Annotated in this window: 106 protein-coding genes, 1 tRNA gene, 1 pseudogene and 1 riboswitch (1 of these 109 only partly in view); of the genes and pseudogenes, 38 read left to right on the forward strand and 70 right to left on the reverse strand. The window is 71.7% G+C overall.

What is annotated here, in order from left to right; translation table 11 throughout:
• Positions 1–159: 159 nt before the first annotated feature.
• Together ABZ272_RS03170 and ABZ272_RS03175 are read right to left on the reverse strand one after the other, a co-directional pair.
• Entirely contained in the window at positions 160–882 is a 723-nt protein-coding gene (locus tag ABZ272_RS03170; protein ID WP_355048256.1) for a zf-HC2 domain-containing protein, read from the reverse strand.
• Positions 879–1,394 (reverse strand): sigma-70 family RNA polymerase sigma factor, encoded by a 516-nt coding sequence (locus ABZ272_RS03175; protein ID WP_355048766.1) that lies wholly within the window; start codon positions 1,392–1,394, stop codon positions 879–881. The genes ABZ272_RS03170 and ABZ272_RS03175 overlap by 4 nt, the downstream gene beginning before the upstream one ends.
• A gap of 215 nt (positions 1,395–1,609) precedes the next feature.
• Here ABZ272_RS03175 and ABZ272_RS03180 point away from each other — a divergent pair, with 215 nt between their 5' ends.
• Complete coding sequence (locus ABZ272_RS03180) at positions 1,610–3,736, forward strand: PhoX family phosphatase (RefSeq protein ID WP_355048257.1); 2,127 nt, start codon at positions 1,610–1,612, stop codon at positions 3,734–3,736.
• 82 nt (positions 3,737–3,818) lie between these two features.
• Here ABZ272_RS03180 and ABZ272_RS03185 read toward each other — a convergent pair whose 3' ends face one another.
• A complete protein-coding gene (locus tag ABZ272_RS03185; protein ID WP_355048258.1) occupies positions 3,819–4,601 on the reverse strand; it encodes an IclR family transcriptional regulator C-terminal domain-containing protein in 783 nt (260 codons plus the stop codon).
• A gap of 154 nt (positions 4,602–4,755) precedes the next feature.
• Between ABZ272_RS03185 and ABZ272_RS03190 the strand changes: the two genes are divergently transcribed.
• Positions 4,756–5,937, forward strand: coding sequence for an MFS transporter (locus ABZ272_RS03190; RefSeq protein WP_355048259.1), 1,182 nt, complete (start codon positions 4,756–4,758; stop codon positions 5,935–5,937).
• An 85-nt stretch (positions 5,938–6,022) separates the two neighbouring features.
• On the opposite strand, the gene ABZ272_RS03195 is transcribed toward ABZ272_RS03190, so the two are convergent.
• The 25 genes from ABZ272_RS03195 to paaA all read right to left on the reverse strand — a co-directional run bounded on the left by ABZ272_RS03195 (position 6,023) and on the right by paaA (position 32,972).
• The gene (locus ABZ272_RS03195) at positions 6,023–7,108 is read right to left on the reverse strand and encodes a polyprenyl synthetase family protein (protein WP_355048260.1); all 1,086 of its coding nucleotides are present in this window, start codon (positions 7,106–7,108) and stop codon (positions 6,023–6,025) included.
• A 90-nt stretch (positions 7,109–7,198) separates the two neighbouring features.
• The gene (nuoN, locus tag ABZ272_RS03200) at positions 7,199–8,752 is read right to left on the reverse strand and encodes an NADH-quinone oxidoreductase subunit NuoN (protein WP_355048261.1); all 1,554 of its coding nucleotides are present in this window, start codon (positions 8,750–8,752) and stop codon (positions 7,199–7,201) included.
• 112 nt (positions 8,753–8,864) lie between these two features.
• On the reverse strand, positions 8,865–10,400 hold the full coding sequence (locus ABZ272_RS03205) for an NADH-quinone oxidoreductase subunit M (RefSeq protein ID WP_355048262.1): 1,536 nt from the start codon (positions 10,398–10,400) through the stop codon (positions 8,865–8,867).
• 64 nt (positions 10,401–10,464) lie between these two features.
• The gene (gene nuoL, locus ABZ272_RS03210; protein ID WP_355048263.1) at positions 10,465–12,390 is read right to left on the reverse strand and encodes an NADH-quinone oxidoreductase subunit L; all 1,926 of its coding nucleotides are present in this window, start codon (positions 12,388–12,390) and stop codon (positions 10,465–10,467) included.
• Between the two features lie 12 nt (positions 12,391–12,402).
• Positions 12,403–12,702, reverse strand: a complete 300-nt coding sequence (gene nuoK, locus ABZ272_RS03215; RefSeq protein ID WP_355048264.1) for an NADH-quinone oxidoreductase subunit NuoK — start codon at positions 12,700–12,702, stop codon at positions 12,403–12,405.
• Positions 12,699–13,469 (reverse strand): NADH-quinone oxidoreductase subunit J, encoded by a 771-nt coding sequence (locus ABZ272_RS03220; protein WP_355048265.1) that lies wholly within the window; start codon positions 13,467–13,469, stop codon positions 12,699–12,701. The genes nuoK and ABZ272_RS03220 overlap by 4 nt, the downstream gene beginning before the upstream one ends.
• The gene (gene nuoI / locus ABZ272_RS03225; protein ID WP_355048266.1) at positions 13,466–14,107 is read right to left on the reverse strand and encodes an NADH-quinone oxidoreductase subunit NuoI; all 642 of its coding nucleotides are present in this window, start codon (positions 14,105–14,107) and stop codon (positions 13,466–13,468) included. The genes ABZ272_RS03220 and nuoI overlap by 4 nt, the downstream gene beginning before the upstream one ends.
• Before the next feature lies 1 nt (position 14,108).
• A complete protein-coding gene (nuoH, locus tag ABZ272_RS03230) occupies positions 14,109–15,461 on the reverse strand; it encodes an NADH-quinone oxidoreductase subunit NuoH (protein ID WP_355048267.1) in 1,353 nt (450 codons plus the stop codon).
• The gene (locus ABZ272_RS03235; RefSeq protein ID WP_355048268.1) at positions 15,458–17,950 is read right to left on the reverse strand and encodes an NADH-quinone oxidoreductase subunit G; all 2,493 of its coding nucleotides are present in this window, start codon (positions 17,948–17,950) and stop codon (positions 15,458–15,460) included. Before ABZ272_RS03235 ends, nuoH begins: the two co-directional genes overlap by 4 nt.
• Positions 17,950–19,266, reverse strand: a complete 1,317-nt coding sequence (gene nuoF / locus ABZ272_RS03240; RefSeq protein ID WP_355048269.1) for an NADH-quinone oxidoreductase subunit NuoF — start codon at positions 19,264–19,266, stop codon at positions 17,950–17,952. The genes ABZ272_RS03235 and nuoF overlap by 1 nt, the downstream gene beginning before the upstream one ends.
• Complete coding sequence (nuoE, locus tag ABZ272_RS03245) at positions 19,263–20,474, reverse strand: NADH-quinone oxidoreductase subunit NuoE (protein WP_355048270.1); 1,212 nt, start codon at positions 20,472–20,474, stop codon at positions 19,263–19,265. Before nuoE ends, nuoF begins: the two co-directional genes overlap by 4 nt.
• Positions 20,471–21,796, reverse strand: coding sequence for an NADH-quinone oxidoreductase subunit D (locus ABZ272_RS03250; protein WP_355048271.1), 1,326 nt, complete (start codon positions 21,794–21,796; stop codon positions 20,471–20,473). The genes nuoE and ABZ272_RS03250 overlap by 4 nt, the downstream gene beginning before the upstream one ends.
• The gene (locus ABZ272_RS03255; protein ID WP_355048272.1) at positions 21,793–22,530 is read right to left on the reverse strand and encodes an NADH-quinone oxidoreductase subunit C; all 738 of its coding nucleotides are present in this window, start codon (positions 22,528–22,530) and stop codon (positions 21,793–21,795) included. The genes ABZ272_RS03250 and ABZ272_RS03255 overlap by 4 nt, the downstream gene beginning before the upstream one ends.
• Positions 22,527–23,204, reverse strand: a complete 678-nt coding sequence (locus ABZ272_RS03260) for an NADH-quinone oxidoreductase subunit B (RefSeq protein ID WP_007454590.1) — start codon at positions 23,202–23,204, stop codon at positions 22,527–22,529. Before ABZ272_RS03260 ends, ABZ272_RS03255 begins: the two co-directional genes overlap by 4 nt.
• 14 nt (positions 23,205–23,218) lie before the next feature.
• The gene (locus tag ABZ272_RS03265) at positions 23,219–23,584 is read right to left on the reverse strand and encodes an NADH-quinone oxidoreductase subunit A (protein WP_007454588.1); all 366 of its coding nucleotides are present in this window, start codon (positions 23,582–23,584) and stop codon (positions 23,219–23,221) included.
• A 135-nt stretch (positions 23,585–23,719) separates the two neighbouring features.
• Entirely contained in the window at positions 23,720–24,997 is a 1,278-nt protein-coding gene (locus tag ABZ272_RS03270; protein ID WP_355048273.1) for a geranylgeranyl reductase family protein, read from the reverse strand.
• Between the two features lie 139 nt (positions 24,998–25,136).
• Positions 25,137–25,361 carry a hypothetical protein gene (locus ABZ272_RS03275; protein WP_355048274.1) on the reverse strand — a complete coding sequence of 75 codons (225 nt, stop codon included), beginning with the start codon at positions 25,359–25,361 and terminating at the stop codon, positions 25,137–25,139.
• 91 nt (positions 25,362–25,452) lie between these two features.
• The gene (locus ABZ272_RS03280) at positions 25,453–26,163 is read right to left on the reverse strand and encodes a demethylmenaquinone methyltransferase (protein ID WP_355048275.1); all 711 of its coding nucleotides are present in this window, start codon (positions 26,161–26,163) and stop codon (positions 25,453–25,455) included.
• Between the two features lie 126 nt (positions 26,164–26,289).
• Positions 26,290–27,552, reverse strand: coding sequence for an LPXTG cell wall anchor domain-containing protein (locus ABZ272_RS03285; RefSeq protein ID WP_355048276.1), 1,263 nt, complete (start codon positions 27,550–27,552; stop codon positions 26,290–26,292).
• 364 nt (positions 27,553–27,916) lie between these two features.
• Positions 27,917–29,107 carry a cyclic dehypoxanthinyl futalosine synthase gene (gene mqnC, locus ABZ272_RS03290; protein ID WP_355048277.1) on the reverse strand — a complete coding sequence of 397 codons (1,191 nt, stop codon included), beginning with the start codon at positions 29,105–29,107 and terminating at the stop codon, positions 27,917–27,919.
• A gap of 93 nt (positions 29,108–29,200) precedes the next feature.
• Positions 29,201–30,310 (reverse strand): 1,2-phenylacetyl-CoA epoxidase subunit PaaE, encoded by a 1,110-nt coding sequence (paaE, locus tag ABZ272_RS03295; RefSeq protein WP_355048278.1) that lies wholly within the window; start codon positions 30,308–30,310, stop codon positions 29,201–29,203.
• Positions 30,307–30,813, reverse strand: a complete 507-nt coding sequence (gene paaD, locus ABZ272_RS03300) for a 1,2-phenylacetyl-CoA epoxidase subunit PaaD (protein WP_355048279.1) — start codon at positions 30,811–30,813, stop codon at positions 30,307–30,309. Before paaD ends, paaE begins: the two co-directional genes overlap by 4 nt.
• Positions 30,810–31,535 (reverse strand): 1,2-phenylacetyl-CoA epoxidase subunit PaaC, encoded by a 726-nt coding sequence (paaC, locus tag ABZ272_RS03305; protein ID WP_355048280.1) that lies wholly within the window; start codon positions 31,533–31,535, stop codon positions 30,810–30,812. The genes paaD and paaC overlap by 4 nt, the downstream gene beginning before the upstream one ends.
• A 76-nt stretch (positions 31,536–31,611) precedes the next feature.
• Positions 31,612–31,899 (reverse strand): 1,2-phenylacetyl-CoA epoxidase subunit PaaB, encoded by a 288-nt coding sequence (gene paaB, locus ABZ272_RS03310; RefSeq protein ID WP_266248073.1) that lies wholly within the window; start codon positions 31,897–31,899, stop codon positions 31,612–31,614.
• A complete protein-coding gene (paaA, locus tag ABZ272_RS03315) occupies positions 31,896–32,972 on the reverse strand; it encodes a 1,2-phenylacetyl-CoA epoxidase subunit PaaA (RefSeq protein ID WP_355048281.1) in 1,077 nt (358 codons plus the stop codon). Before paaA ends, paaB begins: the two co-directional genes overlap by 4 nt.
• A gap of 371 nt (positions 32,973–33,343) precedes the next feature.
• Between paaA and ABZ272_RS03320 the strand changes: the two genes are divergently transcribed.
• Together ABZ272_RS03320 and ABZ272_RS03325 are read left to right on the forward strand one after the other, a co-directional pair.
• Positions 33,344–34,333, forward strand: a complete 990-nt coding sequence (locus ABZ272_RS03320; protein WP_355048282.1) for a hypothetical protein — start codon at positions 33,344–33,346, stop codon at positions 34,331–34,333.
• A complete protein-coding gene (locus ABZ272_RS03325; protein ID WP_355048283.1) occupies positions 34,333–35,295 on the forward strand; it encodes a hypothetical protein in 963 nt (320 codons plus the stop codon). The genes ABZ272_RS03320 and ABZ272_RS03325 overlap by 1 nt, the downstream gene beginning before the upstream one ends.
• 169 nt (positions 35,296–35,464) lie before the next feature.
• Here the strand turns inward: ABZ272_RS03325 and ABZ272_RS03330 are convergent, their stop codons facing one another.
• Entirely contained in the window at positions 35,465–36,316 is an 852-nt protein-coding gene (locus ABZ272_RS03330; protein ID WP_355048284.1) for a menaquinone biosynthesis protein, read from the reverse strand.
• Positions 36,317–36,703: 387 nt separating this feature from the next.
• On the opposite strand from ABZ272_RS03330, the gene ABZ272_RS03335 reads away from it, so the two are divergent.
• The 7 genes from ABZ272_RS03335 to ABZ272_RS03365 all read left to right on the forward strand — a co-directional run bounded on the left by ABZ272_RS03335 (position 36,704) and on the right by ABZ272_RS03365 (position 44,406).
• A complete protein-coding gene (locus ABZ272_RS03335) occupies positions 36,704–37,954 on the forward strand; it encodes a DUF222 domain-containing protein (RefSeq protein ID WP_355048285.1) in 1,251 nt (416 codons plus the stop codon).
• Between the two features lie 361 nt (positions 37,955–38,315).
• Positions 38,316–40,553, forward strand: coding sequence for an AAA family ATPase (locus tag ABZ272_RS03340; protein ID WP_355048286.1), 2,238 nt, complete (start codon positions 38,316–38,318; stop codon positions 40,551–40,553).
• Positions 40,554–40,888: 335 nt separating this feature from the next.
• Positions 40,889–41,530, forward strand: coding sequence for a transporter (locus ABZ272_RS03345; protein WP_355048287.1), 642 nt, complete (start codon positions 40,889–40,891; stop codon positions 41,528–41,530).
• Positions 41,527–41,853 carry a transcriptional regulator gene (locus ABZ272_RS03350; protein WP_355048288.1) on the forward strand — a complete coding sequence of 109 codons (327 nt, stop codon included), beginning with the start codon at positions 41,527–41,529 and terminating at the stop codon, positions 41,851–41,853. Before ABZ272_RS03345 ends, ABZ272_RS03350 begins: the two co-directional genes overlap by 4 nt.
• The gene (locus ABZ272_RS03355; RefSeq protein ID WP_355048289.1) at positions 41,850–42,797 is read left to right on the forward strand and encodes an ABC transporter ATP-binding protein; all 948 of its coding nucleotides are present in this window, start codon (positions 41,850–41,852) and stop codon (positions 42,795–42,797) included. The genes ABZ272_RS03350 and ABZ272_RS03355 overlap by 4 nt, the downstream gene beginning before the upstream one ends.
• 11 nt (positions 42,798–42,808) lie before the next feature.
• Positions 42,809–43,546 carry an ABC transporter permease gene (locus tag ABZ272_RS03360; protein ID WP_355048290.1) on the forward strand — a complete coding sequence of 246 codons (738 nt, stop codon included), beginning with the start codon at positions 42,809–42,811 and terminating at the stop codon, positions 43,544–43,546.
• A 95-nt stretch (positions 43,547–43,641) separates the two neighbouring features.
• Positions 43,642–44,406, forward strand: coding sequence for a VOC family protein (locus ABZ272_RS03365; protein WP_355048291.1), 765 nt, complete (start codon positions 43,642–43,644; stop codon positions 44,404–44,406).
• 130 nt (positions 44,407–44,536) lie between these two features.
• On the opposite strand, the pseudogene ABZ272_RS03370 reads toward ABZ272_RS03365, so the two are convergent.
• From ABZ272_RS03370 to ABZ272_RS03385, 4 genes and pseudogenes are all read right to left on the reverse strand, one after another.
• Positions 44,537–45,331: pseudogene (locus ABZ272_RS03370) on the reverse strand (ABC transporter ATP-binding protein); the annotation flags it as partial.
• On the reverse strand, positions 45,328–46,362 hold the full coding sequence (locus ABZ272_RS03375) for an iron ABC transporter permease (RefSeq protein ID WP_355048767.1): 1,035 nt from the start codon (positions 46,360–46,362) through the stop codon (positions 45,328–45,330). The gene ABZ272_RS03375 and the pseudogene ABZ272_RS03370, both read right to left, overlap by 4 nt.
• 154 nt (positions 46,363–46,516) lie before the next feature.
• A complete protein-coding gene (locus tag ABZ272_RS03380) occupies positions 46,517–47,446 on the reverse strand; it encodes an ABC transporter substrate-binding protein (RefSeq protein ID WP_355048292.1) in 930 nt (309 codons plus the stop codon).
• Between the two features lie 110 nt (positions 47,447–47,556).
• Positions 47,557–47,621, reverse strand: a riboswitch (cobalamin riboswitch).
• Positions 47,622–47,708: 87 nt separating this feature from the next.
• Positions 47,709–49,589: a M14 family zinc carboxypeptidase gene (locus ABZ272_RS03385; RefSeq protein ID WP_355048293.1), complete on the reverse strand. Its 1,881-nt coding sequence runs from the start codon at positions 49,587–49,589 to the stop codon at positions 47,709–47,711.
• Positions 49,590–49,801: 212 nt separating this feature from the next.
• Here ABZ272_RS03385 and ABZ272_RS03390 point away from each other — a divergent pair, with 212 nt between their 5' ends.
• The gene (locus tag ABZ272_RS03390; protein WP_355048294.1) at positions 49,802–51,139 is read left to right on the forward strand and encodes a C39 family peptidase; all 1,338 of its coding nucleotides are present in this window, start codon (positions 49,802–49,804) and stop codon (positions 51,137–51,139) included.
• 102 nt (positions 51,140–51,241) lie between these two features.
• On the opposite strand, the gene ABZ272_RS03395 is transcribed toward ABZ272_RS03390, so the two are convergent.
• The 4 genes from ABZ272_RS03395 to mqnE all read right to left on the reverse strand — a co-directional run bounded on the left by ABZ272_RS03395 (position 51,242) and on the right by mqnE (position 53,777).
• The gene (locus ABZ272_RS03395) at positions 51,242–51,715 is read right to left on the reverse strand and encodes a hypothetical protein (protein ID WP_355048295.1); all 474 of its coding nucleotides are present in this window, start codon (positions 51,713–51,715) and stop codon (positions 51,242–51,244) included.
• Positions 51,716–51,793: 78 nt separating this feature from the next.
• Entirely contained in the window at positions 51,794–52,108 is a 315-nt protein-coding gene (locus ABZ272_RS03400) for a DUF4229 domain-containing protein (RefSeq protein ID WP_355048296.1), read from the reverse strand.
• Positions 52,109–52,146: 38 nt separating this feature from the next.
• Entirely contained in the window at positions 52,147–52,584 is a 438-nt protein-coding gene (locus ABZ272_RS03405; protein WP_355048297.1) for a hypothetical protein, read from the reverse strand.
• Positions 52,585–52,607: 23 nt separating this feature from the next.
• Complete coding sequence (mqnE, locus tag ABZ272_RS03410; protein ID WP_355048298.1) at positions 52,608–53,777, reverse strand: aminofutalosine synthase MqnE; 1,170 nt, start codon at positions 53,775–53,777, stop codon at positions 52,608–52,610.
• Between the two features lie 237 nt (positions 53,778–54,014).
• On the opposite strand from mqnE, the gene ABZ272_RS03415 reads away from it, so the two are divergent.
• From ABZ272_RS03415 to ABZ272_RS03430, 4 genes are all read left to right on the forward strand, one after another.
• Positions 54,015–55,568 carry a C40 family peptidase gene (locus tag ABZ272_RS03415; RefSeq protein WP_355048299.1) on the forward strand — a complete coding sequence of 518 codons (1,554 nt, stop codon included), beginning with the start codon at positions 54,015–54,017 and terminating at the stop codon, positions 55,566–55,568.
• Between the two features lie 112 nt (positions 55,569–55,680).
• Positions 55,681–57,393: a hypothetical protein gene (locus ABZ272_RS03420; RefSeq protein WP_355048300.1), complete on the forward strand. Its 1,713-nt coding sequence runs from the start codon at positions 55,681–55,683 to the stop codon at positions 57,391–57,393.
• Between the two features lie 293 nt (positions 57,394–57,686).
• Positions 57,687–59,642: a DEAD/DEAH box helicase gene (locus ABZ272_RS03425; RefSeq protein WP_355048768.1), complete on the forward strand. Its 1,956-nt coding sequence runs from the start codon at positions 57,687–57,689 to the stop codon at positions 59,640–59,642.
• Positions 59,643–59,750: 108 nt separating this feature from the next.
• The gene (locus ABZ272_RS03430; RefSeq protein ID WP_355048769.1) at positions 59,751–60,371 is read left to right on the forward strand and encodes a putative glycolipid-binding domain-containing protein; all 621 of its coding nucleotides are present in this window, start codon (positions 59,751–59,753) and stop codon (positions 60,369–60,371) included.
• Positions 60,372–60,384: 13 nt separating this feature from the next.
• Here the strand turns inward: ABZ272_RS03430 and ABZ272_RS03435 are convergent, their stop codons facing one another.
• A complete protein-coding gene (locus tag ABZ272_RS03435; protein ID WP_355048301.1) occupies positions 60,385–61,476 on the reverse strand; it encodes a PLP-dependent cysteine synthase family protein in 1,092 nt (363 codons plus the stop codon).
• Between the two features lie 22 nt (positions 61,477–61,498).
• Positions 61,499–61,957, reverse strand: coding sequence for an Lrp/AsnC family transcriptional regulator (locus tag ABZ272_RS03440; RefSeq protein ID WP_355048302.1), 459 nt, complete (start codon positions 61,955–61,957; stop codon positions 61,499–61,501).
• A 269-nt stretch (positions 61,958–62,226) separates the two neighbouring features.
• On the opposite strand from ABZ272_RS03440, the gene ABZ272_RS03445 reads away from it, so the two are divergent.
• Positions 62,227–62,493 carry a BldC family transcriptional regulator gene (locus ABZ272_RS03445; RefSeq protein ID WP_007454516.1) on the forward strand — a complete coding sequence of 89 codons (267 nt, stop codon included), beginning with the start codon at positions 62,227–62,229 and terminating at the stop codon, positions 62,491–62,493.
• A 71-nt stretch (positions 62,494–62,564) separates the two neighbouring features.
• Here the strand turns inward: ABZ272_RS03445 and ABZ272_RS03450 are convergent, their stop codons facing one another.
• A complete protein-coding gene (locus tag ABZ272_RS03450) occupies positions 62,565–63,194 on the reverse strand; it encodes a UbiX family flavin prenyltransferase (RefSeq protein ID WP_355048303.1) in 630 nt (209 codons plus the stop codon).
• Between the two features lie 160 nt (positions 63,195–63,354).
• On the opposite strand from ABZ272_RS03450, the gene ABZ272_RS03455 reads away from it, so the two are divergent.
• Positions 63,355–64,323, forward strand: a complete 969-nt coding sequence (locus tag ABZ272_RS03455; RefSeq protein WP_355048304.1) for a terpene synthase — start codon at positions 63,355–63,357, stop codon at positions 64,321–64,323.
• Here the strand turns inward: ABZ272_RS03455 and mqnP are convergent.
• The gene (mqnP, locus tag ABZ272_RS03460) at positions 64,320–65,231 is read right to left on the reverse strand and encodes a menaquinone biosynthesis prenyltransferase MqnP (protein ID WP_355048305.1); all 912 of its coding nucleotides are present in this window, start codon (positions 65,229–65,231) and stop codon (positions 64,320–64,322) included. The genes ABZ272_RS03455 and mqnP overlap by 4 nt on opposite strands.
• Complete coding sequence (locus ABZ272_RS03465) at positions 65,231–66,688, reverse strand: menaquinone biosynthesis decarboxylase (protein ID WP_355048306.1); 1,458 nt, start codon at positions 66,686–66,688, stop codon at positions 65,231–65,233. The genes mqnP and ABZ272_RS03465 overlap by 1 nt, the downstream gene beginning before the upstream one ends.
• Before the next feature lie 337 nt (positions 66,689–67,025).
• Here ABZ272_RS03465 and ABZ272_RS03470 point away from each other — a divergent pair, with 337 nt between their 5' ends.
• On the forward strand, positions 67,026–67,841 hold the full coding sequence (locus tag ABZ272_RS03470) for an alpha/beta hydrolase (protein WP_355048307.1): 816 nt from the start codon (positions 67,026–67,028) through the stop codon (positions 67,839–67,841).
• Positions 67,842–67,906: 65 nt separating this feature from the next.
• On the opposite strand, the gene ABZ272_RS03475 is transcribed toward ABZ272_RS03470, so the two are convergent.
• The 3 genes from ABZ272_RS03475 to ABZ272_RS03485 form a co-directional block, all read right to left on the reverse strand.
• On the reverse strand, positions 67,907–68,095 hold the full coding sequence (locus tag ABZ272_RS03475; protein ID WP_355048308.1) for a DUF397 domain-containing protein: 189 nt from the start codon (positions 68,093–68,095) through the stop codon (positions 67,907–67,909).
• Entirely contained in the window at positions 68,086–68,865 is a 780-nt protein-coding gene (locus ABZ272_RS03480) for a helix-turn-helix transcriptional regulator (RefSeq protein ID WP_355048770.1), read from the reverse strand. The genes ABZ272_RS03475 and ABZ272_RS03480 overlap by 10 nt, the downstream gene beginning before the upstream one ends.
• Positions 68,866–69,005: 140 nt before the next feature.
• Complete coding sequence (locus ABZ272_RS03485) at positions 69,006–69,560, reverse strand: carboxymuconolactone decarboxylase family protein (RefSeq protein WP_355048309.1); 555 nt, start codon at positions 69,558–69,560, stop codon at positions 69,006–69,008.
• Between the two features lie 59 nt (positions 69,561–69,619).
• On the opposite strand from ABZ272_RS03485, the gene ABZ272_RS03490 reads away from it, so the two are divergent.
• Positions 69,620–70,096 carry a MarR family winged helix-turn-helix transcriptional regulator gene (locus tag ABZ272_RS03490; protein WP_355048310.1) on the forward strand — a complete coding sequence of 159 codons (477 nt, stop codon included), beginning with the start codon at positions 69,620–69,622 and terminating at the stop codon, positions 70,094–70,096.
• Positions 70,097–70,226: 130 nt separating this feature from the next.
• Entirely contained in the window at positions 70,227–71,591 is a 1,365-nt protein-coding gene (locus ABZ272_RS03495) for a hypothetical protein (RefSeq protein ID WP_355048311.1), read from the forward strand.
• A 69-nt stretch (positions 71,592–71,660) separates the two neighbouring features.
• On the opposite strand, the gene ccsB is transcribed toward ABZ272_RS03495, so the two are convergent.
• The 6 genes from ccsB to hemL are packed head-to-tail and all read right to left on the reverse strand — an operon-like array spanning position 71,661 to position 77,707.
• Positions 71,661–72,638, reverse strand: a complete 978-nt coding sequence (gene ccsB / locus ABZ272_RS03500; RefSeq protein WP_355048312.1) for a c-type cytochrome biogenesis protein CcsB — start codon at positions 72,636–72,638, stop codon at positions 71,661–71,663.
• Positions 72,638–74,293 carry a cytochrome c biogenesis protein ResB gene (locus ABZ272_RS03505; protein ID WP_355048313.1) on the reverse strand — a complete coding sequence of 552 codons (1,656 nt, stop codon included), beginning with the start codon at positions 74,291–74,293 and terminating at the stop codon, positions 72,638–72,640. The genes ccsB and ABZ272_RS03505 overlap by 1 nt, the downstream gene beginning before the upstream one ends.
• A complete protein-coding gene (locus ABZ272_RS03510) occupies positions 74,290–75,147 on the reverse strand; it encodes a cytochrome c biogenesis protein CcdA (protein WP_355048314.1) in 858 nt (285 codons plus the stop codon). The genes ABZ272_RS03505 and ABZ272_RS03510 overlap by 4 nt, the downstream gene beginning before the upstream one ends.
• A complete protein-coding gene (locus tag ABZ272_RS03515) occupies positions 75,147–75,716 on the reverse strand; it encodes a TlpA disulfide reductase family protein (RefSeq protein WP_355048315.1) in 570 nt (189 codons plus the stop codon). The genes ABZ272_RS03510 and ABZ272_RS03515 overlap by 1 nt, the downstream gene beginning before the upstream one ends.
• On the reverse strand, positions 75,716–76,363 hold the full coding sequence (locus ABZ272_RS03520) for a histidine phosphatase family protein (RefSeq protein ID WP_355048316.1): 648 nt from the start codon (positions 76,361–76,363) through the stop codon (positions 75,716–75,718). The genes ABZ272_RS03515 and ABZ272_RS03520 overlap by 1 nt, the downstream gene beginning before the upstream one ends.
• 6 nt (positions 76,364–76,369) lie before the next feature.
• Positions 76,370–77,707, reverse strand: a complete 1,338-nt coding sequence (gene hemL, locus ABZ272_RS03525; protein ID WP_355048317.1) for a glutamate-1-semialdehyde 2,1-aminomutase — start codon at positions 77,705–77,707, stop codon at positions 76,370–76,372.
• A 143-nt stretch (positions 77,708–77,850) separates the two neighbouring features.
• Between hemL and ABZ272_RS03530 the strand changes: the two genes are divergently transcribed.
• Complete coding sequence (locus ABZ272_RS03530; RefSeq protein WP_355048318.1) at positions 77,851–78,186, forward strand: STAS domain-containing protein; 336 nt, start codon at positions 77,851–77,853, stop codon at positions 78,184–78,186.
• 107 nt (positions 78,187–78,293) lie between these two features.
• Here ABZ272_RS03530 and ABZ272_RS03535 read toward each other — a convergent pair whose 3' ends face one another.
• The gene (locus ABZ272_RS03535) at positions 78,294–79,907 is read right to left on the reverse strand and encodes an ABC transporter permease (RefSeq protein ID WP_355048319.1); all 1,614 of its coding nucleotides are present in this window, start codon (positions 79,905–79,907) and stop codon (positions 78,294–78,296) included.
• On the reverse strand, positions 79,904–80,800 hold the full coding sequence (locus tag ABZ272_RS03540) for an ABC transporter ATP-binding protein (RefSeq protein ID WP_355048320.1): 897 nt from the start codon (positions 80,798–80,800) through the stop codon (positions 79,904–79,906). Before ABZ272_RS03540 ends, ABZ272_RS03535 begins: the two co-directional genes overlap by 4 nt.
• A gap of 90 nt (positions 80,801–80,890) precedes the next feature.
• On the opposite strand from ABZ272_RS03540, the gene ABZ272_RS03545 reads away from it, so the two are divergent.
• Positions 80,891–81,388 (forward strand): helix-turn-helix domain-containing protein, encoded by a 498-nt coding sequence (locus ABZ272_RS03545; protein ID WP_355048321.1) that lies wholly within the window; start codon positions 80,891–80,893, stop codon positions 81,386–81,388.
• Here the strand turns inward: ABZ272_RS03545 and ABZ272_RS03550 are convergent.
• Positions 81,380–81,934, reverse strand: coding sequence for a response regulator (locus tag ABZ272_RS03550; protein WP_355048322.1), 555 nt, complete (start codon positions 81,932–81,934; stop codon positions 81,380–81,382). The genes ABZ272_RS03545 and ABZ272_RS03550 overlap by 9 nt on opposite strands.
• Positions 81,931–86,298 carry a HAMP domain-containing protein gene (locus tag ABZ272_RS03555; protein WP_355048323.1) on the reverse strand — a complete coding sequence of 1,456 codons (4,368 nt, stop codon included), beginning with the start codon at positions 86,296–86,298 and terminating at the stop codon, positions 81,931–81,933. The genes ABZ272_RS03550 and ABZ272_RS03555 overlap by 4 nt, the downstream gene beginning before the upstream one ends.
• A gap of 251 nt (positions 86,299–86,549) precedes the next feature.
• Between ABZ272_RS03555 and ABZ272_RS03560 the strand changes: the two genes are divergently transcribed.
• Positions 86,550–88,619, forward strand: a complete 2,070-nt coding sequence (locus ABZ272_RS03560; protein ID WP_355048324.1) for a SpoIIE family protein phosphatase — start codon at positions 86,550–86,552, stop codon at positions 88,617–88,619.
• A gap of 65 nt (positions 88,620–88,684) precedes the next feature.
• Here ABZ272_RS03560 and ABZ272_RS03565 read toward each other — a convergent pair whose 3' ends face one another.
• On the reverse strand, positions 88,685–90,043 hold the full coding sequence (locus ABZ272_RS03565; RefSeq protein ID WP_355048325.1) for an FAD-binding oxidoreductase: 1,359 nt from the start codon (positions 90,041–90,043) through the stop codon (positions 88,685–88,687).
• A gap of 96 nt (positions 90,044–90,139) precedes the next feature.
• On the opposite strand from ABZ272_RS03565, the gene ABZ272_RS03570 reads away from it, so the two are divergent.
• On the forward strand, positions 90,140–92,236 hold the full coding sequence (locus ABZ272_RS03570) for a S9 family peptidase (RefSeq protein WP_355048326.1): 2,097 nt from the start codon (positions 90,140–90,142) through the stop codon (positions 92,234–92,236).
• A 54-nt stretch (positions 92,237–92,290) separates the two neighbouring features.
• On the opposite strand, the gene ABZ272_RS03575 is transcribed toward ABZ272_RS03570, so the two are convergent.
• The 9 genes from ABZ272_RS03575 to ABZ272_RS03615 form a co-directional block, all read right to left on the reverse strand.
• Positions 92,291–93,817 carry an ABC transporter permease gene (locus tag ABZ272_RS03575; protein ID WP_355048327.1) on the reverse strand — a complete coding sequence of 509 codons (1,527 nt, stop codon included), beginning with the start codon at positions 93,815–93,817 and terminating at the stop codon, positions 92,291–92,293.
• The gene (locus ABZ272_RS03580) at positions 93,814–94,515 is read right to left on the reverse strand and encodes an ABC transporter ATP-binding protein (RefSeq protein ID WP_355048328.1); all 702 of its coding nucleotides are present in this window, start codon (positions 94,513–94,515) and stop codon (positions 93,814–93,816) included. Before ABZ272_RS03580 ends, ABZ272_RS03575 begins: the two co-directional genes overlap by 4 nt.
• The gene (locus ABZ272_RS03585) at positions 94,512–95,048 is read right to left on the reverse strand and encodes a PadR family transcriptional regulator (RefSeq protein ID WP_355048329.1); all 537 of its coding nucleotides are present in this window, start codon (positions 95,046–95,048) and stop codon (positions 94,512–94,514) included. The genes ABZ272_RS03580 and ABZ272_RS03585 overlap by 4 nt, the downstream gene beginning before the upstream one ends.
• Before the next feature lie 177 nt (positions 95,049–95,225).
• Positions 95,226–96,764, reverse strand: a complete 1,539-nt coding sequence (locus ABZ272_RS03590) for a SpoIIE family protein phosphatase (protein WP_355048330.1) — start codon at positions 96,762–96,764, stop codon at positions 95,226–95,228.
• Between the two features lie 2 nt (positions 96,765–96,766).
• A complete protein-coding gene (locus ABZ272_RS03595; RefSeq protein ID WP_355048331.1) occupies positions 96,767–98,125 on the reverse strand; it encodes an ATP-binding protein in 1,359 nt (452 codons plus the stop codon).
• The gene (locus tag ABZ272_RS03600) at positions 98,122–99,129 is read right to left on the reverse strand and encodes a SpoIIE family protein phosphatase (protein WP_355048771.1); all 1,008 of its coding nucleotides are present in this window, start codon (positions 99,127–99,129) and stop codon (positions 98,122–98,124) included. Before ABZ272_RS03600 ends, ABZ272_RS03595 begins: the two co-directional genes overlap by 4 nt.
• On the reverse strand, positions 99,126–99,545 hold the full coding sequence (locus tag ABZ272_RS03605) for an anti-sigma regulatory factor (RefSeq protein WP_355048332.1): 420 nt from the start codon (positions 99,543–99,545) through the stop codon (positions 99,126–99,128). Before ABZ272_RS03605 ends, ABZ272_RS03600 begins: the two co-directional genes overlap by 4 nt.
• Positions 99,542–99,952 (reverse strand): STAS domain-containing protein, encoded by a 411-nt coding sequence (locus tag ABZ272_RS03610; RefSeq protein WP_355048333.1) that lies wholly within the window; start codon positions 99,950–99,952, stop codon positions 99,542–99,544. Before ABZ272_RS03610 ends, ABZ272_RS03605 begins: the two co-directional genes overlap by 4 nt.
• The gene (locus ABZ272_RS03615; RefSeq protein ID WP_355048334.1) at positions 99,952–100,812 is read right to left on the reverse strand and encodes an STAS domain-containing protein; all 861 of its coding nucleotides are present in this window, start codon (positions 100,810–100,812) and stop codon (positions 99,952–99,954) included. Before ABZ272_RS03615 ends, ABZ272_RS03610 begins: the two co-directional genes overlap by 1 nt.
• A 166-nt stretch (positions 100,813–100,978) precedes the next feature.
• On the opposite strand from ABZ272_RS03615, the gene ABZ272_RS03620 reads away from it, so the two are divergent.
• Complete coding sequence (locus ABZ272_RS03620; RefSeq protein ID WP_007454464.1) at positions 100,979–101,335, forward strand: STAS domain-containing protein; 357 nt, start codon at positions 100,979–100,981, stop codon at positions 101,333–101,335.
• A gap of 13 nt (positions 101,336–101,348) precedes the next feature.
• On the opposite strand, the gene ABZ272_RS03625 is transcribed toward ABZ272_RS03620, so the two are convergent.
• On the reverse strand, positions 101,349–102,494 hold the full coding sequence (locus ABZ272_RS03625) for an MFS transporter (RefSeq protein WP_355048772.1): 1,146 nt from the start codon (positions 102,492–102,494) through the stop codon (positions 101,349–101,351).
• Between the two features lie 179 nt (positions 102,495–102,673).
• Between ABZ272_RS03625 and ABZ272_RS03630 the strand changes: the two genes are divergently transcribed.
• The 4 genes from ABZ272_RS03630 (at position 102,674) to ABZ272_RS03645 (ending at position 104,640) form a co-directional block, all read left to right on the forward strand.
• Positions 102,674–103,369: an FCD domain-containing protein gene (locus ABZ272_RS03630; RefSeq protein ID WP_355048335.1), complete on the forward strand. Its 696-nt coding sequence runs from the start codon at positions 102,674–102,676 to the stop codon at positions 103,367–103,369.
• A 39-nt stretch (positions 103,370–103,408) separates the two neighbouring features.
• On the forward strand, positions 103,409–103,882 hold the full coding sequence (mscL, locus tag ABZ272_RS03635) for a large conductance mechanosensitive channel protein MscL (RefSeq protein WP_355048336.1): 474 nt from the start codon (positions 103,409–103,411) through the stop codon (positions 103,880–103,882).
• A gap of 81 nt (positions 103,883–103,963) precedes the next feature.
• Positions 103,964–104,215, forward strand: a complete 252-nt coding sequence (locus ABZ272_RS03640; RefSeq protein ID WP_355048337.1) for a hypothetical protein — start codon at positions 103,964–103,966, stop codon at positions 104,213–104,215.
• Positions 104,216–104,271: 56 nt separating this feature from the next.
• Positions 104,272–104,640, forward strand: coding sequence for a hypothetical protein (locus ABZ272_RS03645; RefSeq protein ID WP_355048338.1), 369 nt, complete (start codon positions 104,272–104,274; stop codon positions 104,638–104,640).
• An 84-nt stretch (positions 104,641–104,724) separates the two neighbouring features.
• On the opposite strand, the gene ABZ272_RS03650 is transcribed toward ABZ272_RS03645, so the two are convergent.
• Positions 104,725–105,957 (reverse strand): benzoate/H(+) symporter BenE family transporter, encoded by a 1,233-nt coding sequence (locus ABZ272_RS03650; protein WP_355048339.1) that lies wholly within the window; start codon positions 105,955–105,957, stop codon positions 104,725–104,727.
• Between the two features lie 57 nt (positions 105,958–106,014).
• Between ABZ272_RS03650 and ABZ272_RS03655 the strand changes: the two genes are divergently transcribed.
• Complete coding sequence (locus tag ABZ272_RS03655; RefSeq protein WP_355048340.1) at positions 106,015–106,575, forward strand: XRE family transcriptional regulator; 561 nt, start codon at positions 106,015–106,017, stop codon at positions 106,573–106,575.
• Between the two features lie 7 nt (positions 106,576–106,582).
• On the opposite strand, the gene ABZ272_RS03660 is transcribed toward ABZ272_RS03655, so the two are convergent.
• The gene (locus ABZ272_RS03660) at positions 106,583–107,197 is read right to left on the reverse strand and encodes a LuxR C-terminal-related transcriptional regulator (RefSeq protein WP_355048341.1); all 615 of its coding nucleotides are present in this window, start codon (positions 107,195–107,197) and stop codon (positions 106,583–106,585) included.
• Positions 107,113–107,604, reverse strand: a complete 492-nt coding sequence (locus ABZ272_RS03665) for an ATP-binding protein (RefSeq protein WP_355048342.1) — start codon at positions 107,602–107,604, stop codon at positions 107,113–107,115. Before ABZ272_RS03665 ends, ABZ272_RS03660 begins: the two co-directional genes overlap by 85 nt.
• A 62-nt stretch (positions 107,605–107,666) precedes the next feature.
• On the opposite strand from ABZ272_RS03665, the gene ABZ272_RS03670 reads away from it, so the two are divergent.
• From ABZ272_RS03670 to ABZ272_RS03685, 4 genes are all read left to right on the forward strand, one after another.
• A complete protein-coding gene (locus ABZ272_RS03670; protein WP_355048343.1) occupies positions 107,667–108,386 on the forward strand; it encodes a protein phosphatase 2C domain-containing protein in 720 nt (239 codons plus the stop codon).
• Positions 108,387–108,439: 53 nt separating this feature from the next.
• A complete protein-coding gene (locus tag ABZ272_RS03675) occupies positions 108,440–109,630 on the forward strand; it encodes a GNAT family N-acetyltransferase (protein ID WP_355048344.1) in 1,191 nt (396 codons plus the stop codon).
• 54 nt (positions 109,631–109,684) lie between these two features.
• The gene (locus tag ABZ272_RS03680) at positions 109,685–110,434 is read left to right on the forward strand and encodes a ZIP family zinc transporter (protein WP_355048345.1); all 750 of its coding nucleotides are present in this window, start codon (positions 109,685–109,687) and stop codon (positions 110,432–110,434) included.
• Positions 110,435–110,602: 168 nt separating this feature from the next.
• Positions 110,603–111,757, forward strand: a complete 1,155-nt coding sequence (locus ABZ272_RS03685; RefSeq protein ID WP_355048773.1) for a hypothetical protein — start codon at positions 110,603–110,605, stop codon at positions 111,755–111,757.
• Between the two features lie 77 nt (positions 111,758–111,834).
• Here ABZ272_RS03685 and ABZ272_RS03690 read toward each other — a convergent pair whose 3' ends face one another.
• On the reverse strand, positions 111,835–112,917 hold the full coding sequence (locus ABZ272_RS03690; protein ID WP_355048346.1) for an NAD-dependent epimerase/dehydratase family protein: 1,083 nt from the start codon (positions 112,915–112,917) through the stop codon (positions 111,835–111,837).
• Here ABZ272_RS03690 and ABZ272_RS03695 point away from each other — a divergent pair.
• From ABZ272_RS03695 to ABZ272_RS03705, 3 genes are all read left to right on the forward strand, one after another.
• The gene (locus tag ABZ272_RS03695) at positions 112,916–113,116 is read left to right on the forward strand and encodes a hypothetical protein (protein WP_355048347.1); all 201 of its coding nucleotides are present in this window, start codon (positions 112,916–112,918) and stop codon (positions 113,114–113,116) included. The two genes, ABZ272_RS03690 and ABZ272_RS03695, sit on opposite strands and share 2 nt — an antisense overlap.
• A gap of 22 nt (positions 113,117–113,138) precedes the next feature.
• Positions 113,139–113,210 (forward strand) — tRNA-Lys (locus tag ABZ272_RS03700).
• 94 nt (positions 113,211–113,304) lie between these two features.
• A protein-coding gene (locus tag ABZ272_RS03705; RefSeq protein WP_278136915.1) for a type II toxin-antitoxin system prevent-host-death family antitoxin crosses the window boundary here: on the forward strand, positions 113,305–113,319 show its beginning. Its footprint extends 261 nt past the window's final position; only the first 15 of its 276 coding nucleotides appear in the window; the start codon lies at positions 113,305–113,307; the stop codon falls past the right edge of the window.

The raw sequence follows: 113,319 nt of genomic DNA on the forward strand, positions 1-113,319 counted from the left end.
CAACCGCTGCCTCAAGCGCTACATCGCCCGACAGCTCTACCGCATCATCACCACCCACCACCGCACCGCCACTTGACAACCCCACTCACAGATCGGCGAGGCAAGGGCGAGGGCGGGCGGGGCGGGGCGGGGCGGGGCGGGCGGGGCGGGGCGAGCGGGTTACGGGACTGCGTAGGTGAGCAGGGGGGTGCCGTCGGCTCGCTGGAGTTCCACGCTGACCAGCTCCGCGTCGGTGAAGCGGGTCATGCCGGTGAACACCAGGTCGTCGCCGGGCGCGGCGAGCCAGGAGCCGATCTGTTCGCTCGCGCCGCTCGGGCCCTTCGCCACCAGCCGGAACGGATACGCCTTGCCGTAGCTCGTCCGCGCGTCGTACCCACAGTGCATGGTGATCTCGGTGCCCCACTTGCTGCCGGTCAGACCGATGTCGGCGTGCACCGGACCGGCGAGTGCCACCGGCCGCATGGCGACCATCGACACCTGCGGAGCGGGCCGGGAGGTGCCCTGCGCCCCCGGGTCCGGCGGCGGGGCGACCGGTCGGGGCAGCACGGCGGCCGTTCCCACGCCGACCACCAGGGCCAGCGCGGCGGCGGCCAGCGTCGTCAGGGCGTACCGGCGACGGGTCCTGGTCCGTTCGCGGCGCCGGCGCGCCCGGGCCTCCTCGAGCAGCGCGGGCGCCCGGGGCGCGGTCGGCGGTGGCAGGAACTGTTCCAGGCCCGCCGGGTCGAGGCGGCCGAGGAGTCCCGGTAGGACGGCGATCTCGGCGACGGCATCCCGGCACGAGGCACAGCCGGCAAGATGCCGCTCGTAGGCGGCCCGCTCGGCGGGGGCCAGGGCGCCCAGCACGTACGCGCCGTCGTCGTGCGCGAACTCGCACCGGGTCATCCCGTCACCCCCATCTCGGCCAGGACCAACCGTAGTGAGCGCAGCGCATAGTGGGTGCGTGACTTGACGGTGCCCGGCGGCACTCCCAGCCGCGACGCCGCCTCCGCCACCGACCGCCCCTGGTAGAAGCACTCCACCAAAACCTCACGGTGGGTCGGGCTGAGCCGGTTCAACGCCTCGGCGACGGTCCACGCCTCGACGGCGCGCTCGGCCTCGTCGACGACCTCCGGCGGCTCGGGAATCTCGTCGGTGAACACCTCGCCGACCCGCGTGGAGCGTCGACGCCAGGCGTCGATGGCCAGGTTGCGAGCGGTAGTGAACAGCCAGGCCCGCACGGAGCCGCGTCGTGGGTCGAGGGCCTCGGGATGCCGCCAGGCCCGCAGCAGCGTCTCCTGCACCAGGTCCTCGGCCCGCTGCCGGTCGCCGTTGACCAGCCGCAGGGCGTGTGCGTACAGCGCCTCCGCGTGCTCGTCGTGCAGCGCCCGCAGCAGTTGGGCGTCATGGTCGCTGATGGCGGTCTCCTCACTTCCGGCGCGGGTCCGGCGGTGCGTCCGCCCGGGAATACGTGTGGTGACGCCGAACGGTTCAGCCCGAGGTCAGACCACTGGCGGCCGGGCAGGTGTTCACGCCTGGTTCATATCGCGGCCGACGACCGCTCACCGCGTCCTCCTAGCGTCCGGCTGGTACGCCGCCTGTCGCGCCACCCACTCACCTGGAGGCCTCCCCCATGAGCGACCGTCCCCGGCTGCTCCCGCTGTTGACCGGCAAGCGCCACGGCACCCGTGACGCCATGACCTGCCTCTACCGCTGCGGCAACGCCTGTGACCACCCCGTACCGAACACGTCCGAGAACGCGTACTTCGGTGACGTGGTGGACGCGGAGGTCTCCCGGCGCGGCGTGGTCCGGGCCGGCGCGGTCGGCGCCCTGGTGCTCGGCTTCGGCGGCGCGGCGGTCGGCGCGCTGGCCGGCGCGGCCCCCGCCAGCGCGGCCCCCACCACCCCGGACGTGCCGGAGAACTTCGGCTTCGGCCGTCCCACCACGGGTGTCGGCAGCGGCGCGCTGACCTTCAAGCCCATTCCGCCGAACAAGCTGGACACCCTGGTGGTGCCGAACGGCTACGACCACGCCGTGGTGATCAAGTGGGGTGACCCGGTGCTGCCGGGCGCGCCGGCGTTCGACCTGCACCAGCAGAGCGCCGCCGCGCAGTCGAAGCAGTTCGGCTACAACAACGACTTCGTGGGTGTGCTGCCGCTGGACAAGCAGGGCCGGCGGGCGCTGCTCGTGGTCAACCACGAGTACACCAACGAGGACCTCATGTTCCCCGGGTTCCCCGGCCTGGACGGACTCTCCATGGAGCAGCTGCGCACCGCCATGGCCGCGCACGGCATGTCCGTGGTGGAGCTGGAGCGGGTCGGCGGCACCGGGCAGTGGAAGCCCGTGGGCAACGGCCGCCGGCCGTACAACCGGCGGGTGACCGCGCTGAGCACCAAGTTCGACCTGACCGGCCCGGCCGCCGGCTCGGCCTGGCTGAAGACCGCCGCCGACCCCAAGGGTCGTACGGTCGTCGGCACGCTGAACAACTGCTCCGGTGGCGTCACCCCGTGGGGGACCGTGCTCTCCGGCGAGGAGAACTTCAACCAGTACTTCGTGGGCGCGGACGCCGCGCCGGCCGAGCTGAAGCCGAAGCTCGACCGGTACGGCATCAGCACCGCCAGCCGCTACCCCAGCGGCAGCCGCAAGTGGGAACGCGCCGACGAGCGTTTCGACCTGGCCAAGCACCCCAACGAGGCGCACCGGTTCGGGTGGGTCGTCGAGATCGACCCGTTCGACCCGGAGAGCCGTCCGCGCAAGCACACCGCGATGGGCCGCTTCAAGCACGAGGGCGCGAACGTCATCGTCGCCAAGGACGGCCACGTGGTCGCGTACATGGGCGACGACGAGCGGTTCGACTACCTGTACAAGTTCGTCTCGGACAAGAAGTTCCTCAAGGGCAACTCCTGGGCCGCCCGCAAGCACAACCTGACCCTGCTGGAGTCCGGCACGCTGTACGTGGCGAAACTCGACCAGACCAGCGCCGCCGAGATCGACGGCTCCGGCACGCTCCCCTCCGACGGAGCGTTCAACGGTCGGGGGCGCTGGATCAAGCTGGTCAGCGGCAACAAGTCGTTCGTCGACGGGATGACCGCCGCCGACGTGCTCACCTTCACCCGGCTCGCCGGTGACAAGGTCGGCGCGACCAAGATGGACCGTCCCGAGGACGTCGAGCCGAGCCTGCTGACCGGCAAGGTGTACGTGGCGCTGACGAACAACACCGACCGCGGCAAGGCCGGCAAGGCGGCGGCGGACGAGGCCAACCCGCGCAACGCCAACAAGCACGGGCAGATCCTGGAGCTGGTCGAGGACCGCGACGACAACACGTCGGAGACGTTCGCCTGGTCGCTGCCGATCGTCTGCGGCGACCCGACCGACCCGTCGACCTTCTTCTCCGGGTACGACAAGACCCAGGTCTCGCCGATCTCCTGCCCGGACAACGTCGCCTTCGACGCCACCGGCAACCTGTGGATCTCCACCGACGGCAATGCGCTGGGCAGCAACGACGGCCTCTTCGCCACTGCCGTCGAGGGTCCGGAGAAGGGCCACCTCAAGCAGTTCCTGACCGTGCCGATCGGCGCGGAGACCTGCGGCCCGTTCATCACCGGCGACAACCGCTCGGTGTTCGTCGCCGTGCAGCACCCGGGCGAGATCACCGGCGCCTCGGTGGAGAACCCGGCCTCGAACTGGCCCGACGGCGACTACGCCAAGCCGGGCGTGGTGGTCACCTGGCGTCTCGACGGCGGCCCGGTGGGCAGCTGACGTTCCCCTGGCGGTTCGGCGCTGGACCGCCCCGAGAGGCCCTCTCCCAGCCCGGGAGAGGGCCTCTGGCGCATCGGGCGGGTCAGTGGTCGGCGGCGATGCCGTCGGCGACCGTACGGGCGACGGTGAGCAGCTTCGCGCGTACGACCCGGGCGGAGGTCATCATCTCGCTCGCGGGCAGGGCGCAGGCCAGCACGACCCGACGTTCCATGTCCTTGTCGGGTGCCACGAGCACCGCCGCGCACGCCACCCCCTGGCGGAACTGTCCCAACTCCAACTGCATCCCCCGGCGGTCACCGGCGGCCAGGTCGGCCTCGAACGTCTCGGTGGCGGTCAGCGTGGCGTTGGTGAAGGGACGCATGCCGTACTCGCGGAGATAGCGGAAGCGCTGCTCGGCGGTCAGGGTGGCGAGCAGGGACTTGCCGAGAGCGGTCGCGTGGGCCCCCTCGTCGAAGCCGGGAACGAGATCTTCCAGGTACGGCGAACGGTGCCCCTCGGCCACCGCCGTGATGGCGACCTGACCGCCCACGAACCGACCCAGGAAGTGGCTGTAACCGGTGTCGACTGCCGCGCGTCGCAATGTCTCGCCGACCACCGGCGGCCCACGGAACGCGGTCACCAACTCGCGGTAACGGTCGGCCACCTCGAGACCCACGATGTACGTGCCGTCCTCGCGACGGATCACGTAACCCTCGTACGCGAGGGTGCGGACGAGGTGGTAGGTGGTGGCCACGGTCAGCTCACACCGTCGGGCGATCTGCTTGACGGTCAGGCCCTTCGGGGCACGACCGACCGACTCGAGCACCCGCAGTGCTCGGGACACGCTGCGGATCAGGTCCGAAGGTTCTGCCAAGGGGTCGCGCACAACCACCTCCGCCGCCGGGGACTTACACCATATGAAAAACAGGCCGCGTGCGAAATGCCTGTTCGGGTCGAGGATGCCAGATCACCATCCACTCCTCGTACACCAGTGGTCACCAGGAGTTGCCTGAGCGCGACTCGCGTAGGTTTGCCGCACGATGACCGACACCGTCCTCACCCCCGCGCGCGTCCGCACCCGCCCCATCCGGGCCAGCGCCGGTGCCGTGGTCACCACCGTGGCCTGCGTACTGCCCGTCTTCCTGCTCGGCGGCCTCGCCGTCCAGATGGGTACGGATCTGGGCTTCTCCCCCGCCGGGCTGGGCCTGGCCGTCTCCGTCTACTTCGGCGTGAGCGCGCTGGCCTCGGTGCCCTCCGGACGCCTCGTCGAGCGGTACGGGCCGGCGCTGGTGGCCCGCTGCGGCATCGTGCTGGCCTCCGGGTCGATGCTGGCCGTGGCAGCGCTCGCCCGCTCGTACGAGATGCTGCTCGCCCTGCTGGCGCTCAGCGCCGCCGCGAACGCCCTCGGCCAGCTCGCCAGTAACGCGGCGCTCGCCGAGCACGTTCCGCCGAGGAGGCAGGGCCTGTCGTTCGGCGTCAAGCAGGCGGCGATCCCGGTCTCCACGCTGCTGGCCGGCGCGGCGGTGCCCACCATCGCGCTCACCGCCGGCTGGCGTTGGGCGTTCGTGGTGGCGGCAGTCGCGGCGCTGACCACACTGCCGGCCGTACCCCGGGAGGTGTCCGGTCGTGCGCGTCGGGCCGACGGGACGGGCGGAGGCCGGGCCACGACGGCCCTGGTGGTCGTCGGCGCGGCGGCGACGTTGGCGGCGGGCGCGGCCAACGCGCTCGGCACCTTCCTGGTCGACTCGGCCGCCGCCCGGGGCCTCTCGCCGGGTCTCGCTGGCCTCACCCTGACCCTGGGCAGCGCGGTCTGTGTCGTCGCCCGGGTGGGCGCCGGCGGACTGGCCGACCGGCGGGCCAACGGTCACGTCGCGCTCATCGCCGCGATGCTGGTGATCGGGGCGGTCGGGCTGGGCCTGCTCGCGGTGGCCGGCCCGGTGCCGCTGGTGGCGGGCGTGGTGCTCGGGTTCGGCCTGGGCTGGGCGTGGCCCGGCCTCATGAACTTCGCGGTGGTCCGGCTGCACCCGCAGGCTCCGGCCGCCGCCACCTCGATCACACAGACCGGGGTGTACGCGGGCGGCTGCCTCGGCCCACTGAGCCTCGGCCCACTCGCCGCCCACCTGGGCTACCCGACGATGTGGGCCACGGCCTCGGTGTCGATGCTGCTGGCCGCCGCCCTGATGCTGACCGGCAGCCGCCTCCTGAGAACCCCGCGCCCCTGAACCCGGCGATCATGAAGTTGTTGCCCGATCACCCGCGTGTCGGGGCAATAACTTCATGATCGACGAAGCTGGAGGGGTGTGTTCGTCAGCTTGTGCGGTCGGCGATGTAGTCGCAGAGCGACTCCAGGGCCTGGCGGGACGAGTTCGCGGGGAGCGGGGCCAGACAGGCGCGAGCATCCTCGGCGTAGCTGCGTACGGTCTCCCGGGCACGCTTGAGCGCCGGGCTCTCCCGCAGCAGCCCCAGCGCCTCGGCGTGCAGCGCGTCGTCGGTCAACGGACCGGTCGCCAGGATCTCCCGCAGCCGCACCGAGGAGGCGTCGGAGTCGTCGGCCGCACGGGCGTAGAGCACCGGGAGCGTCGGGACTCCCTCGCGCAGGTCCGTGCCGGGCGTCTTGCCCGACTGCACCGACTCGGACGCGATGTCGAGCAGGTCGTCGGAGAGCTGGAAGGCGACACCGATCGTCTCGCCGTACCCGGCGAGCGCCTCGACGTACTCCGCCGGAGCGCCACTGAACATGCCGCCGAAGCGGGCCGACGTGGCGATCAGGGAGCCGGTCTTCTCGGCGATCACGTTCAGGTAGTGCACGACCGGGTCGTCGCCGGCACGCGGCCCCACCGTCTCGGCGATCTGCCCGTGCACGAGCCGGGCGAAGGTGCGCGCCTGCAACCGGACGGCCTCCGGACCCAGGTCCGCCGCGATGTCCGCGGCGCGGGCGAAGAGGTAGTCGCCGACCAGGATGGCGAGCGAGTTCGTCCAACGCGAGTTGGCGCTCGGTGCGCCCCGCCGCACGTCCGCCTCGTCCATCACGTCGTCGTGGTAGAGGGTGGCCAGGTGCGTGAGCTCCATCACCACGGCCGCCGGGACCACCTGCGCGCCCGTGGGATCGCCGAACTGGGCGCCGAGCGCCACCAGCAGCGGCCGGAACCGCTTGCCCCCGGCGTCGAGAAGGTGCCGGGCCGCCTCGGAGACGAACGGGTCGGCGCTGGCCACACTGGCACTCAGCTCGACCTCGACCGCTTCCAGCAGACCCAGCACGGATGCCTCGACGCGGGGATCGGCGAGATGAAGGCCGAGCGCGCCGAACTGACTCATGCTCGCCCGACCCCGGCGACCGCCGGAACCGGTGGCACCTGAACGCTCGCCAGCCGGAATCACCACACCATCAACCATGCCACACCCGTTCTACCTGCTCCGGCTCGGGGATACGCACCGGGGGCCGGCACGCTGTCGCGCGCCGGCCCCCGGTGGTCGAGCCACGTCTCACCGCACGAATTCGGCGGCTCCGGTAGCCAGGTCGAGCAGCGGCGCCGGGGCGACACCCAGCGCCAGGGTGGCCAGCACGCCGATCATCAGGGCGGCGGAGGTGAGCCCGCCCGGCACGGTCACGGTCGGGGTGGACTCGCCCGGCTCGGACAGCCACATCATCACCACGACCCGCAGGTACGGGAACGCGAGCACCATGCTGGTCAGCACACCGGCGATCACCAGCCACGCCTGACCGCCCTCCAGGGCCGGCCCGAAGATAGCGAACTTGCTGGTGAATCCGCTGGTCAGCGGGATACCGGCGAAGGCCAGCAGGATGAACGTGAACAGCGCGGCGAAGAACGGCGAGCGCCGGCCCAACCCCGCCCACCGGGACAGGTGGGTGGCCTCGCCGTCCGCGTCCCGGACCAGGGTCACCACGGCGAACGCGGCGAGCACCGAGAAGCCGTACGCGACCAGGTAGAACATCGTGCCGGACAGCCCGTCCTTGCTCGGGGCCAGCACGCCGACCAGCAGGTAGCCGGCGTTCGCGATCGAGGAGTACGCGAGCAGCCGCTTGATGTCGGTCTGGGTGACCGCGAGCACCGCGCCGATCAGCATGGTCAGCACCGCCACCGCGCCGAGAACCGGGGTGAAGTCCCAACCCCCGCCCTCGAACGCGACGTGGAAGACGCGCAGCAGGGCGCCGAACGCGGCGACCTTGGTGCAGGCCGCCATGAAGCCGGTGACCGGGGTCGGCGCGCCCTGGTAGACGTCCGGGGTCCAGACGTGGAAGGGGGCCGCGGCGGCCTTGAAGAGCAGACCGATGGCGAGCAACGCCATGCCGGCGAAGAGCAGCACCGGGCTGGCCGGAGACTCACTCACCGCCGCGTTGACGGTCGCGAAGTCGACACCGGCGGAACGGCCCGGAACACCTGCGGTGAAGCCATAGATGAGGGCCACACCGAACAGGAAGAACGCCGAGGCGTACGCGCCGAGCAGGAAGTACTTCATCGCCGCTTCCTGGCTCAGCAGCCGCCGGCGGCGAGCCAGCGCGCAGAGCAGGTACAGCGGCAGGGAGAAGACTTCCAGCGCGATGAACATGGTCAGCAGGTCGTTCGCCGCCACGAAGATCAGCATGCCGCCGATGGCGAACGTGACGAGCGGGTACACCTCCGTGAGGCCGTTGCGGCCCTCAGCCTGCTTCCGGTCGTCGGCCGACTCGGCAGTCACGGCGGCCTGGGCGACGAACGCGCCGCCCCGCTCGACGGAGCGGTCGCCGATCAGGAGCAGCGCCATGGCCGCCAGCACCAGGATCGCGCCCTGGAGGAACAGCGTCGGTCCGTCCACCGCGATGGCCTGACCGGCCGTGATGAGCCGGTCGTCGGCGTTGAGGACCACCATGGTCAGCGCGGCGAGCACGGCCAGCAGTGCCAGCGTCAGCTGCACCAGGTGGCGCGAGCGCCGGGGCACGAAGGCCTCGACCAGCACGCCGAGCAACGCGGTGCCCAACATGATCAGGATCGGGGCGAGCGCCGCGTAGTCGAGCGACGGCAGTTTCAACTCGGTCACTGTGCCGACCTTTCGTTCGCGACTGCGGGGCTCCGCTCCGCTGCACTCCTCGCGCTCACCGATGCCGACCTTCCGTTCGCGACTGCGAGGCTCGCAAGCTCACTCCTCGCGCTCACCGGCCTGCCTCCTGGAGAGTGCCGCCCACCGACGGCGGGGGGTCGGTCCTGCCGATGTCGTCCATGGTCGCCTGGACGGCCGGGTTGATCACGTCGGTGACCGGCTTGGGGTAGAAGCCGAGCAGCACGATCAGCGCGATCAGCGGGGCGACCACGACCTTCTCCCGCAGGCTGAGGTCCCGGCGCATACCGTCGACCTCGGTCAGCGCCGGGTTGAGCGTGCCCTGCGTGGTGCGTTGCACCATCCACAGCACGTACGCCGCCGCCAGGATGATGCCGAGCGTGGCGATGACCGCCACCGGCTTGTTCACCGTGAACGTGCCGATCAGCACCAGGAACTCGGAGATGAACGGCGCCGTCCCCGGCAGGGCGAGCGAGGCCAGACCGGCGAAGAACAGCACACCGGCGAGCACCGGAACCAGCTTGCCGGCCCCACCGAAGTCACTGATCAACGCCGAGCCACGCCGGGCGACGAGCATGCCCACCACGAGGAAGAGCAGGCCGGTGGCCAGGCCGTGGTTGAGCATGTAGAGCACCGCGCCGGTGCCGGCCTGGGTGGTGAACGCGAAGATGCCCACCCCGATGAACCCGAAGTGCGCGATCGAGGTGTACGACACCAGCCGCTTGAGGTCGTTCTGACCGACCGCCAGCAGCGCCGCGTAGATGATGCCGATCACGCCCAACGCCAGCGCCCAGGGCGCGAACCACTTCGACGCCTCGGGGAACAGCGGCAGGCAGTAGCGCAGGATGCCGAACGTGCCGACCTTGTCCAGCACACCGACCAGCAACGCGGCGGCGCCCGCCGGGGCGGCGCCACCGGCGTCCGGCAGCCAGGTGTGGAACGGGAAGAACGGGGCCTTGATCGCGAACGCGAGGAAGAAGCCGAGGAACAGCCACCGCTCGGTGCCGGTGCTGATGTCGACCTGCGAGAGCGCCTGCCAGTCGAACGTCTTGCCACCGACCACCCACAGGCCGATCACCGCGGCCAGCATGAACAGGCCGCCGACCAGCGAGTAGAGGAAGAACTTCACCGCCGCGTACTGCCGCTGGTGGCCGCCGTAGCTGCCGATCAGGAAGTACATCGGCACGAGCATGACCTCGAAGAACACGTAGAACAGGAAGACGTCGGCGGCCGCGAAGACGCCGATCATCGTGCTCTCGAGGATCAGCAGCAGCGCGAAGTAGACCGGGATGGACCGCTTGGACGACTCGGCGTCGTGCCAGGACGCCAGGATCACCAACGGCACCAGCACCGCGATCAGCATCAGCATCACCAGCGCGATGCCGTCGGCGGCGAACGTGAAGCTGACACCCCAGTTCGGAATCCAGGTGTACGACTCCCGGAACTGGAACCGGTCACCGCCGGCGTTGAAGCTGACCCACATCACCACCGAGAGCACCAGTACCAGCAGCGACCAGGCGAACGCCACCTGCTTGGCCAGCTCGGGCCGGTGGCGCGGCAGGAAGGCCACCACCAGAGCGCCCACCAGTGGCGCCACGGTGAGCACCGAGAGGAACGGGAAGTTGGACATTATGCGGCCTTACCTCCGTGGTGGATGCGTGGTCCGCCGGCGGGGGCGGGCGCATTGAGGTCGATCACGCCAACCACCCCGCCTGCACCGCGAGGAACGCCGCCATCACCAGCAGCGCGCCGGCCAGGATCGAGGTGGCGTACGAGCGGACGAAGCCGGTCTGCATCCGCCGGAGTCGACCCGAACCGCCGCCGACGGCGGCGGCCAGCCCGTTGACGAGACCGTCGATGCCCCGGTTGTCGAGGAAGACCAGCGCCCGGGTGAGGAAGATGCCCGGCTTCTCGAAGACCGCCTCGTTGACGGCGTCGGTGTAGAGGTTGCGTCGGGCGGCGGTGACCAGGATCCCGGCCGGCTGCGGCGCGGTGGCCGTGCCGGCCCGGAACAGGAACCAGGCCAGGCCGGCGCCGAGCACGGTGACCAGCAGCGACAGCGTGGTGATCACGAGGTGCGAGAGGACCGGCTCGTGCTCCGCGTGCTCGCCGCCCAGACCGGCGGTGGACGTCAGCCAGTCCGGCACGGAGGTGGAGAGCAGGAAGCCGGCGCCGACCGAGCCGATCGCCAGCAGGATCAGCGGGACCGTCATCAGCTTCGGCGACTCGTGCGGGTGCTCGATGTCCTCGGTCCACCGCTTCGGGCCGTGGAAGGTGAGCACGAACAGCCGCGTCATGTAGAACGCGGTCAGGCCCGCACCGAGCAGCGCCGCACCGCCGTAGAGCCAGGCGGTCCAGTCCTCCCGCTCGAAGGCGGCCACGATGATCGGCTCCTTGGAGAAGAAGCCGGAGAACGGGAACATGCCGATGATGGCCAGCCAGCCCATCATGAACGTCAACCAGGTGACCTTCATGTACGACGACAGCCCACCGAAGCGGCGGATGTCCACCTGGTCCTTCATGCCGTGCATGACCGAGCCGGCGCCCAGGAACATGTTGGCCTTGAAGAAGCCGTGCGCCAGGAGGTGCACGATGGCCAGCGCGTACGCCCCACCGCCGAGGCCGACGCCGAGGAACATGTAGCCGATCTGGCTCACCGTCGACCAGGCGAGCACCCGCTTGATGTCGTCCTTGGCCGCGCCGATGATGCAGCCCATCAGCAGGGTGAGCGCGCCGACGCTGACCACCACGAGCTGGAGCGTCGAGTTCGCGGAGAAGATCGGGTTGGAGCGGGCGATCAGGTACACGCCGGCGGTGACCATGGTGGCGGCGTGGATGAGCGCCGACACCGGAGTGGGGCCCTCCATCGCGTCCGGCAGCCACGCCTGCAACGGGAACTGGCCGGACTTACCGGCCGCGCCGAGCAGCAGCAACAGGCCGAGGACCAGCACGGTGGTGCCGGTCAGCGAGCCGACGCCGTTGAAGACCTCGTCGTACTGGGTGGTGCCCAGGGTCGCGAACATGATGAAGATGCCGATGGCGAGGCCGGTGTCACCGACCCGGTTCATCAGGAACGCCTTCTTGCCGGCCGTGGCGGCGCTCGGCCGTCCGTACCAGAAGGAGATCAGCAGGTACGACGCCAGACCGACGCCCTCCCAGCCGAAGTAGAGCATCACGTAGTTGTTGCCGAGCACCAGCAGCAGCATGGCGGCGACGAACAGGTTGAAGTACGCGAAGAACCGGCGGCGACCCGCGTCGTGCGCCATGTACTCGACGGCGTACAGGTGGATCAGGAAGCCGACGCCGGTGATGAGGAGCACGAAGACGGCGGCCAGCGGGTCGAACAGCAGGCCGAAGTCGACCCGCAGGTCACCGACCGCGATGAAGTCCCACAGGCTCAGCTCGACCGACTTGTTCTCCAGGCCCCGCAGCTGGAAGAAGGACGCCAGCCCGAGCACGAACGCGGCGCCGATCGCCGCGACGCCCAACCAGTGCCCCCAGCGGTCGGCCCGCCGACCGAGCAGCAGCAGGATGGCCGCGCTGACCAGCGGGATCGCCACCAGCAGCCAGACGCCCCCGAGCAGCCCCGTGGCCTGGGCGTATTCCACAGTCTCTTCCACCGGTGGACCCCTTTAGTACTTCAGCAGGTTGGCGTCGTCGACGCTCGCCGAGCGTCGCGTCCGGAAGATGGCCATGATGATCGCGAGGCCGACCACGACCTCGGCGGCGGCCACCACCATCACGAAGAACGCCATGATCTGGCCGTTGAGGTCACCGTTGATCCGGCTGAAGGTGACCAGCGTCAGGTTGGCCGCGTTGAGCATCAGCTCGACACACATGAACAGCACGAGCGCGTTGCGCCGGACGAGCACCCCGGCGGCGCCGATGGTGAACAGCACCGCCGCCAGCACCAGGTAGTAATCAGGAGTCACCGGTCGGTCCCCTTCAGAGTGGTCTCCTGCGCGGTCAGCTCACGCACCGGCAGGATGTCCGGCGTGCTCCGCTCGGTGAGCCGGCCGTCCGGCAGTCGCGCCGGGGTGGCCACCGAGGAGGAGGTCGCGAAGACGCCGGGGCCCGGCTTAGGGCCCGGGTAGTTGCCCGGCGCGAAGCGGGCCCGCATGGTCGCCGGCTGGTCCATCTTGTCCTGCTTGCGCCGCTCGACGTGCGCGAGCACCATGGCGCCAACCGCCGCGGTGATCAGCAGCGCCGAGGTCAGCTCGAACGCGAAGACGTACTTCGTGAACAGCAGGCGGGCGATGCCCTGCACGTTCCCCTCCGCGTTGGCCTCGTCCAGGCCAACCGCCGTGGTCTTTTCCATCGCGTTGTAGAGCGCGGTGCCGACCAGACCGGCGAAGCCCAGCCCCAGCACGATCGCGGCGACCCGCTGACCGCGCAGGGTCTCGATCAGCGAGTCGGACGCGTCCCGACCGACGAGCATCAGCACGAACAGGAAGAGCATCATGATCGCGCCGGTGTAGACGATGATCTGCACCATGCCGATGAAGGGCCCGGCCTGGAGCACGTAGAACACGCCCAGGCAGAGCATGGTCAGCACCAGCCAGAGCGCCGAGTGCACCGCGTTGCGGGCCGCCACCATCCCGATCGCGCCGATCAGCGCGAGCGGCGCGAGGATCCAGAAGGTGACCTGCTCGCCGCCGGACACCCCGCCCGCCGCGGCGAGCACCGTAGACGTGGTCATGCGTTCTCTCCCTTGCCGACCGCCGCACGCTGGGCGGCCTGCTCGGCGCCCGGGAACGTCACGCCGGGGTGCTCCTCGACCTGGTAGCGGCCGGGGCCCATCGGCGACGTCTCGGCACCGGCGGAGGTGCCCGGGTTGTCCAGCGCGCCGACGTAGTAGTCCTTCTCGCTGTCACCCAGCCGCATCGGGTGCGGCGGCTGCTCCATGCCCTCCAACAGCGGGGCGAGCAGCTGCTCCTTGGTGAAGATCAGGTCCTGTCGGTTGTCCCGGGCCAGCTCGTACTCGTTGCTCATGGTGAGCGAACGGGTCGGGCAGGCCTCGATGCACAGTCCGCAGAAGATGCACCGCGCGTAGTTGATCTGGTAGGTGCTGGCGTACCGCTCACCCGGCGAGAAGCGCTGCTCGTCGGTGTTGTCGCCGCCCTCGACGTAGATCGCGTCCGCCGGGCAGGCCCAGGCGCACAGCTCGCAGCCGATGCACTTCTCCAGGCCGTCCGGGTGCCGGTTGAGGATGTGCCGCCCGTGGTAGCGCGGCGCCGACACCGGCGGCTTGAACGGATAGTCGGTCGTGACGACCTTCCTGAACATGTGCGAGAAGGTGACACCGAATCCCTTGAACGTTCCGGTGATCGCGCCCACGTCACACCTCCCTGGAGTCCGAGCCGGCGACGATGTTGGCCGGCTCCCGCTCGGCGACCACGCGCGTGATACGCGGGCTCGGTGGTACCTGTAGATCCATCGGCGGCAGCGGGAAGCTCCCGTACGGCCGGCTGTCGACCTGCTCCTGCGTGGTCGGCTTCGGCTGCGGCTTGCGGCTCGGCCAGAAGAGCGTGGCGAGCAGCAGGATGCCGGCCGGGATGCTGACGGCGATGACCTTGCCGCGGGTGTCCCAGTCCTCGATCGAGCGCAGGCCCGACAGGACCAGGATCCAGACCAGGTTGATCGGCAGCAGCACCTTCCAGCCGAAGCGCATGAACTGGTCGTAGCGCAGTCGGGGCAGCGTGCCGCGCAGCCACACGAAGACGAAGACCAGCGCGATCACCTTGCCGAAGAACCAGAGCATCGGCCACCAACCGGAGTTGGCGCCCTCCCACAGCGTGATCGGCCAGGGTGCCCGCCAGCCGCCGAGGAACAGCGTGGTGGTGACCGCGGACATGGTCACCATCGCGACGTACTCGCTGAGCATGAAGAGCGCGAACTTCAGCGAGCTGTACTCGGTCATGAAGCCGGCGACCAGCTCGGACTCGGCCTCGGGCAGGTCGAACGGCGCCCGGTTGGTCTCACCCACCGTGGCGATGAAGAAGATGACGAAGCTGGGCAGCAGCAGGATCGCGTACCAGCCCGGGGCCGGGATCTCGGTGCCGAAGATGGTCAGCCGGGTGGCGTCACCCTGTGCGGCGACGATCCCGCTGGTGCTCATCGTGCCGGCGGTCATGAAGACCGCCACGATGCTCAGGCCCATCGCGACCTCGTACGAGATCATCTGGGCGCTCGACCGGAGCCCGCCGAGCAGCGGGTACGTCGAGCCGGAGGCCCAGCCGCCCAGCACGATGCCGTAGACGCCCATGGAGGAGCAGGCCAGCAGCAGGAGCACGGCCACCGGCACGTCGGTGACCTGCAACGGCGTGTGGTGGCCGAAGATGCTCACCATCGGGCCGAACGGCACCACCGACAGCGCGGTGACCGCGCAGATCACCGAGATCGTCGGTGCGAAGAAGTAGACGACCTTGTCGGCCGCCTTCGGGAGGATGTCCTCCTTGAAGGCCATCTTCAGGCCGTCGGCGAGGGTCTGCAGCAGGCCGAGCGGGCCTACCTGGTTCGGGCCGGGCCGCACCTGCATGTAACCGACCACGCGCCGTTCGAACCAGACACCGAGCAGGGTGGCCAGCAGACCGAACGCGAAGGCGAAGACAATCTTGCCGAGAACCAGCCACCACGGATCCCGACCGAAGTCGGCGAGCGTCGGGTCCTGAGCCAGGACGATCGAGTTCACTGGTTACCCCCAGAACTGAGGATGGTCTCGTCGGCCGCCACGCGTCCGGCCGGGATGGCCGTACCCGATGCGGGGACGGAGATCCGGACGACCGTGCCGGACGTCGCCCCGAGGCTGCGCCGCACGGTCGAACCGGGTGAGTTCGTGGGCAGCCAGACCACGCCGTCCGGCATCTCGGTGATCTCCGCCGGCAGGGTCAGCGCACCCCGGTCGGTGCCGACCGTGACCGCGTCACCGTCGGCGACACCGAGCGCCTCGGCGGTGCCCTTGCCCAGCCGGACCACCGGCGGGCGGGCGGTCCCGGCGAGGTTCTCGTCGCCCTCGGTCAGGGTGCCGTCGTCGACGAGCTGGTGCCAGGTCGCCAGCACGGCTTCCCCGGCGCCCGGGTGCGGCACCGTGCCCGGCGACACCGACGGCGCGGACGGCCGGGTCGTGCGCGTGGCCGGCAGCGAGCCCAGCTCGCGGCGGACACTCGGCACGTCGGCGGTGCCGAGGCTTACGTCGAGGAGCGCGGCCAGCGCGTCGAGCACCCGCCCGTCGGTCATCGCGGCGGTGTTCAGCACCGCCTCGAACGGACGCAGCCGGCCCTCCCAGTCGAGGAAGCTGCCGGCCTTCTCGACCACCGGGGCGACCGGCAGCACCACGTCGGCCCGCCGGGTCACCGCGCTGGCGCGCAGTTCCAGGCTGACCAGGAACGGCACCGCGTCCAGCGCGGCCTCGGCCAGTCGCGGGTCGGCCAGGTCGGCCGGGTCGACGCCGCCGACCAGCAGCGCGCCGAGCTGTCCGTTGGCCGCCGCCGCCAGGATGCCGTCGGTGTCCCGACCGGCCTGGCTGGGGATCACGCCGGCCGGAATGTCCCACGCCTCGCCCAGCTCGGCCCGCGCGGCCGGCTCGGTGACCAGCCGGCCCCCGGGGAGCAGGTTGGGCAGGCAGCCCGCGTCGACCGCGCCGCGGTCACCCGCGCGCCGCGGCACCCAGGCCAGCTTCGCACCGGTACGCCGGGCCACGTCCGCCGCCGCGGAGAGCCCGCCCGGCACGGTGGCCAGCCGCTCGCCCACGATGAGGATCGCGCCGGGCGCGCTGAGCGCCTCGGTGACCGTGGCGTGCTCGGCGAGCACGCTCGCCTCCTCGCCCGGCACGACCCGGGCCAGCTTGGCGCCGAGCTTCTCCAGGCCGCGGGTGGCGAACGGCGCCAGCGCGTACACCGTCAGGGTCTTCTTGAGGTACGCCTTGCGCAGCCGCAGGAAGAGGATCGGGCACTCCTCCTCCGGCTCCAGGCCCACCAGCACCACGGCCGGCGCGTTCTCCACGTCGGTGTAGGTGACGTCGGTGACTCCGGCGACCGAGCTGGCCAGGAAGTCGGCCTCCTCACGGGAGACCGGCCGGGCCCGGAAGTCGATGTCGTTGGTGTTCAGCGCGACCCGGGCGAACTTCGCGTACGCGTAGGCGTCCTCGACGGTCAGCCGACCGCCGGTGAGCACCGCCGTGCCCTGCCCGCCCTCGCGGGCCGCGTGCAGCCCCTCGGCGGCCCGGGTCAGCGCCTCACTCCAGGACGCCTCCCGCAGCTCACCGGTGTGCTCGTCGCGGACCAGCGGGGTGGTCAACCGCTCGGCGGACCGGGTGTACTGGAAGCCCCAGCGACCCTTGTCGCAGTTCCACTCCTCGTTGACCGCCGGCTCGTCACCGGCGAGCCGGCGCAGCACCTTGCCGCGCCGCCAGTCGGTGCGCTGCCCGCAGCCGGCCGAGCAGTGCTCGCAGACGCTCGGGCTGGACACCAGGTCGAACGGGCGGGCCCGGAACCGGTACTGCGCGCCGGTCAGCGCCCCCACCGGGCAGATCTGCACGGTGTTGCCGGAGAAGTAGGAGTTGAACGGAACATCACCGTCGTCGCCCTGCTCGCCGTACGCGTCGTCCCGGTAGATGTTGATTTCCTCGGCGGACGACCGGCCCATCAGGTCGATGAACTTGTCTCCGGCGATCTCCTCGGAGAAGCGGGTGCAGCGCTGGCAGAGCACGCAGCGCTCGCGGTCCAGCAGCACCTGGCTGCTGATCGCCATCGGCTTCTCGTACTCCCGCTTGTGCTCGTGGAAGCGCGAGTCGGTGCGGCCGGTGGACATCGCCTGGTTCTGCAGCGGGCACTCGCCGCCCTTGTCGCACATCGGGCAGTCGAGCGGGTGGTTGAGGAGCAGCAGCTCCATCACCCCCTCCTGCGCCTTCTGGGCGACCGGGGAGGTGAGCTGGGTCCGGACGACCATGCCGTCGGCGACGGTCTGGGTGCAGGAGGCGACCGGCTTGCGCTGCCCCTCCACCTCGACCAGGCACTGCCGGCACGCGCCGGCCGGGGCCAGCAGCGGGTGGTCGCAGAACCGGGGGATCTCGGTGCCCATCTGCTCGGCGACCCGGATCAGCAGCGCCCCCTTCGGGGCGGTGACCTCGACGCCGTCGATGGTGAGGGTGACGGTCTCGGTCTGCTTGGCTACGTCGGTCATCAGTGCGCCCCTACCAGGGTCTTCTCCGACAGCATCGGAGCTTTACGACCCTCGATGTAGTCGAGGTAGTCCTGCTTGAAGTACTTCAGGGACGAGGTCACCGAGCTGGTCGCGCCGTCACCCAGGCCGCAGAACGAGCGGCCGAGGATGTTGTCGCAGGTGTCCAGGAGGGTGTCCAGGTCCTCGTGGGTGCCCTGGCCGGAGAGGATCCGCCGGTAGACCCGGACCATCCAGTAGTTGCCCTCCCGACACGGGGTGCACTTGCCGCACGACTCGTGGTGGTAGAACTCCAGCCACCGGTACGTCGCGTAGACCGGGCAGTCCTGGTCGGAGAAGATCTGCGTGGCCGTGGTGCCCAGGATCGAGCCGGCCGCCGCCACGCCCTCGAAGTCCAGCGGCACGTCCAGGTGCTCGGCGGCGAGCAGCGGGGTCGACGATCCACCCGGGGTCCAGAACCGCAGGTTGTGACCGGGCTGCATGCCGCCGGCAAGTTCCAGCAGCTCCCGCAGCGTGACGCCCATCGAGCACTCGTACTGGCCCGGGTTGGCGACCCGGCCCGACAGCGAGTAGATCATCGGCCCGGAGGACTTCTCGGTGCCCATGGACTTCCACCAGTCGGCCCCACCGAGCACGATCGGCGGGACGCTGGCGATGGTGCCGACGTTGTTCACCACCGTCGGGCTGGCGTACAGGCCGTGGGTGGCCGGGAACGGCGGGCGCAGCCGGGGCTGCCCCCGGAACCCCTCCAGCGAGTCCAGCAGCGCCGTCTCCTCGCCGCAGATGTACGCCCCGGCGCCGGAGTGCACGACCAGCTCCAGGTCGTAGCCGCTGCGCAGGATGTTCCGGCCCAGGTAACCCTTGTCGTACGCCTCCTGGACGGCGTTGCGCAGCCGCCGGGCGGCGTGCACGGCCTCGCCCCGGATGTAGATGTAGGCGCGGCTGGCCCGGATCGCGTACGACGCGATGATCACGCCTTCGACCAGCGCGTGCGGATCGTGGGTCATCAGCGGGAGGTCCTTGCAGGTGCCCGGCTCGCCCTCGTCGGCGTTGACCACCAGGTAGTGCGGCTTGCCGTCACCCTGCGGGATGAAGCCCCACTTGAGACCGGTGGGGAAGCCGGCGCCGCCACGACCGCGCAGCCCGGAGTCCTTGATCAGCTGGATCAGGTCGTCCGGGTGGGCCTTGAGGGCCTTGCGCAGCGCGGCGTAGCCGTCGAGCTGCTCGTAGGTGCCGATCCGCCAGGCGTCCGGTGACAACCAGCGCTTGGTCAGCACCGGCGTCAGCTTGGCCAGCGTCTCCGGGCGGGGAGTGGTCACTTGTGGGCCCCCGTTTCGCTCGCGGCGGCGGGGTCCGTGCCATCCGCGTCCGCCGACGCTTCGGTGAGGTTGCGCTCCTGCGCGCCGGTCGAGTCACCGGCGGGCTTGCCGTCGCCGGCCGGGGCGTTGGCCGCCGCGCCGGCGGCCTGGGCCGCCTGCGCGTCGCGCGGGGCCGGCGGTGAGGTCTCCGCCGGCGCCTTCGTGCCGGGCGCGTCCGGCACGGCCGTCTCCGCGTCGGGCTGCCGGGTCTCGGCGGTACGCACCTGCGGCGACTTGTCGTCCGGCGCCTTCACGTCGGGCGCGGTGCTGCCGGTGGCCGCCTCCGGCTCGACCCGCTCGGCGGTGCCGGCCGTACCCGTGGGGGTGGCCGCGCCGTCGCCGCTGGTGACTTCAGTGGCGGGGGCCGCGGCCGGGGTGGCCGCGCCGTCGCCGCCCTTGACCGGCGCGGTGGTGGCCTCGACGGGCGCCGGCTTGGCGGCCTCCGCCTTCGCCTTCGCCTCGGCGGCCGCCTTGTCGGCCTCGGCCTTGCTGCGGATCGGGGTGTTCGGGTCGAAGCCCGGCACCGAGACGCCGTGCTCCTGCGCCAACCGCAGACCCCGCAGGGTCGGCTCGCCCGGCCCGCCGTCGCCGACCGCGCCGTCGCGCTCGTCGGCGAAACCGGCGAGCTGCACAGCCATCTCCTTCAGCGTGCACAACCGCGCGCCGCGCGTCGGCATCGGCCGTCCGCCCGCGCGCAGCTCGTCGACCACACCGACCGCCGTGGACGGGTCGACCCCGTCGAAGAAGTCGTAGTTGACGGTCATCACCGGGCCGTAGTCGCAGGCCGCCAGGCACTCGGCGTGCTCCAACGTGATGGTGCCGTCAGCGGTCGTCTCGTCGTGCCCGACACCCAGGTGCTCGGAGAGGGTGTCGTAGACCTCCTGGCCGCCCAGCACGTTGCACATGGTGTTGGTGCAGACGCTGACCAGGAAGTCGCCGGTGGGCTTGCGCTTGTACATGGTGTAGAAGGTGGCGACCGCGCCGACCTGGGCCTTGTTCAGCCCGAGCACCTCGGCGCAGAACGTCACGCCGGCCGGAGAGACGTACCCCTCCTCGGACTGGACCAGGTGCAGCAGCGGCAGCAGGGCCGAGCGGGACCGGTCCGCCGGGTAGCGGGCGATGATCTCGCGGGCCCGCTCCCGCGTCTCGTCAGTGAACGTCGTCGTCATCGGTCACAACCACCCATCACGGGATCCAGCGAGGCGCCGCCGGCGATCACGTCGGCGATCAGGCCACCCTCGGCCATCGCCGGGAGGGCCTGGAGGTTGACGAAGCTCGGCTCCCGGTAGTGCACCCGGTAGGGCCGGGTGCCACCGTCGGAGACGGCGTGCACGCCCAGCTCGCCGCGCGGCGACTCGATGCCGACGTACACCTGGCCGGGCGGGACCCGGAAGCCCTCGGTGACCAGCTTGAAGTGGTGGATCAGCGACTCCATCGACTGACCCATGATCTTCGCGACGTGCTCCAGCGAGTTGCCCATGCCGTCGACGCCGATGGCGAGCTGCGCGGGCCACGCGATCTTGCGGTCGGCGACCATCACCGGGCCCGGGCGCAGCCGGTCCAGCGCCTGCTCGACCAGCTTCATCGACTCGCGGATCTCGGCGAGCCGGACCTGGTAGCGGCCCCACACGTCGCCGTCGGGGTGGGTCGGCACGTCGAACTCGTACGTCTCGTAGCCGCAGTACGGCATGGTCTTGCGCAGGTCCCAGGCGAGCCCGGCCGAGCGCAGCACCGGACCGGTGATGCCGAGCGCCACGCAGCCGGTGACGTCCAGCACCGCGACGCCCTTCGTCCGCTCGGTCCAGATGGGCTGGCCGGAGAGCAGGTCCTCGTACTCCTTGAGCTTCTTCGGCATCATCTTGAGGAACTCGCGGATCTTGCGGACCGCGTCGTCCGGCACGTCCTGCGCCACACCGCCCGGCCGGACGTACGCGTGGTTCATCCGCAGCCCGGTGATGGTCTCGAAGATGTCGAGGATGTACTCCCGCTCACGGAAGCCGTACAGCATGATCGAGATGGCGCCCAGCTCCATGCCGGTGGTGGCCAGCCAGACCAGGTGCGACGAGATCCGGTTGAGCTCCATCATCAGCACGCGGATGGTGGTGGCCCGCTCGGTGACGTCGTCGGTGATGCCGAGCAGCTTCTCCACGGCCAGCGCGTACGCCGTCTCGTTGAAGATCGGGGAGAGGTAGTCCATCCGGGTCACGAACGTCGAGCCCTGGACCCAGTTGCGGTACTCGAGGTTCTTCTCGATGCCCGTGTGCAGGTAGCCGACGACCGAGCGGGCCTCGCGGACCGTCTCGCCCTCCAGTTCGAGGATCAGACGGAGCACCCCGTGGGTGGACGGGTGCTGCGGACCCATGTTGACCACGATGCGCTCGTCGTTGATCGGGTCGGTGCCCGAGACGACCGTGTCCCAGTCCCCACCCGTGACGGTGAAGACCCGGCCCTCGGTGGTCTCGCGTTCGGTCGCGTAGTTCGACGTGGTCACTGGTAGGACCTCCTCCGGTCCGGCGGCGGAATCTCGGCGCCCTTGTACTCGACGGGCACACCACCGAGCGGGTAGTCCTTGCGCTGCGGGTGGCCCTCCCAGTCGTCCGGCATGAGGATCCGGGTCAGGTTGGGGTGGCCGTCGAAGACGATGCCGAACATGTCGTACGCCTCCCGCTCCTGCCAGTCGGCCGTCGGGTAGACGGCGGTGACGCTGGGAAGGTGCGGCGACTCGGCGGAGACGGCGGCCTCCAGCCGGATCCGACGCCGATAGGTCATCGAGGTGAGCAGGTAGACCACGTGCAGCCGGCGCTCGTCCGCGCCGAGGTAGTCCACCCCGGACACCGAGGAGCACAGCTCGAACCGCAGCGCCATGTCGTCGCGCAGCACCTGGCAGACCTCGGCGATCCGCTCGGGGCGGACGTGCAGGGTCAGCTCGCCCCGGTCGACGACCACCTTCTCGATCGCGTCGCCGAAGGCCGGGTACGCCTCCTCCAGCGCGTCGCGGACCTCGTCGAAGTACCCGCCGTACGGCCGGGCGGCCTCCTCGATCGGCTGGCGCGGGCGGACCAGGCCGCCGTAGCCGGACACGTCGCCGGTGCCCTGGTTGCCGAACATCCCGCGACCCGCCGGGCTGGCCGGCGGGTACTCGGCCGGGGCGGTCGCGCTGGCGCCGGGCGGCGTCACCGGCACCGGCACACCGCCGTCGTTGGTCTTGTCCGTGGGAGACGTCATTTCGGGCCTGCCTGCGGGTGGAGATGGTTCTGGGCGTTCATCCAGTTCTCGATCCGCAACTGCTCCTCGCGCCCCTCGCGGACCGCCTGGGTCCACTCGGCACGCCGGGCCTTGTCGTTGCGGTAGGAGGACGGCATCGAGCCGTACGGCACCACCGGGACGTCGCCGCGCTCCTGGCGGGCCGCCAGCATCTTGCGACCGTTCGGGCCCAGCGGCTCGTACATGATCTTCTCGCGGAGCTTGAGGATCGCGTCGATGAGCATCTCCGGCCGGGGCGGGCAGCCGGGCAGGTACATGTCGACGGGTACGACGTGGTCGACGCCCTGCACGATGGCGTAGTTGTTGAACATGCCGCCGCTGCTGGCGCAGACGCCCATCGAGAGCACCCAGCGGGGCTCGGCCATCTGGTCGTAGATCTGGCGCAGCACCGGCGCCATCTTCTGGCTCACCCGGCCGGCCACGATCATGAGGTCGGCCTGCCGGGGCGAGGCCCGGAAGACCTCCATGCCCCAGCGGCCCATGTCGTAGTGCGGACCACCGGCCGCCATCATCTCGATGGCGCAGCAGGCCAGGCCGAAGGTCGCGCCCCACACGGACGACTTCCGGGACCAGTTGACCAGCTTCTCCACCGAGGTGAGCAGGACGCCGGCGGGGAGCTTCTCCTCGATGCCCATCTGACGTTCCTTCCTCAGTCCCAGTCCAGGCCGCCGCGACGCCACACGTAGGCGTACGCGACGAAGACCGCGACGATGAACAGGACCATCTCCACGAAGCCGAAGATCGGCAGAGCGTCGAACGAGACCGCCCAGGGGTAGAGGAAGATGATCTCGATGTCGAAGACGATGAAGAGCATCGCCGTCAGGTAGAACTTGATCGGGAACCGCCCACCGCCGACCGGCTGCGGGCTGGGCTCGATGCCGCACTCGTACGCCTCGAGTTTGGCCTTGTTGTAACGACGGGGACCGGCGAAACGGGCGGCGCCGACGGAGAACAGCGAGAACGCCGCGGCGAGGGCGAACAGCCCGATGATCGGTGCGTAAGGCGAGAGCGACATCGTTTTCTCCTGCTCGTCCTTCCCTGCCGTCAGTGCTTGACGAAAATCACACTATTCACGTCCCTCGCGGTGGCTGCCGGCGGGGGTCGATCTTTGTCGGCGTCGAGGCTGTGACCAGCACCGATGCCGTCCCAACTAGACGGCTGGGGCCGCCTTCGTCATCGCATTGATGACCCGGTCCATCGCGTCCCCACCCCGGGGGTCGGTCAGGTTGGCCAGCAACTTGAGCACGAAACGCATCAGCGTCGGATGGGGCATGCCGTGTTTGGTGGCGATCCGCATGATCTCCGGACGGCCGATCAGTTTCACGAAGATGCCGCCGAGCCGGTAGTAGCCACCGAGGCGGGCCTTCAGCTCGTTCGGGTACGCCAGCAGCGCCCGCTCCCGCTCCGGTCCGGCCGGACGCGCGAGCGCCTGCACCGCGACCTCCGCGGCCAGTTCGCCGGACTCCATCGCGTACGCGATGCCCTCGCCGTTGAACGGGTTGACCATGCCGCCGGAGTCGCCGACCAGCAGGACGCCGCGGGTGTAGTGCGGCACCCGGTTGAAGCCCATCGGCAGGGCGGCGCCGAGGATCGGGCCGTCCGCGTTGGTCTCGTCGGTCATCCCCCACTCGGCGGGGGTGTTGGCCAGCCAGTCGGTGAGCAGCCGGCGGTAGTTGGTCTTGCCGAACGCGGACGACGAGTTGAGCACGCCGAGGCCGACGTTGACCCGCCCGTCGCCGAGCCCGAAGATCCAGCCGTACCCGGGCAGCAGGTTGTCGCCGCTGTCCTTGCTGCGCAGCTCCAACCACGACTCCAGGTAGTCGTCGTCGTGCTTGGCCGGCGAGTGGTAGTAGCGGCGGACGGCCACGCCGATCGGCCGGTCCTCCCGCTTGGCCAGCCCGAGCGCGAGCGGGAACCGACCGGAGACACCGTCGGCGGCCACGACCAGCGGGGCGTGGAAGGTGGCGGGCTCCTTGCCGGGCCCCACCTCGGCCTCGACGCCGGTCACCCGACCGTCCTCGTCGAGCACCGGGCCCAGCACGTTGACCTGGGTCCGCAGCTTGGCGCCGGCCGCGACCGCGCGCTGGGCGAGCAGGTCGTCGAAGTCCAGCCGGGTACGGACCAGCCCGTAGTTCGGGAAACTCGCCAGCTCCGGCCAGTCCAGTTCCAGGCGTACGCCGCCGCCGATGACCCGTAGGCCCTTGTTGTGCAGCCAGCCGGCCTCGGGCGAGGTGTCCACGCCCATCCGGATGAGCTGGCGCACCGCACGCGGGGTCAGTCCGTCACCGCAGACCTTCTCCCGGGGGAACTCGGTCTTCTCCAACACCAGGACCCGTACGCCGTGCCGGGCCAGGTGGTACGCAGTTGCCGATCCACCGGGACCGGCGCCAACGACGATGACATCGGCGTCGTGTTCCACCGCGGTCATTCGCGCCTCCTCCCGCACGCTCGTGAAATGCTTCACAAGCCAGACGGGACGAGTGTATGACCGGCGTCATACCTGCGCAGGATCAGGGGTACCTAACTCGCCGGTGTGACAGCCGACGACCGTCCACAGCAGCCGACTGTCAGGCCGGGCTGGGCGCGTCCAGGCCGGCGTCGACCCGGATCGTCTCCGGCAGATGCTCCCGTAGCGCGCCGCCCGCCGCCCGGTCCAGGGCGGCCAGCACCTCGGCGACCACCTGCCGGACGTCCGCCGGGTCCGCGCCGGCCAGCGCGCGCAACTGCGTGATGAGTTCGGCCGCGTCGTCGTCGGTGGCGGCCACCGGGCTCGCCGGGTCTGCTCCGGTCATGCGGACGAGCGTACGGCGCAAAGTGGACTAAAGTCGGATATTCCTGAAAAGCGCAAGCGTCTCGCATATCACGCGCGGACGTCGCGCCGTACTACGCGCGGACGGCCCGGTGCAGCGCGACCACGCCGCCGGTCAGGTTGCGCCACGCCACCCGACCCCACCCCGCCGCGGTCACCCGACCGGCCAGCGCCGCCTGGTCCGGCCACGCCCGGACCGACTCGGCCAGATAGACGTACGCGTCGGGGTTGCTCGACACGGCGCGGGCCACCACCGGCAGCGACCGCATCAGGTACGACAGGTACACCGTCCGGAAGACCGGATTGACCGGGGTGCTGAACTCGCACACCACCAGCCGGCCGCCCGGTCGGGTGACCCGGGCCAGCTCGCGCAGCGCCGCGTCGGTGTCGTTGACGTTCCGCAGGGCGAAGGAGATGGTCACCGCGTCGAAGCTCGCGTCGGCGAACGGCAGCCGCAGCGCGTCGCCGGCCAGCAACGGCACCTCGGGACGCACCCGCTTGCCGACCTGGAGCATGCCCAGCGACAGGTCCGCCCCCACCGCGTACGCCCCGGACTGGGCCAGCTCACGGGTCGACACACCGGTGCCCGCTCCCACGTCCAGCACCCGCTCACCCGGTCGCAACCCCAGGGCCGCGCGGGTGGCCCGCCGCCAGGAGCGGTCCTGCCCGAAGGCGAGCACGGTGTTGGTCAGGTCGTAGCGCTCGGCCACGCCGTCGAACATCGCGGCGACCTCGTGCGGTTGCTTGTCGAGACTGGCGCGCTGGCCCTGCGGGGTACGGCTCACCCCGTCCACTCTGCCAGCCCCGAGCGAGCCCTCGGCCGCTGGGTCCGCGTACCCCACGGTGTTCGGCGGCGCCGACATGCGCGAGGGCGGGGTGGTCGCCCACCCCGCCCTCGTGTCGTACCCGTGTCAGTCGGTCGACTTCTCGTCGCCGGGAGCGACCATGACGACCTTGCGGCGGCGGGAGAGCACCAGCAGCGCCCCGCCCGCGAGCAGGATCAGACCACCGATGCCGCCGATCAGGCCGGCCTGCACACCGGTGACCGGCAGCCCACCGCCGCCGGAGCCACCGCCGCCCGCCGTCGGCGACGTGCTCGTGCCCGGCGTCGTCGTGCCGCCCGGGGTCGGAGTCGCCGTCGGAGTCGCGGTCGGCGTCGGCGTGACGGTCGGCGTCGGGGTCGGCTGCGCGCTCAGGTCGACGAACACGTCGAACTGCGCGGTGTTGTCCACCTCGTCGGTCTCGGTGAACGCCCGGCGCTGCGCGCCGGAAGCGTCCCGGGGCTCCTCCTCGGGGCTGCCCTGGGTGGCCTCGAGACCGGCGGCCCAGACGAATCCGGGCCGGAGCACCGACTCGGTGACGTCCTCGCCGATCTTCACCCGGACCTCGCCCGTGTAGAACTGCCCGGGCTTCAGAACGACGCCACTGTCCTCGCAGTAGGCGTTGGCGAACCCGCCCAGCGGCTGCTCGACGCAGCCGTCCGGCAGCTTGGCGAAGGTGACGCCGGCCGGCAGCGTGATCCCGTACGCCACGCCGGTCGCCTTCTTGCTGCCGTCGTTGTAGACCGCCCAGTCCAGCGGCGCGGTGTCGCCCCGCTTGACCGGCTTGAGGCCGGACTCGCCCGCCTCGTCGCCGTCCACCGTCACGTCGGCGTAGACGTCCTGCACCCAGGTGGTCAGGTCGTAACCCGGCTTGGCGACGGTGATGTCGTGCCGCACCTTGTTGTCCTGCGGGTTCGGGTCGGCGGTGGCCGAGCGGATGCTGACCACCAGCGTGCCGGCGTCACCACGACCGCCGGTCGAGAAGATCGGAATACCGAAGTCCTCCGTGGTGCCGGCGGCCAGGTCGCCGAGCAGGCAGGTGAACGTCGTGCCCTTGAGGTCACAGCCGTCCGGCGCGATGACGCCGACCTTGCGGTTCTTCAGGCCCTTCGTCTCCACGGTGACCCGGACGTCCTTGGCGTCGACCGTGCTTCGGGTGTTGTCGACCTGGAACTTGAACGGCTTGGCCTTGGCCGCCTTGACGCCCTGAGCCAGCTCGTAGCTGAGCGGCACCAGGGCCAGGTCGGCCTGGTCGGCGGCCTGCGCCGGGGCGGCGACGGTGGCCACGCCACCGGCCGCGAGCAGGGCCACGACGCCGGCACGGACCAGGGCCGAGCGGTGGAACGCTGTCATCAGTCCCCCGGGGGTAGGGAAGAAAATTGGATCGGTTGCGCCGAACGAGCGGACGTTATCGGAGGTCGATCTCCCACGCCAGCGTGGCGGCGGGTTTTCAACCGTCCGGCCTGGACCCGGCACACGGATCGGGCGGGATGGTCACCCATCCCGCCCGTACCGCCGTGCGTTATGTGAACGACCCTCATGGGCCGATGGAGGACGCGCCTCAGCCAGACGGCCGCACGCTATCCGTCGGCGATCATCTCCACCAGACCCGCAGCGGGCTATGCGCCGGCGAGCCCACCGGGAGGACCCGTACCGCCGAGTGGACGCAAGCGGAAGCAGGATCCCCGGTCAGCCGAACGGCCGGCCGCGACGTACCTCAGTTGACCTCGACGAGCGGCAGCGACCGGCCCGCGCCGCCGCCCGGCAGCGCGATCGAGGAGAAGTGCGAGACCACCCGCTCGTCGGTCGGGTCGTCGGCCGGCGTGTGGTGCACCGCCAGCCGGTTGTAGAGGGTGTCGCGCTGGGCCGGGATCCGGTCGGCAGAGCGGATCATGCCGATCAGCTCGTGCAGGTTGGAGCGGTGCCGGGCGCCGGCGGAGGAGATCACGTTCTCCTCCAGCATGATCGAGCCGAGGTCGTCCACGCCCATGTGCAGGGCGAGCTGCCCGACGTCCTTGCCGGTGGTCAGCCAGGACGCCTGGAGGTGCGGCACGGTCTCGAAGAACAGCCGGGCCACCGCGACCAGCCGCAGGTACTCCAGCGTTGTCGCCTGCGTACGACCCTTGAGGTGGTTGTTCTCCGGCTGGTACGTCCACGGGATGAACGACCGGAACCCGCCCGTACGGTCCTGCACGTCGCGGATCATCCGCAGGTGCTCGATCCGCTCGGCGTGCGTCTCGCCGGTGCCCATCATCATGGTCGCGGTCGACTCGACACCCTGCCGGTGGGCCAGCTCCATGACCTCCAGCCAGCGCTCGCCCGACTCCTTGAGGGGGGCGATGGCCCGGCGCGGGCGCTCGGGCAGCATCTCCGCGCCGGCGCCGGCGATCGAGTCGAGGCCGGCGGCCTTGATGCGGGCGATGGCCTCGTCCAGGCTGACGCCGGAGACCTTGGCCATGTGCAGGATCTCGCTCGGCCCGATCGAGTGGATCGCGAGCTGCGGGTACGCCTGCTTGACCGAGGAGAACAGCTCCTCGTAGTACTCGACGCCGTAGTCCGGGTGGTGCCCGCCTTGGAGCATCACCTGGGTCGCGCCCAGCTCGACCGCCTCGCCGCAGCGACGCAGGATCTCCTCCGTCGGGTGCGTCCACCCCTCGGAGTGCTTGGGGGCGCGGTAGAACGCGCAAAACTTGCACGCCGTCACGCAGACGTTGGTGTAGTTGATGTTGCGATCGATCAGGTAGGTGACGACGTTGTCCGGATAGCGCCGCCGGCGCACCGCGTCCGCCGCCTCGCCCAACGCGTGGAAGGGCGCCTCGGTGTAGAGCAGCAGGGCTTCCTCGGGCGTGATCCGCCCGCCGTCCGCGCCACGCTGCAGGATGTCGTCGATCTCCCGGCTCACCGTCACAACCCCGAGCCTACGTCGGCCGCCCGGTGGCCGCCGCGCCCCCGGGTCGCCGGTGACGAGCGCCCCAGTACGACGTTCCGCCCGCCACGGCCGTCAGGCGTCGTAGTCGACCGTGAGTTTGTCGGTGGTCGGGCTGGACTGGCAGGTCAGCACGTAGCCGGCGGCCACCTCGTCCGGCTCCAGGGCGTAGTTGCGGGCCATCGTGACCGACCCGTCGACAACCTTCGCCTTGCAGGTCGAGCAGACCCCGCCCTTGCAGGCGTACGGCAGTTCGCCGCGCACCTTCAACGCGGCGTCCAACACCCGCTGCTCCCGGCCCATCGTGAAGCTCGACGAGCGGCCGTCCAGCACGATGGTGACGTCCGTCCCGACGCCCGACTGCTCGGCGGGACGCGCCACCGGCTCGGGCGGTGCGTCGACGTGGAACAGCTCGGTGTGCACGGCCGACTCCGGCAGACCCCGCGCGGCCAGCACCTCCCGGGCGTCGACCACCATGCCGTACGGCCCGCAGAGGAACCACTCCTCGATCAGTTCGCCCGGGACGATCGTGCCCAGCAGGCGCCCCAACCGTTCGGCGTCGATCCGTCCGGACAGCAACGGCGACTCGCCCTGCTCCCGGGACAGCACGTGCACCAGGTGCAGCCGAGCCGGGAACCGGTCCTTCAGGTCGGCCAACTCCTCAGCGAACATCACGGTGTTCGCCGTGCGGTTGCCGTACACCAGGGTGAAGGTGCTGGCCGGCTCGACGGCCAGGGCCGTCGCGACCAGCCCGAGCACCGGCGTGATGCCGGAGCCGGCGACGACCGCGCCGTAGTGGCGGACCCGGTCCGGCGCGAACGCCGTGGTGAAGGCGCCCAGCGGGGGCAGCACCTCGACCGTGTCGCCACCGCGCAGCGCGCCGCACGCGAAGGCCGAGAAGGCGCCGCCGGGAACCTCCCGCACCCCGATCCGCAGCCGGCCGCGCCGAGCCAGGTCGTCGGGGGTGGAACAGATGGAGTACGACCGGCGCACGTCCTCGCCGTCGTCGGTCACCCGCCGCACCGTCAGGTGCTGCCCCGCCTGGAAGGCGAAGGTCTCCCGCAACTCCTCGGGTACGGCGAAGGTGACCGCCACGGAGTCGTCGGTGAGCCGGTCGACGGCCGCGACCGACAGTGGGTGGAAGGCCGGCCGGCGACGGACCGGCCGGGTGATGGTGACTGTCACAGCGCCTTCAGGTGGTCGAAGGGTTCGGAGCAGGAGCGGCAGCGCCACAACGCCTTGCAGGCCGTCGAGCCGAACCGGCTGACCTGCTCGGTCTCCGGCGAGCCGCAGAGCGGGCAGCGGACCGCGAGGGTCAGCGCCACCACGCCCGGGGCCGACGCCGGGGCGGGCGGGGCGATCCCGGCGGACGCGAGCTTGGCCCGCCCGGTGCCGGAGATCCAGTCGGTGCTCCACGGTGGGCTGTAGACCGTTCGCACGTCGACGTCCGGGTAACCGGCCTTCGCCAGGGCACGGCGCACGTCGGTCCGGATCACGTCCATGGCGGGGCAGCCGGTGTAGGTCGGGGTGATGGTGACGACGACCCGACCGGTGACCCGGTCCTGCTCGACCTCGCGGAGGATCCCCAGCTCGTCGATGGTGATCACCCGGATCTCCGGGTCCACCACGCTCGCCGCCGCCGTCCACGCGTCAGTGCGACTCCGCTGTGCGGTCGCTCCCGCGCTCACCACTGCGCCCCCGGGTGGGCGCGGTGCAGCACCTGCATCTCGGCCAGCAGGTAGGACAGGTGCTCGGTGTGCACACCGGCCCGCCCGCCGGTCGGCGCCCAGCCGCGCTCGGGACGGGTGAGCGTCGCCTCGGCCAGCACCGGATCGACGACCTCGTCGAACGCCGGCCGCAGACCCGCCGGATCGACCGGCGCCGCCGGGTCCGCCGCGAAAAGCTCGTGGGTGTACGGCCAGACGTGGTCCACGGCCTCCTGCATCCGGCGGTGCGACTCCTCGGTGCCGTCACCGAGCCGCTTCACCCACAGCGCGCCGTGGTCCAGGTGGTACGCGGACTCCTTGCGCGCCTTCGCGCCGATCGCGGCCAGCCGCTCGTCGGCGCAGCCGGCGAGCGCGGTGTAGAGCGGCACCTGGTACGCCGCCAGGAAGAACAGCTTCGCCATGGTCACCGCGAAGTCGCCGTTGGGCAACTCGACCAGGAGCACGTTGTGGAACTCGCGGTCGTCGCGCAGGTACGCGAGCGCGTCCTCGTCCCGACCCGCGGCTTCCAGCTCACCCGCGTACGACAGCAGCAGCCGGGCCGCGCCGAGCTGGTCGAGGGCGATGTTGGCGAGCGCGATGTCCTCTTCCATCTCCGGCGCGCGGGTCGCCCACTCGGCCAGCCGCTGGGCGGCGACCAGCGCGTCGTCACCCAGGCCCAGAGTGAAGGCGAAGGGCCCGTTCACGCCACCACCTCGCTCCGCTCGGCGGAGGCGCGAAGCGCCCCGTTGCTGGGCTGGCTGGTTCGCTCGCTCCGCTCGCTCACAGGTGCGCCACCCCGTCCGGTACCTCGTAGAACGTGGGGTGGCGGTAGACCTTGTCGGCGGCCGGGTCGAAGAAGGCGTCCTTTTCGTCCGGGCTGGACGCGGTGATCGCGCCCGCCGGCACCACCCAGATCGACACGCCCTCCTGGCGGCGGGTGTAGAGGTCACGGGCGTTGCGCAGGGCCAGTTCGGCGTCCGGGGCGTGCAGGCTGCCGACGTGGGTGTGCGACAGGCCCCGCCGCGCCCGGACGAAGACCTCCCAGAGAGGCGAGTGTTCGTTGCTCACGCGGCCACCTTCTCCCTCGTGTCGGCTCGCTTGGCGGCGTAGGCCGCGGCGGCCTCGCGTACCCATGCGCCGTCGGCGTGGGCGGCCCGGCGGTGCGCCATCCGCTCCCGGTTGCACGGCCCGTTGCCCTTGATGACCTGCATCAGCTCGTCATAGTCGGGCTGCGTGTAGTCGTACGCCTGCCGTTCCTCGTTCCAGCGCAGGTCGTCGGGGATGCGCAGCCCGAGGATCTCCGCCTGCTGGACGCACATGTCGACGAAGCGCTGGCGCAGGTCGTCGTTGGAGAAGCGCTTGATCTTCCAGGCCATCGACTGGGCGGAGTGGGTGGAGTCGCCGTCCGGCGGACCGAACATGGCCAGCGACGGGTACCACCAGCGGTCGACGGCGTCCTGGGCCATGGCCTTCTGCGCCGGGGTGCCGTGCGCGAGGGTGTGCAGGATCTCGTACCCCTGGCGCTGGTGGAACGACTCCTCCTTGCAGACCCGGATCATCGCCCGGGCGTACGGCCCGTAGGAGCACCGGCACAGGGGCACCTGGTTGACGATTGCCGCACCATCCACCAGCCAACCGATCGCGCCCACGTCGGCCCAGGTCAGGGTGGGGTAGTTGAAGATCGAGCTGTACTTCTGCCGGCCGTCGAGCAGCAGCCGGACCAGTTCGTCGCGGCTGATGCCGAGGGTCTCGGCGGCGGCGTAGAGGTAGAGGCCGTGGCCCGCCTCGTCCTGGACCTTGGCCAGCAGGATCGCCTTGCGCTTGAGCGAGGGCGCCCGACTGATCCAGTTGCCCTCGGGCTGCATGCCGATGATCTCGGAGTGGGCGTGCTGCGCGATCTGCCGGATCAGTGTCCGCCGGTACGCCTCGGGCATCCAGTCGCGCGGCTCGATCTTCTGCTCCGCGTCGACCACCTCGGCGAAGTAGGCCGCCAGATCCTCGTCCGGCGCCGGGCCGCCGCGCCGTTGACGAGCGGCGGCGGCGCGCAGCTCGGCCTCGGCCGCTTCGACCTCGCCGAGCAGGCCCGCGCCGGGCGCGTCGTCCGGTGCGTCGCCGGGTGCGGAGAAGTCGTTGCCATACATGAGGACAAGTGTTACAGCTTGCGCCCGAATGCACTAGGGGGTGTAACAGGAAACCCGAGTGACGTTCCGTCACCGATGGGCAGATCTCCGCTACCCACCGCGACCTCGGCGTTTATGACCTGGCTCACGGAAAGGAGGTCAAACCTCTCATAAGCCGCAAAGCTTTGGGACTTTCTCCCGATTTCGCACGTTGCCTGGTGTCGACCTCTGGCGATCGGCGCGTCCGGACGTAGACTTCTGCCGGTCACACGATCGGCTGCCCCCACGCCGGCTCCACAGAGGCCATCTCCCCCGGCCTCGGCGCACGCACCGGTCGCCCCGGACAACGAAGCCGGTCCCCCCGGCCCTGACATCTGGAGCTCACCCAACTCATGCGATCTCGCGTGACCATGGTGTTCGCCGTCGTGGCGGTGATTCTCGGTGGCGTCCTCCTGGTCCCCACCGCGTACGCCCGACTGTCCAGCGACGCCGGCGAAGGCGGCGGTGGTGGCGGCACCACCGCCAGCAGCGTCGCCGCGCCCGCGCCGGCCCCGCCACCACCTCCCACGCTGGCCGCGGGCCGCGTGTCGGTGGCGTTCAAGGGCGAATTCTTCTCGTGGGCGCTGCTCGACCGGAAGACCGGCAAGGTCTCCGGATCGTCGAACATGAGCGCGACCAGCTCCACGGAATCGATGATCAAGGCGTGGATCGTCTCCGACTACCTGCGCCAGCTCAAGGACAGGGAGCCGCCGGCCGCGCTGAAGCAGGCGGCCAGCCTCGCCATCATCGACAGCAACGACGGCGCGGCCAACAAGGTCTACGCCGCCGCGGGCGGGTCGTACAAGCCGTCGAGGAGCAGCATCCCGGACCCGGTGATCCAGCGGGCGATCAAGACTTGCGGCCTGACCGACACCAAGCGCGGCAACACCGAGCCCTACACCGGCTACTGGAGCTTCACCCGGATGTCCCCGCGCGACGCCGTCCGGCTCGGCGACTGCATCGCCGACGGTAAGGCCGCCGGCCCGAAGTGGACAAAGTGGGTGCTGGACCAGATGGCCAAGGTCCGCGGCACCACCGACAACCAGCGGGCCACTTCCGGTGGCGGCCGCTGGGGGATCATCGACGGTCTACCCAAGTCGATCACCGCGCAGGGGCCGGTCAGCATGAAGAACGGCTGGACACCGATTGCCTCCGACGGAAACTGGCACGTCAACTGCCTCGCGGTCAACGGGAAGTGGAGTCTCGCGGTGATGCTGCGCTACTCGATCAAGCTAGGGCTGGACTACGGCGCGAAGGTCTGCGCCAGCGTCGCCACCCAACTGGTCACCCCGCAGCCCGGCGCCGCGCTCAAGGTGCCGCAGCAGCCGGTCGGGAAGCTCTGATGGCCGGGAACCGGCGTGCCGATCGACGCGGTGCAGGCGAGACCTCGCCGCTGCGCCTGATCGCCGTCGCGGTCATCCTCATCGGGCTGGTGCTGGTCTCGCTACGCCTGCTGCCCGGGTCGCCGTTCGAGTCGGCCGCCGCCGCCAAGTGGGGCGACTCCGAGGCGACGACCAGCGACCGGTCCACCAACGCGGCCACCGACCGCAGCGCCCGCCAGCCGGCCCCGCCGAGCCCCAGCCCCAGCCCTTCGCTGACGCCGCTGCCGTTCCAGGCCAAGAACCTCGACCTCGACATCGAGGGCTGGTACTCCTGGAGCGTCCTCGACCGTCGGACCGGAAAGATCATCGGTTCGAAGAACATGGGCGAGACCAGCACCACCGCCTCGCTGATCAAGTCCTGGATCGTCGCCGACTACCTGCGCCGCGCCGCCGAGGCCGGCCAGACACCGAGCGACGCGAAGCTCGCCGACGCCACCCGCATCATCCGGGACAGCGACAACACGCGGGCCGAGCAGTTCTACAACTCGGTCGGCCGGGACGCCTCGATCCGACGGCTGCTCTCTATGTGCAAGCTGACCGACAGCAGCGTCGCCCCGGACAAGGGTTGGTCCCGTACCGCGCTCTCCCCCCGCGACACCGCGCGACTGGGCAACTGCATCGCCACCGGCACCGCCGCCGGGCCGAAGTGGACCAAGTGGCTGCTCAACGAGATGAAGCTGGTCCGGGGCGCGGGAGACTTCGGCATCCGTAAGGCGTTCCCGCCCGCGCAGCAGAAGCAGATCGCCATCAAGAACGGGTGGATCGACCGGACCGCCGAGCAGGAGATGCACATCAACTGCCTGGCCATCGGCGACACCTGGACGATGGGCGTGATGGTCCGCTACCCGATCAACATGGGCTACGAGTACGGCATGAAGAACTGCCAGAAGATCACCGAGGCGCTGCTGCGCCCCGGCACCTGACGGCGGCTGCCCTTCCGCATCCGAGCGCCGCTCTGTCCTGCAGAGCGGCGCTCGCCGCTCTGTCCTGCAGAGCGGCGCTCCGTCCATTTCGCGGCGCTCAGCGTCCTTCGCGGCGCGGCGGCTTCGCGGCGCGGCGGCTTCGCGGCTTCCTCTCGGACTCGCCGGGTGATCAGCCGGCGAAGAACTCCGGGCCGTCGGCGGGCAGCGCCGGGACCTCGCCGAGCGCGGCGACCCGCCGGGCGAACTCGCGCAGCCCGGCGACCTGCCGCTCGCCGAGCGAGAAGTCCAGGGCCCGGAAGTACCTGGCCAGCGTCGCGGCGTCGAACGCCTCCCAACGCGCCGCCGCCTCGGCGACCTGGTCCAGCTCGGAGAGGCAGAGGTCGCGCGAGCGCAGGAACGCCTCGTGCACCTCCTTGACCAGGCCCGGGTGCGCGGCCGCGAAGTCGCGGCGGACCGCCCAGACGGCGAAGACCATCGGCAGCCCGCTCCAGTCCCGCCAGGCCTGCCCCAGATCGGTCACGGTGAGGCCCCGCAACGGCGCCTCGTAGTACGCCCGCAGCGCCACGTCCCCGATCAGGACCCCGGCGTCGGCCTCCAGCAGCATCTGGGTGAGGTCCGGAGGGCAGCGGAAGTACTCGGGCCGCACCTCGTACCGCTCGGTGAGCAGCAACTGCGCCAGCATCACGCCGGTCCGCGACGTCGAGCCGAGCGCAACGCGGGCGCCGTCCAGCTCGGCGAGGGGCCGCGTGGAGACCATGTTGACCGAGAGCACCGGCCCGTCGCTGCCGACCGCCAGGTCCGGCAGGAGGAGCAGCTCGTCGGTGTGCTTCAGGTACTCCATCAGCGTGATCGGACCGATGTCGAGGTCGCCGGCCACCAGCGCCGCGCTCAGCCGGTCCGGGGAGTCCTTGTGCAGGTCGACGTCGAGCAGGCTGCCCGAGCGCATCAGGCCCCAGTAGATCGGCAGGCAGTTCAGGAACTGGATGTGCCCGACCCGCGGGCGTGCGACGCGCTCAACCATGACCCGACCGTATCCCCGGCCTCGGGATCCAGCCCGGCGGGCCGGCCCGGAGTGGCCAACCCCGCACCCGACCCCAGCCGATCGCGGGCGCTCCGACGACGTCACAGCCGGCCACCCACGTTCGGTAGGCTGCGCGTCCACCCGCCCTGCGGGTCTCGGCCAGCCACGTCACCGTCGGGCCGGCGGGCCGCCCGCGCGACGACCGGCCCGCCGCGCCGCCGCGTCCGCCACACAGGGTGAGGCCGTGCCGCCACGCGTCACGGGGCATATGGGGCATGGCCGCCCGGCGCAGGACCGCGCGGCGGAGATGCGGTGCCGCCGAAAACGGTTGTCCACAGGGCGATCCTTCGGAACGAAAGTATCGTACACCTGTTCTAGTGTTGGTCCATGTTGAGGGCGTTGGCGCAGGCGGGTGGCGGTGTCGACGCCTGCGCCGACACCGCGCCATGGGCCCTTCCCGACGACGAACTGCTCGCGGCGCTGGAGGCGTCGCACGCCCTGGCGCAGCGCCTGGCAACCATCCAGCTCGCTCTCGTGCGCGAGCTCGACGGCCGTGGTCTCGCGGTCGCCCAGGGCGCATCGTCGACCGCCGTCTGGTTACGGGAACGGCTGCGGTTGTCCGGGCGGTCGGCCCGCCAGTTGGTCCAGCTCGCCGCCACCATCGACGCGGCGCCGCCGACGGTCCGCACCGCCCTGCTCGACGGCAACCTCACCGTGGAGCAGGGCAAGGTGGTGGCGGAGACGATCGCGGCTCTTCCCGTCGAGGCCGGCCCGGAGGTGGCAGAGAAGGCAACCGAGTTGCTGATCGCCTGGGCCGACCGCTTCGATCCGACCACCCTGAGTCGCCTCGGCGAACGCGTCCTCGCGCACGTCGCGCCCGACCTGGCCGACGAGGCCGAGCTGGCGGCCCTCGACCGGGCCGCCGAGCGGGCCGAGGCTCGCCGGCACGTCACCCTCTCGGAGCCGAAGGACGGGCAGGTACGCCTCACCGGCAACCTCGACACCGGGACCGCGAGCCTGCTGCGGGAGGCCATCGATCCGCTCTGCGCTCCGGCCGGTGAGCACGACGACCGCAGCCCGGGCCAACGCAGAGCCGACGCACTCGGCGAGATCTGCCGGCTGGCACTGCGCAGCGGCCACCTGCCCGACAACGGTGGAGACCGGCCGCAACTGGTCGTCACCATGGCGCTCGACGCGCTGGTCAACGAGGTCGGCGCGGGCACCCTGGACACCGGAGTGCGTCTCACGCCGGGCGCGGTCCGCCGCCTGGCCTGCGATGCCGCCGCGCTGCCGGCAGTCCTGAACGGCAACAGCCAGATCCTGGACGTCGGGCGTCAGCGCCGACTCTTCACCGGTCCGCTGCGGCGCGCGCTGGTGCTACGCGACGGCGGCTGCGCCTTTCCCGGCTGCGACCGGCCATCCCGTTGGTGCGACGGCCACCATGTGCGCCACTGGGCCGACGGCGGCACCACGACCCTGGGCAACGCGGTCCTGCTCTGCGGGCATCATCACCGGCTTCTGCATCAGGGCGACTGGGCCGTCCGCATCGCGTCGGACGGCCAGCCCGAATTCCTCCCGCCCGCCTGGCTGGACCCGCTGCGCGCCCCACGCCGCAACCTTTACCACCGGCGCTGCTGAGTACAAGCGGTTCATCCCGCCACCCGTCACGGCACCCACAGCACGACGTGCTCGTCCTTCGTGAGCACGTGTTCGGGGAACGCCACGACAAGGCGACGCTCCCGCTCGCAGCGCGGCCGCGGCAGGCGGCCCGCTGTCGCGCGGGCTCGGGGCGAGCTATCAAACCGGTCCACGACGCGCCGACTCGTCCGGGTGGTTGGCTCGGTAATTCGGTGGAAGGGGTGGCGAGAAAGGCGTAGGGTTGCAGCCCGCTTGACGGCCGAGGTGAGCTGCACCGCAACGGACGTCGTCGCGCCGGGAGGTCGGCCATCCGCCCCCGGAAACGCGAGCGAGCAGCAGATGTGAACGATGGGACGTCAGCATGCCCGCACCTGACCTCGACACGGATCTCGACACGGATCTCGCGGCCGAACGCACTCACCTGGCCACCTCGCGCGTGGCCCTGCGGCGGATGCGGGAGCGGGCCGAAGCCCTCTTCTCCACCGGCGCCCAGGTCGCCGGCGACCCCTACGCGGCGGAGACCCTCGGCCGCACACTCGCCCGCCGGGTCGCCGAACTGGCCGACGACCCCACCACTCCACTGTTCTTCGGCCGCCTCGAATTCGGCGGACATGCACCAGACGAAGACACCGCAACCGGCCCGACGCAGGCAACCAGCAACAGCCCGACCACCAGCAACCCGGCCAGCGGCAGCAGCGCCGCAAGCAGGAGTGCCGGCAGCGGCAGCGGCAGCGCCGGCAGCGGCAGCGGCAGCGGCAGCGGCAGCGGCAGCGCCGGCAGCGAGCATGCTGGTCGGCGGTACCACGTGGGGCGACGGCATGTCACCGATGAGCTTGGTGAGCCGCTGGTGCTGGACTGGCGGGCGCCGGTCTCCCGGTCGTTCTACCGGGCCAGCGCTCGCGACCCGCAGGGTGTCGCGGTGCGGCGGCGGTTCGGGTTCAGCAACGGGGTGTTGACCAGCTTCGAGGACGAGCGGCTGGACCGGGGCGAGGAGCTGGGTACGGCGAGCCGGATCCTCACGGCCGAGATCGAGCGACCGCGCGTGGGGCCGATGCGCGACATCGTCGCCACCATTCAGCCGGAGCAGGACGAGCTGGTCCGGGCCGACCTGGCCGACTCGATCTGTGTGCAGGGGGCACCGGGCACCGGGAAGACGGCCGTCGGCCTGCACCGGGCCGCGTACCTGCTCTACCTGCACCGGGAGCGGTTGCGTCGGGCGGGTGTTCTGATCGTGGGGCCGAACCGGGCGTTCCTGTCGTACATCGCGGCGGTGCTGCCGGCCCTCGGCGAGGTCGAGGTCGAGCAGGCCACCGTGGAGGAGTTGATCTCGCGGGTTACGGTGCGGGCGGTGGAGACGCCGGCCGCCGCCGCGCTGAAGCACGACGCGCGGATGGCGACCGTGCTGCGCAGGGCGGTGCAGGCCCACATTGGTACGCCAACCGACTCGATCACCGTCTCCGACGGCTCGTTCCGGTGGCGGATCGGGCTGGAGCCGCTGCACCGGATCGTCGAGGAGACCCGACGGGAGGGGCTGCCGTACGGCACCGGTCGGGAGCGGGTCCGGGCGCGGGTCGTGAGTCTGCTGCAACGGCAGGCCGAGGCGCGGCGGGCCGAGTCGCCGGGCGACGCGTGGCTGCGCCGGATGGCCCGGTGTCGGGCAGTGGTGGACTTCCTGGATACGGTCTGGCCGGCGCTCACCCCGGAAGGTCTGGTGCACGGCCTGCTCGCCGACCCGGTCCGCCTCGCCGCCGCCGCCGACGGGCTGCTCAACGACACCGAGCAGGAGCTGCTGGTCTGGGCGAAGCCGGCGCGTACCCCGAAGGCCACCCGCTGGACCGCCGCGGACGCCGTGCTCGTCGACGAGGCGACCGGGCTGTTGGAGCGGCCTTCCGGGTTCGGGCACGTGGTGGTGGACGAGGCGCAGGACCTGTCCCCCATGCAGTGTCGGGCAATCGCCCGGCGCAGTGAGCACGGGTCGATCACGCTCCTTGGTGACCTCGCGCAGGGCACCGCGCCGTGGGCGGCGACCGACTGGCGGGAGTCCCTGACACACCTGGGCAAGCCGGACGCGGTGGTGGTCCCGCTGACGGTCGGCTTCCGGGTGCCCGCCGCGGTCGTGGCCTTCGCCAACCTGCTGTTGCCGGCGCTCGCGGTGGACGTACCCCCGGCGGAGTCGCTGCGTCACGACGGCGGCCTGGACGTGCGTACCGTGGCCGACCTGACCGCCGCCACGGTCGCCGAGGTGCGCGCGGCGCTCGCGCACGACGGGTCGGTCGGCGTGATCGCCGCGGATGACGCGGTCGAGGGGCTGCGCGCGGCGCTGGCCGCCGTCGGCGTCGCCAGCGCGACCGCCGACGACGTCACGGCCGCCCAGCGGGTCACCGTGGTGCCCGCGACGCTGGTCAAGGGCCTGGAGTACGACCACGTGGTGGTGGTCGAGCCGGCCGCGATCGTCGCGGCCGAGCCGCGCGGGCTGCACCGGCTGTACGTGGTGCTCACCCGCGCGGTGTCCCGGTTGTCGGTGCTGCACACCGAACCGCTGCCCGCGCCGCTGCTGACCGCGCCGCAGGCCACACCGCTGACGCCGGTGCCGCGGTAGGTCCCTGGCGTCGGTGCCGGGGCGTCGGACGCGGGCAAGCCGCTGACGGAGCGGCTGTTGGCGTCGCTCGCGGACGCAAGCCTGGGATGTTCGGGCGTCCTTTGCTCTGCTTCAACCCAGGAAACACCTGACGTCCGGTAATCGGACACCAGGTGTTTCCTCCGCTGAAGCAGAGCAAAGGGGATTGCGGCAATGGCCGCCCCGCCTGGCGTATGCCGCCACCGACGCCCGCGACGCCCGGTCGACCGACCCTCACCAGCGCGTGGCAGTACTGTCGGCAACCGGGCAGGCGCGCGGGGCACACGGGTTCGACTTTGCGTCGTAAAGTAGTTTGCATGGGGCCCGACGACGACGATCTTCCACCCTCCGACGCCGCGACCGCTCTGCGGCTGATCGACGACCAGCGGGCGGCCACCGTGCGCCGCCTACAGCCCGACGCCCGGCTGCTCTACTGGCCGTGGGGCGTGGCCTGGTTGATCGGTTTCGGGCTGTTCTTCCTGCGCTTCTCGCCGGGTGGTCGGGTGCTGGTCGCCCTGCCCGACTGGCTTCCCCTGACCGTGCTCTTCGCCCTGCTGATCGTCGCCGGGGTGATCCAGGCGGTGGCGGGCGCCCGAGCGTACGGGCAGGTGTCCGGCGACTCGGCGGTGCGTGGCCGCTGGTACGGGTGCGCCTGGGCGCTGGGTTCGGTGAGCGTCTACGCGGCGGTCGGCCGGGTGTCCGAGCACCTGCCGCACGACCTGGCCGGTCTGCTCTGGTCGGCTGCGGCCGTGGGGCTGACCGGCGCGCTGCACATGGCCGGCAGTGCGATCTGGCTGGACCGGGACCTGTTCCGTCTCGGCGTGTGGATCAGCGTCATCAACGTGGTCGGCGCGATCGCCGGGCCGGGTTGGCACGCGCTGGTCATCTCGGTGGCCGGCGGCGTCGGAATCCTGGTCGCCGGGGCGATCGCCCGACTGCGCCAGCGAGGGCGCTCGTGACCGACCTCGATCCGGTCATCCACGCCCAGGCACGGCTGCGGGTGGTCGCCGCGCTCTCCGCGCTCGGCGACGGCGACCGAATCACGTTCCCCCGGCTCCAGGAACTGCTCGCGATGACCGCCGGCAACCTCTCCGTCCACCTCCGCAAGCTGGAGGACGCCGGCTACGTCGAGATCAGCAAGACCCACCGTGGACGTACGCCGGCCACCCTGATCCGGCTCAGCCGGCGCGGTCGGCTGGCGTTCGAGGAGTACACCGAAGCGATCCGCAGCCTGCTCGATCCCTCCCCTCTGGACTCCACAGCGTCGAAGGAGCAGTCATGACCCTCGCCCGCGCCGACCAGGTCAGCCGCCGGTACGGCGACGTCCTCGCCCTCGACCGCGTCGACCTGGAGGTCCGGGCCGGCGAACTGGTCGGCCTACTCGGCCCCAACGGCGCCGGCAAGAGCACCCTGATGAACCTGCTGGTCGGTCTCCGCCGACCCACCTCCGGGCGGGTCGAGTTGAACGGTCGCGATCCCCGCGATCCGGCGGCCCGACGGCAGATCGGCGTCACCCCGCAGGAGACCGGCCTTCCGGGCACGCTGCGGGTCGGCGAGGTCGTCGATTTCGTCTCCGCCCACTACCCCGACCCGGTGCCCCGAGGCGAACTGCTCGACCGTTTCGGCCTGGGCGACCTCACCCGGCGGCAGACCGGCGGACTGTCCGGCGGCCAGCGTCGCCGGCTGGCCGTGGCGCTGGCCTTCGTCGGCCGGCCCCGACTCGTCCTGCTCGACGAGCCGACCACCGGCCTGGACGTCACCGCCCGGCACACCCTGTGGGACGCGATCCGGGCCTTTCACGACGACGGCGGGACGGTGCTGTTGAGCAGCCACTACCTGGAGGAGGTGGAGGCGCTCGCCCGCCGCGTGGTGGTGATCGGGCAGGGCCGGGTGCTCGCCGACGACACCGTGGACGCCGTACGCGGCATCGTCGGCGTACGGCGGGTCAGCCTGGTCATCGACGAACTGCCCGACCTGCCCGGCGTCGTCCGCGCCGAACGGGTCGACGGACGCCTGCACCTGCTCACCACCGACGCCGACGAGCTGGTCCGCGCGCTGGTCCGCTCCCAGGCCGCCTTCACCGACCTGGAGGTCCGGCCCACCTCGCTGGAGGAGGCGTTCCTCGCCCTCACCGGCGGGACGGACACAGCCCTCACTGGCGGGACGGACACGCCGTCGCAGGCTCCACCCGCTGCCGCCACCAGCGGCCAACCCACCGCCGTCTGAGGAGGCGCACCGTGCAGCTCGCCCTGGTCCACGCCCGCTACCAGCTTCTGGAGACCATCCGGATTCCGGTGGCCGTCTTCGGCAGCGCCTTCTTCCCCGCCGCCGCCATGATCTTCTTCGTGGTGCCGTTCACCGGCGACGACGCGGTCGGCGCCACCTTCGCCACCGCGTCGATGATCACCTTCTCGGTGATGAGCGCGAACATCTTCCAGTACGGCGTCGGCGTCGCCGAGGACCGCGACCAGCCGTGGAGTCCGTACACCCGAACCCTGCCGGCCGGGCCCGCGCCCCGGTTCGCGGGCCGCGTACTGGCCGGCCTCGCGTTGACGTACCTGTCGTTGATCCCGGTCGTGGTGATCGGCGCGACGCTCACCCCGGCCCGGATCACCCTGCCGGCGTTCCTGCTGACCGCCGTCACCGTGGCCGTCATCTCGGTGCCGTTCACGCTGATGGGTCTCGCCATCGGCTACTCGCTGCCCAGCAAGGCGGCGATCGTGGTGGCCCAGGTCGTCTTCCTGCCGCTCGCGTTCGGCGGCGGGCTGCTCTCCGCACCGGGCGACGCGCCCGGGTTCATCGAGACCATCGCGCCGTTCCTGCCCACCCGGGGCGCGGCCGAACTGATGTGGTCGGCGGTCGGCGACTATCCCGTCCAGCCACTCGCGATGATCATGCTCGCCGTCTGGATCGTGCTCCTCGCCGCGCTCGCCGCGTGGGCGTACCGGCGGGACGAGGGTCGCCGGTTCAGCTGACGATTCGTCCGTTTCCGCCCCGTGCCACGGCGGGACGGTGCCAGGATTCCCGCAGGGGGCCCGCCAGGTGGCCGCCGGCCGAGAGGGGTCTTGACGTGAGCACCGTCCCGCCGGGCACGCCGTGCTGGGCCGACCTGGCCACCCCGGACCTGACCGACGCGCGGCGCTTCTACCCCGAACTGTTCGGCTGGACCGGACGGGTGACCCCGGAGCCCGAGGCGGGCGGCTACACGGTCTTCCTGCTCGACGGCAGGCCGGTGGCCGGCGTCGGGCCGCCCGCCATCGAGGACCAGGTGCCGATCTGGTCGACGTACATCGCCACCGACGACGCGGAACTGGCCGCCGGACGGGTCGAACGGGCCGGCGGGCAGGTCGTCGTACCGCCGTTCGAGGTCTTCGACCGGGGCTGGATGGCCGTGTTCGCCGACCCGGCGGGCGCGACGTTCAGCGTCTGGCAGCCGCTGGCGATGCCCGGGGCCGAGGTGTTCAACGTGCCCGGCGCGATGAGCTGGAACGAGCTGGTCACGCCCGACCCGGAGGGCGCGAAGGCCTTCTACGAGCTGGTGTTCGGCTGGCAGCCGGACGAGCAGCCGGTCGGCGGCATGACCTACACGGGGTGGCGGCTCGGAGCGCGGATCGTCGCCGGGATGATGCCGCCGCTCGGTGACGGCTACCCGGCCGACCTGCCCGCGTACTGGACGGTGTACTTCGCGGTGGCCGACGCGGATGCCGCCGCCGCCCGCGCCGCCGAACTGGGCGGGACCATCCTGGTGCCACCGCGCGACATCCCGACCGGCCGGTTCGCCGCCCTCCGGGACCCCCAGGGCGCCCTCTTCTCGGTCATCGACCTGGGCCCCTGACCGACCGACCGTCGGCCAACCTCGGTGATCATGAGGTTGGCCGACCGCTTCGCCCTGTTTGTCGCTCGCCAACCTCATGATCAACGCGCTCGGTGGGAGCAACGCGCTCGGTGGGGGCAACGCGCTCGGTGGGGGCAACGCGTTGGGGGCGGACGGGGACCACCAGGGGGCCGTTGGTGCCGGGCAGCACCCGGACGCTCGCCCGGTAGTGGGTGGCGAGGAGGTGTTCGGTCAGCACCTCGTGCGGCGTACCGGTCGCCGCCACCCGACCCTCGGCGAGCATGACCATCCGGTCGGCGTACTCGCCGGCGAGGGAGAGGTCGTGCATGGTGGCGAGCACCGTCAGGCCGTGCGCCCGGCGCAACTGGTCGACCAGTTCCAGGACCTCCTGCTGATGGCCGATGTCCAACGCGCTGGTCGGCTCGTCGAGCAGCAGCAGCGTCGCGCCCTGGGCGAGCGCCCGGGCCAGGAAGACGCGCTGTCGCTCGCCCCCGGACAGGGTGGCCAGCTCGCGGCGGTGGAAGCCGCCGAGGTCCAGGCGGTCCAGCACGTCGTGGACGGCGGTCACGTCGGCGGCCGACTCCCGACCGAGCGGCGGGATGTACGGGGTGCGCCCGAGCAGCACGTAGTCCAGGACCGACATGCCGGGCGGTACGACCGGGGACTGCGTCACCGTCGCCACCACCCGGGCCCGTTGGCGGCGGTGCAGCGCGCCGCTCGGCGTACCGAAGAGGGAGATGGCGTCCGGCGCGGGCAGCAGGCCGCCGACGGCGCGCAACAGGGTCGACTTGCCGGCGCCGTTCGGACCGATCACGGTGACCCACTCGCCGACGGCGACGGTGAGGTCGACGCCGGTGAGGATCGGCGTGCCGTCCAGGCTGACGTGCAGCGCGCGGACCTCGACGGCAGGCGCCCCCGGAGTCACGTGAGCACCCGGCGGGCGGTCCGCAGCACGAGGACGAAGAACGGGCCGCCGAGCAGGGCGGTGACCACCCCGATGGGCACCTCGGCCGGGGCGGCGGCGGTCCGGGCGACCACGTCGGTCAGGGCCAGGAACGCGGCGCCGAACAGCAGCGACAGTGGCAGGATCACCCGGTAGCTCGACCCGGCGAGCAGCCGGACGGTGTGCGGCACGATGATGCCGACGAAGCCGATGAGGCCGGTCGCCGAGACCGCCGCGGCGGTGCCCAGGGACGCGGCGGCGATCAGCAGGTACCGGGAGCGCTGCGGGTGCAGGCCGAGGCTGGTCGCCTCGTCGTCGCCGAGCGCGAGGACGTCCAGCTCGCGGCGGTGCAGCAGCACCACGACCGTGGTCACCGCGGCGTACGGCAGCACCAGCAGCACGTCGTGCCAGCCCGCCGTGGCCAGCCGTCCGAGCAGCCAGGAGTAGACCGGTTGAATGCTGTCGGCGTGGCGCTGGAGCAGGTACGTCTGCCCGGCGGAGAGGAACGCCGAGACTGCGACCCCGGCCAGGATCAGCATCGCCGGTGATCGGCTCCGCCCGCCGGCCGCGCCGAGCAGGTAGGTCATCGTGACGGCGAGCAGCGAGCCGACGAACGCGGCCAGCGGGATGGTCAGCGGCAGCCCGGAGATCGCGCCCTGCCGACCGACGCCGCCGAGGGCGATCACCGCGGTGACCGCGAGACCCGCGCCGGCGGCCACCCCGAGCAGGTACGGGTCGGCCAGCGGGTTGCGGAAGACTCCCTGGTAGCAGCCACCGGCGAGGGCGAGCAGCCCGCCGACGAGCAGGCCCAGCACGACCCGGGGCAGCCGCAGTTCGGTGACGATGGCGATTTCCCGCTCGTTCAGTCCACTGTCGAGGTGCACGCCCGGGATCAGGTTGAGCAGCTCGGCGGCGACGCTGCCCGGTGGCAGGCTGACCGGTCCGAGCGACACCCCGGCGATGAGCGCGACGAGCACCGCGAGGACACCGATGACCAGCCAGCGCGCACGCAGCCCGGCGGGCCGGGACGCCGCCGAGGTTGGTCCACCGGGCTGACGAGCAGCCCGGAAGCGCCCGCCGGGCCGGGGCGCGGATCGCGTCCCGGCCGGCGGGTTCTCGGGTGTCGGGGTGGCCACCGGTGGCGTTCCGATCACCGACGGACGACGGTCACGCGGGCACCTTGGCGACCGCGTCGATGATCGTCCGCAGCAGGTCCACGACGCGCGGGCCCCAGCGGGACGCGATGTCGTCGTCCAACGTGACGACCTGGTTGTTCTTGACGGCGGTGAGCCCGGCCCAGCCGCTGCGGGCCTTGACCGAGTCGCCGTTCTGCTGGCAGCACTTGGAGTCGGCCAGGAAGACGAAGTCCGGGTCGGCCTTGACGATGACCTCCTGCGACAGCTGCGGGTAGCCGCCGTTCTTGCCGTCGGCGTCGGCCGGGTCGGCGATGTTGGTCAGGCCGACGAGGCTGTAGATCGAGCCGATGAACGTCTTGCTGGTCGCGCTGTACAGCTCCGGGCCCAGCTCGTGGTAGTAGGTGAGCTTCTCGGCGCGCTGCGGCAGGTCCTTGACCAGCTTGGCGATGTCGTCCTTCATCCGCTTGGCGACGTCGGCGGCCTGGTCGGCGTGCCCGGTCAGGGTGCCCAGGTCGGTGATCTGCTGGTACGAGTCGTCGAGCGTGGTCGCCGCCGGGGTCAGGTACACCGGGATCTTCAGCTTGCCGAGCTGGTCGACGATCTTGTTGGTGTCGTTGGAGAGCACCACCAGGTCGGGGTTCTTGCCGACGATCGCCTCGGCGTTCGGCTGGAAGCCGGACAGGTCGCTCTTGGGCGCCTCAGCCGGGTAGTTGGACTGGTCGTCGACGGCGCTCACCTGCGAGCCGGCGCCGATCGCGAAGAGCATCTCGGTGGCGCTGGGCGACAGCGAAACGATCTTCTCGGGACGCTTGTCGAGCGTGAGCGAGCCGACCGTCACCGGGTAGCTGGCGGCCGCGGTGCCGGCGGCCGGCTTGTCGTCGGTCTTCTCCGCGCACGCGCCGAGGGCGAGCGCGGCGACCGCGAGGGTCGCGGCGAAGAGCCGAGGGGTACGTCTGAACATGGGGCCTCCTGTCGGTCGAGGAGTGTGGTGCTTCGCCGACAGGACTTCCGTACCCCCGCCCACGAGGCGCCCTTCCTCGAGAGCGCGTGTCGCGACCCCTCCGCAGGCGACCTGGCTCGTCCCCGCCGTCGGGCGGGGCATCACAGTTGCGGGACAGCGCCGGTTTCACACCGGCTTCGCTGCGGAGTGGTCGCTAAGACGGTAGCGCAGGCTCAGCGGCAGGTGGTGGGGCCCCGCAGGGGCGGTACGGGGCCCCACCCGCTCAGGAGGCCGTGATGGTGACGTTGTCCACAGCCGCCTCCACCAGGCTCGCGCCGGAGGCGTCCGCCGCCTCGACGAGGATGCGGACGGACTGCCCGGCGTACGGACTCAGGTTGAGGTTCGCCACGGCCCAGCTCCCGTTCCGGTTGGTGGCCGCGCCGGACTGGGTGAGCAGCGCCGTCGTGCCGCCGTTGTGCACCACGCTCACCCGCAGGTAGTCGGCCGACGAGGCGTTCGAGCCGTGCGCCAGGTACCAGGCCAGCGAGAGGGTCAGCGTGCCGGACGACGGCAGGGTCACCGCCGGGGACCGGGCGCTGGTCACGCCGCCGTCGACGTCGTAGTCACCGGCCGCCGATCCGGCGAGCCGGCCGGTGACCAGGTCGTTGGAGCCGGCGTACGGGGTGAGCTGCTTCGCCCCGGACGAGGTGGTCGCCTGGGCGGCACCCCGCTCCCACGCCCCGAGGGTCGCGGTGTCGGTGCCGGACGGGTTGATCGTCCAGCCGGTGGCGGTCTCGAAGGTGTCCGACCAGACCGTGGTGCCCCCACCGCCACCGCAGTACTGCGACTGCTTGCCGATGGCCCGGTACGGGCAGTCGGCGTACTCGCTGAGCATGAGTACGGCCTCGCGGTTACGGGTGGTCTGCGCGGGGATCACCTCGTCGGGCGGGTAGAAGCCGCCACCGCTGGCGGAGCCCGGGTACATCTCGAAGGTGTACGCCCAGATGCCGTGGGTGGCCCACATCCAGTCGATGCTGGTGCCGTCGGCGATGTACAGGTCGCTGGACTGCTCCGGCGTGTAGCTGTTGGTGGCCGCCATCTGCTGGCCGATGGTGGCGAACGTGTTGTACTGGTCCGCGCTCATCCCGGTGGCGGTGTTCGCCGTGGTGTAGCCGTACGGCCAGAGCACCAGCTGCGAGTACGTGTGGAAGTCGATGTTCGCCTTGATCTGCTGGACGCCACCGACAACGCGACTGTTCACGAAGTTGCGCAGCGCCTGCGTCTCCGGCGCGGAGAACGCCGACGGCCCGCGGTACGTCTCCGACGAGGTGGTGCCGGACGACCCACCGCAGCAGCCCCACTGGTAGGACCAGTTGCGGTTCAGGTCGGTGCCGACGTTCGACGAGCCGCTGTTCGGCTGGCGGTTCTTGCGCCAGGACCGGTACGACCCGGTGGCGATGTCGTACTCGCTGCCGTCCGGGTTGACCGTCGGCACGATCCAGATCTCCCGGCTGTTGACGATGTTCGTGATCCGGGAGTCGCTGCCGTAGCTGTCGGTGAAGAGGTTGAGCAGGTAGATCGCCATCTCGACGGTCAGGTGCTCACGGGCGTGCTGCTGGGCGTTGAACAGGATCTCCGGCTCGTCCTCGTCGGTGCCGACGTTGTCGGAGATCTTCACGGCCATCAGGTCGCGGCCCTCGTACGACGTACCAATGCTGATCTTGCGAGCGATGGCCGGGTGGTCGGCGACGGCCTGGTTCACGACGGCGGTCAGTTCCGCGTAGTCGTGGTAGTTGGAGTCGGCGGGCGGGAACGCCAGCGTGCCCACCTCGCCCGCGCCGCGTTCGGCGCTCGGTGGCGGGGCGAGCGGTTCCAGCCGGAAGCCGAGCCGGCCGATCGCGGCGGCCTCGGCGGCGGTGGCCGAGACGTGCAGGACGCCGTGCTCGGAGTAGTCGATGGCGGCCCCGGTGCGGGCCACCGCGTTGCGGTCGGCGAAGGTCCGGGGCCCGAGCACCCGGTAGCCGGCGGCGGCGGTCGACTCGGTGGTGCGGTCCGGCGCCGGCTTGGCGGCGACCGGTCCGGCGGCGACGGTGACGATTCCCAGTCCGGTGACGACGGCGAGCACCAGGACGCGGCGGAGAGAGTGAGGTGGGCGGAGGGCCATGGACTACCTCCTCGAAGGGCGGAAGATCCCGCTCGGTGATGCACACTTCACCATCAGTCACATGGTCATCTCAATATCGATCGCCGCGAAATCCATCCCAGGTTGACCATCGCTGCGGCAATGATTTTCTGCCGCTGAACATCTGGCGAAACTTCCTTCCAAGCGGAAAACTGACCAGCGACGATGCCCCCACTCGACACCGCGGAGCACCCATGGCCCCCTCCCGCCTGCACGCGGCCGCCCTCGCCGGCGTCAGCGCGCTCACCCTGCTCGCCACCGCGGCCCCCGCCGCGGCGGCCCGGCCACCCGCACCCGCCCACGACGAGCAGATCACCTTCCAGGACTGGTCCGGGCCCGCCGACTGGCACCGTGGCAGCCAGGCCGGCACCCGCGTCGTGCCCGGCCCGCGCGCCGGCGTCACCCTGGCCCGCCCGACCGGCACCACGGAGTACGCCGACCCGCACACCGGCGTCACCCGCACCTGGGAGTACGGCACCTGGACCTCGCCCGTGACCCGGATCGGGTTCGACGCCACCGAACTGATCGCCTCCTGGAACGCGGAGACCCCCACCGGCACCTGGATCCAGGTGGAGATGCAGGGCGGCTACACCAACGGCGACCAGACCCCCTGGTACGTCCTGGGTCGCTGGGCCTCCGGCGACACCGATATCAAGCGGACCAGCGTCGACGGGCAGGGCGATCCCTGGTCGACGGTCTGGACCGACACCTTCAGCATCGACGACGCCGACGCCGGGGTGCTGCTGCGGTCGTACCAGCTGCGGCTGACCCTCTACCGGACGCCCGGGCAGACCGCCGCCCCGGTGGTACGGATGCTCGGCGCGATGAGCTCCGCCGTGCCGGACCGGTTCACCGTGCCGCCGAGCGCCGGGCACATCTCCTGGGGCGTCGAGCTGCCGGTGCCGCGCTACTCGCAGAACGTCCACAAGGGGCACTACCCCGAGTACGACGGCGGTGGCGAAGCTTGGTGCTCACCCACCTCCACGGAGATGGTCGTCGAGTACTGGGGGCGCAGGCCCTCGGCCGCCGACACGTCCTGGGTGGACCCGACCTACCCCGACCCGACCGTCAACCACGCCGCCCGGATGACCTTCGACTACGCGTACGACGGCGCGGGCAACTGGCCGTTCAACACCGCGTACGCGGCCAGCTTCCCCGGCCTGGAGGGGCGGGTCACCCGGCTGCACTCACTGGACGAGCTGGAGCGTTTCATCGCCGCCGGCATCCCCGTCGTGACCAGCCAGTCCTTCCTGGCCAGCGAGCTGGACGGGGCGAACTACGGCACCTCCGGGCACCTCTTCGTGGTGGTCGGCTTCACCGCCGACGGCGACGTGATCGTCAACGACCCGGCCTCGTCCAGCAACGACGTCGTCCGCAACGTCTACAAGCGCACCCAGTTCGAGCAGATCTGGCTGCGTACCAAGCGCACCAACGCCAGCGGCGGAGTCTCCGGCGGCTCCGGCGGCGTCGCCTACCTCATCAAGCCCGAGTCCAAGCCCTGGCCCAAGGTCCCCGGCTCCACCAACTGGTAACCCCCACCCACTCCACCCCACCCCACCCAGGGAACCCGGTTGATCAAGAGGTTTGCGTCACTGGATGCCACTCTGGTGACGCAAACCTCTTGATCACGCTTGTCAGGTGCGGTCGACCGGCTCGGGGAGGGCTTCGTTCTGGGCGCGGCGGCGGCGCACGGTGTGGGTGAGGAAGAGCACCCAGGCGACGGCGGCCACCAGCCCGGCAAGGGTGAGTGCGGTGACGAGCAGCCAGGTGGAACCCCCGGCGGCGGCGAAGACGCCCTTGCGCGCGCCGCTGTCCAGTGCCGGGGCGGTCTCGCCCGTCGACAGGGTGTCCGGGGCGTCGTAGAGGATCACATCCGCCCGCTTGGCACCGTCGTCGGCAACGAAGTCGCCGTGCCAGGTGCAGCTTCGGCGGGAGCACTCCTCGGAGACGGCCGTGAAGGTGCCCGTGGTGCCGCCACCGCCCTTGGCCTGCCAGGCCGGTCCGAGGTCACCAGCGCCCAGCAGCAGACCAATGCCGGCGATGACAGGCAGGCCGATCCAGACGAAGAGCTTGGCCCGCCAGTCGTTGATCTTGTTGAAGATTTCCACGGCGGCAGACACTAACGGCAGGCAGCCGCTGCCGCTGCCCCGTTTCGACGGGTCCCGCGCGGCGCGCGTCCGCAGGCCCTACGGCTGCCGCCGCTCACCCTCGTCGGACTGCTCGTCCTCGCCGGACTGCTGGTCATCGCCGGACTGCTGGTCCTCGCCGGCCAGGGCCGCGCGGAGGCGTTCCTTCTCCGCCTTGCGACGGGCCGTGGCCTCGGCCATCTCGTGGGCCATCTCGTCGCGCCAGCCGCGCAGCAGGAAGAAGGAGAGCGCGGCGGAGAACGCCAGCGCCAGGATCAGCTTCAGGAAGATGTCCACGTCGACCAGCCAGAGGGCCGCCAGTACGGCGACGAACAGCCCGATCCGGCCCAGCGTGTACTTGAGCGCCGCGCTCACCTCATGTACTCCTTCTCCGCGCCCGGTGGGCGGGTCACTCAGCCCGTCCGGCGGGCCAGCCAACGGACGCCGGGAAACCAGATCGTCGCGTACGCCACGGTGAACGCCGCCGCCGCCAACGCGCCGGACAGCAATGGCGCCAATCCCGCGCCCAGCCCGGCGACCAGCAGCCCCACGAACACCGCGACCGCCGCCGCGACGAGCGCCGCCACCACCCGGGCCGCCCCGAACCCCCAGGCGCGGAAGTCGTCCCAGAACAGCCAGGCCGGCAGGATCACCGCGAGCCAACCGTTGGTGTGCCCGAAGTCGGCCGCGCCGAACGAGGCGAACGCCCACTCGAACAGCACGAGCGCCAGCACACCGATGACCAGGCCGGCCAGGCACACCCCGAGCAGGTCACCCAGCGTACGGACGCGTCCCTCGGCGTCTCGTCGGGGAAAGCCGCCCTGCTGCTCGGCGCTGCGCTGCTCGGTCATCGACTGCGAGGGTACGTGGTGTCTCAGGCCCAGACCTGCTGCGGCTCGGCGCGGCGCTCGGCCAGCGACGGCGCCCTGTCGTACTCCCGGACGACGTTGTAGCGGGTGTCCCGCTCGACCGGCTGGAAGCCGGCGTCCCAGATCAGGTGCAGCAGGTCGTCGCGGTGCATGGTGTTCGGGGTGCCGTACGAGTCGGCGTCGTGGGTGATCTTGTATTCGACCACCGAGCCGTCCAGGTCGTCCACGCCGAAGTTCAACGAGAGCTGGGCCACCGACAGGCCGTGCATCACCCAGAAGTTCTTCAGGTGCGGCACGTTGTCGAACAGCAGCCGGGACACGGCGAACGTCTTCAGCGACTCGGCCGGCGACGCCATCGTCGTCCGCGCCTGGATCCGGTTACGGATCTTGCCGTCCGCCGAGTCGACGAAGTCGTGCTGGTAGCGCAGCGGGATGAAGACCGCGAAACCGCCGGTCTCGTCCTGCAACTCCCGCAGGCGCAGCACGTGGTCGACGCGGTGCCGGGGCTCCTCGATGTGGCCGTAGAGCATGGTCGCCGGGGTCTTCATGCCCTTCGAGTGGGCCAGGGCGTGGATGCGCGACCAGTCCTCCCAGTGGCACTCGTGGTCGACGATGTGCTGCCGGACCTCCCAGTCGAAGATCTCCGCGCCGCCGCCGGTCAGCGACTCCAGGCCGGCGTCCATCAGCTCGTCGAGGATCTCGTCGGCGCTCAGGCCGCTGATCTTCTCGAACCACTGCACCTCGGTCGCGGTGAAGCACTTGAGCTTGACGTTCGGCAGCGCGGCCTTCAGCTCGCGCAGCACCTTCGGGTAGTAGCGCCACGGCAGCGTCGGGTGCAGGCCGTTGACGATGTGCAGCTCGGTGAGCTGCTCATCCTCCATCTCCTTGGCCTTGCGGACCGCCTCGTCGATGCGCATCGTGTACGCGTCCTTCTCGCCCGGCTTGCGCTGGAACGAGCAGTACGCGCAGGACGCCGAGCAGACGTTCGTCAGGTTGAGGTGCCGGTTGACGTTGAACATCACCCGCTCACCGTTCAGCTCGGTGCGCTTGTGGTGCGCCAGCCGCCCCAACCAGGTCAGGTCGTCGCTCTCGTAGAGGGCGACGCCGTCCTCGCGGGTCAGCCGCTCACCGGCGTACACCTTCGCTTCGAGCTCACGCTTGAGTCCGGCGTCCATGGCACGTCCCTTCCACCTGCGGTCTTTCCCGAGGGTACGTCGGGGTCCGGGTGGGCCGGGCGGCACGGTCGGCCACAGCGATCCGGTTCACCGGACTCTCAGCCTCCCGTAACCTGCCGACGCATCGACATCGTTGCCGCTGTGCGGTAAGACAAGGTGGGGCGGAACTCACACACTGGTACCGTCCCGACGGTCGCGCCCACCGAGCGCGACGACGAGCACCGGACGGGGAGCGGAATGGTCGACAGCGGGCGCGGGCGACGGCAGCGACGACGGAGCCCGGTGATCTCGCCGGTGCTGCGGCCGAAGCTCTGGGCCGCCCTGCTCGGCGCGATCGCCGCCGCCGTGCTGGCCACCCCTGCGTACGCCGATCCCACCGTGCCCTCGACCGTGCCGGACACCGGCTCGCGTCCGCCGGCCATCGGCGCCCCGCAGGTGCCCGGCAGCCCGCCCGTCGGCGGCATCCCGGCTCCCCCGGTCAACCTCGGCAACGGCCCGCTGGCCGCCCAGATCGCCGCCGCCGAGAGTCAGGTCGGCCTGCTCGGCGACCAGCTACTGCTGACCCGGCAGAAACGTACCGACGCGCAGGCGCAGCTCGTCGCGGCCGGCAAGGTGCTGGCGACCACGCAGGACGCCGTCCTCCGCGCCCAGCAGGCAGCCGACTCCGCAGCCTCGGACGCGGTCAAGGCGGCCGCCGCCCTGCCGCCGGGTGACTTCGTCGACGACATCCAGGGGCTGAGCCGGCTCCAGCGCATCAACCGCGGCGAGAAGGTCGAGGGCGCCACCACCGCCGTGACCGGCGAGTTGGCGCGGGCCCGGGCCAGCGAACAGACCGCCTACCAGGCACACTCCGCGGCCAAGGCGGCCGTCGACGCCGCCGAGGCGGAGTTCGCCACCGGCGAGAACGCCCTGCGCACCGCCGAGACCAGCCTGCTCAAGCTCCGCAAGGACAACGCCGCCCAGCTGATCCTGCTCGAACGACAGCAGGAGGCCGCCGAGCAGCAGTTCGGATCGGGCTACGTCGCGGGCCAGAGCACCAGCGGCATGTCCGCCCACCCGCGGGCGCTGGCCGCCGTCCGGTACGCGCTCGCCCAGCTCGGTGACCCGTACAAGTGGTCCGAGGAGGGGCCGGACCAGTTCGACTGTTCCGGGCTGATGTGGGCCGCGTACCGGTCCCCGGGCGCCGACTACTTCGATCTGCCCCGGGTCTCCCGCGACCAGTACGCCGCCACCCGGTCCCGCACCGTACGCCCCACCGAGGCGCTCCCCGGCGACCTGATGTTCTTCGCCTCCGGCAGTAGCTACACCACGATCCACCACGTCACCATGTACATCGGCAACGGCAAGATGGTGCAGGCGCCCACGACCGGCGACGTGGTCAAGGTCTCGACGGTCAACTGGTCCCGGCTCTACGCCGTTACCCGGGTGATCGGGGCGGTGCCGACCCCGAGCGTGCCCCTTCCGCCAGTGGTGCCGCCTTCCACCCCCAAACCGACGCCCACCGCCAAGCCGACGCCCACCCCCAAGCCGACGCCCACCGGCAAGCCGACCACGAAGCCGCCGACCCCGCCGACCGGCACGGGTACGCCGAAGCCCACCGGCACGCCGACCGGTACGCCGAAGCCGACCGGCGGCACCTCGCCGACCCCGACGGACAGCCCGACCAACACGCCGACGACGCTGCCGCCGCCCCCCACCACGGCGCCGGCCAGCTCGTCGGCCTCCGCCGCCAGCACGCCGTCCACCAGCCGGAGCGGGACGACCAGCGACAGCCCGAGCGCGGGACGCTGATCCGCCACCGGGGCTCCGGCTGTCCGCCCGGGACGATCTGTGGCACGGTGACAACCAGGCACACCCGGTCCGATGTCACGGGCCGGGTGCGAGCGTGGCGCGGAGGGCGGAGATGGCCGAGCAGAGAGATCCGGCGGAGAGTGTCGACGTCGGCCGGGCCGCGAGGCTGACGACCGCAGATCCGACGACCGCTGATCCGACGACCGACGCCGACACCGGCTCGCCGGCCGGTGCTCCGAGCGCCACGCTGAGCAGCACCGACCGGGACGCCGCGCCCGTCGACGCCGCGGTGCGGGACGGGAACGCCACGCTCGACGGCGACACCGGCGACGGGGTCGCGGAGCCTGGCGGGAAGGCCGTCGGCACGTACGACGCCACTGCCGGGGACGACGCCGCAGGCGACTCCGTCGAGGACGACGCCACGCACGGCGGCGGGGCGGACGTCGAGCCGTCGGAGAACGCCGCCGCCGATCCGGCCGCCGCCCCGGTGCGGGCGCGGGCCAGCGTCGCGACAACCCACTCCCGCCCCGATGATCTTCCGGTGAGCGCTCCAGCCACCGCGACCACCTACCGGGCGACCGGCTCTGCCAGCCCACTGCCCGCACAGCGGGACAGCTCGCCCGCACCGGCATCGGCCGACGCGTCGACCGCCCCGGCGCGCGCCAGCGCGACGGCGTCGGTGACCGCCAGCGCCACCGCGCCGACCAGTGCCACCGCCCCGGGCCCGACGCCGCCGCCGGCCACCGCCCCGGGCCTGACGCCAGCGCCCGCCACCGGCCGGACGCCGGCACAGGCCACCGGCCCGGCGCCGGCGCGGGCCAGCGTCACGGTCCCCGGCAGCAGCCGGGTCGCGGCCGGCGGCGAGGCCGCGCCGGAGACCCGGGCGAGCACGTCCGCCGTCTACCGGTCGGGACCGGTGAATCCCGAACCGCCCGAGCCGGCGCAACCCCCGGAGCCGGCGCAGCCACCCGCGCGTCCGGCCCCGGAACCGACACCGCCGGGGCCGGGCGAGCCGGAGCCCGCACCGAGCCCGGGGCCGTACCCGCCCGGTCCGACGCCGACGCCGGGCCCCTTCCCCACGCCCCGACCGGACCCGGTGCCACCGGTTCCGGGACCGCCCGTACCGCCACCCTCGCCGGTGCCGCCGGTCCCGGGGCCGCCGACGCCACCCGTCCCCGGGCCGCCGATGCCGCCGCCCGGCCCGCCGGTCCCCGCGCCACCGCCGCAGCCCGGCCCGATGCCGGCGCCCCCGTTCCCGCCGCCACCGGCGACGCCCGGCATGCCGGGCGCGCCCGCCACGGGGTCGGTCTCCGCGCCGCCGGCCACCTTCTCCGGATGGACCGCCGCGCCGCCCGCCCCGGGCAGCGCCTGGGCCGGAACACCCGGGTCCGCCCCGCCGGTGGTTCCCGCGCCCGCGCTGCCGACGTGGCCGCCGTCCACCACCACCCCCCTGACCGGCGGTACGGACCACCGGGCGACCACCCCGCACGGCGGGCCCGAGCGGCGGAGCACGACGGCCGGTGGTCGTACCGGAGCCCGTGCCGGCGGCGCCGACCAGGCGGGCACCGTCTACGCCAGCGGCGACGGGCCGGGCTTCACCACGATCGCCCTACCGGCGAACGCGGCGGTGGAGAATTCCGGCTCGCTGACCGGGCACATCCTCGCCCAGGGCTGGTCGGACACCCCCGCCGAGCGCTCCCGGAACACCCGCGTGGTGATCGTCCTGATCGCCGCGTTGGGGCTCCTGATCGGGATCAGCGTGCTGGTCGTCCTGCTCGCCAACAACGCCCTGGACGGCCTGATGGGCGGCATGCTGAACGGCTGATCGACAACACGGCTGCGAGGGTGAGTCCGCCCACTACGGTCGGTCAACCGGCTGGCGACTCCGCCGAATCGCCGTACACTGGTCAGGATCACTGACCTGGCGCGCCCAATGTGCGCCCATGGGCGATCTTGCGGGCGATCCGGCGGCACAGCCGCGGCAGGCCATCGCGAAGATGCGCCCCGCTTGAAGGGCATTTGTTGACCACCTCTGCTGACCCCAGCACCGTTCCGTCCGTTTTCGATTCCGCCCCGGCGGCGGTCGACGCCCCTGTGGCGTCTGACGCTCCCGAGACGATCGACGCCCCCGAGACGCCCGACGCCGTTCCGGCCGAGACCGCCGAGTCGATCGACTTCGCCGGTCTGGGCCTGCCCGAGCCGCTGGTTCGCGCTCTGGCCCGACAGGGCATCACCGCCCCCTTCCCGATCCAGCAGGCCACCGTCCCCGACGCCCTCGCCGGCCGGGACGTGCTCGGTCGTGGGCAGACCGGGTCGGGCAAGACCCTCGCCTTCGGCCTCCCGCTGCTGGCCCGGGTCGCCGCCGGGCGTCCGGCGCGTCCCCTGCGGCCGCGCGCCCTGGTCCTGGTACCGACCCGCGAGCTGGCCATGCAGGTCAACGACGCGCTCCTGCCGTTGGGCAAGGCACTCAACGTGTTCCTGAAGACCGCCGTCGGCGGTGTTCCGTACGACCGCCAGATCGACGCGCTCCGCCGCGGTGTGGAGATCATCGTGGCGACCCCGGGGCGGCTCGGCGACCTGATCGAGCGGGGTGTCTGCCAGCTCGACGACGTCGAGGTGACGGTGCTCGACGAGGCCGACCAGATGGCCGACATGGGCTTCCTTCCCGAGGTGACCGAGCTGCTGGCGAAGACGCCGGCCGGCGGTCAGCGCCTGCTCTTCTCCGCAACTCTGGACGGCGACGTCGACGCGCTGGTCAAGCGATTCATGAACGACCCGGTGACCCACTCCACCGCGCCGTCCACCGCCTCGGTGTCCACCATGGACCACCACGTGCTGCTGATCCCGCCGCACGACAAGTTCCCGGTGGCCGCCTCGATCGCGGCGCGGGACGGACGGACCATGGTGTTCGCGCGTACGCAGATGGGCGTCGACCGGCTGGTCGAGCAGTTGGCCGCGGTCGGCGTACGGGCCGGTGGACTGCACGGCGGCAAGACCCAGCGGATGCGGACCAAGACCCTCGCCGAGTTCCGTGAGGGTCGGATGAACGTCCTGGTCGCCACCGACGTGGCGGCCCGGGGCATCCACGTCGACGGGGTCACGCTGGTGCTGCACGTCGACCCGCCGAAGGACCCGAAGGACTACCTGCACCGTGCCGGTCGTACCGCCCGGGCGGGCGAGTCCGGCGCGGTCGCCACGCTGGTGCTGCCCAAGCAGCGCCGTACCACCCTCGCGATGATGGAGAAGGCCGGCGTCGCGCCGGCCGAGACCCGCGTCCGGGTCGGCGACCCGGTGTTGGCGGAGCTGATCGGCGCCCGCCAGCCCAGCGGCGTTCCGGTTCGGGTCGAGGCGGAGCCGCGCGGCTTCGGTGACCGCTCCGGCGGTGGACGACGGTTCGACGACCGCTCCGGCGGCCCGCGCCGGTTCGGCGACCGGCCCACCGGCGAACGCCGGTACGGCGACCGTCCCCAGGGCGAGCGCCGCTACGGCGACCGGCCCACCGGCGAGCGGCGCTTCGGCGACCGGCCGCAGGGCGACCGGCAGTACGGCGACCGTCCCCAGGGCGAGCGCCGCTACAGCGACCGGCCCACCGGCGAGCGCCGCTACGCCGACCGGGACAGTCGCGGTTACGGCGACCGCCCGCAGACCGACCGGGGGGACCGACCGGCCGGCGAGCGGCGCTTCGGCGACCGGCCGCAGGGCGACCGGCAGTACGGCGACCGGCCGACCGGCGAGCGGCGCTTCGGCGACCGGCCGCAGGGCGACCGGCAGTACGGCGACCGTCCCCAGGGCGAGCGCCGCTTCGGCGACCGCCCGCAAGGCGACCGGCAGTACGGCGACCGACCGACCGGCGAGCGGCGCTTCGGCGACCGGCCGCAAGGCGACCGGCAGTACGGCGACCGACCGACCGGCGAGCGGCGCTTCGGCGACCGGCCCCAGGCCGACCGGGGTGAGCGGCGCTTCGCGGACCGCGACAGCCGGGGCGGCTACCGCTCCGAGGGCCGTGGTCGGGACGACCGGCCGCGCGACGATCGGCAGGGCTTCGGAGGGCGGCCGCCGGCGCGTACCCACTGATCTTCTGATCCACGCCGAACGCCGTCGCGGAGCTTGTGCTCCGCGGCTGCGTTCGCGCATGCGCTGCCGACTCCGGCCGGGTCGCGTAACGTCCGGCTCATGGCGACCATGAGCAAGTCGATCTTCTGGTCCCGGACGGACACCGCCGGCAGCGAACATGCCCTGCTCGACGACGGCGAGGCGTTGTCGGCGCGCGGCACCCTGCTCGCCGTCGACCCGATTCCGTTCACCGCCCGCTACCGCCTGACGACCGCGCCCGACGGGAGCACCGCCCGGGTCGAGGTCGAGGCCGAGGGGTCGGGTTGGCTTCGGCGGGTGACCCTGGAGCGGGCCACGTCCCGGTGGCGGGTGACCACCGCCGAGCAGGGCGACCTGGATGCCGCGCTGGTCGGGGCCGGGCACCCGCGGGCCGGCCTGCCCGGCACCGACGACCCGGATCGCCTCGCCGACGCGCTCGACGTCGATCTGAGTGGCTCGCCGCTGTTCAACGCCCTTCCGGTACGCCGGCTCGGGCTGACCGGCGGACCGGCGGACATGCCGCGCCGGATCACGGTCGCGTGGGTACTGCTGCCGGGTCTGGAGGTGGTGGCGGCCGAGCAGATCTACACCGGGCTCGGTCCGGGTCGCGTACGGTTCGCCAGCGGCACCTTCACGGCCGACATCGACCTGGACGCCGACGGGTACGTGGTGCGTTATCCCGGCCTGGCCGAACGGATCGACCCCCGCTGACGGCGCATCCCGCTCAGGCGGGCCAGTCCCCGCTGCTCAGGAAGCGCTCGACGGTCGCGGCGTGCGGCGTCAGGTCGAGGCCCTGGGCGGCGACCCAGTCGTCGGAGTAGTACGTGTCGGCGTACCGGTCACCGGCGTCGCAGATCAGGCTGACCACCGAGCCGGTCCGTCCCTCGGCCAACATGCCGGCGATGAGGCTGAACGCGCCCCACAGGTTGGTGCCGGTGGAGCCGCCCACCCGACGACCGAGCACCGTCGAGCCGGCGCGCATGGCGGCCAGCGAGGCCGCGTCCGGCACCTGCACCATCCGGTCCACGACCGAGGGCAGGAAGGACGCCTCGACCGTGGGCCGGCCGATCCCCTCGATGCGGGAGCCCTTGCCGGTGCGTACGGACCAGTCGGCGGCCACCCAGGCCGGGTAGAAGGCGGAGTTCTCCGGGTCCACGACGCAGAGCTTGGTGACCAGGCGGCGGTAGCGGGCGTACCGGCCGATGGTGGCGCTGGTGCCGCCGGTGCCGGCGCCGACCACGATCCAGGCCGGGATGGGGTGTCGTTCCAGCTCCAACTGCGCGTAGATCGACTCGGCGATGTTGTTGTTACCCCGCCAGTCGGTGGCCCGCTCGGCGTACGTGAACTGGTCCATGAAGTGGCCGCCGGAGTCCTCGGCCAGCCAGCGGGCCTCGACCACCACGCCCGCCGGGTCGTCCACCAGGTGGCACCGGCCGCCCTGGAACTCGATCTGCGCGATCTTCTCGGGCGAGGTGGAGGCGGGCATCACGGCGATGAACGGCAGCCCGAGCATGCGGGCGAAGTACGCCTCGGAGACCGCCGTGGAGCCCGAGGACGCCTCGACGATCGTGGTCTGCGGCCCGATCCAGCCGTTGCACAGGCCGTAGAGGAACAGCGAGCGGGCCAGCCGGTGCTTCAGCGAGCCGGTCGGGTGGGACGACTCGTCCTTGAGGTAGAGGTCGATCCCCCACGCCCGGGGCAGCGGGAAGGGCAGCAGGTGGGTGTCGGCCGAGCGGTTCGCGTCGGCCTCGACGGCGGCGATCGCCTCGGTCACCCAGCTACGGCTGGCCTCGTCGCACCGGTCGAGATGAGTCACGCCCGGAAACCTAGCAACCAGGTCAGGCGGGCTGCGGACCGACCGCCTGGGGGCGGTTCTCCCACTTGGTGGACAGGGCGATGGCGGTGCGCGTGGAGGCGACCCCGGGGGTCCGGTTGAGCCGCACGATGAGCTGCTCCAGCTCGGCGATCGTGCCGACCCGGGCCTTGAGCAGGAACGACTCGACGCCCGCCATGAAGTAGCAGGACTCGATCTCGGGCAGCACCCGCAGCGACTCCAGCATGTCGTCGGAGTCCGCGCCGGAGTCCTCGACGATCCCGATCAGCGCGGTGACGCCCAGCCCGATCGCCTCGGGCGCGACGTCCGCGCGGTAGCCCAGCACCACGCCGCTGCTCTCCAGCTTGCCGACGCGTTCGTGCACGGCCGGGGCGGAGAGGCCCACCTGCCGGGCCAGCTCGGCGTACGACAGGCGGGCGTTGCCGCGCAGCAGGTCGACGAGGCTCAGGTCGATGGCGTCCACGGAGAGTGACCTTAACGCGTTGGGCGTAACGCGAGGCCTTCGGCATCCGTTGGTCAGAACAGTGAGTAACTGTTCATAAACTGACGGTCTAGGTAGGGGTTGCACCAGTACCATTTACTAACTTCCCAGTCAGTGCATTTTTCGCGTTTGGCGGACAGGCCAGTTCCCTGGTGCTGTAATTGCCATACGTCCCTCATGACGGCTCTGGGCTCGCACCAGCCGGGGGCAGTGTGTTCAGCCAGGGGCTTCGTCGACGCGAGGAGGGGGCTGTGGACACTGGAGATCGCCTGCTGACACCGGGTGAGGTCGCCGCGCTGTTTCGGGTAGACCCGAAGACTGTGACGAGATGGGCGGCGGCCGGCCGGATAGGAAGCATCCGGACTCCAGGCGGGCATCGCCGGTTTCGGGAATCCGAGGTGCGAGCCCTGCTTGAGGGGGAGGGCATGCTGGACGAGGTGGACGAGGTCGGAAAGCCACGCAACGTGGGTCCGGCTGCCTCCACCGGGCCGGGTCCGGCCAACGCCGGCATGTACTGAACTGGTGCGGACAATGTCAGGCGGACCGGACACCCGTCCGGTCCGCACACCACTGGAACCCAGTTGACGGTTCAGCTCCGGGCCGCGCCGAGTTGGCCGGACCACCGGCGGAACAGGGTGTGTGGCACGCCGAGCGCGTCCAGCACCTTGCCGGCCACGAAGTCGACCAGTTGCTGCGCGCTGGCCGCCGCGCCCGCGCCGTAGAAGCCGGGGCTGGCCGGCAGCACGACCGCGCCGGCGTCGTGCAACGCGATCAGGTGCTCCAGGTGGCTACGGGTCACCGGGGTCTCCCGGGGCACCACCACGACCGGTCGGCGCTCCTTCAGGTTGACCTCTGCGGCACGCTGCAGCAGGTCCTTGGAGAGCCCGATCGCGATGCCGGCGCAGGCCGCGGTGCTGGCGGGTACGACGGCCATTCCGCGTACCCGGTAGGAACCGCTGCTGGGCCCGGCGGCCAGGTCGCCGGCCGGCCAGTGGCGTACGTCCGCTCCGGTCAGGTCGCGACCCAGCCAGGCCGCGAGGTCCTCGGCCCAGTGCGCGTCGCGGAACGAGCGCCCGGTCTCGTCCAGCAGGGTGAGCCGGGCCGCCCGGGACACGATGAGGTCCACCGGCTCGCCCGCGTCGAGCAGCCCGCCGACGACGGCCGCCGCGTACGGCGTACCGGAGGCCCCGGAGACACCGACCACCCATGGTTCCCGCATGCCCCCAGCCTGCCTGGTCGTCGCCGCGCGCCGCTGGGCACCCCACGATCCGCCGCGCCGCAGCCGTCCGACTTGTCCGGCCGGGTAGGTGGTTGTCCCGCCGACCTGCGATGCTGCCGATGGCGATTCGCACCGGGAGCGGTTCGCACGGGAGGCATCGGTGACGACCGGCGAGGTTCTCTGGGCGCTGCGCGCCGAGTGCCCGATCCCACCCCGACTCTCGCCGCACGCCGACCGGGTCCAGCAGTGGCTCGTCGGCATCCTGCCCGAGCTGGGCATGCCGCTGGACGACGCCGCGCTGCACCGGCTGGCCCGGGGCGGCTTCGCCCGGTACGCGGGGCGGCTCTACCCGGATGCCAGCGAAGCCGACCTGCGGGTGCTGACGGCCCTCTTCACCTGGTTCTTCCTCGTCGACGACGCCTGCGACGGCCCACACCGGCTCAGCCCGGCGCAGATCCGGGCGCTGCGCGACGGAACGTTGGCGCTGCTGCACGACGGTCCCCGCCTCCGGCACGCTGGGTTGACCGGGCCGCTGCGGCGACTGCTGGTGCTGGCGTGGCGGGAACCGCGCAGACGGATGCCGTTCCGGTGGCGGCTGCGCTTCGCCGACGCGGTGGGCCGGCACCTCGACGGCACCTGGCGGGAGGCGGCCAACAAGGAGGCCACCGTCCGACCCAGCGTGGACGAGTACGTCGAGCTGCGGCGGGCCACTTCGGCGGCCGAGGTGTCGTATCCGCTGGTGGAGTTCGTCGGCGGCCGGCCCCTGCCCGATCCCGTCTACCACCATCCGCTGCTGCGCCAGATCGCCCGCACCGGCAACGACCTGCTCTCCTGGTACAACGACCTGGCCTCGCTGGAGAAGGACCGGGCCACCTCGGGCGGGCACAACCTGGTCCTGGCGACACAGGTCGAGTGGGGCGTGTCGTCGGACGAGGCGGTGCGGCGGGTGGCCGAGCGCTGGCGCGAGTCGATGCGACGGTTCGTGGCGCTCCGCGCCGCCGTGCCGTCGTTCGGGCCGGCGTTGGACAAGGCCGTCACCGACCATCTCGACGGGGTCGCGTACGCCGTGCGCGGCACCATCGACTGGACCCTGGAGAGCGGCCGCTACCCGACGGCCGCCAGACCCTAGGGGCGCAGGTCGAGGCGGATCACCAGGTCGAGCAGGGCGAACACGAACAGCGCGATGCCGACGAACCCGTTGGCGGTGAAGAACGCCCGGTTGACCTTGCTGAGGTCGGTCGGGCTGACCACCAGGTGCTGGTAGGCGAACGCCACCGCGGTCAGCGCCAGGCCGACCCACCACAGCCAGCCGAACCCGATCAGCGCCCCGAACCACACGAACAGCCCGAAGGTGACCACGTGCGCGAGCGTCGAGGCGTGCAGCGCGAAGCGGCGCCCGTACCGGGCGGGCACGCTGTGCACGCCGATCCGCTGGTCGATCTCGGAGTCCTGGCAGGCGTAGATCAGGTCGAAGCCGCCGATCCAGAGCCCGACCGCCGCGCCGAGCACCCAGGCCGGCCCGGAGCCGTCCAGGGTGCCGGTGACCGCGAGCCAGGCGCCGACCGGGCCGACCGCCTGGGCGATGGCGAGGATGGCGTGCGGCCAGTTGGTGAACCGCTTGCCGTACGGGTAGACGACCAGCGGCACCACGGCGAGCGGCGCGAGCACCAGGCAGAGCGGGTTGAGCAGCGCGGCGGCGGCGAGGAACACCACGAGCGCGACGGCCGCGCCGGTCCAGGCCGTCCGCACGCTCACCGCCCCGGTGACCAGTTCCCGTCCGGCGGTACGGGGGTTCCGCGCGTCGATCCGCCGGTCGAGGATGCGGTTGGCGGCCATCGCGAACGTCCGCGCCCCGACCATCGCCACGGTGATCAGCAGCAGGTCGAGCCAGCGAACCCCGCCGCCGTCGACCTGCATGGCGGTCAGCGCGGACAGGTACGCGAAGGGGAGCGCGAACACGGAGTGCTCGATGGTGACGAGCTTGAGGAAGGACTTGACCCGGCCCGGCTTCTCCACCGGTGCGTCGAGAACGGCCATCAGATCCCGTACTCCTTCCAGCGCTTGTCGACCAGGGCGGTGACCTCGGGGGCCATGGTCATCTCCTCCGGCCAGCCGCGGGTGTAGCCCTCTGCCGGCAGCTTGCGGGTCGCGTCCACGCCCACCTTGCCGCCCCAGAACTGCTGGTACGACGAGTGGTCGAGGTGGTCCACCGGGCCCTCGGTGAGCAGCAGGTCCCGCGCGTAGTCGACGTTGCCGAAGGCGCGGAAGGCGACCTCGTTGTAGTCGTGCACGTCGCAGTCCTCGTCGACGATCACGATGAGCTTGGTGAGCGACATGAGGTGTGCGCCCCAGATCGCGTTCATGACCTTCTGCGCGTGCTTCGGGTAGCGCTTGCGGATCGACACGATCGCGCAGTTGTGGAACACCCCGGCGGCCGGCAGGTCGTAGTCGACGATGTCCGGGATCAGCAGCTTGAGCAGCGGCTGGAAGATCCGCTCAGTGGCCTTGCCGAGGCCGTGGTCCTCCTGCGGCGGCTTCGAGGTGATGATCGAGTGGTAGACCGGGTTCCGCTGCATGGTCATGGCCTCGATGTGCAGCACCGGGAACGGCTCGACCGGCGTGTAGAAGCCGGTGTGGTCGCCGAACGGCCCCTCGGGCAGCCGCTCGCCGGGCTCGAGGTAGCCCTCCAGCACGATCTGGGCGTGCGCCGGCACCTGCAACGGCACGGTGAGGCAGTCGACCATCTCCACCCGCTCGCCGCGCAGGAACCCGGCGAACAGGTACTCGTCGATGTCGCTGGGCAGCGGCGCGCTGGCCGCGTACGAGACGACGGGGTCGCAGCCGATCGCGACCGCGACCGGCAGGCGCTGCCCGAGCCGTTCGGCGACCGCGTGGTGGGCGGTGGAGTCCTTGTGGATCTGCCAGTGCATGCCGAGGGTGTTGCGGCCGTGCTGCTGGAGCCGGTAGAGGCCCAGGTTGCGCTTGCCGGTCTCCGGGTGCTTGGTGTGGGTCAGCCCGTAGTTGTGGAAGATCCCGCCGTCGCCGGGCCACACCTGCAGCCCCGGCAGCCGGCCCAGGTCGACGTCGTCGCCCCGGTAGACGACCTCCTGGCAGGGCGCGGTCTTGACCTTGCGCGGGGGCACCGACTTGAGCTGCATGACCTTGCCAAGGCCCTCGCGGATGCCGGACCAGCCGACCGGCAGCTCCGGCTTGATCAACGCGCCGATCCGCGCGCCGACCTCGTCCAGCGAGTCGACGCCGAGGGCCATCGCCATCCGCTTCTCGGTGCCGAACAGGTTGATCGCCACCGGCATCTCACCCCGGGTGGGGTGCTCGAACAGCAACGCCGGCCCGCCGGCGCGCACCGTGCGGGTGACCACCTCGCTGATCTCCAGGGTCGGGTCGACGGGGACGTCGACCCGAATCAGCTCCCCCGCGCGCTCCAGCGCCGCGAGGAAGTCCTTGAGATCGGTGTACGGGAAGCCACGAGCCATGTCGCCCAGTCTCCCGCACCGGGTGCGGCGCGGCCCACGCCGGGTGCTGTGAGACCCGCGACGACCCGCGACGACCCCGGCGAGCCCGACCTGCCCGGCGAGCCCGGCGACCCCCGGCCGGCCCGGTTGATCCACTCCTGTTTCCGGAAGTCGGGGTGTCCAGCGGCCTGGGACAGCCCGACTTCCGGAAACCCGAGTCGATCAACTTTCCAGCGCAGCGCGCGCAGGCATGGCCGTCGGTCGAGCGGGTAGCCGGGCAGCCGGCAGACGGGGGCGGCGGATGGCTGGCGATCGGGTTCCGGCGGGGTTCACCGAGCAACGGGCACGGGTCGGTCGGATGACCATGAACTATGTCCGGGGTGGCAGCGGCCCACCGCTGGTGCTGCTACACGGGTACCCGCAGTGTTGGTACATGTGGCGGCACCTGCTGCCCGAGTTGGGGCGATCCTTCGAGGTGGTCGCGCCCGACCTGCGCGGTTTCGGGGACAGCGACGCCCCGGCCGACGGGTACGACAAGAAGACCGTCGCCGCCGACCTGCACGGCCTGCTGGACCAACTCGGCCTGATCGGTGACCTGCGAGTGGTCGGGCACGACCTGGGGACGATGGTGGCGTACGCGTACGCCGCCGCCCATCCCGACCGGGTGAGCCGGTTGGCGCTCACCGAGGCGCCGATCCCCGACGAGAGCATCTACACGTTCCCGGCGCTCACCGCGGCCGGGCCGGCGGTGTGGAACTTCGGCTTCTTCACGCTCGACAACGGGCTGCCGGAGGAGCTGGTCCGTGGGCGGGAGTCGCTCTGGGTGGACCGGTTCACCGACGCCCTGATGGTGCACAAGGGCAGCATCGCCGCGCCGGACATCGAGGAGTTCGCCGGCCACCTGCGCGACCCGGCGCACCTGCGGGCGAGCTTCGCCCACTTCCGGGCGTTCGACCGGGACATCGCCGACAACGCGACGTACCGGGCCACGAAGCTCACCATGCCGGTGCTGGCCGTCGGCGCGTCGGCCAGCCTCGGCGGTCAGGTCGCCGAGCAGGTACGCCGGTACGCCGACACCGTTCGCGGCGAGGTGATCGACGACTGCGGGCACTGGCTGTACGAGGAGCGCCCGGACGAGATGCTCGCCCTGCTGCGCGACTTCCTCGCGGCCTGAGCCCGAGCCCCGGGGTAGGTCAGCGGGCGCGGGCCAGGCGGCCTGAGCCCGAGCCCCGGGGTAGGTCAGGGGGTGCGGGCCAGCTCGACGAAGGCACGCCAGGCGGCCGGGCTGAAGGTAAGCACGCCGCCGTCGGGGTCCTTCGAGTCGCGGACGTGCACCCGGCCGGGCAGGTTGTCGGCGACCTCGACGCAGGCGCCGCTGTTGTTGCCGCTGCGGGTGGACTTGCGCCAGTGGGCTCCGGTCAGATCCATGGCTTCACGATCTCCTCGAGCAGGTCGATGGACTGCTGCCGGGGCAGCGCGTCGCTGCGCAGACTCTCCCACCTTCCGAGCAGGGTCGCCACCTCGTTGTTCTCGTCGACGGCGGTGCCGCCGGTCTGGTTGTCGAGGAAGCCGAGCCAACTGCCGTCGGCGGTGCGGCCGAGGATGAACGGCCCGAACATGCCGGCGTGCAACCCGACCGCCTGGGGCAGTACGTGCACCCGGATGTGGGGGCGGCGGGCACACGCCACCAGGTGCCGGAGCTGGCCGGCCAGCACACCGGCGCAGCCCTCCGCGAAGCGTCGCAGGGCGGCCTCGTCGATCACGGCGGTGAGCTGCGGCGGGTGCTCCCGATCCAGGATCGTCTGCCGTTCCAGCCGGGCGGCCACCAGCTCCTCCACCCGCTCGGCGGTGAGCCCCAGATCGAGCCGGAACACCGCGCGGGCGTAGTCGGCGGTCTGCAACAGCCCGGGAACCATCGTCGCTTCGAAGCACCGCAACTGGGTGGCCACCCGCTCGACCTCCAACCAGGGGCGGAACCACACCGGCTCGGCGTGCCGGCGACCCAGCTCGCGGAGCGAGACCAGCAGGCCGCCGGTGTCGAGCACCTCGTCGGCCCGGGTCAGGTACGCCAGGTTGGGCACCGTCTGGCCCACCTCGACCGACGACACCATGGACGGTGAGTAGTGCGCCCGTTTGCCGTACTCCTCCTGGCTGAGCCCGGCCGCGAGCCGGGACCGCCGGAGCTGGTCTCTGATCATCTCCGCTGTGGACAGTGTCGTGGTCACCGCGCCTCACCTTCCGCTGCCGAACAGGGTCACATCGGCCCTTCTGGCGCAAGGTAGCGAAACCGCGACCCTGAGTCAGCCCTCTACCGGCATGTTGCGGTAACGCGGTTCGGTCAGGCGGCCGGGGTCCAGGCGTGAGCGGCCAGTGGCGGGTCGAGCGGCGCGCGGGTGAGCCGGTTGGCGAAGGTGGACATGGTGTACGCCCCGACGCCGAGCACCACGTCCAGCGCCTGCCGGGGCTGGTAGCCGGCGGCCAGGAAGGCCTCCAGCTCCTCGTCGGGCACCGCGCCCCGGTGCTTGAGCACGGCCAGCGTGAACTGGCGCAGCGCTTCCAGTCGCGGCTCGGGCAGGGCGGTGTTGGCGCGCATCGCGGCGATCAGCTCGGCGGAGGCACCGAGTCGGGTCAGCGTGCCGGTGTGCAGGGCGACGGTGATGTGGCATTCGTTTGCGGTGGCCACCGCGAGGACGACCACCTCCCGCTCCAGCGGCGGGAGGTCGGTCTGCTCGAAGCCCGCGTTCGCGGCGAGGAAACCGGCGAGCAACTGGGGTGACTCGGCCATCAGCGCCACCGGGGCGGGCAGGAAGCCGAAGCGGTCGCGTACCCCCTCGATGGTCGGATGCGCGGCGGGCGGTGCGGTCTCGGCGGTGTGGGCGGTGAAGACGGACATGGGCGCCTGCCTTAAGATAGTCAACGTGGTTGACGAAATAGTAAACGTGGTTGTCCAACGTGGCAAGCCCTGAGCCGACCCGGCCCGGCTTCCAGCTCCCGCTGCTGCTGCTGGCCGGCTTCCGCACGCTGATCGACGACCTGCACGCCGAACTGGCTCGCGAGGGGCATCCCGACCTGCGCCCGCTCCATGGGTTCGTGCTCCAGGCCGTGGGCATCGACGGCACCACCGCCAGCGAGCTGGGGCAACGACTGGGCATCTCCAAGCAGGCCGCCGGCAAGACCGTCGACCGGCTGGTCGCCGTCGGCTATCTGGAACGGGTCGACGACCCCGCCGACGCCCGCCGACGGCTGGTCCGGATGACACCGCGCGGCGTCGACGGGCTCCGTCGCTCGGCCGAGATCTTCGATCGACTACGGGAACGCTGGGCCGCGACCCTGGGCCAGGATCGCGTGGCCGCGATCGAGGACGACCTGAGCACGATGGCCGCCACCAACTGGTTCCGCCTCGACATGCCGGGCTGGTTCGGCGGCTGACTCAGATCGACAACCGGTGATCACGCCAGGACCGATCGACTGATCGAAAACTGTCATAGGTGATCCCTAGGATCAGGGGTGCCGGTCGGGCTGAAGTGACGCCGACCGGTCCCCCTCACCAAGGAGATCGATGAGATCTGTGCGTGTTTCACGGGGCAGGCTCCTGCGCGGCTTCACCGCGCTCATCGTGGGCGCCGCGACGGTCGGTGTGGCCGCCACGCCGGCCCTGGCGCAGGACGATCCCGGTTGGGTCGAGGCCCAGCTCTACGACGCCACCGTCGGTGCCCCGGGCGCTCCCGCTCGGACGGTTCCGCTGACCCTCACCAGCACGGGCGCGACCCAACCGCGGGTGACCCTCGACCTGGGCGGCCTGGCCGGCGTCGCCACCGCCACCTTCCCCGCCGCATGTGTCACCGAGGGCACATCGGTCACCTGCCCGATGCCGGCCGACGCCACCGAGGAGTTCGGCACCGTCACCGGCACCGTGCCAGTCGTGTTCCGGGCCGCGCCCGGGGCGGCCGACGGGGCGACCGGCGCCATCGCCTACACGGCGCTCGGCGAGCAGACCGAGCCGTCCACCCAGCAGGCGACGCTGACCGTGCGGTCCGGGCCCGACCTGCTCGACATGGTCGACGAGCACGTCGACGGCGTCGACGTGGGTGACACGCGCGCCGCCCCGGTGGCCGTGGTCAATGCCGGCGACCAACCGGCCGTCGACCTGCGGCTCACCATGCGCTTCCCGGTGGGCCTCGTCCCGGCCACCTACCGCAACTGCCGCTACGGCACCGACCAGGTGCTCGCCACCGTGGTGGTCTGCACCGTACGGGGCACGTTCGCGCCCGGCCAGCGGCACGAGCTGCGCGGCGGGCTCGCCACCACGGTCGGCCCGGCCACCCTCGGCGACAAGCGGATCACCCAGATCGTGGAGCCGCTGGCGACCGCCGGCCCTCTCCCGAGCGGTGTACGGCTCACGCGCCGCGAGGGCGACCAGGCACTGCGGCTCCGGCCGGTCGGAAAGCCGCTCGGCGTGATCCCGGTCGAGGTGGACGGCATCGGCGGGCAGACCTACCTGCGTGCGGTGCACGGCGCCTTCGACGTCGTCGCCCAGGGCGCCGCCATCACCGGTGCGGTCGGCGACACCGTCCAGGTCACCGTGGGCCTCCGTAACGAGGGGCCGGGCGTACCGGACGGCACGATCTCCGGCGACACGGTCGGCGCGTTCTACTTCACCCCGCCCGCCGGCGTCACCGTGGTGGGCAGCCCGCGCTGCTGGCAGACCGGCAGTGAGGAGGAGGAGAACGGCGACGACGCCCCGAAGACCTGGTACTGCGACGGAGGGAGGGCCGTGTTCACCGCTGGGACCAGCAACACGGTCACCTTCGACCTGCGGATCGACAGCCTCTCCGGGACGCCCGGCGAGGTCCAGCGATACGGCAGCTTCCCGCGGGTGGACGACAACCCGACCAACGACGTCGCCCCGGTCAGCGTGAGCTGACCACACGCACCATGACGACGCGGGCCGGTCACGGACGATTCCGTGGCCGGCCCGCGCTGCGTTGTCAGGTCAGTTCAGCCCGCCGTACGAGTGCAGGCCGGTGAAGAAGATGTTCACGCCGAACAGGTTCATCAGCATGGTGAGGAAGCCGAGCACGGCGATCCAGGTGGCCACGTTGCGCTTCACGCTGGGCGTGGCCCGCGCGTGCAGGTAGCCGGCGTAGACCACCCAGGAGATGAACGCCCAGGTCTCCTTCGGGTCCCAGCCCCACGGCCGACCCCAGGCGGCCTCGGCCCAGATCGCGCCGGCGATCACCGCGAACGTGAAGATCGGGAAGGCGAACGCGTGCAGCGCGAACGTCAGCCGCTCCAGGCTCACCGCGGCGGGCAGCCGCTTCGCGAGGGTGTACGGGAAGCTCCGCTTGCCCTGCTCGTACCCGTTGCGCATGAGGAAGCCGACGGCCGGCACCGCGCCGAGCAGGAAGATGCCGGACGCGAAGACGATGGTCGACACGTGGATGACGAACCAGTACGAGTTCAGCGCCGGCACCAGCGGCACGATCGGCACGTACAGGACCAGCTCGGCGGTGGCCACCAGCAGCACCATGACCAGGGTGAGGAACAGCCCGAGCTTGCGCAGCGACGGCCGCTTCCAGAGCACCACCAGCCAGGCCGCGACCCCGATGAACGTCACCGTGAGCACGAATTCGTACATGTTGCCCCACGGCATGCGGTCGGCCGCGAGACCACGGGTGACCAGCGCCGCGAGGTGCAGTACGGCGGCGAGCGCGGTGGCCGCCACGGCGACCAGCCCGGCGATCCGCGCCCGGTTGGCCGAGCCGTCGACGGTCGGTGGTGCCGACGCGGGCGGCTCCGGGATGACGCCACCGCCACCGCCGACCCCCGCCCCCACCAGCTCGCGGGTGGGCGACGCCACGGCGGCCCGGGTACGCGCGTTGCCCAACGCGTACTCGACGGCGTGGCTGATCATCGCGATCAGATACGTCAGGATCGCGAAGGTCACCAGATTGTCGGAGAGCGCGGACATCACTCGGTCCCTTCTCGCACACCGGCCGGGCCACCGGATTCGGTGTCGGCACCGGCCCGCTCAGCCGCCCGTTCGTCCCCGTTCACGGCGGCGACCAACTGGGCGAACTCGTCGGCGAACCCTGGATAGTCGGTGCGCGGCAACCCACCGGCCTCCATCAAGCTACTACCGCCTGTCGGAGATCCATCAGCGGGGTCGGCCGGCAGCACCCGGAACCACACCCGGCGACGCCGCCCGAACAGCGAGCCCATCAGCCCGACCAGCAGCACACCGCAGCTCACCAGCAGCGGCGTCGAGCCGGGGTCGTGCCGGACGGAGAGCGTCACGTACCGCTCGGTGCCGAGGAACTCGACCGTGGTGCCGTCGTCAAGCGTCCACTTCTCGCCCTTGCGGAGCAGCTTGCTGCCAACTTCCTTGACCTTGCCGTTGCGCACCTGCCGCTGGTCGAGCTGGTAGACCGAGCCGGGGATGCCGGCGTCCATGCCGAGGTTGCCCCGGTAGGCGACCAGGTTCAGCGCCGGGTTGCGCTCGGTCGGGTACTCGGAGCGGACGAACGGCGGCTGCTGCGGCGCCGTGGGCAGGTAGATGCCGGTGAACGCCATCTGCTCACCCGGCACCCGCTTGCCGGTCGCCGGATCGACGTTCGCGTCCGGGAAGGCGGCCAGCCCTTCGCTGGTCAGGCCCATGTCACCGGTGGTCAGGAACGGTTCGTCACTGACCTGGCTGTTGCCGTACCGGTCGGTGTAGCGAATCACCGGGGCGTACCCGTGGCCGAGCAGGTAGACGCTCGCGTCGGCGAGGCGCAGCGGCGAGTTGACCGAGAAGTCCGCGCTGCGGGTCGGCTCGTCGGGGCCGTCCACGGTCACCCGGGCGTTGAAGAACTCCGGCTGACCGGACGGCAGGAACCGGGCCTGGAAGTCGTCCAGCCGCAGGCAGAAGCGGGGCAGGTCGGCGGTGTCGACGCGGGGGCCGAGCTTGGCCTCGGCGTACTGCTGGCGCGTGTTGCAGAACGCGTTGTCCGCGCCCGCCACCAGCAGGCGGTTGCCGCTCCACCCGTACCAGGAGCCGAGCGCGACGCCGATCAGCACCGCGATGAGCGAGGTGTGGAACAGCAGGTTGCCGGTCTCCTTGAGGTAGCCCTTCTCGGCGGAGACCTCATTGCCGCGTACCTCGACCCGCCAACGGCGCTTGCGCAGCACCTCGGCGACCGCGTCCACGCCGCCGGCCGGGGCGGGCAGCGTGGTGTGCTGCGGCAGCCGGGCCATCCGCCTGGGCGCGACCGGTGGCCGGGACCGCAGCGCCCGGAAGTGGTCGCGCAGGCGGGGCGTGATGCAGCCGATCAGCGACGTGAACAGCAGCAGGTAGATGGCGGAGAACCAGACCGAGCCGAAAACCTCGAACGCGCCGATCCGGTCCAGCCGGGGCGCCCAGTCCGGGTGGTCGACGAAGTACTGGTTGACCTTCTCCGGGCTGATCCCGCGCTGCGGCAGCACCGATCCGGGGATCGCGGCGATCGCCAGCAGGAAGAGCAGGATCAGGGCCGTACGCATGCTGGTGAGCTGCCGCCATGAGTTGCGCAGCAGGGCCAGCAGCCGGCTGGGCCGGCGGCGCGGCGCCGGGGCCTCGGCCTCCGGGCGCTCGTCGACGACCGTCATATGCTCACCTCGCCCACCCCGACGGTGGTCTGCAACCAGATCACGAAGCTCTGCCATCCACCGGTGACCAGCGCCAGGCCGATCAGGATGAGCAGCGCGCCGCCGACCCGGGTGACCCAGCGGCTGTTGCGCCGGATGGCGCGGAAGACCCCGAGCAGGCGTTCGAAGCCCAGCCCGAAGACGACGAACGGTATCCCCAACCCGAGGCAGTACGCCACGGCGAGCACCACGGCCCGGTCGCTCTGACCGCTGGTGGCCGCCATGCCCATCACCGCGCCGAGCGTCGGGCCGGTGCACGGCACCCAGCTGAGCGCGAACACCGCGCCGAAGACCGGTGCGCCGAGCAGGCCGGCCGACGGCAGGCGGGAGATCCGGAACTCGCGTTGCAGCGCCGGAATCATCCCGAGATAGCCCAGGCCAAGCACGATGATCAGCACGCCGACGACGATCTCCAACTGCCGCTCGTAGTCGAAGAAGACCCGACCGATGCCGGCGAACAGGATCGCGGTGGCCACGAAGACCACGGTGAAGCCGGCGATGAAGAGCAGCGTCCCGGCGAGCACCCGGCCCTTGACCGCGGCCGTCGTGGTCCGCTCGCGTACGGCGACGCCTCCACCACCGTCGGCCGAGGCGTTAGGAAGGGCCCCTTCCTCTACCTCAGGCGTTAATAAGGTGCCCTTCCTTGCGTGGCCCTCCAGGTCGGCGCCGGCTAGTCCGGTGACGTACGACAGGTAGCCCGGCACCAGCGGCAGCACGCACGGAGACAGGAAGCTCACCAAACCGGCGAGCGCCGCCGCGCCGATGGCGAGCACCAGCGGCCCGCTCTGGGCCAGCTCCTTGAACGTCTCGCCCATCAGTTCGACGCCGGCTTCTCAGCCGCGATCTCGTCCACGATCGGCCGCAGCTCGTCCTGGGTCACCGCACGGCGGATCACCGAGGCGACCCGTCCATCCCGGTCGAGCACCACGGTCGCCGGGACGGTGTTCGGCGGGATGTCCAGGCCGAGCGCCAACCGGCTGGCCGGGTCGAAGAGGCTCGGATAGGTGACCCGGCCCTCTTCGAACGCCTTGGCCTTGTCCCGCGAATCCTGCACGTTGATGCCGAGGAAGGTCACCCCGGAGCCCTTGGTGGCCTGGTAGACGGCTTCCAGGTCGTCGGCCTCGGCCCGGCAGGGCGCACACCAGGAGCCCCAGAAGTTGACCACCACGACCTGGCCCCGGGCCTGGGTGACGTCGTAGTTGCCGCCGAGGAGCAGCTCCCCGCCGAGCTTCGGAGGAGCCGAGCGCTGATCGGGCGCGCACTCGATGATGCCGCCGGAGGTGGTCGAGCAGGTCTTCTCCTGCCCCTTCGCCGACGTACAGCCGGCCAGCGCCACCGTGGCGACGGCAGCGAGCAGAGCGGCGGTCCACCTCCGGGCGGTCATCAGGCCCCCTTGGCCGTCCGGGCTGTCGCGGAGAGAGCGACGAGGTGCGCGGCCGGCTCGCTGTAGCCGATGCCCACCACCTTCGCGTCGTCGAAGTGGAACGACGTGAGGCTCGCGAGCCCGCACTGGCGCTTGCGCGGGTCGTGCCAGAGTCGCTTGCGCTCGACGTAACGACGCAGGGTCCAGATCGGGAGCTGGTGCGACACCAGCACCGCCTCGCGCCCCTCGGCGGCGACCCGGGCGGCGTGCACGGCCGCGAACATCCGCTCGGCGATCACCCGGTACGCCTCACCCCAGGACGGCGTCACCGGGTCGCGCAGCACCCACCAGTTGCGCGGGTCGCGGAACGACCCGTCGCCCGGGGAGACCTTCTTGCCCTCGAACCAGTTGGCGCTCTCGATCAGCCGCTCGTCCACCCCGACCGGCAGCCCGAACTGGGCGGCGATGGGCTCGGCGGTCTGCTGGGCGCGCTCCAACGGACTGGCCACCACGTGCACGATCTCCCGCTCGGCGAGACCCTGCGCGGCGGCCTTGGCCATCTGCACACCCAGCTCGGAGAGGCGGAAACCGGGCAGCCGCCCGTACAGGATCTGGTCGGGGTTGTGCACCTCGCCGTGCCGGAGCACGTGGACCACCGTCTTCGCCACTGCTTGTTACCCCCCGTGACCAGCGGCTGCCGCCGCGTTCGCCGCCGTCGGCAGCGCGGCGGCGATGTGCTCCAGAGCGGCGTCGTCGATCGCCGCCGACACGAACCACGACTCGAACGCGCTCGGCGGCAGGTAGACGCCGGCGGCGAGCATCGAGTGGAAGAACGCCTTGAACGCCGGCACCTGCTGGGTGCGCGCGCTGTCGTAGTCGACCACGTCGGCGTCCGTGAAGAAGATGGAGAACATGCTGCCCGCGTACGACAGGAAGTGCGGGACCCCGGCGGCGGCCAGCGCGTCGGACGCCAGCTTGCCCACGACGGCGGCCGTGTCGTCGAGCTTGCGGTAGAGCGCGTCGTCGGCGAGCCGCAGGGTCGCCAGACCGGCGGCGCAGGCCAGCGGGTTACCGGAGAGCGTCCCGGCCTGGTAGACCGGGCCGGCCGGCGCGAGACGCGCCATGATGTCCGCGCGCCCGCCGAACGCCGCGGCGGGCAGGCCACCACCCATGACCTTGCCGTACGTCCACAGGTCCGCGTCGGAAGCGTCGAGGCCGTGCCACCCGGCGCGGGAGACCCGGAACCCGGTCATCACCTCGTCGACGACGAGCAGCGCGCCGTGCGCGTGGGCGATCCGGGCGAGCTGCTGGTTGAAGCCGTCGCGGGGGGCCACCACGCCCATGTTGCCGGCGGCGGCCTCGGTGATCACGGCGGCGATGTGCGGGCCCTCGGCGGCGAACGCCTCCTCGACGGCCCGGATGTCGTTGTACGGCAGCACGATCGTCTCGCTGGCCGCCGCGCCGGTGACGCCCGGCGAGTCGGGCAGGCCGAGGGTCGCCACGCCGGAACCGGCGGAGGCGAGCAGCGCGTCGACGTGACCGTGATAGCAACCCGCGAACTTGACGATCTTGGAGCGGCCGGTGAAGCCACGGGCCAGCCGGATCGCCGACATGGTCGCCTCGGTGCCGGAGTTGACCAGGCGGACCTGCTCCACCGGCGTCCGGTCGACGATCTCGGCGGCCAACTCCACCTCGCCCGGCGTGGGCGTGCCGAAGCTGGTGCCCCGGGCGGCGGCCGTCTGCACGGCGTCCACCACCTCCGGGTGGGCGTGCCCGAGGATCAGCGGACCCCACGAGCACACCAGGTCGACGTAGCGGCGACCGTCGGCGTCGTACAGCCACGGGCCCTCACCACGGACCATGAAGCGCGGGGTGCCGCCAACGGCCTGGAAGGCGCGCACGGGGGAGTTGACCCCGCCGGGCACGATGGCGCGGGCGCGGTCGAACAGGGCCTCGGAGGCCGGCGCGTCGGCCGGGTAGCGGCCAGATCCGGCGGAAACGATGTCGGTCACGATGCCGCCATTGTGTCAGCGCCGGACGGTCAACCAGCAGCCACCCCGGGCGAGGGTTACCGGGCTCACCCAGCTCCGGTGCCCGATGGGCCGGCTCGTCGCCTCGACAGGCCGGGTCGGCTGGATCGCGCTAGGCTGACCGAGTGGATCGTGCCGAACTGTCCATCACGCTACACCGGACGGGTGACGAAGCAGTGCTTCGCCTGGCCGGTGAGATCGACATGCTCACGGCCGCCCAGCTCAGCACCGTGGTCAACGAGGTGCTGGCCGATCCGCCCCCGCGGATCGTGCTCGACCTCGGCGGCGTCACCTTCTGCGACTCGCAGGGCCTGGGCACGCTCGTGGTGCTCAGCCGCAAGGCCAGCCACGCGCAGAGCCTGCTGATGCTCACCCACGTCGGTGACTTCCTGATCCGCGTCCTGGACATCACCGGCCTACGCAGCGCCCTGATGATCAAAAACGACCAACCCACCGGCTAACCCCACCCCCCTCCGGCCCCCCGGACCCCCGGACATCCCTGTTGATCAAGAGGTTTGCGTCAGAAATCGCGCTTCCGCTGACGCAAACCTCTTGATCAACGCGCGCTTCAGGGGGTGGGGATGTCTCGGGTTTGGAAGGTCTTCAGGGCCAGGGTTAACAGGGTGGCTGCTGCTGCGCTCAGGGCCAGCAGGGGGAGCGCTGTCCAGTTGTCGTTCAGGACCTGGGGGGTGTGGCTGAACGGGGAGATGTCCAGGACCCATTGGCTCAGGTCCAGGATCGCGCCGATCTGACCCAGCAGCAGGCAGCCGGCGAGCACCGCCCAGGCCGCCCACGAGAACCGGGGCAGCCAGCCCACCAGCAGCGCCGTCAGCCCCGCGAGGACCCACGCCGCCGGAACCTGGACCAGCCCCACGCCGAGCATCCGGGGCACCTCGCCGCCGACGTCACCGACGCTGAGGCCGTACGACAGTCCCGTCGCCGCCCCCGTCACGGCTAGCACCACCACCGGGCCGAGCAGCGCGAAGGCCAGGTGCGCCGCCAGCCAGCGGACCCTGCTCACCGCCGTGGCGAGCAGCGGTTCGGCCCGCCCGGCCGTCTCCTCCGCCCGCGCCCGCAGCGCAGCCTGGATGCCGTACCCGGCGGCGGCCAGCGCGGTCAGGCTCAACGTGCTGCCGAGGTACGCCTCGGCCAACGTCGACGACCCACCCAGCCGGGCCAGCAGCTCGGCGACCTGCTCGTTGCCCTGCACCGCGTCGCCGGCCGCGTCCGCCGCGCCGCCGAGCACCAGACCGAGCAGCCCGAAGCCGATCGCCCAGCCGAGCAACTGGCCCCGGTGCAGCCGCCAGGCCAGGCCGAACGGTCCGGCCAGGGCGCCGCCCGCAGTCGCCGGACCGAGCCGGGGCGGCAGCACGCCGGCACCCACGTCCCGGCGTACCGAGACGGGGTACGCGACGAGCGCCACCGCCACACTGAACAGCACCGGCAGCAGCAGCACCCACCATCGCTCGCCGGCGAAGGCCCGCCCCCGGGGCGCCCAGCCGAGCGGGGAGATCCAGCTCAACCATTCGGCACGTCCGCCACTGCCACCGGAACCTCCGGCGTCGCCGCCGAGGCGCAGCGCGAACGCCAACCCGAGCACGCCCAGCCCGATGCCGCGCGCCCCGCCGGCGCTCTGGGTGAGCTGCGCGGCAAGGCCGCCGACCGTGGCGAAGGCGATGCCGGTCATGGCCACGCCGGCGCCGAAGAGCAGCGATCCGGCCCCAGGCAGGCCCGCCGCGACCAGGCCGCCGGCGATGAGCAGGCCGAGCAGCAGATTCGCGGCGTACGTGACCAGCAGCGCCGCGGTCAGCCCGGCGTACCGGCCGAGGACCGATGCGCCCAGCAACTCCCGCCGGCCGGCCTCCTCCTCGGTGCGGGTGTGTCGTACCACCGTCAGCACGCTCGCCAGGGCGGCGACCAGGGCGAACAGCCCGGCCCGCTGGACGGTGAGCGCGCCAGTGCTGTCGCCGTACACCGGACCGAGCAGCGCGACGATCGACGGGTTGCTCGCCGTGCCGGCCAGGTAGGCGGCCCGCTCGGCGGCGGTCGGATAGAGGCCGGTGTACGCGCCGGCGTAGCTGGCCGGCAGCACGGCCAGCGGAAGGATCCAGATGGGCAGCACGATCCGGTCCCGCCGCAGGATCAGGCGCACCAGGTGTCGGGTGCCGGTGAACGCGGTCATGATCCCACCTGCTCGGCCTGGTAGTGCCGCAGGAACAGCTCCTCCAACGTCGGCGGTTGGCTGACCAGGCTGCGTACGCCGATCTCGGTGAGCCGACGGAGCGCGCTGTCCAGCGCGGCGTCCTCCACGTCGAAGCGCACCCGCTGCCCGTCCACCCGCAGGTCGTGCACGCCGGTGAGCTGACCCAGCCCGTCCACCGGACCGGTCAGCTCGGCCTCGATCGAGGTGCGCCGCAGGTGCCGCAGTTCGCTCAGGGTGCCGGTCTCCACGTCCCGCCCGTTGCGGATGATCGTCACCCGGTCGCAGAGCGCCTCCACCTCGGCCAGGATGTGGCTGGAGAGCAGCACGGTGCGGCCGTCGGCTTTCGCCCGGCGTACCCAGTGCTGGAAGACCTCCTCCATGAGGGGGTCCAGGCCGGACGTCGGCTCGTCCAGGATGAGGAGTTCGGCATCCGACGCGAGGGCGGCCACCAGGCCGACCTTCTGCCGGTTGCCCTTGGAGTACGTCCGGCCCTTCTTGCGGGGATCCAGCTCGAAGGAGTCGAGCAGTTCGGCCCGGCGGGCCGGGTCGAGCCCGCCGCGCATCCGGCCGAGCAGGTCGATGACCTCGCCGCCGGAGAGGTTGGGCCAGAGCGTCACGTCGCCCGGCACGTACGCCAGCCGGCGGTGCAGGGCCACCGCGTCGCGCCACGGATCGCCCCCGAGCAGGCGGACGACCCCCGCGTCCGTCCGCAGCAGACCGAGGAGCGCCCGAATGGCCGTCGACTTGCCAGCGCCGTTCGGCCCGAGGAAGCCGTGCACCTCGCCGGCGCGGACAGTCAGGTCCAGACCGTCGAGCGCCCGGACGCGGCCGAAGGTCTTGACCAGGCCGGACACTTCAATCGGAGTTTCCATATATCGGAAGCTACACTCGTTTCACAAAGTTGTGAAGACAGTGTGAGCGGGGCACCATCGGTGCCCACGAACCATGCGGGAGGGGCAGAGATGGCAGCGGCCGACGGCCACGACCCGGTGCACCTCTTCGTCGAACGGATGGCCCTCACGTTCGCCGAGGTCGGCTTCCCGCGGATGGCCGCCCGGGTGCTGTTCACCGTGATGAGCGCGGACGATCCGCTGACGGCCGCCGAGATCGGCGAACGGCTCGGAGTCAGCGCGGCGGCGGTCAGCGGCGCGGTCCGGTACCTCACCCAGTTCGGCATGCTGATCCGCGAGCCGGTCCCCCGCTCCCGCCGCGACCGTTACCGGATGCCGGAGAACCCCTGGTACGAGGGGACCATCACGAAGACCGCGATCTACAAGACGTTCATCGACGTGGCCGAGGGCGGCGTCGGGGCCCTCGGCGCGGAGACGCCGGCCGGCGAACGGGTGGCCGAGATGCGCGACTTCTTCATCTTCGTCCAGGGAGAGATCGACTCACTGGGCGAACGCTGGCGCGTCCGCCGAGCCCAGACCGGCCACCTGCGCCCCGGCGAGTCAGGCTGAGCTGCCCCAGCGGGCCTGCTCCAGCAGCTCCACCGCACGGTCCCGCGCCTCGGAGTCGTCGGAGCGCAGCAGGGTGGTGGCCTCGTCCACCGCGTCGGTGAGTCGCCGCCACTGCGCGTCACGCTCCCGCACCAGGTCCGACTGGGCGGCCAACTGCCGGGTCTTCACCCACAGCTCGACGAAGACCGACACCTTGGCCCGCAGCACCCACGGGTCGAACGGCTTGGTCAGGTAGTCCACGGCGCCCACCTGGTAGCCCCGCAGAGCGAGCTGGGCGTCCCGGTCGGCGGCGGTGAGGAAGATGATCGGCACGTGCCGGGTGCGCTCCCGGCGCTTGATGTGACTGGCCGTCTCGAAGCCGTCCATGTCCGGCATCTGCGCGTCCAACAGGATCACCGCGAAGTCGTCCACCAGCAACTGCTTGAGCGCCGCCTCGCCACTCTCCACGGCCACCGACTGGACCGGCAGGCCCTGGAGGATCGCCTCCAGGGCCATCAGGTTCTCCCGGCGGTCGTCCACGAGCAGCGCCTTGGCCATCTGGGTCACGAAGTCTCCTCGGTGCGGCTGCCGCTGATCCAGGACGACATCAGCTCGATCAGGTCGTCGAGGTCGACCGGCTTGGTGATGTAGTCGCTTCCTCCGGCCGCGAGCGCCGACTCGCGGTCGCCCGGCATCGCCTTCGCGGTCAGGAAGACGACGGGGAGATCGGCGAACCGGTGGTTACGCCGGATCTGACGGGTCGTCTCGTACCCGTCCTGGTCGGGCATCATGGCGTCCATCAGCACGATGTCCACCTCCGGATGCTCGGCCAGCAGGCGGACGCCGTCCGCCCCGTTGTCCGAGTACAGCACGGTCATGCCGTGCAGCTCCAACGCGCTGGTCAGAGCGAAGACGTTGCGCACGTCGTCGTCCACGATCAGCACCGTGGCCCCGTCCAACTGCCGGGTGGCCGGCGCCTCCGGCCGCTCCGGCAACAGCTCCAGCGGCGGCATGAGCAGCGACGACGGGAGGCCGGCGCGCTGTGGCGACGGCGGCTGCGGCGCGACGACCGCGTCCGGAGCGAGGACCTGGGGTACGAACAACGTGAACGTCGAGCCCTGCCCGGGCGCCGACGAGACGGTGATCGTGCCGCCGATCAGTCGCGCCAGGTCCCGGCTGATCGACAGACCCAGACCGGTGCCGCCGTAGCGGCGGCTGGTCGTGCCGTCCGCCTGCTGGAACGCCTCGAAGATGATCGACAGCTTGTCGTCGGAGATGCCGATCCCGGTGTCGATCACGGTGAACGCGATCACCTGCTGGGCGTTCGTCAGCGCCGGCACGTCGAACACCGCGTTCGGCGCGGCCGGGGCGATCCGCAACGTCACCGCGCCGTTGTCGGTGAACTTCACCGCGTTGGAGAGCAGGTTGCGCAGGATCTGCTGCAACCGCTGCGCGTCGGTCACCAGCGCCGGCGGCAGATCCTTGCTGACGCGTACCTGGAAGTCGAGATTCTTCTCCTCGGCCTGCGGCGCGAACGCCTGCTCGACGAAGCCGCGCAGCTCGGTGAAGCGGATCTCGGTCGGCTCGACGTCCATCCGGCCCGCCTCGATCTTGGACAGGTCGAGGATGTCGTCGATCAGCCGCAGGAGGTCGGAGCCGGAGCCGTGGATCGTCCGGGCGAACTCGATCTGCTTCGGGCTGAGGTTCTGCTCCGAGTTCTCCGCGAGCAGGCGGGCCAGCAGCAGCAACGAGTTCAGCGGCGTACGCAGCTCGTGGCTCATGTTGGCCAGGAACTCCGACTTGTACGCCGACGCCCGGGTGAGCTGCTGCGCCTTCTCCTCCAGACCGAGGCGGGCCAGCTCGATCTCCCGGTTCTTGGTCTCGATGTTGCCCTTCTGCTCGGAGAGCAGGGTGGCCTTCTCCTCCAGCTCGGCGTTGGTGCGCTGCAACTCCGCCGACTGCTCCTGCATCTCGTGCGCCAGCCGCTGCGACTGGGCCAGCAGCTCCTCCGTACGCCGGTTGGCCTGGATGGTGTTGACCGCGATGCCGATGGTGAGCACCAACCGCTCCAGGAACGACAGGTGCAGCTCGGAGAAGGCGGACACGCTGGCGAACTCGATCACCCCGAGCAACTCCCCCTCGAACAGCACGGGGAGCACCACCAGGTCGGTCGGGGGTGTCTCGGCCAGACCGGAGCGCAGCGTGAGGCGGCTGTTCGGTGGGGCGCTGACCCGGATCGTCCGACGCGAGAGGGCGGTCTGCCCGACCAGCCCCTCACCCGGCCCGAAGGTCACGTCGTGCCCCCGCGCCACATAGCCGTACGACGAGGTCAACCGCAGCCGCATGCTGCCGTCGGTGTCGTCGGCCAGGAAGAACGCGCCGAGCTGCGCGTCGACCAGCGGCGTCACCTCGGTCATGATCATGCGGCAGACCTCGCCGAGGTCGCGTTGGCCCTGCAACAGGCCTCCGATGCGGGCCAGGTTGGAGTCCAGCCAACCCTGCTCGGCGTTCTTCTTGGTCGTCTCCCGGAGGGTGACGATCATCTGGTTGATGTTGTCCTTCAGCTCGGCGACCTCGCCCTGCGCCTTGACGGCGATCCGCTGGGTCAAGTCGCCCCGGGTCACCGACGTGGACACCTGGGCGATGGCCCGTAGCTGGGTGGTCAACGTCGAGGCGAGCTGGTTGACGTTCTCGGTGAGGTCGCGCCAGGTGCCGGACACGCCCTTGACCTGCGCCTGACCACCCAACTTGCCCTCGATGCCGACCTCGCGGGCCACCCGCGTGACCTCGTCGGCGAACGACGAGAGCTGGTCCACCATCGTGTTGACGGTCGACTTCAGCTCCAGGATCTCGCCCTGGGCGTCCACGGTGATCTTCTGGCTCAGGTCGCCCTTCGCCACGGCCGTGGTCACCGAGGCGATGTTGCGGACCTGGCTGGTCAGGTTCGACGCCATCGAGTTCACGTTGTCCGTCAGGTCCCGCCAGGTGCCGGACACGCCCTTGACCTGCGCCTGACCGCCGAGCTTGCCCTCGGTGCCCACCTCGCGGGCCACCCGGGTCACCTCGTCGGCGAACGACGAGAGCTGGTCCACCATCGTGTTGACCGTCGACTTCAGCTCCAGGATCTCGCCCCGCGCGTCGACGGTGATCTTCTGCGACAGGTCGCCCTTCGCCACCGCCGTCGAGACCTGGGCGATGTTGCGGACCTGGGCCGTCAGGTTCGACGCCATCGAGTTCACATTGTCGGTCAGGTCGCGCCAGGTTCCGGCGACCCCACGCACCTGGGCCTGCCCGCCGAGCTTGCCCTCGGTGCCCACCTCGCGGGCCACCCGGGTCACCTCGTCGGCGAACGACGAGAGCTGGTCCACCATCGTGTTGACCGTCGACTTCAGCTCCAGGATCTCGCCCCGCGCGTCCACCGTGATCTTCTGGCTCAGGTCGCCCTTCGCCACGGCCGTGGTCACCGAGGCGATGTTGCGGACCTGGCTGGTCAAGTTCGACGCCATCGAGTTCACGTTGTCCGTCAGGTCCCGCCACGTACCGGAGACGCCCTTGACCTGCGCCTGACCGCCCAGGTTGCCCTCGGTACCCACCTCACGGGCCACCCGGGTCACCTCGTCCGCGAACGACGAGAGCTGGTCGACCATCGTGTTGACGGTGTTCTTCAACTCCAGGATCTCGCCCTGCGCGTCGACAGTGATCTTCTGCGACAGGTCGCCCTTCGCCACCGCCGTGGAGACCTGGGAGATGTTGCGGACCTGGCTGGTCAGGTTGCCGGCCAACTGGTTGACGTTCTCGGTGAGGTCACGCCACGTGCCGGAGACGCCGCGCACCTGCGCCTGACCGCCCAACTTGCCCTCGATGCCCACCTCACGGGCCACCCGCGTGACCTCGTCGGCGAACGACGACAGCTGGTCCACCATCGTGTTGACGGTGTCCTTCAGCTCCAGGATCTCGCCCTGCGCCGCCACGGTGATCTTCTGCGACAGGTCACCCCGCGCCACTGCCGTGGAGACCTGCGCGATGTTGCGGACCTGGGCGGTCAGGTTCGACGCCATCGAGTTGACGCTGTCGGTCAGGTCCTTCCAGGTGCCCGCCACGTTCGGCACCTCGGCCTGCCCGCCCAACTTGCCCTCGGTGCCCACCTCGCGGGCCACCCGGGTCACCTGCTCGGCGAAGAGCCGCAGCGTGTCCGTGAGGTAGTTCATGGTGGCGGCCAGCTCGGCCACCTCACCGCGCGCACTGACCGTGATCTTCTGCGACAGGTCGCCCTTGGCCACCGCCGTCGCCACCTGCGAGATCGACCGCACCTGGCCCGTCAGGTTGGACGCCATGGTGTTCACCGAGTCGGTGAGGTCCTTCCACGTGCCGGCGACACCCCGTACGTCGGCCTGGCCGCCCAGCTTGCCCTCGGTGCCCACCTCACGGGCCACCCGGGTCACCTCGTTGGAGAACGACGAGAGCTGGTCGACCATCGTGTTCACGGTGCGCCCGATCCGCAGGTACTCACCGCGCAGCGGCCGACCGTCGATCTCCAACGCCATGTGCTGGGACAGGTCGCCGTCGGCGACCGCCACGATGACGCGGGCGATCTCGGTCGTCGGCCGGCCCAGGTCGTCGATCAGCGAGTTGATCGCCCGCTGCCCCTCCGCCCAGGAGCCGTCCAGCCCCTCGTCATCGAGCCGCTCGGTGAGCCGACCGTCCCGACCGACGATCCGGCTGATCCGCCGCAGGTCCAGGTACTGACGCTCCTGGACCGAGACCACCTCGTTGAAGGCGTCCGCCACCTCACCCGCCTTGCCGGCGCGACGGGGCAGCCGGACCTTCAGATCACCGCGACGAACCCGTCGCAGCGCCTCGGTCAGCTCATCGAGGAGCGCGTCCTGGTCGGGCGCGGACGGATCCGCGTACGACTGCTTCGCCGTGGTCATGATGCCTCGCTCACCTGGGGGGGTCCGTGCCCGTACAGACACACCGGCACCCCATATTGTGCCCGCGTCGGCCGTAGTGCCAGGGTGCGCGACCCGCCGATCGAACGCGGCGGCCCCCGGGATCCTCGCGGCGGTACCCAACCGGACACAGAAGTCGCCGAGTGGCGCTCGTCACATGGGTGACGCCGCGCTGCCCCCACCGATCACGGATCGGCTTGGCACCTGGCCGGGGAACGGTAGAGGATACGGGGGTGTCAGCCGAGGCGGGGCCCGCGACGGCCGGGGCCCGGAACGGGGCCGTCCGGCGTGTGCGTCTGCCCGCCGACCGTCGTACGCCCGCCGCCGCCCGCGCGGTCGTCCGCTCCGTCCTCGCCGAGGCGCACCTCGACGATCTGGTCAACGAGGCGCTGCTGCTCACCACCGAGCTGACCACCAACGCCGTCGAGCACGCCGGCACCGAACTGGACATCGAGGTCGTGGCGGACGGTGTCGGGCTCTCCGTGACCGTCTCCGACTTCGCTCCCAGCTCGGGCAACGACGAGCTGACCGTCGGCGTCCGCAACGACACGGCGGAGATCGACGAGGTCTCCGAGCGAGGTCGCGGACTGCTACTCGTCGACCACTTTGCCAGCCGCTGGGGCACCACGTACCTGCCGACCGGCAAGGGCGTCTGGTTCCGCCTGGACCGGCCCGGCACCGAGCCGGCCGCCGGCGCCAGCGCCGGCGGCACGTCGATGGCCGGCGGCCCCGGGGCCGGCGACGGCTCGGCGCCGAGCGCGGGCGCGATGAGCGAACTCATGCAGACCGCCCCCGACATGTACGCGGACGACCCGCTGCCCGACTTCGCCGCCAGCCTGCTCAGCCGGGTCGCCGAGATGGTCGGCGCGGCCGGTGGGGCCGTCCGCCTGGACCGGGGCGACGGGCAGGGCCGACAGTTGTTGGCACGCTTCGGCCGGCAGCCCCGCCCCGACAGCGAGTTGCTCCGGGTGCCGCTGACCGTGCACCGCCCGTACGCCGGGGAGTTGGAGCTGGACGCCGCGCCATCGGCGTACGCCCGCCCGTTGGCGGTGCTCACCGCGGAGCGGCTGTCGCTGCACCTGGAGAACGACCGGCTGCGCCGGGCTGACGTCCGCCGGCAGGCGTGGCTGACGTTCCTCGCCGAGGCGAGCGAGCTGCTGGCCCAGTCGCTGGACGTCGAGCTGACCATGGCGTTGATTCCGCAGTTGGTGGTGCCCCGCCTCGGCCAGTGGTGCGCAGTGCACACCACCGACGAGTGGGGCCGGCTGCGGCTGGCCGCGACCAGCCACGCCGACGAGTCGGTGCTGCCACAACTGCACCGGGTGCTGGCGGAGACCGGCCCGGATTCCATCCAGGCCCGGCTGCGGGAGGCGTCCCGGAGTGCGGCGCAGATCCCGCTCGGCGGCCCGATGGAGGGCTTCGCGGTCCCGCTGATCGCCCGCGGCCAGCGACTCGGCACTCTCGCGGTGGGCCGGCACCAGCGGCACCGGCACGACCCGGACGAGGTGGCCGTCCTGGAGGACGTGGCCCGGCGGGCCGCGCTGGCGATCGAGAACGCCCGGATCCACGCCGAGCGCCGACGGGTGGCGCAGACGCTCCAGAAGTCCCTGCTGCCACCCGTGCTGCCGGTCGTGGAGGGCATCGGCTTCGCCGCCGAGTACGTGCCCACCGGCGACGACGCCGAGGTGGGTGGCGACTTCTACGACGTGGTGCCGCTGCCCGACGGGCGCTGGCTCGTGGTGATCGGCGACGTGTCGGGCAAGGGCGTCCAGGCGGCGGCGGTCACCGGGCTCGTCCGGGACGTCATCCGGGTGCTGGTGGGTGACGGCAAGCCGTTGCCGGAGGCGCTGGCCCGGCTCAACGAGACGCTCGTCGAGCGGGGCGGCGGCCGGTACTGCACGTTGGCCCTGGCCGCGGTCGGGCCGGGCGACGGCGACCACCTCGACGTGTCGCTGCACCTGGCCGGGCACGACCGGCCGGTGCTGCTGGCCGGCGCGGGTGGCGCCCGGTTCGTCGGTGCCGGGGGCACGGCGCTGGGTCTGCTCGACACCATCACCTCACCGACGACGGAGATCACGCTCACCCCCGGCGACTCGCTGATCTTCTATACCGACGGGGTCACCGAGCGGCGGCACGGTCGGGAGCTGTTCGGCACCGACCGGCTGCGCGACGCGGCCGCGCCGCTGGCCGGCTACTCCGCCGACGTGGTCGCCGCGCGCCTGCGCGCCGCCGCCATCAACTTTTCGGTCGAGCCGCCCCGGGACGACATCGCCGTCCTGGTGCTCCGCAACGACGCGGTCTGACCGGCGCAGGCTCAGCGGGCCGGCGTAGCGCCACGCGTGGGCTCGACGGCCGCACCGGGGCGGCCTCACAGGTCGCCGGGGAGGCGGCCGGGGGCGAGGCGTCGCTCCGGGTCGAGGTGCTCTTTCGCGGCGCGGAGCTGGACCAGGCCGGCCAGCTCGCCCCACAGGTCGACGGCCTGTCGAACGGCGGCCGGGGCGGAGACGACCACGCAGCGGCCCTGCCGGGCCAGCAGCACCCCGCGGACGGCGGCCAGGATGGACGCCACCCGGTCGGGTGGCACCGCGCCGGGCAGGGCCGCGTGCACCACGCCCAGGCCGGCCGAGCCCCGCACCGGCACGGGAGCGCCGGCCGCGTCGCGCAGCGCGTACACGGCGGCGTGCAGATCGCTGATCGGCACCTCCAGCCGTAGTGCCGTGTCGCCGGGCGCGAAGGGGTAACGACGCCACCACGGCGGTGCCGAGTGGGTCACGGTCGCCTCGCCGTGCAGCAGGCCGACCAGGCGTTCGGCGCGCTCGTTCACCTCGGCCGGGCCGCCTTCGAGCAGCACGACGAGGCTGCCCGCCCGGGACGGGGCCCCGGACCGGCCGGACATCGACGGGTGGCGCTCACGGGCGGTGGCGGACGGATGGCCCGGCGGGTACACGCTGCGTGGCCGGGGCAGGCCACCGGGCAGGTCCAGCTCGATGGCCGCCGGATCGAGGCGGGCGGCGAGGATCGACCGGATCAGCTCGTGGACCTCCAGCGGGGTCCACACCGGCCGGGAGACCCACAGCCGGCTGGCGGGCACCGGCTGCACCCGCAGGCTCGCCGAGACCAGCACGCCGAGCGCGCCCTGCGAACCACACAGCAGCCGGGCCAGGTCGAGCCCCGGGGCGCCGCCGCCGGCGCTGACCAGCTCACCGTCGGCGGCCAGATAGCGGACGCCGACGAGCTGGTCGCACGGGCTGCCGTGGCGGTGCCGCAGCGGACCGGCCTCCCCGGCGGCGAGCACCCCGCCGAGGGTCGCGCCGGGCGAGGGGGTGTCCATCGCGAGCCGCTGCCCGGTGCGTTCCAGAGTGGCCTGTACCGCCCGCACCGGAGTGCCCGCGCCCACCTCGACCACCGACGCGCCGACCGGCTCGTGGCCGATGCCGGCCAGCCGACCCGTGTCGAGCAGGATGTCGACCTGCGTCGGGGTGGCACCCCAGTCGATCTTCGTGCCGGCGCCCCGGGGAACCACCGCGAGATCGTGGGCGGCGGCCAGCCGCAGCACCTCGGCCGCGGCGTGCGGACCGCCGGGCACCGCCACCCAGCGAGCGGGCCGCCCGGCCACCTCGTCGGCCGGGCCGGCGAGTCGGGCGAACGGCGGACCGCAGATCGCGGTCAATCGCCGGGTGATCTCGAGGGCTCCGGACCGGCCGAGGGAACTCGCTGCTGCCGCCATGCCGGCCATCGTACATGTGTTCGAAAGACCGGGTGGGGATGTTCGGGATGCCGCTGGTCCGGCACGGAGGGTGAGTCGGCCGGTAACGTGGCCGCCGTGACCACCGAGACTGCCCCGCCCGCGGCGAAGCGGGTGCCCACCGAGCGCACCCACCACGGCGACACCGTCGTCGACGAGTACGCCTGGCTCGCCGCCAAGGACGACCCGGAGACGATCGCCTACCTGACCGCCGAGAACGCGTACACCGAGGAGCGCACCGCGCACCTGGCCGCCCTGCGTGCGGAGCTGTTCGAGGAGACCCGGCAGCGCACCCGCGAGACGGACCTGTCGGTGCCCACCCGCAAGGGCGGGTACTGGTACTACACCCGCACGATCGAGGGCCAGCAGTACGGGGTGCACTGCCGGCGCGCGGTCCGCGACGGCGAGTCCGAGCCGCCGGTCAGCGCGGACGGCGCCCCGCTCGACGGCGAGGAGGTGCTGCTCGACGGCAACCTGCTGGCCGAGGGGCACGACTTCTTCTCGCTGGGCGCGTTCGACGTCAGCCCGGACGGGCGCTGGCTGGCGTACTCGACGGACTTCTCCGGCGACGAACGCTTCACCCTGCGCGTGAAGGACCTGAACACCGGCGAGCTGCTGCCCGACGAGGTGCCCGACACGTTCTACGGCACCGCCTGGTCGGCCGACGCGTCGGCGCTGTTCTACGTGACGGTCGACGATGCCTGGCGGCCCAACCGGGTCTGGCGGCACACCATCGGCTCCGCCGCGTCCGACGACGTGGTGGTGCACCAGGAGGACGACGAGCGGTTCTGGGTGGGCGTCGAGCTGACCCGCTCGGAGAAGTTCATCCTCATCGACATCCACAGCAAGGTCACCAGCGAGGTGCTGGTGATCCCGGCCGGCAACCCCACCGGCGCGCCGGCCGTGATCGCGCCACGCCGGCAGGGCGTCGAGTACGCGGTGGAGCACCACGGCCACCGCTTCCTGATCCTGCACAACGACGGCGCGGAGGACTTCGCGCTGGCGTTCACCTCGGCGGACACCCCGGGCGACTGGGTGCCGCTGATCGAGCACACCCCGGGCACCCGCCTGGAGGCGGTCGACGCGTTCGCGAACCACCTGGTGGTGTCGCTGCGCACCGACGGCCTCACCGGCCTGCGGGTGCTGCCGATCGGCAGCGACGACTCGTACGACATCGACTTCCCCGAGCCGCTCTACAGCGTGGGGCTGGACGCCAACCCGGAGTACCGCACCGGACAGGTCCGCCTGCGCTACTCCTCGCTCGTCACGCCCGACTCGGTCTACGACTACGACCTGGTCACCCGGCAGATGGTGCTGCGCAAGCAGAAGCCGGTGCTGCCCGGTCCGGACGGCCGACCGTACGACCCGGCCGAGTACGAGCAGCACCGCGACTGGGCGCTCGCCGACGACGGCACCCGGGTACCGATCTCGCTGGTCTGCCGGGTCGGCACGCCCCGGGACGGCTCGGCGCCCTGCGAGCTGTACGGCTACGGCTCGTACGAGGCCAGCATGGACCCGTGGTTCTCGGTGGCCCGACTGTCCCTGCTGGACCGGGGCGTGGTCTTCGCCGTGGCGCACACGCGGGGCGGCGGCGAGCTCGGCCGGCGCTGGTACGACCAGGGCAAGATGCTGGCCAAGAAGAACACCTTCACCGACTTCGTGGCCTGCGCCCGGCACCTGGTCAAGGCCGGTTGGACGGCCAGCGACCGGCTGGTGGCCCGGGGCGCGTCGGCCGGCGGCCTGCTGATGGGCGCGGTCGCCAACCTCGCTCCGGACGCCTTCACGGGGATCGTGGCGCAGGTGCCGTTCGTGGACGCGCTCACCTCGATCCTCGACCCGTCGCTGCCGCTGACGGTCACGGAGTGGGAGGAGTGGGGCAACCCCCTCGAAGACCCCGAGGTGTACGCGTACATGAAGTCGTACACGCCGTACGAGAACGTCACGGCGGTCGACTACCCGGCGATCCTCGCGGTGACCAGCCTCAACGACACCCGGGTGCTCTACTCCGAGCCGGCGAAGTGGATCGCGCGGCTGCGGGCGACCGCACCGCAGGGCGACTACCTGCTCAAGACCGAGATGGGTGCCGGACACGGCGGCCCGAGCGGTCGTTACGACGCCTGGCGCGAGGAGGCGTTCATCAACGCCTGGATCCTGGACCGCCTGGGCCGCGCCTGACGCCTGATCCCGGAGGTGGTGGCCGCACGCCACCACCTCCGGAAGATCGCGCGATCAGGCCGTCCGCAACTCGTCCACCGCCGTGCTCACCCGCAGGAAGAGCAGGCCGACACCGACCGTCACCAGCACCGCCGCCAGGGCGCCGGCGCCGAGCCAGGCCAGGTGCTCCAGCGGTACGGCGACAGTCCGCTCCTGCGCAGCGGTCTGCACGAGGTGGGTGTACTGGTCGCGGGTGGCCGGGTCGTTGCAGAGTTCTGCCGTGGCGTCGCACACCGTCGTCGACGATGCGCTCGTGGTGGTGCTGGGGAAGAGTCCCCGGCCGAGCAGCGCTCCGACGGTGAGCGCCAGCAGGATCGCCGGCACCGCGGGGGTGAGCGCCTGCCAGGCCACCGATCCGCTGAGCGTGGCACGGGGCACGCCGGTGGCGACCAGCGCGGCGTAGGCGCGTCGGCGGGCGACGATTCCCTCGACCAGCGCGACGATCAGACCGCCCGCCGCGACCAGCACCGCGACGGCCACCGCGGCGTCGACCAGGTCCATGGTCGACAGGTAGAACGGGTTGGCGCCGCCATCGTCCACCCCGGCGAGGCGGTTCTGCTCACGATCCAGCGCGTCCTGGGCGACGAAGTAGGCGCGCTGGACCGCCGCGCCGGCACCGAAGATCACGGCGGCCAGCAGGGCGGCGAAGGTCCGACTGCCGGCCCACGGATCGGCCATCAGCCGACCGGCCGCGAGCAGCCCCGCCGCGCCACGGGCATGCCGGCGCAGCAGACGCCCGCAGGTGTACGAGATCCAGCCGGTGCCGACGACCACTCCGATCATCGCGGTGAGCCCGGCTGCCAGGAACAACAGCGGCACCAGCCAGCCCAGCAGCACGCTGTTCCCGTCGACCCGGTAGAGCACTGGGCGTACGGCGACGAAGGACCCCAGGCCCAGGCCGATCAGCAGGCCGGCCCAGGGACGTGGACCCCGCTCACGGGCGGCCTTGCGACTGACCCCGAGCGGACTCGTCGTGACGGTACGCAGCATGAGGGCGGTGGCCAGCGCCGCGATCACCGGCAGTCCCAGCACCACCGCGACCAGCGCGCCGGTCGACGGCAGCACGTCGGTGGGCAGCGCCAGCCGGCCCTGGTCGTCGGGCCGGTGCAGCAGCTCGCGGCCGAGCAGGTAGACGCCCAGCCCGGCGAGGGTGCCGAGCAGGCTGGCCAGGCCGGTCTCCAGCACCGCGAGGCGGGTGACCTGACCGGGGGTCGCGCCGGCCAGCCGGAGCGCGGCGAGTCGCCGGTCCCGGGCCGGCGCGCCGAGCCGGGCACACTGACCGGCAAGTGCCAGCACCGGGACGGCCAGCATCACCAGCGCGAACGCGGTCCCGCCGCGCAGTCCCGGCTCACGCAGCAGCGCGTTGCGATACTGCTCGGACTGCGCCCAGGCGTCGCCGGCCGGTTTCTGAATCGCGAGCACGGTGAGCGCCGCCAGCCCGGCCAGCGCCGCCAGCAGCGCGCTGAGCGCGGTCAGCACCACGCGTGCCGTGTCGGTGCGGTTGCCGGCCAGCGCGAGCCGTACCAGCGTCGCGGGCCTCACCGTGCGCCGCCCGCCAACGGCACGTCGAGCCCCAGGCCGGTGTGGTCCACCAGGCCGTCGCGCAGCACGATCTCCCGATCGGCGTACGCGGCGATCCGCGGCTCGTGGGTGACCAGCACGACGGAGGTGCGTTGCTCACGGGCGAGCCGGACCAGTTGGGTGAGCACCTGCTCGCCGGTGAGCGTGTCGAGCGCGCCGGTCGGCTCGTCGGCGAAGAGCACCCGCGGCTCGGTGACCAGAGCGCGCGCCGTCGCACACCGCTGCTGCTGACCGCCGGACATCTCGCCGGGACGCAGGTCGGCCAGGTCGGCCACCCCGAACCGGTCCAGCCAGGTGAGGGCGGCCGTCCGCGCCTCTCGCCGCCCCGTGCCGGCGAGGAGCAGGGGCAGCGCCACGTTCTCGGCCGCCGTCAGCTCGGCTACCAACTGCCCGAACTGGAACAGCACCCCGAACTCGGTACGCCGTAGCCGGGACCGGGCAGCCTCCGACCAGGTGTCGAGCCGGTGGCCGCGCCAGGTGACCTCGCCCGCGTCGGGCCGCAGGATCCCGGCCAGGCAGTGCAGCAGGGTCGACTTGCCGCAGCCACTCGGCCCGGTGACCGCGACGATCTCGCCCTCGGCCACGTCGAGCGTCACACCGCGCAGGGCGGGCGTCGGGCCGTACGCCCGAACCACGCCGCGAGCCTGGAGTTGCGTCACGCGTGCACCTCCCGGTGCCAGTCGGCGACCCGGCCCAGCGTGGTGTGCAGCCAGCGCAGGTCGGCGTCGAGATGGGCGATCGCGAAGTCGGCCGCGACCACGTCGTTGAGGGTGGCGGCCGGGTCGGTCTTGACCGCCGTCAGCTCCCGCAGCCGCGCGGTGTGCGCGGCACGCTGGGCGACCAGGTACGACCGTGCCCGGTCGACGTCGGCGACCAGCAGCGCCACGACGACCTTGGCGAAGAGCGTGCTGGCCACGTACGGCATCGGTTCCTCCACCATGGACAGCCAGCGGTCCAGGGTGGAGCGACCCTCGTCGGTCAGCTCGTACGCCGTGCGGTCCGGCCCGGAGGCGCGGTCCTGACCAGCGGTGGCCACGAGCCCGTCCCGTTCGAGGCGACCGAGGGTCGCGTAGACCTGCCCGAACGCCAACGGCCGAGCCCGCGGCAGCCGCTGGTCATGAGCACGCTTGAGCTCATACCCGTGCCGACTCCCCCCGGCGAGCAGCCCGAGCAAAACATGCGGCGTAGACACCCGTCCCACTATTCACCCAGCGAATACCCCCGGTCAACACCCACCCCACCCCCCACCCCGCGTGATCAAGAGGTTTGCGTCATCGACAGGGCGAAATTTGACGCAAACCTCTTGATCACCGGAGCGCAGAGAGGGGGCCGGAGGGCCCTGGGGGGTGGGGGGTGGGGGGTGGGGGGTTTAGCGGCGGCGGAGGACTACTACGGCTACGTCGTCCTGGATCTTGTCGGGGGCGAGTTCGACCAGGAGGCGGGCGCAGAAGTCGTCCAGGTTGTCGTCCACCGTGGCCGACACCGCGGCCAGCGCGGCCAGCCCTTCGTCGATGGTGGCGTCCCGGCGCTCGATCAGCCCGTCGGTGTAGAACACCAGCGTGGCGCCGGTCGGCAGGACGAACTCCAGGTCGGCCGGTCGGGGCGCGCGGACGCCGAGCAGGGGCGCCGAGTGCTGCACGAACTCGACCTTGCCGTCGCGGTGCAGCAGCGGCGGCAGATGACCGGCGCTGGCCAGCCGGACGTGGCCGCTCGGTGGGTGCAGCAGCAGGACGCAGAGCGTGGCCAGTTCGTTCGGCAGCAGGGTACGCATCAGCTCGTTGACCCGGTGCAGGATCTCGCCGGGCTGGTGCCCCTCGACGGCGTACGCCCGCACCGCGTGCCGTAGCTCGGCCATCACGGTGGCCGCGTGCAGCGAGTGGCCGGCCACGTCCCCGATGGCCAGCAGGAGGTGCCCGTCGAGCATCACCAGCTCGTAGAAGTCGCCGCCCACCTCGGTCTGCGCGCTGGCCGGCTCGTAGCGCACCGCGAAGTCCAGTCCGGCGACCGTGGGCAGGTTGCGCGGGAGCAGACTGCGCTGGAGGGTGACGGCGATCCGGTGCTCCTCGTCGAAGGAGCGCTGGGCCTCGACGGCCGCCGCGACGGCCTGGGCGAGCTGCACGAGCACCGGCGTCCGGGCGGTCTGGGTGGCGGTGGGTACGACCACGTAGAGCGGCGCGCGGTCCTCCCGCAGCCGGGCCGCGGCCACGGTCACCGTGTCGTCCGCGGGCCAGGTAATCAGCTCCCAGTTCTCCGGAGGCTCCACCCGCACGGTGGCACCGGTGGGCACTCCGGTGTCGTCGACGACCCACGGCACGACGGCGGCTTCGGCGCCGGGGCCGGCGCAGACACCGGCGATGCAGTCACCGTCGAACGTCTCGGCGATCACTGCGGCGGGGCTCTTGAAGATCTGTGCGGCCCCCTCCGCGGCGACCTCGAGCAGCCGTGCGAAGGTCGACGCGGCGTGCACCGCGACGGTGGTGTCGGCGAGGCCGAGCAGTCGCTCGGCGAGCAGTTCGGCACGCTGCCGGGCCTGGTAGTAGCGCAGGACCGCCCGGGAGGTTGCGATCAGCTCCTCCGGCTCGATCGGCTCGGCCAGGTACGCGTCCGCCCCCCGGGTGAGCCCCTGGGCGCGGTCGGCCACGTCCACGGCGTGCGCGGAGACGTGGATCACCGGCATCGCCGGGTGGGCCGCCTTGATCCGCTCGCACACCTCGTAGCCGCTCAGGTCGGGCAACCGGACGTCGAGCACCACGAGGTCGATCCGGTCCGTCTCGACCCGGGCCAGCGCGTCGGCGCCGTTCTCCGCTTCGAGCACGGTGTACCCGGCCCGGGTGAGCCAGCTGACCAGCAGGTAACGCTTGGTACGGCTGTCATCGACCACCAGGACGGTCGTCGGCCCGGCGTCCACCGTCACGCTCCGCCGGCGGGCAGGGAGACGGTGAAGGTGCTGCCCCGGCCGGGCTCACTCGACAGCTCCAGCGTGCCACCGAGCAGGGTCACCAGCCGCCGGGCGTACGGCAGGCCGAGGCCGGTGCCACCGACCCGGGTCGCGCCGGGCACCTGGTAGAACTCCTCGAAGATCCGATCGTGCAGCTCGGGGGCGATGCCCGGGCCGGTGTCGCTGACCTCGAAGGTCCACCTGTCGTCGCGGCGTCGGGCGCGTAGCCGCACCTCGCCGCGCTGGGTGAACTTCAACCCGTTGTGCAGCAGGTTCCGGAGCACCTGGCCGAGCAGGACCTCGTCGGTGCGCAGCACGGCCGGCGCGGTCGGCTCCTCCACGGTCAGCTCGACCTCGGGCCGGGTGGCCAGCGCCCGCATGGTGCCGCGCAGTTGACCGAAGACCGGGCGCAGGTCGACGTCCGCCCAGTCCGGCTCGATCCGGCCGGACTCGGCCTTGGCGAGGTCCAGCAGTTCGTTGACCAGCCCGAGCAGGTCCTCCGCCGAGGAGCGGATGAGGCCGACCTGGCGGACCTGCTCGACGGTGAGCGGGTCGGACGAGGAGTCCGCGAGCAGGCGTCCCAACCCGATGATCGCGGTCACCGGGGCGCGCAGCTCGTGGCTCACGTTCGCCAGGAACCGGCTCTTCGATTCACTCGCGGCACGCAGTTGGGCCGACTTCTCGTCCAACTCGGCGTAGAGGGCGACGACTCCCCGGTTGGTCTCCTCCAGCTCCTCGGTGAGCTGATTGTAGAGCGCCACCACGCCACGGTTGGTCTCGGCCAGCTCCTCGTTCAGCACGGCCAGCTCGTCGCGCTGGCTGCGCACCTCGTCGAGTGCGGCGATGAGCTGACCGTTCTGCACGGTCAGTTCGTCCAGCGCGCTGGCCGGCGCGGTGCTACCGAGTTCGGCACGGAACTCGGCCAGCCGCTCCGGGGTCGGCGTCGGCGCGTTGGCCGGGACTCTGCGGGACATCCTTACGACCGTAACCCCCTCGGCGGTCGCCACGCTCAGGGTGTCGACCAGGCGGGACACCGCACCGGACTGCGGCTCGTACCGGCCGTCGGGCAGGGGGGTCACCGGCGCCAGGTCGGCACGGAGGTGGAAGCGCCCGTCGGAGCTCCCGTCGACGTGGAAGGTGACGTCGGCGCCGCCGGTCATCCGGAGCAGGTCCCGGGCGACCTCGCTGAGCGCCGTGGCGATCCGCACCTGGTCCTGGTGTTCGAGGCCGACCACGCCGGCCACCTCGCGGCCACGCTGGCGGATGACGAAGATGTCTTGTTCGACGCGGAGCGCCATCTGCAGCAGCGGCGCGATGGCAGGATCAGTCATGCCCAGGACCTCGCCACCAGGACGCAGGCGTCGTCGCGCCGCGCCCCGGCGTCGCGCAGCAGGGTGGCCGCCATCACGAGTGGGGACCGTTCGGCGATGCCCGGGTAGTCGGCCATCCGCCAGCGGTCGACGACGCCGTCGCTGTGCATGACGAGCCGGGCGCCCGGCCCGAACGGGTAGTCGTAGCCGCGTACCGTCGGCCGCTGGTGCCCGGCGATGCCGGGCAGCGAGACGAGCCCCCGACGCTGGCCGTCACCGTCGACGATCACGCCGGCGATGTTGCCGAGCCCCGCGTAGTGCAGCACGCCGGACGCCAGTTCGGCGACCGCGAGCGCCGCGCCACGGGTGTGCGACATGCTCCGGTGCAGGTGGCTCACGACCGCCGCCGGGGCGCCGGCCGGAGCGTCGCGGAAGGCGGCGAGCGCGGCCTCGGTGGCGGCGGCGGCCAGCGGGCCGTGCCCCAGACCGTCGCTGACGAGCACCTGGTGCCGGCCGTCGACGAGCCGGACGGCGTACCCGTCACCGCTGACCGTCTCGCCGGGGATCGGCCGGGTGAGACCACCGGCCCAGGACGGTGTCGCCGGTTCGGCCGGCCAGACCTGGACGGCGAAGACGGTCCCCTTGCCGGGCAGGGAGTAGCCGTCGAACCAGCTCGCCTGCCGGACGATGGCGCCGAGGCCGATGCCGAGTGTGCCGGTGGTGGAGTGGCCGTCCCGGGAGGAGACGGTGAGATCGGCCATGCCGGGTCCGGAGTCGATGGCGACCATCTCCACGCCGGCCTGCCCGGCGCGGCGGACCGGCCGCAGCAGCAGGACGCCGTTGTCGGCGTGCTTGACGAGGTTGCTGGTCAGTTCGGCGGCGACGATGGCCAGGTCCGCGATGCGGGCCGCGCCCATCTCGATCTGCTCGCCGAGGCGTTCGGCCGCCCGTCGTACGGCGCTGGCCGCGCTGCTGGCCTCCACCCGGAACCAGATGCCGCTGTCGGTGACCGCGTCTCCATTCACCGGGCCCACTTGGTGACCGTGATCCGGGTGCCGGTCTCCGCCGAGGTCTCGATCTCGAACTCGTCGACCAGACGGCGGGACCCGCTGAGGCCGAGACCGAGGCCGCCGCCGGTGGTGTACCCGTCGGTCAGGGCCAGGTCGAGATCCGCGATGCCGGGGCCGGAGTCGGCGAAGACGATCTGGAGGCCCTTGCGTCGGCCGTTGTCCACGGTCGCCACCTCGACGGTGCCGCCGCCGCCGTACACCAGGGTGTTGCGGGCCAGCTCGCTCGCGGCCGTGACCACCTTGGTCTGGTCGACCAGCGACAGCTTGACGGCGACCGCCACCGACCGGACCAGTTGCCGGACGCGGACCACGTCCTCGTCGCTGCGGACCGACTGCGCCTGCGGGTGGCCCAGGTCGATGCCCGTGGTCACGGCGTGGCCGTCTCGGCGTCCGGATCGTCGTCGAGCTGGTGATCGAGCTCGTCGGCGTTGGCCGCCGCGATCAGCTCCATGCCGCGCTCGACGTTCAGCGCGGTACGGATGCCGTTCAGCGACAGCCCCAGTTCGACAAGGGTGATGGCGACGGCGGGGCGCATGCCGACCACCACCGTCTCGGCGTCGAGGACCTTCGAGATCGACGCGATGGTGGAGAGCATCCGGCCGACGAACGAGTCGACGATGTCCAGCGCGGTGATGTCGATGATGACGCCGTGGCAGCCGGTGGCCACGATCCGCTCGGCGAGATCGTCCTGGAGCTGGACCGCCGTCTGGTCGGACATGTCGAGCTGGATGGAGACGAGCAGGATGTCACCGATCTTGAGGATCGGTACGCGTTCCATCAGGCGTCCCTGCGGGACTGGCGACGGGCGGACTCGATCCCGGTGAGCCGCAGCACGTGGCGCAGCGCGTCGGCGAGGCTGGCCTTGGTGGCGATGTCGCCGAACTCGATGCCGAGCGCCACGATGGTCTGCGCGATCTGCGGACGGATGCCGGAGATGATGCAGTCGGCGCCCATCAGCCGGGCGGCCACCACGGTCTTCAGGATGTGCTGGGCGACCTGGGTGTCCACGGCGGGGACGCCGGTGATGTCGATGATCGCGTACGGGGAGCCGGTGTCGACCAGGGTCTGCAGCAGCCGCTCCATGACCACCTGGGCCCGGGCGGAGTCCAGGGTGCCGACCAGCGGGACGGCGACCACGCCCTCCCACAGCTTCACCACCGGGGTGGAGAGTTCGAGCAACTGCTCGGCCTGGTCGGCGATGAGGCTCTCGCGGGTGCGCACGAAGCTCTCGAAGGTGAACAGGCCCAGCTCGTCGACCAGCTTGGAGTAGGCGACGAAGTCGTGCAGCGCGTCGGCGGTGCCGGAATCCTGGAGCAGCTCGGCCAGCACGTCCTTGAGCGCGAACACGCTGATCGTCGTCTCGGTGGCGGAGAAGCCCTGCCGGGCCCGCCCCCGGGACAACTCGGAGAGCGTGGCGCGTAGTTCGCCCGTGCTCTCGGCGGACAGGTCGAAGCTGCCCTGCTCGGCGACGCCGACGATGGCCTGATGCAGGTCCTCGACCTGTCGGCGCAGCTCGGCGTGGCTCAGCCGGCCCCGCAGCGAGCCGGCGACGATGTCGGTCCACCGCTGCGTGATCTGCTCGGCGTGGCCGCCCAGCAGCGCGGCCAGCCGACCACTTTCCTCGGCGTTCAACGCCATCGCGAAAACCCCCCTCGACCTGGACCGGCCGGACTCTATCACCGGGGCCTGCACAACTACTTGCTCCGTAGCAATGGAATGACGGGGACCACCGGATGACGGCTCCCGTTCTGCGTACGACCCCGGTCGTGGGATACCGTTCCCCCGATAACAGGAGGTCTGGCGAATGTCCCTGACGGTGCACACGGAACAACGCGGCGACGTGGTCGTCGTGTCGGTGGCGGGCGAGCTGGACATGGCAACCGCACCGCAGTTGCAGGACCAGATCACCGACCTGCTCGACAAGGGCCGCAACCGGCTGGTGTTCGACCTGGCGGACGTCTCGTTCTGCGACTCGACCGGTCTGTCGGTGTTCGTTCGCGCCAAGAACAGCTGTGACGAGGCCGGCGGTGTGGTGCGGTTGGCCGCTCCGCAGCGTGGCGTGCTGCGCATCCTCGAGGTGAGCGGGCTCGTCGAGGTGCTGCACACCTATCCGACGGTGGACGAGGCCGTCGCCGGCGAACCGACTCCGGCGTCCTCCTGACCACTGTTTCGACCTACTCGTCCTCGACGTAGCGGGGACGGGCGATTGCCATGCCCGCCGCCGTCTGCACGGCGAGCGCGGCCAGCAGGAATCCGATCGGCGCCGTCCAGCCGCCGGTGATCTCGTAGAGGATGCCGACCGACAGCGGGCCGAGGGCGGCGATCACGTACCCGGTGCTCTGCGCGAAGGCCGAGAGCGCGACGGTCCCGTCGGCGGTACGCGCGCGCAGACCGATCGTCGTGAGGATCAGCGGGAACGCGCCCTGGCCGAGCGCCAGCAGGGTCACCCAGAGCAGCGCGGCACCGTGCGGTGCCAGCGCCAGCCCCAGGTAGGCCAACGCCGACGCGCCGGTCAGGCCGAACACCAGCGGGCGCAGGGTGGCGAGCCGGCCGGCGAGGGTGGGCATCAGCAGCGCGATCGGCACGCCGAGCGCGGTCACCCCGGCGAGCAGCAGCCCGGCCGACTCGGGCCGGTAGCCGGCGTCGCGGAACAGTTGGGCCAGCCAACCCATGATGGCGTACCCGCTGAGCGACTGCGCCCCGAAGTAGATCGCCATGGCCCAACCCAGCCGCGTCCGCGCCGGCCGGACCCGCGCGGCGACGGCCGCCGTCGGGGTCGCGCGCCGCGCGCCCCGACGGGTCCGCAGCGCCAGCGGCACCCACGGGAGTACGGCCACCGCGGCCAGCCCGGCCCAGACGCCCAGCCCGGCCCGCCAGGACCCGAAGGCGTGCGCGATCGGCACGGCGGAGGCCGCGGCCACCGTCGTGCCCAGGGTCAGCGCCATGGTGTACGCCCCGGTGACGAGCCCGGTCCGGTGGCCGAAGTGCTGCTTGACGAGCATGGGCAGCAGGATGTTGGCGACCGCGATGCCGGCCAGTGCCAACGCGCTGGTGAGCACGAAGATCCAGGCCGAGTCGGTGGCGGCCCGGAGCACCTGGCCGACGGCCAGGACGATCATGGCGACCACCAGTACCCGCGCCGGGGCGACCCGGCGGACCAGCCACGGGGTGAGCGCGCCGAGGCCGGCGAACGCGATGGTCGGCAGGGTGGTGACCAGCCCGGCCATGACGCCGGAGAGGCCCAAGCCGGCGCGGATCTCGTCGAGCAGGGCGCCGAGGCTGGTGACCGCCATGCGCAGGTTCAGCGCGACCAGCAGCATCCCGACCAGCACCAGCGCGCCACCGGTCACCGGGTGCGTCCGCCGGGCCGTGGGTTCGCGCGTCGGGTGGGTGTCGACGGCGAGGACGGGTGCGGGCAGGGCCGGAGCGGCGGCGGCTGGCGGGGTCATGACCTCTAACCTACAATCATGGGATGAATTCTGGGCCGGTGATGTAACCAGTGCCACCGTCGGTCGATTCCCCCGCCGCGCAGCCAGCCGTGCCTCCCCGGGGGCACCGAGTCCGCCAGACCATCGAGCAGCTCCGGGCCCGGATCCTCGGCGGCGAGTGGCCGGTGGGCGGCCGCATCCCCACCGAGCCACAGTTGGTCGCCGCGCTGGGCGTCGGGCGCAACACGGTCCGCGAGGCCGTCCGCGCCCTCGTGCACGCCGGGGTGCTGGAGTGCCGGCAGGGCTCGGGCACCTACGTGGTGTCCACCGACGAACTGGCCCCGGTGGTGGCCCGTCGACTGGGCGACGACCGGATGACCGAGGTCATCGAGGTACGCCGCGCGTTCGAGGTGGAGGCGGCCCGACTCGCCGCGCTGAGGCGTACACCGCAGGACCTGGCGGCGCTCGACGGCGCGCTCGCCGACCGCGAGGCGGCCTGGCACGGCGGCCGGGTCGACGCGTTCGTGGAGGCCGACGCGGCGCTGCACGTCGCGGTGGTCGCCGCCGCGCACAACGCGATGCTCGCCGAGCTGTATGCCTCCTTCGGTGCCGCCCTGCGCAGCACCGTCGCCCAGGCGATGGGTGACGCGCTCACGCCCGAGCGCTACGTCGACCACACCCGGCTGGTCGAGGCGATCCGGGCCGGCGACGCGGGCCGGGCGGCGATCGAGGCCGGTGCTTTTCTGGAGCCGGCCGACGGGGCATAGGTTGTCCGCGACGGAAAACCGGACACCTCGGGAGTACGGATGCTCAAGGGCTTCAAAGACTTCATCATGCGCGGCAACGTCGTCGATCTGGCGGTCGGTGTCGTCATCGGCGCCGCGTTCACGGGCGTGGTCACCCAGCTCACCAAGTCGTTCCTGGAACCGCTTGTCCGCGTGATCATCGTGTTGATCACCGGCAACAAGAACGGCCTCACCGGCTCGGTCCCCACGTTCCGGGAGATCCCGTTCGACTGGGTGGCCTTCGTCAACGCGGTGATCACCTTCCTGCTGACCGCGATGGCGCTCTACTTCCTGGTCGTCTACCCGATGAACCGGCTGGCCGAGCGGCGCAAGCGGGGCGAGGAGCCGCCGCCGGCCGCCCCCAGCGAGGAGGTCAAGCTGCTCACCGAGATCCGGGACGCCCTGGTCTCCGCCGGTCACACGACCCCGGGCCAGCAGCGTGGGGCGCTTGACGACGTGCTGGGTCGCCGGACGGAACCGCCGACGCAGCGCTGACCCGAACGGATGCACATCGACCCCTGCGGGATTCCCGCAGGGGCCGCATCTTCTCGTACGTGTGTTCGATAGAGTCCGGCCATGGAGCAGCGAAAGCACTGGTGGAACGGGAAGTGGGGGCGGCTGGCCCGGCGGGACGTCTTCCTCCGGGTGGACGCCGACCGGTGGCACGTCGAGCAGCGGGCCGGCGGCGCCGAGGGCATTTCCCGGTTCTACGAGTACGGCAGCGCGGACGAGGCCGAGGAGACGGTCCGGGCGCTGCTCGACGGCACGGACACCTGGCGGGAGCTGTCTCCCCGCCCACCGGGCGGCTGGACCCTCCCGAACGGCTGAGCGTGCGGCTCCGGAGGCGGCGTTTAGCGGCATGCCGCCTCGGGAACCGCTGAGAGATGGACCAGCAGGACGCGCAGCAGGCGACCATCTCGCGGATCACCACCGGGATGCCGGTGATCGACGTGGCCGGCACCGAGGTCGGCACCGTGGACCTCGTCCAGCGCGGTGACCCGAACGCGGTGACCGTGCAGACACCGACCGCCGACCCGGGCAGCAGCCTGGACGAGCTGATCGAGGCGACGGCGGTCGAGGAGCCGGACGTGCCGGCCGACCTGGCGGCACGTCTGCTGCACACCGGCTACCTGAAGGTCGCCACCGAGTCGGCCGACGGCGCCGTGTACGTCCCGGCCGACCGGATCGGATCGGTGGCCGACGGCCAGGTCCTCCTCGCCGTGGGCATGGCCGATCTTCCCCGCGAGGAGTGACCCCGTCGCCTGATCGACTCGGGTTCACGCAAAGCGCGGCATCACCGCAGCCTGGACACCCCGCCTTCTAAGAACCCGAGTGGATCAAGCCGGGAGCCGTGGTGCTGGCTCGGTCGAACTCTCCGACGCGGGCGGGACGGGCGCGGGCGGGACGGGCGCGGCCGGGCGGCGGCGGAAGAGCAGCAGCATGAGGCAGCCGGCGACCAGCCCCCAGAACGCGCCTCCCACGCCGACCAGCGTCACTCCCGAGGCGGTCACCACGAAGGTGACCACGGCGGCCTCCCGGGTCTGCGGATCGGTCACCGCCGCCGCGAGCGCGGTGGCGAGCGCGCCCAGCAGGGCCAACCCCGCGACGGCCTCGATGAGGATCGGCGGCGCGACCGCGACCAGGGCCGTGGCGACGCCCGCACCCAGCCCGAGCAGGGCGAGCCCGACGCCGGCGGTGACCGAGGCGACCCACCGACGCTCCCGGTCCGGGTGCGCGTCGGGGCCGGCGGCCAGCGCGGCGGTGATCGCCGCGAGGTTAACGGCGTGTCCACCGGCGGGGGCGGCCAGCAGGCTGGCGAGCCCGGTGGCCCGCAGGGCGGCGCCGAACGGCGGACGGTAGCCGTAGCCGACCAGCACCGCCATGCCCGGTACGTTCTGCGCCGCCATCGTGACCAGGAACAGCGGAAGGGCCAACCCGACCAGCGCGGACACGTTCCAGGCCGGCACGGTCAGGGTGACCGACGGGACCAGCGCGGTGCTGTCGCTCAGCCCGGCCGGCGGCGCGGTCAGCGCGAGCGCCACCACGGCCACCAGCAGCGCCCCGGGCACCGCCCAGCGGCGGGCGAACCGGTGCAGCAGCAGCCAGCCGGCCACCACCGGACCGGCCACCAGGGGCAGCTCGACGAGCGCCCGGACCGGTGCGGTGCACAGGGGCAGCAGCACTCCGGCGAGCATCGCGCCAGCCACCGGCTTGGGGATGGCGGCCACCGCCCGGCTCAGCGGCGGGAAGAGACCGGCCGCGACGATCAGCAGCCCGGAGACGAGGAACGCGCCCACCGCGACCGGCCACCCTCCGGGCGGCGGCCCGGTCGCCACCAGCAGGGCCGCGCCCGGTGTCGACCAGGCGACGCTCATCGGGATGCGGTGCCGCCAACCCAGCCAGGCGGCGGCGAGCCCGCACGCCACGCAGAGGGCGAGCAGGCCGGAGGCGGCCTGCGCGTCCGACGCGCCGACCGCCCGGAGCCCGGCCAGGACGACGGTGAACGAGCTGGCGAAGCCGACCAGCGCGGTCACCACGCCGGCCAGCACCGGTTGCGCGCGTCCACCCATGTCACCACCCCCGGAGCGTTCCGTTTACGGAACGACAGTGTGTAGCACCATAGTCGGATGCCGCAGCCACCACCAGCGGGCCGTCCCGGCCTCGACGTGGACCCCGCCGTCGTCGGTCGGCGCGTCCGCGCTCTGCGCGAGGAGCGGGGGATCTCGCTGTCCACACTGGCCCGGCTCGCCGGCATCGGGAAGGCGACCCTCTCCGGCCTGGAACACGGCACCCGCAACCCGACCCTGGAGACACTCTGGGCGGTCACCGCGCAGCTCGGCGTACCGTTCACCGCCCTGCTGGCCGACCCGACCCCCGGGCCCGTCGTGCACGGCACCGCCGTCACCGCCACCCTGCTGGAGGTGTTCACCGACACCGACGCGACCTACGAGCTGTACCGGATGCGCGTCGCACCGGGCGTCGTGCAGACGTCCCCCGCCCACCAGCCGGGCGTCACCGAACACATCACCGTCTTCGGCGGAGTGCTGCGGGCCGGCCCGGCCGACGCGCCACTGACCGCCCCGGCCGGCGGTCACCTCCGCTGGGTCTCCGACGTGCCGCACACGTACGCGGCGGTGGGCGACGAGGAGGTCGCCGCGAGCCTGCTGCTGCGCTACCCCCGCCGCTGAGCCTGACTCAGTCCACCGGGGCGGGGACCGGCATCCGCCGGCGTACCGCCCAGAGCGCCACCTCGGTCCGCGACGCCGAGCCGGTCTTGCGCAGCAGGTTCGACACGTGCACGGTGACCGTCCGCACCGAGATGCCGAGCGCCTTCGCGACCTGCTTGTTCGACATACCGCTGACCAGGCAGCCCAGCACCTCGACCTCCCGGGCGGTCAACTCCGCGTCGACCGCCTCGACCGGGCCGAGCGGCGTACGCGGTCCGGGCAACCGTCGCAGCAACGCGTCCGGCCCCGCACCGGCGTACGCGGCCAGCAGCTCGGTCAACGCGTACGGATTGCCGCCGGTGTGTCGCCAGACCGAGGTGACCAGCCGGTCCGACGGCGGCGCGCCCTCGTACACCTGGGCCAGCACCTCGGCGACCTCGGTCGGGCGCAGCGGACCGAGATGCTGGCGGACGACGCCGCGTACCCCGCAGAGGCGGGCCAACGCGCGGCGGGTGAGGTCCGGGGCCACCGCGTCGGCGGCCGGCCGGCTGGCGACGATCAGCAGCGCCGGCAACTCGGCCACGGTGGCCAGCTCACCGACCAGGTTGACGCTGGCCGGGTCGAGCGCGTGCAGGTCGTCCACGACCAGCACCGCCGGACCGGCGCCGACCAGCAACTGGAGGTACGGACGGCGAGGCGCAGCAGGGTGCCCGGCGCGTACCGCTCGCGCGGCGCGGTGGGCTGCTGGGCGAGCCACGCCAGCGCGTCCGGTGGCAGGGCGAGCGAGCCGGTGTCGCGGCCGGTGAGCACCGCCGCCAACCAGTCGTACGGGGCCGGGCCGTGCACCCGGGCGGCGCCCGAGAGCACCACGGACGGACGCGGCGTGAGGGCGTCCACCGCGGCGGCGACCAGCAGACTCTTGCCCACGCCGGCCGCGCCGGTGAGCACCGCGACGGTCGGCGCGCGCCGCTCGGCGGCTGCCACGGACGACCACGCCCGGTCGAGCTCGGCGAGCTCGCCGGCGCGTCCGACCATGGACACCGGCATCATTTCTCAACCCTACGCAGTAGTGCGTAGAGACGAAGGCGGGGTGTTCTTGGCAAGCTGACACCATGACGCTGATCCTCCGCTCGGCCATCCTCAACGACATCGGCCTGGTCCGCACCAACAACGAGGACTCCGCCCTCGCCGGTGACCGCCTGATCGCCGTCGCCGACGGCATGGGTGGCCTGCCCGCGGGTGAGGTGGCGAGCGAGATCGTGATCCGGATCCTGGACGAGCTGACGCCACCCACCGAACCGGACGCGGCCGCGGACGCCCTGCGTGCCGTGGTCAGCACCGCCAACCAGCGCATCCACGCCGCGATCACCGTGGACCCGGCGCGGGAGGGGATGGGCACCACGCTCACCGCCGCGCTGCTGGCCGGCGAGACGCTGGTGCTGGCCCAGGTCGGTGACTCCCGCTGCTACCTGCTGCGCGACGGGGAGCTGACCCAGCTCACCCGGGACGACACGTTCGTGCAGGCGCTCGTCGACCAGGGCACCCTCTCCCCCGACCAGGCCCGGCACCACCCGCAGCGCTCCCTGGTGACCCGGGCCGTGCAGGGGGCGGACACCCCGCCGGCGGTCGGTGTGCTCACCGTGGTCCCCGGCGACCGGCTGCTCCTGTGCAGCGACGGGCTCTCCGACTACGTCGAGGAGAACGACATCGCGGCGGCGTTGGGCATGTACTCCGACCGCCAGCAGTGCGGCGAGCAGTTGGTGAAGCTGGCCCACCATGCCGGCGCTCCGGACAATGTCACGGTCGTCGTCTCGGACGTCACCACCCGCTGACCGATCCGGCCAATCCGGTTGCTCCGCTCATCTCAACGGGTTGAGATGAGCGGATGACCATCCGCCGGGTGACCGCCGACGACCGTCTCACCACCAGCTTCCCGCTGGCCGCGTACGCGTTCGAGTCGTCACCGCTGGGCGCCGCGCGGGTCGAGCAGTTCCGTGACTACCTGCCCTACAACGAGGGCAACACGACGCTCACCGTCGAGGAGGACGGCGTCACGCTCGCCGCCACCTCGGCCATCCCCATGCGGCAGAACCTGCGCGGGGTGGTCCTGCCGATGGCCGGCGTCGCCAGTGTGGCCACCCATCCGCTGGCCCGCCGGCAGGGGCACGTACGGACGCTGCTGCACCAACTGCTCGACGAGATGCGCGACGAGGGGCACCCGCTCAGCGCGCTCTACCCGTTCCGACCCAGCTTCTACGCCCGGTTCGGCTATGTGGGGCTCCCCAAGCCGCGCACGGTCACCTTCACCCCGGCCGACCTCGGGCCGCTGCTGCGCGCCGAACTCCCCGGCGAGGTGGGCTGGGAGCGGATCGGGGCGGGCTACCCGGCGTGGCGCGCGTTCACCGAGCGCTGTCTGCGGGACCGGCACGGCTTCTCGCTCTTCCCGGACTACCGGGCGGTCGGGCTGCGGGACCGCGACGAGCACTGGCTCCTCACCGCCCGGGTGGACGGCGAGGTCACCGGCGCGGTCACCTACCGGATCGACGAGTACGGCGGCACGCTGCACGGCAACGAACTGCTCGCCACCGACCCGCTCGCCCGGATGCTGCTGTTGCAGTTCCTCGCCCGGCACGTCGACCAGGTCGGACGGGTCAGCGTCCAGGTGCCGCCGGACGAGCTGCCCGAGCTGTGGCTCACCGACCTGGACGTGCACGTCGAGGTACGGGCGGGCCGCCCCGGGGCGTCCGCGCCGATGGCCCGCCTCCTGTCGCTGGACGCGCTGCGCGGGCTGCCCGCCGGGCCGGGTCGGGTCCGCGTCGAGCTGACCGGCGACCGGTGGCTGGCCGGCACCCACCTGCTGGACGGCACGACCGGCATCCTGGAGATCGTTGCCGGCGACAGCGGGCCGGCGGCGACGGCGACGCTCACCGCCGCTGGGCTCTCCGCCCTGGCGTACGGGGTGCTGGACCCGTCCGAGCTGCCGTTGCGAGGGCTGGGCGAGGTGCCGGTCGACGCCGCCGCCGAGCTGCGCGGCATCTTCCCGCGCGCGATGCCGTACCTCTTCGCCGACTTCTGAGCGCCGTTTGCCGCCCGGTTTGCCGCCCCCACCACACGGGGTACGGTCCCGGGAATGCCGGAGTGGTTGCAGGCGGGCGGATGGGGACTGCTGGCCGGGTCGGCGCTGCTGATCGGGGCGGCGGTCGGCTGGTTCGCGCGGGTGCCCCAGCGACTCATCGCGTCGGTGATGGCGTTCGGCGCGGGCGTGCTGCTCTCCGCCGTCTCGTACGAGCTGATCGAGGTCGCGCACGACCAGGGCGGCATGCTGCCCACCGTGCTCGGCGCGGCCGGCGGAACGTGCGCGTACACCCTCGCCAACGTGGGCCTGGCCCGGCGCGGCGCGCGGAACCGCAAGCGCTCGGGCGGTCAGCAGCCCTCCGAGGGCGAGCAACCCGGCTCCGGATCGGCCATCGCCGTGGGGGCGCTGCTGGACGGCGTACCCGAATCGGTGGTGATCGGCGCGAGCCTGCTGGCCGGCGGCGCGGTCAGCCTGGTCACGGTCGTGGCGGTGTTCCTCAGCAACATCCCGGAGGGCCTGTCCAGCGCGGCCGGCATGCGCCGGGCCGGCCGGACCCGCCGGTACGTGTTCCTGCTGTGGACCGGGATCGCGCTGATCAGCGGGCTCGCCGCGCTGGTCGGCAACACGCTGCTGGGTGGCGCGCCACCGGAGGTGCTGGCCGCCATCACGGCGTTGGCCGCCGGGGCGATCCTCGCCATGATCACCGACACGATGGTCCCGGAGGCGTTCGAGAACGCCCACCTGCTGGTCGGTCTCATCACGGTCGCCGGCTTCCTGACCGCGTTCGCCCTCTCCCACAGCTGACCACCACACGCGGCGTCGCCCAGCGACCGCCGGCGTTGCTGAGCGGCGTTGGCGTGCGGGGCGTTGCTCAGCGGCGCTGTCCTGTGGGGCGTTGCTTAGCAGCGCATTAAACCGGCACGGCGGATTCGGCGGCGCGGCGTCACGGCTCCTAGAGTCATCGGCGTGCGCATGACGTCGCTTGCCGCCCTGCTCGTCCTCGGTGTCGCCACCGCGACCCTGCCCGCGTGCGCGTCCGGCGAGCCGACGCCGACCGTCACGCCGTCCGCCTCGCCGCAGGCCGTGGCGACCGGCGACCAGAACGTCGTGCCGGCGGGACGCGACGGTCTCGGTGGTCCGGGGGCCAGCGCCAGCCCGAAGCCGGCCGCGAAGGTCGCCCCGGCCGGCAATCCGAACGGCCACGCGAGCGTGCCCACCGAGGCCCGCGCCGTGGACACCTCGAAGCCGACCCGGACCGTCGGCACCGGCACCCCGGCGAGCTGCACCTCCGCTGCCGTGGTGAAGGCGGTCGCCGCCGGTGGCGTCATCACGTTCGACTGTGGACCCGCCCCGGTGACGATCAAGATGGCCGCGACCGCGAAGGTCCGCAACGCCAACGGGCCGAAGGTCGTGCTTGACGGCGGCGGCAAGGTCACGCTCAGCGGCCAGGGACAGCGCCGCATCCTCTACCTGAACACCTGTGACGAGGCCCAGGGTTGGACCACCTCGCACTGCCAGAACCAGGACCACCCGCAACTCACCGTGCAGAACCTGACCTTCGCCGACGGCAACTCCACGGGCGACAAGGCCGAGGGTGGCGGCGGGGGCGCGATCTTCGTCCGGGGCGGGCGGCTGAAGATCGTCAACTCACGCTTCGTCCGGAACCGCTGCGACCGTACCGGCCCGGACCTGGGCGGCGCGGCCGTGCGGGTGCTGAGCCAGTACGAGAACAAGCCGGTGTACGTCGTGAGCAGCACCTTCGACGGCGGTTCCTGCTCCAACGGAGGGGCGTTGAGCAGCATCGGCGTGTCGTGGACGGTGCTGAACAGCCTGCTGCGGAACAACGAGGCCATCGGCAACGGCGCCAACCCGGCCAAATCGGGGACGCCCGGCGGTGGCAGCGGCGGCGCGATCTACTGCGACGGCAACGAGTTCGCGGTCCGCATCGCCGGCACGATCATCGAGAACAACAGGGCCAACGAGGGCGGCGGTGCGATCTTCTTCGTCAGCAACAACCGCACCGGCACCATGAAGATCGAAAACTCGACCCTTCGCCGCAACCCCAGCGGCAAGTTCGAGACCCCCGGCCACCCCGGCATCTTCTTCCTGGGCGCGGCGCTGAGCTGACCCCCCCCTTCCGGCCCGGTGATCAAGAGGTTTGCGTCAGATTACGTCCGTCTGGTGACGCGAACCTCTTGATCACCTCAGTAGGGATTCCCCTGGCCCGGTGGACGGCCCGCCAGGAGGCCGCTGGGGCGGCCGGATTGCTGGGCCGCGGCGGACAGGGGCGGGCTCGGGGTGTGTTCGCCGCCAGCCATGCCGGCGAACAGCTCCTTCAGCGCGGTCAGCGCGTCGATCTTCGGAGTCCAGCCCAACTCGGTCTCCGCCCGCTCGCTGGACATCAGCGGCGCGTTCAGCCCCAGCTCGACCCAGCCCGCGTCGACCGGTTGCAGCCGCGCCCGCCACGTCAGGGCCGCCGCCACCCGCAGCACCGGCGCCGCGACCGGCACCGTCCAACCATGGAAGTGCCGAGCCACCAGCTCCGGAGTCAGCACCGGGTCCGCGGCGACATTGAAAGCGCCGCGCGCATCACCCATAACCGCCCTGGCGTACGCGTCAGCCACATCGTCGGCATGCACCGCCTGCATCCGCAGCCGCCGGTTCGTGGGTACGAGAGGAATCCGGCCGAAGCGCAGCAGTCGTACCGGCGCGAACGGGCCGAGAAAGTACCGGGTGATCTCCACGCCGGCGTCCCTCTGGAAGATCAACCCGGGTCGCAGCCGCACCACCCGCAGGGCCGGGTGCTCCCGCTCCAACTCGTTCAGCAATGCCTCGACCTCGGCCTTGTGCTCGCTGTACGACGAGCCGGACACCCCGGTGGCCGGCCACCGCTCGCTGATCGGATGGTCCTTCGGTCCGGGCGCGTACGTGCCGACCGACGACGCGTACACCAGCGCCGGCACCCCGGCCCGTGCCACCGCGTCGAACACCGCCCCGCTGCCGTCGACGTTCGTCCGCCGCAGGATCCGTTGATCGTGACTGGGCTGGATCTGCCAGGCCAGGTGCACCACCGCGTCCGCGCCCGCGAAGATCTCGGCCAACTGGCCCGGTGCCCCCGGCGCACCGACGTCGCAGGAGTGCCACTCCACCTGGTCGTACGGCGTGCCGGCATCCGGGCCGGGCAGCCGCCGGGCCACCCCGGCCAGCTCCACACCGCGCTCCCGGCGCAGCCGCCGCAGCACCGCCGTACCGACGTTGCCGCTCGCCCCCACCACCACGATCCGCATGCCCGACCCCGTACCCGCCCAGCAGGCCCTCAACCGCCATCCGTCCCGGCGTGAGCTGCGTGATCGACTCGGCTTCCCGGAAACCGGGGCGTCCCTTGCGCCCCGATGCCCCGACTTCCCGGAAGTCGAGTCGATCAAGGGCAAGGTGCGCTGGCGAGGCATCGATGGCCGGCCGGAAGCCGAGAGCCGGCATCGCTGACTGTCAGGTAACCTGAGCGCGCGGGCCGCTAGCTCAATGGCAGAGCTGTGGACTTTTAATCCATAGGTTCAGGGTTCGAGTCCCTGGCGGCCCACTTCTACACAGTTCAAAGACCCTTCACAGCTCTTGCCTTGCCTGCCTCAGAACCACCTGAGGTACAGTTTTCTGTACCTGATACGGAGGTGGTCATGCGGACCGTCAAC

This window comes from Micromonospora sp. NPDC005979 (genome assembly GCF_040614415.1).
In the GTDB taxonomy this organism is placed as follows: Bacteria; Actinomycetota; Actinomycetes; order Mycobacteriales; family Micromonosporaceae; genus Micromonospora.

Bases quoted from the DNA above. Each gene is read 5' to 3' on its own strand.
- ABZ272_RS03170 (WP_355048256.1), bottom strand. From the start codon at position 882: ATGACCCGGTGCGAGTTCGCGCACGACGACGGCGCGTACGTGCTGGGC.
- ABZ272_RS03180 (WP_355048257.1), top strand. From the start codon at position 1,610: ATGAGCGACCGTCCCCGGCTGCTCCCGCTGTTGACCGGCAAGCGCCAC.
- ABZ272_RS03190 (WP_355048259.1), top strand. From the start codon at position 4,756: ATGACCGACACCGTCCTCACCCCCGCGCGCGTCCGCACCCGCCCCATC.
- ABZ272_RS03195 (WP_355048260.1), bottom strand. From the start codon at position 7,108: ATGGTTGATGGTGTGGTGATTCCGGCTGGCGAGCGTTCAGGTGCCACC.
- ABZ272_RS03205 (WP_355048262.1), bottom strand. From the start codon at position 10,400: ATGTCCAACTTCCCGTTCCTCTCGGTGCTCACCGTGGCGCCACTGGTG.
- ABZ272_RS03220 (WP_355048265.1), bottom strand. From the start codon at position 13,469: ATGACCACGTCTACGGTGCTCGCCGCGGCGGGCGGGGTGTCCGGCGGC.
- ABZ272_RS03235 (WP_355048268.1), bottom strand. From the start codon at position 17,950: ATGACCGACGTAGCCAAGCAGACCGAGACCGTCACCCTCACCATCGAC.
- nuoE (WP_355048270.1), bottom strand. From the start codon at position 20,474: ATGACGACGACGTTCACTGACGAGACGCGGGAGCGGGCCCGCGAGATC.
- ABZ272_RS03255 (WP_355048272.1), bottom strand. From the start codon at position 22,530: ATGACGTCTCCCACGGACAAGACCAACGACGGCGGTGTGCCGGTGCCG.
- ABZ272_RS03260 (WP_007454590.1), bottom strand. From the start codon at position 23,204: ATGGGCATCGAGGAGAAGCTCCCCGCCGGCGTCCTGCTCACCTCGGTG.
- ABZ272_RS03265 (WP_007454588.1), bottom strand. From the start codon at position 23,584: ATGTCGCTCTCGCCTTACGCACCGATCATCGGGCTGTTCGCCCTCGCC.
- ABZ272_RS03270 (WP_355048273.1), bottom strand. From the start codon at position 24,997: ATGACCGCGGTGGAACACGACGCCGATGTCATCGTCGTTGGCGCCGGT.
- ABZ272_RS03275 (WP_355048274.1), bottom strand. From the start codon at position 25,361: ATGACCGGAGCAGACCCGGCGAGCCCGGTGGCCGCCACCGACGACGAC.
- ABZ272_RS03285 (WP_355048276.1), bottom strand. From the start codon at position 27,552: ATGACAGCGTTCCACCGCTCGGCCCTGGTCCGTGCCGGCGTCGTGGCC.
- paaA (WP_355048281.1), bottom strand. From the start codon at position 32,972: ATGTATGGCAACGACTTCTCCGCACCCGGCGACGCACCGGACGACGCG.
- ABZ272_RS03320 (WP_355048282.1), top strand. From the start codon at position 33,344: ATGCGATCTCGCGTGACCATGGTGTTCGCCGTCGTGGCGGTGATTCTC.
- ABZ272_RS03325 (WP_355048283.1), top strand. From the start codon at position 34,333: ATGGCCGGGAACCGGCGTGCCGATCGACGCGGTGCAGGCGAGACCTCG.
- ABZ272_RS03330 (WP_355048284.1), bottom strand. From the start codon at position 36,316: ATGGTTGAGCGCGTCGCACGCCCGCGGGTCGGGCACATCCAGTTCCTG.
- ABZ272_RS03335 (WP_355048285.1), top strand. From the start codon at position 36,704: ATGTTGAGGGCGTTGGCGCAGGCGGGTGGCGGTGTCGACGCCTGCGCC.
- ABZ272_RS03340 (WP_355048286.1), top strand. From the start codon at position 38,316: ATGCCCGCACCTGACCTCGACACGGATCTCGACACGGATCTCGCGGCC.
- ABZ272_RS03345 (WP_355048287.1), top strand. From the start codon at position 40,889: ATGGGGCCCGACGACGACGATCTTCCACCCTCCGACGCCGCGACCGCT.
- ABZ272_RS03355 (WP_355048289.1), top strand. From the start codon at position 41,850: ATGACCCTCGCCCGCGCCGACCAGGTCAGCCGCCGGTACGGCGACGTC.
- ABZ272_RS03380 (WP_355048292.1), bottom strand. From the start codon at position 47,446: ATGTTCAGACGTACCCCTCGGCTCTTCGCCGCGACCCTCGCGGTCGCC.
- ABZ272_RS03385 (WP_355048293.1), bottom strand. From the start codon at position 49,589: ATGGCCCTCCGCCCACCTCACTCTCTCCGCCGCGTCCTGGTGCTCGCC.
- ABZ272_RS03390 (WP_355048294.1), top strand. From the start codon at position 49,802: ATGGCCCCCTCCCGCCTGCACGCGGCCGCCCTCGCCGGCGTCAGCGCG.
- ABZ272_RS03405 (WP_355048297.1), bottom strand. From the start codon at position 52,584: ATGACCGAGCAGCGCAGCGCCGAGCAGCAGGGCGGCTTTCCCCGACGA.
- mqnE (WP_355048298.1), bottom strand. From the start codon at position 53,777: ATGGACGCCGGACTCAAGCGTGAGCTCGAAGCGAAGGTGTACGCCGGT.
- ABZ272_RS03415 (WP_355048299.1), top strand. From the start codon at position 54,015: ATGGTCGACAGCGGGCGCGGGCGACGGCAGCGACGACGGAGCCCGGTG.
- ABZ272_RS03420 (WP_355048300.1), top strand. From the start codon at position 55,681: ATGGCCGAGCAGAGAGATCCGGCGGAGAGTGTCGACGTCGGCCGGGCC.
- ABZ272_RS03430 (WP_355048769.1), top strand. From the start codon at position 59,751: ATGAGCAAGTCGATCTTCTGGTCCCGGACGGACACCGCCGGCAGCGAA.
- ABZ272_RS03450 (WP_355048303.1), bottom strand. From the start codon at position 63,194: ATGCGGGAACCATGGGTGGTCGGTGTCTCCGGGGCCTCCGGTACGCCG.
- mqnP (WP_355048305.1), bottom strand. From the start codon at position 65,231: ATGGCCGTTCTCGACGCACCGGTGGAGAAGCCGGGCCGGGTCAAGTCC.
- ABZ272_RS03465 (WP_355048306.1), bottom strand. From the start codon at position 66,688: ATGGCTCGTGGCTTCCCGTACACCGATCTCAAGGACTTCCTCGCGGCG.
- ABZ272_RS03470 (WP_355048307.1), top strand. From the start codon at position 67,026: ATGACCATGAACTATGTCCGGGGTGGCAGCGGCCCACCGCTGGTGCTG.
- ABZ272_RS03475 (WP_355048308.1), bottom strand. From the start codon at position 68,095: ATGGATCTGACCGGAGCCCACTGGCGCAAGTCCACCCGCAGCGGCAAC.
- ABZ272_RS03480 (WP_355048770.1), bottom strand. From the start codon at position 68,865: ATGATCAGAGACCAGCTCCGGCGGTCCCGGCTCGCGGCCGGGCTCAGC.
- ABZ272_RS03485 (WP_355048309.1), bottom strand. From the start codon at position 69,560: ATGTCCGTCTTCACCGCCCACACCGCCGAGACCGCACCGCCCGCCGCG.
- ABZ272_RS03495 (WP_355048311.1), top strand. From the start codon at position 70,227: ATGAGATCTGTGCGTGTTTCACGGGGCAGGCTCCTGCGCGGCTTCACC.
- ccsB (WP_355048312.1), bottom strand. From the start codon at position 72,638: ATGTCCGCGCTCTCCGACAATCTGGTGACCTTCGCGATCCTGACGTAT.
- ABZ272_RS03505 (WP_355048313.1), bottom strand. From the start codon at position 74,293: ATGACGGTCGTCGACGAGCGCCCGGAGGCCGAGGCCCCGGCGCCGCGC.
- ABZ272_RS03510 (WP_355048314.1), bottom strand. From the start codon at position 75,147: ATGGGCGAGACGTTCAAGGAGCTGGCCCAGAGCGGGCCGCTGGTGCTC.
- ABZ272_RS03515 (WP_355048315.1), bottom strand. From the start codon at position 75,716: ATGACCGCCCGGAGGTGGACCGCCGCTCTGCTCGCTGCCGTCGCCACG.
- ABZ272_RS03535 (WP_355048319.1), bottom strand. From the start codon at position 79,907: ATGACCGCGTTCACCGGCACCCGACACCTGGTGCGCCTGATCCTGCGG.
- ABZ272_RS03540 (WP_355048320.1), bottom strand. From the start codon at position 80,800: ATGGAAACTCCGATTGAAGTGTCCGGCCTGGTCAAGACCTTCGGCCGC.
- ABZ272_RS03545 (WP_355048321.1), top strand. From the start codon at position 80,891: ATGGCAGCGGCCGACGGCCACGACCCGGTGCACCTCTTCGTCGAACGG.
- ABZ272_RS03555 (WP_355048323.1), bottom strand. From the start codon at position 86,298: ATGACCACGGCGAAGCAGTCGTACGCGGATCCGTCCGCGCCCGACCAG.
- ABZ272_RS03565 (WP_355048325.1), bottom strand. From the start codon at position 90,043: ATGGCGGCAGCAGCGAGTTCCCTCGGCCGGTCCGGAGCCCTCGAGATC.
- ABZ272_RS03595 (WP_355048331.1), bottom strand. From the start codon at position 98,125: ATGACTGATCCTGCCATCGCGCCGCTGCTGCAGATGGCGCTCCGCGTC.
- ABZ272_RS03610 (WP_355048333.1), bottom strand. From the start codon at position 99,952: ATGGAACGCGTACCGATCCTCAAGATCGGTGACATCCTGCTCGTCTCC.
- ABZ272_RS03615 (WP_355048334.1), bottom strand. From the start codon at position 100,812: ATGGCGTTGAACGCCGAGGAAAGTGGTCGGCTGGCCGCGCTGCTGGGC.
- ABZ272_RS03620 (WP_007454464.1), top strand. From the start codon at position 100,979: ATGTCCCTGACGGTGCACACGGAACAACGCGGCGACGTGGTCGTCGTG.
- ABZ272_RS03625 (WP_355048772.1), bottom strand. From the start codon at position 102,494: ATGCTGCTGGTCGCGCTGAACCTGCGCATGGCGGTCACCAGCCTCGGC.
- mscL (WP_355048336.1), top strand. From the start codon at position 103,409: ATGCTCAAGGGCTTCAAAGACTTCATCATGCGCGGCAACGTCGTCGAT.
- ABZ272_RS03640 (WP_355048337.1), top strand. From the start codon at position 103,964: ATGGAGCAGCGAAAGCACTGGTGGAACGGGAAGTGGGGGCGGCTGGCC.
- ABZ272_RS03645 (WP_355048338.1), top strand. From the start codon at position 104,272: ATGGACCAGCAGGACGCGCAGCAGGCGACCATCTCGCGGATCACCACC.
- ABZ272_RS03650 (WP_355048339.1), bottom strand. From the start codon at position 105,957: ATGGGTGGACGCGCGCAACCGGTGCTGGCCGGCGTGGTGACCGCGCTG.
- ABZ272_RS03655 (WP_355048340.1), top strand. From the start codon at position 106,015: ATGCCGCAGCCACCACCAGCGGGCCGTCCCGGCCTCGACGTGGACCCC.
- ABZ272_RS03665 (WP_355048342.1), bottom strand. From the start codon at position 107,604: ATGATGCCGGTGTCCATGGTCGGACGCGCCGGCGAGCTCGCCGAGCTC.
- ABZ272_RS03670 (WP_355048343.1), top strand. From the start codon at position 107,667: ATGACGCTGATCCTCCGCTCGGCCATCCTCAACGACATCGGCCTGGTC.
- ABZ272_RS03675 (WP_355048344.1), top strand. From the start codon at position 108,440: ATGACCATCCGCCGGGTGACCGCCGACGACCGTCTCACCACCAGCTTC.
- ABZ272_RS03680 (WP_355048345.1), top strand. From the start codon at position 109,685: ATGCCGGAGTGGTTGCAGGCGGGCGGATGGGGACTGCTGGCCGGGTCG.
- ABZ272_RS03685 (WP_355048773.1), top strand. From the start codon at position 110,603: ATGACGTCGCTTGCCGCCCTGCTCGTCCTCGGTGTCGCCACCGCGACC.
- ABZ272_RS03695 (WP_355048347.1), top strand. From the start codon at position 112,916: ATGCCCGACCCCGTACCCGCCCAGCAGGCCCTCAACCGCCATCCGTCC.
- ABZ272_RS03690 (WP_355048346.1), bottom strand. From the start codon at position 112,917: ATGCGGATCGTGGTGGTGGGGGCGAGCGGCAACGTCGGTACGGCGGTG.